Origin of the sequence: Pseudomonas sp. DWRC2-2 (assembly GCF_049897885.1) — a bacterium.
Lineage (GTDB): Bacteria > Pseudomonadota > Gammaproteobacteria > Pseudomonadales > Pseudomonadaceae > Aquipseudomonas > Aquipseudomonas azotoformans_A.
In genome coordinates, this window is sequence record NZ_JAFCXD010000006.1 from 57,672 (window position 1) to 173,014 (window position 115,343).

General features: G+C 62.0%; 87 protein-coding genes and 1 pseudogene (2 of these 88 cut by a window edge). 37 read left to right on the forward strand and 51 right to left on the reverse strand.

Annotation, left to right across the window (positions count from 1 at the left end; all coding sequences use genetic code 11):
• Both ACP7EW_RS24175 and ACP7EW_RS24180 read right to left on the reverse strand, forming a co-directional pair.
• Positions 1-6,882: the 5' portion of an amino acid adenylation domain-containing protein gene (locus ACP7EW_RS24175; protein WP_426220363.1), read on the reverse strand. Its footprint begins 900 nt before the window's first position; only the first 6,882 of its 7,782 coding nucleotides appear in the window; its start codon is at positions 6,880-6,882; the stop codon falls past the left edge of the window.
• 3 nt (positions 6,883-6,885) lie between these two features.
• Positions 6,886-20,922: a non-ribosomal peptide synthase/polyketide synthase gene (locus ACP7EW_RS24180; RefSeq protein ID WP_426220365.1), complete on the reverse strand. Its 14,037-nt coding sequence runs from the start codon at positions 20,920-20,922 to the stop codon at positions 6,886-6,888.
• A gap of 209 nt (positions 20,923-21,131) precedes the next feature.
• Here ACP7EW_RS24180 and ACP7EW_RS24185 point away from each other — a divergent pair, with 209 nt between their 5' ends.
• Positions 21,132-21,383 (forward strand): type II toxin-antitoxin system HicA family toxin, encoded by a 252-nt coding sequence (locus ACP7EW_RS24185; RefSeq protein ID WP_038846635.1) that lies wholly within the window; start codon positions 21,132-21,134, stop codon positions 21,381-21,383.
• A complete protein-coding gene (locus tag ACP7EW_RS24190) occupies positions 21,380-21,745 on the forward strand; it encodes a type II toxin-antitoxin system HicB family antitoxin (protein ID WP_426220367.1) in 366 nt (121 codons plus the stop codon). The genes ACP7EW_RS24185 and ACP7EW_RS24190 overlap by 4 nt, the downstream gene beginning before the upstream one ends.
• On the opposite strand, the gene ACP7EW_RS24195 is transcribed toward ACP7EW_RS24190, so the two are convergent.
• Positions 21,746-22,918, reverse strand: coding sequence for an MFS transporter (locus tag ACP7EW_RS24195; protein WP_426220369.1), 1,173 nt, complete (start codon positions 22,916-22,918; stop codon positions 21,746-21,748).
• Positions 22,919-23,059: 141 nt separating this feature from the next.
• On the opposite strand from ACP7EW_RS24195, the gene ACP7EW_RS24200 reads away from it, so the two are divergent.
• Complete coding sequence (locus tag ACP7EW_RS24200; protein WP_426220371.1) at positions 23,060-23,647, forward strand: TetR/AcrR family transcriptional regulator; 588 nt, start codon at positions 23,060-23,062, stop codon at positions 23,645-23,647.
• Here ACP7EW_RS24200 and ACP7EW_RS24205 read toward each other — a convergent pair.
• Positions 23,631-24,986 (reverse strand): MATE family efflux transporter, encoded by a 1,356-nt coding sequence (locus ACP7EW_RS24205; protein ID WP_426220373.1) that lies wholly within the window; start codon positions 24,984-24,986, stop codon positions 23,631-23,633. The two genes, ACP7EW_RS24200 and ACP7EW_RS24205, sit on opposite strands and share 17 nt — an antisense overlap.
• A 278-nt stretch (positions 24,987-25,264) precedes the next feature.
• Between ACP7EW_RS24205 and ACP7EW_RS24210 the strand changes: the two are divergent.
• Together ACP7EW_RS24210 and ACP7EW_RS24215 are read left to right on the forward strand one after the other, a co-directional pair.
• Positions 25,265-25,756 (forward strand): annotated as a pseudogene (locus ACP7EW_RS24210) (MCP four helix bundle domain-containing protein); the annotation flags it as partial.
• Between the two features lie 417 nt (positions 25,757-26,173).
• Positions 26,174-26,881 (forward strand): methyl-accepting chemotaxis protein, encoded by a 708-nt coding sequence (locus tag ACP7EW_RS24215; protein ID WP_426160903.1) that lies wholly within the window; start codon positions 26,174-26,176, stop codon positions 26,879-26,881.
• On the opposite strand, the gene ACP7EW_RS24220 is transcribed toward ACP7EW_RS24215, so the two are convergent.
• Entirely contained in the window at positions 26,878-27,609 is a 732-nt protein-coding gene (locus tag ACP7EW_RS24220) for a GntR family transcriptional regulator (RefSeq protein WP_177076877.1), read from the reverse strand. The genes ACP7EW_RS24215 and ACP7EW_RS24220 overlap by 4 nt on opposite strands.
• A gap of 113 nt (positions 27,610-27,722) precedes the next feature.
• On the opposite strand from ACP7EW_RS24220, the gene ACP7EW_RS24225 reads away from it, so the two are divergent.
• From ACP7EW_RS24225 to ACP7EW_RS24235, 3 genes are all read left to right on the forward strand, one after another.
• Positions 27,723-29,078 (forward strand): class-II fumarase/aspartase family protein, encoded by a 1,356-nt coding sequence (locus ACP7EW_RS24225; RefSeq protein WP_061436338.1) that lies wholly within the window; start codon positions 27,723-27,725, stop codon positions 29,076-29,078.
• Positions 29,079-29,206: 128 nt separating this feature from the next.
• A complete protein-coding gene (locus ACP7EW_RS24230; RefSeq protein WP_426220375.1) occupies positions 29,207-30,511 on the forward strand; it encodes a cation:dicarboxylate symporter family transporter in 1,305 nt (434 codons plus the stop codon).
• Positions 30,512-30,523: 12 nt separating this feature from the next.
• A complete protein-coding gene (locus ACP7EW_RS24235; protein WP_426220377.1) occupies positions 30,524-31,912 on the forward strand; it encodes a class II fumarate hydratase in 1,389 nt (462 codons plus the stop codon).
• Positions 31,913-31,944: 32 nt separating this feature from the next.
• Here the strand turns inward: ACP7EW_RS24235 and ACP7EW_RS24240 are convergent, their stop codons facing one another.
• Positions 31,945-33,030: a hypothetical protein gene (locus ACP7EW_RS24240; RefSeq protein WP_426220380.1), complete on the reverse strand. Its 1,086-nt coding sequence runs from the start codon at positions 33,028-33,030 to the stop codon at positions 31,945-31,947.
• Positions 33,031-33,177: 147 nt separating this feature from the next.
• A complete protein-coding gene (locus tag ACP7EW_RS24245; RefSeq protein WP_178953162.1) occupies positions 33,178-34,008 on the reverse strand; it encodes an IclR family transcriptional regulator in 831 nt (276 codons plus the stop codon).
• Positions 34,009-34,250: 242 nt separating this feature from the next.
• Between ACP7EW_RS24245 and ACP7EW_RS24250 the strand changes: the two genes are divergently transcribed.
• The 7 genes from ACP7EW_RS24250 to ACP7EW_RS24280 are packed head-to-tail and all read left to right on the forward strand — an operon-like array spanning position 34,251 to position 40,690.
• Complete coding sequence (locus ACP7EW_RS24250; RefSeq protein WP_426220382.1) at positions 34,251-35,279, forward strand: ABC transporter ATP-binding protein; 1,029 nt, start codon at positions 34,251-34,253, stop codon at positions 35,277-35,279.
• A complete protein-coding gene (locus ACP7EW_RS24255; protein WP_426220384.1) occupies positions 35,276-36,121 on the forward strand; it encodes an ABC transporter permease in 846 nt (281 codons plus the stop codon). Before ACP7EW_RS24250 ends, ACP7EW_RS24255 begins: the two co-directional genes overlap by 4 nt.
• Positions 36,122-36,125: 4 nt before the next feature.
• Positions 36,126-36,920, forward strand: a complete 795-nt coding sequence (locus ACP7EW_RS24260; protein WP_028619822.1) for an ABC transporter permease — start codon at positions 36,126-36,128, stop codon at positions 36,918-36,920.
• Complete coding sequence (locus ACP7EW_RS24265; protein WP_269133758.1) at positions 36,920-37,210, forward strand: (2Fe-2S)-binding protein; 291 nt, start codon at positions 36,920-36,922, stop codon at positions 37,208-37,210. The genes ACP7EW_RS24260 and ACP7EW_RS24265 overlap by 1 nt, the downstream gene beginning before the upstream one ends.
• Complete coding sequence (locus tag ACP7EW_RS24270) at positions 37,207-38,550, forward strand: FAD-dependent oxidoreductase (RefSeq protein WP_426220387.1); 1,344 nt, start codon at positions 37,207-37,209, stop codon at positions 38,548-38,550. The genes ACP7EW_RS24265 and ACP7EW_RS24270 overlap by 4 nt, the downstream gene beginning before the upstream one ends.
• On the forward strand, positions 38,547-39,644 hold the full coding sequence (locus ACP7EW_RS24275; RefSeq protein WP_426220389.1) for an NAD(P)/FAD-dependent oxidoreductase: 1,098 nt from the start codon (positions 38,547-38,549) through the stop codon (positions 39,642-39,644). The genes ACP7EW_RS24270 and ACP7EW_RS24275 overlap by 4 nt, the downstream gene beginning before the upstream one ends.
• A gap of 14 nt (positions 39,645-39,658) precedes the next feature.
• Entirely contained in the window at positions 39,659-40,690 is a 1,032-nt protein-coding gene (locus ACP7EW_RS24280) for an ABC transporter substrate-binding protein (RefSeq protein WP_426220391.1), read from the forward strand.
• A gap of 74 nt (positions 40,691-40,764) precedes the next feature.
• Here ACP7EW_RS24280 and ACP7EW_RS24285 read toward each other — a convergent pair whose 3' ends face one another.
• Complete coding sequence (locus ACP7EW_RS24285) at positions 40,765-41,214, reverse strand: hypothetical protein (protein ID WP_370590798.1); 450 nt, start codon at positions 41,212-41,214, stop codon at positions 40,765-40,767.
• Positions 41,211-42,134, reverse strand: a complete 924-nt coding sequence (locus tag ACP7EW_RS24290) for an NAD synthetase (RefSeq protein ID WP_426220393.1) — start codon at positions 42,132-42,134, stop codon at positions 41,211-41,213. The genes ACP7EW_RS24285 and ACP7EW_RS24290 overlap by 4 nt, the downstream gene beginning before the upstream one ends.
• A gap of 185 nt (positions 42,135-42,319) precedes the next feature.
• On the opposite strand from ACP7EW_RS24290, the gene ACP7EW_RS24295 reads away from it, so the two are divergent.
• A complete protein-coding gene (locus ACP7EW_RS24295; protein WP_038846677.1) occupies positions 42,320-42,808 on the forward strand; it encodes an Hcp family type VI secretion system effector in 489 nt (162 codons plus the stop codon).
• An 8-nt stretch (positions 42,809-42,816) separates the two neighbouring features.
• On the opposite strand, the gene nadE is transcribed toward ACP7EW_RS24295, so the two are convergent.
• Genes nadE through ACP7EW_RS24310 form a run of 3 tightly spaced genes read right to left on the reverse strand, consistent with a single transcriptional unit; the run spans position 42,817 to position 45,504 of the window.
• Entirely contained in the window at positions 42,817-43,626 is an 810-nt protein-coding gene (nadE, locus tag ACP7EW_RS24300) for an ammonia-dependent NAD(+) synthetase (RefSeq protein ID WP_426220396.1), read from the reverse strand.
• Position 43,627: 1 nt separating this feature from the next.
• Entirely contained in the window at positions 43,628-44,845 is a 1,218-nt protein-coding gene (gene pncB / locus ACP7EW_RS24305; protein WP_426220398.1) for a nicotinate phosphoribosyltransferase, read from the reverse strand.
• 11 nt (positions 44,846-44,856) lie between these two features.
• A complete protein-coding gene (locus tag ACP7EW_RS24310; protein WP_426220401.1) occupies positions 44,857-45,504 on the reverse strand; it encodes a nicotinamidase in 648 nt (215 codons plus the stop codon).
• A 147-nt stretch (positions 45,505-45,651) separates the two neighbouring features.
• Here ACP7EW_RS24310 and ACP7EW_RS24315 point away from each other — a divergent pair, with 147 nt between their 5' ends.
• On the forward strand, positions 45,652-46,344 hold the full coding sequence (locus ACP7EW_RS24315; RefSeq protein ID WP_426220403.1) for an NUDIX hydrolase: 693 nt from the start codon (positions 45,652-45,654) through the stop codon (positions 46,342-46,344).
• A gap of 76 nt (positions 46,345-46,420) precedes the next feature.
• Here ACP7EW_RS24315 and ACP7EW_RS24320 read toward each other — a convergent pair whose 3' ends face one another.
• Entirely contained in the window at positions 46,421-47,194 is a 774-nt protein-coding gene (locus ACP7EW_RS24320; RefSeq protein ID WP_426220405.1) for an L-iditol 2-dehydrogenase, read from the reverse strand.
• 18 nt (positions 47,195-47,212) lie between these two features.
• Positions 47,213-48,472 (reverse strand): ABC transporter substrate-binding protein, encoded by a 1,260-nt coding sequence (locus ACP7EW_RS24325; RefSeq protein ID WP_371318387.1) that lies wholly within the window; start codon positions 48,470-48,472, stop codon positions 47,213-47,215.
• Positions 48,473-48,733: 261 nt separating this feature from the next.
• Here ACP7EW_RS24325 and ACP7EW_RS24330 point away from each other — a divergent pair, with 261 nt between their 5' ends.
• The 3 genes from ACP7EW_RS24330 to ACP7EW_RS24340 all read left to right on the forward strand — a co-directional run bounded on the left by ACP7EW_RS24330 (position 48,734) and on the right by ACP7EW_RS24340 (position 51,815).
• Positions 48,734-49,672 (forward strand): helix-turn-helix domain-containing protein, encoded by a 939-nt coding sequence (locus ACP7EW_RS24330; protein WP_426220407.1) that lies wholly within the window; start codon positions 48,734-48,736, stop codon positions 49,670-49,672.
• A 155-nt stretch (positions 49,673-49,827) separates the two neighbouring features.
• Complete coding sequence (locus tag ACP7EW_RS24335) at positions 49,828-50,775, forward strand: nucleoside-specific channel-forming protein Tsx (protein WP_426220409.1); 948 nt, start codon at positions 49,828-49,830, stop codon at positions 50,773-50,775.
• Positions 50,776-50,789: 14 nt separating this feature from the next.
• On the forward strand, positions 50,790-51,815 hold the full coding sequence (locus ACP7EW_RS24340; RefSeq protein WP_426220411.1) for a purine-nucleoside phosphorylase: 1,026 nt from the start codon (positions 50,790-50,792) through the stop codon (positions 51,813-51,815).
• 9 nt (positions 51,816-51,824) lie between these two features.
• Here ACP7EW_RS24340 and ACP7EW_RS24345 read toward each other — a convergent pair whose 3' ends face one another.
• The 3 genes from ACP7EW_RS24345 to ACP7EW_RS24355 form a co-directional block, all read right to left on the reverse strand.
• A complete protein-coding gene (locus ACP7EW_RS24345; RefSeq protein WP_426220413.1) occupies positions 51,825-52,784 on the reverse strand; it encodes a quinone oxidoreductase family protein in 960 nt (319 codons plus the stop codon).
• Positions 52,785-52,812: 28 nt separating this feature from the next.
• Positions 52,813-52,986 (reverse strand): DUF1427 family protein, encoded by a 174-nt coding sequence (locus ACP7EW_RS24350; RefSeq protein ID WP_426220415.1) that lies wholly within the window; start codon positions 52,984-52,986, stop codon positions 52,813-52,815.
• A 90-nt stretch (positions 52,987-53,076) separates the two neighbouring features.
• Positions 53,077-53,841: an AraC family transcriptional regulator gene (locus tag ACP7EW_RS24355; RefSeq protein WP_426220417.1), complete on the reverse strand. Its 765-nt coding sequence runs from the start codon at positions 53,839-53,841 to the stop codon at positions 53,077-53,079.
• Between the two features lie 146 nt (positions 53,842-53,987).
• On the opposite strand from ACP7EW_RS24355, the gene ACP7EW_RS24360 reads away from it, so the two are divergent.
• On the forward strand, positions 53,988-54,260 hold the full coding sequence (locus ACP7EW_RS24360; protein ID WP_426220419.1) for a hypothetical protein: 273 nt from the start codon (positions 53,988-53,990) through the stop codon (positions 54,258-54,260).
• 29 nt (positions 54,261-54,289) lie between these two features.
• Here ACP7EW_RS24360 and ACP7EW_RS24365 read toward each other — a convergent pair whose 3' ends face one another.
• From ACP7EW_RS24365 to ACP7EW_RS24375, 3 genes are all read right to left on the reverse strand, one after another.
• On the reverse strand, positions 54,290-54,460 hold the full coding sequence (locus ACP7EW_RS24365) for a metallothionein (RefSeq protein WP_016977247.1): 171 nt from the start codon (positions 54,458-54,460) through the stop codon (positions 54,290-54,292).
• 89 nt (positions 54,461-54,549) lie between these two features.
• Entirely contained in the window at positions 54,550-55,002 is a 453-nt protein-coding gene (locus ACP7EW_RS24370) for a DMT family transporter (RefSeq protein ID WP_426220421.1), read from the reverse strand.
• 4 nt (positions 55,003-55,006) lie between these two features.
• Positions 55,007-55,495 carry a DMT family transporter gene (locus tag ACP7EW_RS24375; protein ID WP_426220423.1) on the reverse strand — a complete coding sequence of 163 codons (489 nt, stop codon included), beginning with the start codon at positions 55,493-55,495 and terminating at the stop codon, positions 55,007-55,009.
• 118 nt (positions 55,496-55,613) lie between these two features.
• On the opposite strand from ACP7EW_RS24375, the gene ACP7EW_RS24380 reads away from it, so the two are divergent.
• The 3 genes from ACP7EW_RS24380 to ACP7EW_RS24390 all read left to right on the forward strand — a co-directional run bounded on the left by ACP7EW_RS24380 (position 55,614) and on the right by ACP7EW_RS24390 (position 57,421).
• A complete protein-coding gene (locus ACP7EW_RS24380) occupies positions 55,614-56,546 on the forward strand; it encodes a LysR family transcriptional regulator (protein WP_426220425.1) in 933 nt (310 codons plus the stop codon).
• A 141-nt stretch (positions 56,547-56,687) separates the two neighbouring features.
• Positions 56,688-57,047, forward strand: a complete 360-nt coding sequence (locus ACP7EW_RS24385; protein ID WP_426220427.1) for a type II toxin-antitoxin system Phd/YefM family antitoxin — start codon at positions 56,688-56,690, stop codon at positions 57,045-57,047.
• Positions 57,044-57,421 (forward strand): type II toxin-antitoxin system VapC family toxin, encoded by a 378-nt coding sequence (locus ACP7EW_RS24390; RefSeq protein ID WP_426220429.1) that lies wholly within the window; start codon positions 57,044-57,046, stop codon positions 57,419-57,421. The genes ACP7EW_RS24385 and ACP7EW_RS24390 overlap by 4 nt, the downstream gene beginning before the upstream one ends.
• A gap of 24 nt (positions 57,422-57,445) precedes the next feature.
• Here the strand turns inward: ACP7EW_RS24390 and ACP7EW_RS24395 are convergent, their stop codons facing one another.
• From ACP7EW_RS24395 to ACP7EW_RS24405, 3 genes are all read right to left on the reverse strand, one after another.
• Entirely contained in the window at positions 57,446-58,768 is a 1,323-nt protein-coding gene (locus ACP7EW_RS24395; RefSeq protein ID WP_426220431.1) for an Nramp family divalent metal transporter, read from the reverse strand.
• A 41-nt stretch (positions 58,769-58,809) separates the two neighbouring features.
• Positions 58,810-60,363, reverse strand: coding sequence for a DUF726 domain-containing protein (locus ACP7EW_RS24400; protein ID WP_426220433.1), 1,554 nt, complete (start codon positions 60,361-60,363; stop codon positions 58,810-58,812).
• Positions 60,364-60,466: 103 nt separating this feature from the next.
• On the reverse strand, positions 60,467-61,264 hold the full coding sequence (locus ACP7EW_RS24405; protein ID WP_426220436.1) for an AraC family transcriptional regulator: 798 nt from the start codon (positions 61,262-61,264) through the stop codon (positions 60,467-60,469).
• Positions 61,265-61,371: 107 nt separating this feature from the next.
• Here ACP7EW_RS24405 and ACP7EW_RS24410 point away from each other — a divergent pair, with 107 nt between their 5' ends.
• From ACP7EW_RS24410 to ACP7EW_RS24430, 5 genes are all read left to right on the forward strand, one after another.
• Positions 61,372-62,157: a crotonase/enoyl-CoA hydratase family protein gene (locus ACP7EW_RS24410; protein ID WP_016977256.1), complete on the forward strand. Its 786-nt coding sequence runs from the start codon at positions 61,372-61,374 to the stop codon at positions 62,155-62,157.
• An 80-nt stretch (positions 62,158-62,237) separates the two neighbouring features.
• Positions 62,238-63,197, forward strand: a complete 960-nt coding sequence (locus ACP7EW_RS24415; protein WP_033901590.1) for a diiron oxygenase — start codon at positions 62,238-62,240, stop codon at positions 63,195-63,197.
• Positions 63,198-63,242: 45 nt separating this feature from the next.
• Complete coding sequence (asnB, locus tag ACP7EW_RS24420) at positions 63,243-65,147, forward strand: asparagine synthase (glutamine-hydrolyzing) (protein ID WP_033901591.1); 1,905 nt, start codon at positions 63,243-63,245, stop codon at positions 65,145-65,147.
• 53 nt (positions 65,148-65,200) lie between these two features.
• Complete coding sequence (locus ACP7EW_RS24425; protein ID WP_033901593.1) at positions 65,201-66,103, forward strand: EamA family transporter; 903 nt, start codon at positions 65,201-65,203, stop codon at positions 66,101-66,103.
• A gap of 82 nt (positions 66,104-66,185) precedes the next feature.
• Complete coding sequence (locus tag ACP7EW_RS24430; protein ID WP_426220439.1) at positions 66,186-66,587, forward strand: RidA family protein; 402 nt, start codon at positions 66,186-66,188, stop codon at positions 66,585-66,587.
• Here ACP7EW_RS24430 and ACP7EW_RS24435 read toward each other — a convergent pair.
• The 3 genes from ACP7EW_RS24435 to ACP7EW_RS24445 are packed head-to-tail and all read right to left on the reverse strand — an operon-like array spanning position 66,577 to position 68,169.
• The gene (locus tag ACP7EW_RS24435) at positions 66,577-67,473 is read right to left on the reverse strand and encodes a LysR family transcriptional regulator (RefSeq protein ID WP_426220441.1); all 897 of its coding nucleotides are present in this window, start codon (positions 67,471-67,473) and stop codon (positions 66,577-66,579) included. The two genes, ACP7EW_RS24430 and ACP7EW_RS24435, sit on opposite strands and share 11 nt — an antisense overlap.
• 32 nt (positions 67,474-67,505) lie before the next feature.
• Positions 67,506-67,811, reverse strand: coding sequence for an XRE family transcriptional regulator (locus tag ACP7EW_RS24440; RefSeq protein WP_177076812.1), 306 nt, complete (start codon positions 67,809-67,811; stop codon positions 67,506-67,508).
• Entirely contained in the window at positions 67,804-68,169 is a 366-nt protein-coding gene (locus tag ACP7EW_RS24445) for a type II toxin-antitoxin system RelE/ParE family toxin (protein WP_426220443.1), read from the reverse strand. The genes ACP7EW_RS24440 and ACP7EW_RS24445 overlap by 8 nt, the downstream gene beginning before the upstream one ends.
• Positions 68,170-68,412: 243 nt before the next feature.
• On the opposite strand from ACP7EW_RS24445, the gene ACP7EW_RS24450 reads away from it, so the two are divergent.
• Together ACP7EW_RS24450 and ACP7EW_RS24455 are read left to right on the forward strand one after the other, a co-directional pair.
• On the forward strand, positions 68,413-70,221 hold the full coding sequence (locus ACP7EW_RS24450) for a monovalent cation:proton antiporter-2 (CPA2) family protein (protein ID WP_426220445.1): 1,809 nt from the start codon (positions 68,413-68,415) through the stop codon (positions 70,219-70,221).
• Positions 70,222-70,293: 72 nt separating this feature from the next.
• Positions 70,294-70,848, forward strand: coding sequence for a hypothetical protein (locus ACP7EW_RS24455; RefSeq protein WP_426220447.1), 555 nt, complete (start codon positions 70,294-70,296; stop codon positions 70,846-70,848).
• 11 nt (positions 70,849-70,859) lie between these two features.
• Here the strand turns inward: ACP7EW_RS24455 and ACP7EW_RS24460 are convergent, their stop codons facing one another.
• The 14 genes from ACP7EW_RS24460 to ACP7EW_RS24525 all read right to left on the reverse strand — a co-directional run bounded on the left by ACP7EW_RS24460 (position 70,860) and on the right by ACP7EW_RS24525 (position 84,683).
• Positions 70,860-71,579, reverse strand: a complete 720-nt coding sequence (locus ACP7EW_RS24460; protein WP_033901601.1) for an alpha/beta hydrolase — start codon at positions 71,577-71,579, stop codon at positions 70,860-70,862.
• Between the two features lie 11 nt (positions 71,580-71,590).
• Complete coding sequence (gene cobF, locus ACP7EW_RS24465) at positions 71,591-72,346, reverse strand: precorrin-6A synthase (deacetylating) (RefSeq protein ID WP_177110808.1); 756 nt, start codon at positions 72,344-72,346, stop codon at positions 71,591-71,593.
• A 45-nt stretch (positions 72,347-72,391) separates the two neighbouring features.
• Entirely contained in the window at positions 72,392-72,946 is a 555-nt protein-coding gene (locus tag ACP7EW_RS24470) for a histidine phosphatase family protein (protein ID WP_426220450.1), read from the reverse strand.
• 287 nt (positions 72,947-73,233) lie between these two features.
• A complete protein-coding gene (locus ACP7EW_RS24475) occupies positions 73,234-74,211 on the reverse strand; it encodes a LysR family transcriptional regulator (RefSeq protein ID WP_426220452.1) in 978 nt (325 codons plus the stop codon).
• 51 nt (positions 74,212-74,262) lie between these two features.
• Entirely contained in the window at positions 74,263-75,204 is a 942-nt protein-coding gene (locus tag ACP7EW_RS24480) for a peptidylprolyl isomerase (RefSeq protein ID WP_426220454.1), read from the reverse strand.
• The gene (locus tag ACP7EW_RS24485; RefSeq protein ID WP_426220456.1) at positions 75,201-75,653 is read right to left on the reverse strand and encodes a YbjN domain-containing protein; all 453 of its coding nucleotides are present in this window, start codon (positions 75,651-75,653) and stop codon (positions 75,201-75,203) included. The genes ACP7EW_RS24480 and ACP7EW_RS24485 overlap by 4 nt, the downstream gene beginning before the upstream one ends.
• 20 nt (positions 75,654-75,673) lie before the next feature.
• Positions 75,674-76,300, reverse strand: coding sequence for a DNA repair protein (locus ACP7EW_RS24490; protein WP_426220458.1), 627 nt, complete (start codon positions 76,298-76,300; stop codon positions 75,674-75,676).
• Positions 76,301-76,318: 18 nt separating this feature from the next.
• Positions 76,319-78,019, reverse strand: coding sequence for a putative porin (locus tag ACP7EW_RS24495; RefSeq protein WP_033901607.1), 1,701 nt, complete (start codon positions 78,017-78,019; stop codon positions 76,319-76,321).
• A gap of 42 nt (positions 78,020-78,061) precedes the next feature.
• Positions 78,062-78,766: an energy transducer TonB family protein gene (locus ACP7EW_RS24500; protein WP_033901608.1), complete on the reverse strand. Its 705-nt coding sequence runs from the start codon at positions 78,764-78,766 to the stop codon at positions 78,062-78,064.
• Between the two features lie 3 nt (positions 78,767-78,769).
• Positions 78,770-79,195: an ExbD/TolR family protein gene (locus tag ACP7EW_RS24505; protein ID WP_016980095.1), complete on the reverse strand. Its 426-nt coding sequence runs from the start codon at positions 79,193-79,195 to the stop codon at positions 78,770-78,772.
• Between the two features lie 11 nt (positions 79,196-79,206).
• Positions 79,207-81,006 (reverse strand): DUF2341 domain-containing protein, encoded by a 1,800-nt coding sequence (locus ACP7EW_RS24510; protein ID WP_426220460.1) that lies wholly within the window; start codon positions 81,004-81,006, stop codon positions 79,207-79,209.
• Between the two features lie 24 nt (positions 81,007-81,030).
• Entirely contained in the window at positions 81,031-82,614 is a 1,584-nt protein-coding gene (locus ACP7EW_RS24515; protein WP_038850813.1) for a ShlB/FhaC/HecB family hemolysin secretion/activation protein, read from the reverse strand.
• Between the two features lie 59 nt (positions 82,615-82,673).
• Positions 82,674-83,267 (reverse strand): transposase, encoded by a 594-nt coding sequence (locus tag ACP7EW_RS24520; RefSeq protein WP_028619777.1) that lies wholly within the window; start codon positions 83,265-83,267, stop codon positions 82,674-82,676.
• 951 nt (positions 83,268-84,218) lie between these two features.
• Positions 84,219-84,683: an Lrp/AsnC family transcriptional regulator gene (locus ACP7EW_RS24525; protein ID WP_426220896.1), complete on the reverse strand. Its 465-nt coding sequence runs from the start codon at positions 84,681-84,683 to the stop codon at positions 84,219-84,221.
• Positions 84,684-84,841: 158 nt separating this feature from the next.
• Between ACP7EW_RS24525 and ACP7EW_RS24530 the strand changes: the two genes are divergently transcribed.
• The 3 genes from ACP7EW_RS24530 (at position 84,842) to ACP7EW_RS24540 (ending at position 90,019) form a co-directional block, all read left to right on the forward strand.
• A complete protein-coding gene (locus ACP7EW_RS24530) occupies positions 84,842-86,635 on the forward strand; it encodes a tyrosinase family protein (RefSeq protein ID WP_426220463.1) in 1,794 nt (597 codons plus the stop codon).
• Entirely contained in the window at positions 86,632-88,365 is a 1,734-nt protein-coding gene (locus ACP7EW_RS24535) for a hypothetical protein (RefSeq protein ID WP_426220465.1), read from the forward strand. The genes ACP7EW_RS24530 and ACP7EW_RS24535 overlap by 4 nt, the downstream gene beginning before the upstream one ends.
• Before the next feature lie 67 nt (positions 88,366-88,432).
• The gene (locus tag ACP7EW_RS24540) at positions 88,433-90,019 is read left to right on the forward strand and encodes a hypothetical protein (RefSeq protein WP_426220467.1); all 1,587 of its coding nucleotides are present in this window, start codon (positions 88,433-88,435) and stop codon (positions 90,017-90,019) included.
• Between the two features lie 68 nt (positions 90,020-90,087).
• Here ACP7EW_RS24540 and ACP7EW_RS24545 read toward each other — a convergent pair whose 3' ends face one another.
• The 9 genes from ACP7EW_RS24545 to gspG form a co-directional block, all read right to left on the reverse strand.
• Positions 90,088-102,330: a filamentous haemagglutinin family protein gene (locus tag ACP7EW_RS24545; RefSeq protein ID WP_426220469.1), complete on the reverse strand. Its 12,243-nt coding sequence runs from the start codon at positions 102,328-102,330 to the stop codon at positions 90,088-90,090.
• Between the two features lie 204 nt (positions 102,331-102,534).
• The gene (locus ACP7EW_RS24550; RefSeq protein WP_426220471.1) at positions 102,535-103,722 is read right to left on the reverse strand and encodes a substrate-binding domain-containing protein; all 1,188 of its coding nucleotides are present in this window, start codon (positions 103,720-103,722) and stop codon (positions 102,535-102,537) included.
• 336 nt (positions 103,723-104,058) lie between these two features.
• Positions 104,059-105,270, reverse strand: a complete 1,212-nt coding sequence (gene gspF, locus ACP7EW_RS24555) for a type II secretion system inner membrane protein GspF (RefSeq protein ID WP_426220473.1) — start codon at positions 105,268-105,270, stop codon at positions 104,059-104,061.
• Positions 105,270-106,688 carry a type II secretion system ATPase GspE gene (gspE, locus tag ACP7EW_RS24560; RefSeq protein ID WP_426220475.1) on the reverse strand — a complete coding sequence of 473 codons (1,419 nt, stop codon included), beginning with the start codon at positions 106,686-106,688 and terminating at the stop codon, positions 105,270-105,272. The genes gspF and gspE overlap by 1 nt, the downstream gene beginning before the upstream one ends.
• 817 nt (positions 106,689-107,505) lie before the next feature.
• Positions 107,506-109,800 (reverse strand): type II secretion system secretin GspD, encoded by a 2,295-nt coding sequence (gene gspD, locus ACP7EW_RS24565; protein WP_426220478.1) that lies wholly within the window; start codon positions 109,798-109,800, stop codon positions 107,506-107,508.
• On the reverse strand, positions 109,797-110,309 hold the full coding sequence (gspM, locus tag ACP7EW_RS24570; RefSeq protein ID WP_426220480.1) for a type II secretion system protein GspM: 513 nt from the start codon (positions 110,307-110,309) through the stop codon (positions 109,797-109,799). The genes gspD and gspM overlap by 4 nt, the downstream gene beginning before the upstream one ends.
• Entirely contained in the window at positions 110,302-111,360 is a 1,059-nt protein-coding gene (gene gspL / locus ACP7EW_RS24575) for a type II secretion system protein GspL (RefSeq protein ID WP_426220482.1), read from the reverse strand. Before gspL ends, gspM begins: the two co-directional genes overlap by 8 nt.
• The gene (gene gspK, locus ACP7EW_RS24580) at positions 111,357-112,226 is read right to left on the reverse strand and encodes a type II secretion system minor pseudopilin GspK (protein ID WP_426220484.1); all 870 of its coding nucleotides are present in this window, start codon (positions 112,224-112,226) and stop codon (positions 111,357-111,359) included. Before gspK ends, gspL begins: the two co-directional genes overlap by 4 nt.
• A gap of 8 nt (positions 112,227-112,234) precedes the next feature.
• Entirely contained in the window at positions 112,235-112,684 is a 450-nt protein-coding gene (gspG, locus tag ACP7EW_RS24585) for a type II secretion system major pseudopilin GspG (RefSeq protein ID WP_016980111.1), read from the reverse strand.
• Between the two features lie 148 nt (positions 112,685-112,832).
• On the opposite strand from gspG, the gene gspI reads away from it, so the two are divergent.
• Complete coding sequence (gene gspI, locus ACP7EW_RS24590; protein WP_426220487.1) at positions 112,833-113,198, forward strand: type II secretion system minor pseudopilin GspI; 366 nt, start codon at positions 112,833-112,835, stop codon at positions 113,196-113,198.
• On the opposite strand, the gene ACP7EW_RS24595 is transcribed toward gspI, so the two are convergent.
• Complete coding sequence (locus ACP7EW_RS24595) at positions 113,185-113,616, reverse strand: type II secretion system protein N (RefSeq protein ID WP_033901549.1); 432 nt, start codon at positions 113,614-113,616, stop codon at positions 113,185-113,187. The genes gspI and ACP7EW_RS24595 overlap by 14 nt on opposite strands.
• Positions 113,617-113,709: 93 nt before the next feature.
• Here ACP7EW_RS24595 and gspH point away from each other — a divergent pair, with 93 nt between their 5' ends.
• Entirely contained in the window at positions 113,710-114,162 is a 453-nt protein-coding gene (gene gspH / locus ACP7EW_RS24600) for a type II secretion system minor pseudopilin GspH (RefSeq protein ID WP_426220489.1), read from the forward strand.
• Positions 114,159-114,779, forward strand: coding sequence for a type II secretion system protein GspJ (locus ACP7EW_RS24605; RefSeq protein ID WP_426220491.1), 621 nt, complete (start codon positions 114,159-114,161; stop codon positions 114,777-114,779). The genes gspH and ACP7EW_RS24605 overlap by 4 nt, the downstream gene beginning before the upstream one ends.
• Here ACP7EW_RS24605 and ACP7EW_RS24610 read toward each other — a convergent pair.
• On the reverse strand, positions 114,776-115,343 hold the 3' portion of the coding sequence (locus tag ACP7EW_RS24610; protein WP_426220493.1) for a FecR family protein. Its footprint extends 359 nt past the window's final position; only the last 568 of its 927 coding nucleotides appear in the window; its start codon lies beyond the right edge, outside the window; it ends in the stop codon at positions 114,776-114,778. The genes ACP7EW_RS24605 and ACP7EW_RS24610 overlap by 4 nt on opposite strands.

The window sequence follows — 115,343 nt, forward strand, 5'->3', positions numbered from 1 at the left end:
TTCATCGACACAGGTCCAGTGGGTCACGTCGATGGCGGCTTCGGTCGGGCCGTACAGGTTGTAGAGCCCGGCCTGCGGCAACTTGGCGAACACCTGCTGCTGGGCATCCACCGGCAAGGCCTCGCCGCTGCACACGATGCGGTGCAGGGTGTGACAGGTCGCCACCGTCGGGTCTTGCAGGAAGGCCTGCAACATCGACGGCACAAAGTGCAGCGTGGTGACCTGCTCTTGGTTGATCAGCTTGATCAGCTTCGCCGGATCGCGGTGATCGCCCGGCGCCGCCACCACCAGGCGCGAGCCGGTCATCAATGGCCAGAAGAACTCCCACACCGACACATCGAAGCTGAACGGGGTCTTTTGCAGCACCGTGTCGCTGACGTCCAGGCCATAAGCCTCCTGCATCCAGTGCAGGCGGTTGGCCAGGGCTGAATGGCGGTTGCCGGCGCCTTTGGGTTGGCCGGTGGAGCCTGAGGTGTAGATCACATAGGCGAGGTTTTCACCGTGCACCACGATTTCAGGATTGGCGTCGCTGTAGCCTTCGAACGTGGCTTCACCCAGCACCAGGCTATCCAAGCCTTGCGGAATCGGCAGTTGCTCAAGCAAATGTGCCTGGGTCAACAGCAGTTTCACACCGCTGTCGTCGAGCATGTAGGCCAGGCGATCACGCGGGTATTCCGGGTCCAGCGGCACATAGGCGCCGCCGGCCTTGAGTACGGCGAGTAGACCGACCACCATTTCGATGGAACGCTCCACGGCCAGGCCCACCAGCACGTCCGCGCCCACACCGGCTTCGATCAAACGATGAGCCAGGCGGTTGGCACGACCGTTCAGCTCGGCATAGCTCAAGCGCTGCTCGGCAAACACCAATGCCGGGGCGTGCGGTGTGCGCGCCGCCTGCTGCTCGATCAGTTGATGCACACAGTGCTGCAACGGGTAATCCCGCGCCGTGGCGTTCCAGTCAACGACCACTTGTTGGCGTTCCGCCACCTCCAACATCGCCAAGTCGCCCAGACGTTGTTGGTCGCCGTCGAGCATGGCTTGCAGCAGGTTGACCAGATGGCGGCCGTAGGTTTGCACCGTGCTTGCCTCGAAATGCGCACGCGCAAAGCCGAACTGCACCGACAGCGTGTCACCGACGTCCACCAACACCGTCAGCGGGAAGCTGGTTTGCTCGCGTGAATCCGGCAGGCCAAAACGGATCCCGCTGCCGCCGCTCTGCTCCAGGGCCTTGGATACGGGGTAGTTTTCGAACACCAGGATGTTATCGAACAAGGCTTCACCCCCCTGCCCGGCCCAGCGCTGGATATCGTACAGCCCAGTATGTTCATGCTCACGCAACGCCAGGTTCTGCGCCTGCACCGCTTGCAGCCAGTCGGCCACGGTCTGCTGGGCATCCACCGCACAGATCACCGGCAAGGTGTTGATGAACAGCCCAATCTGCTGCTCCACCCCCAACAGGTCGGCCGGACGCCCGGCCACGGTGGCACCGAAAGACACCACCGACTGCCCGCTATGGCGCTGCAACAGGACCAGCCAAGCTGCCTGGATCAGGGTGTTGAGCGTGACTTTGTTGTTGCGCGCAAAGGTTTCGAGGCGCGCAGTCAGCGGGCGATCCAGGCTGAGCTGATGCTCGCCATGCCCGTCCGCCGCCGTCGGTTGGCTGCTGCCCAAGCGCGTTGGTGCTTGCAGAACGCTCAGTTGTTCGCGCCAGAAGGTTTCAGTCACTGCGGCATCACGCTGCTGCAGCCAGCCGATGTAGTCGCGATAACGCCCGGCCGCTTCAGGCATTGCGACACCGGCATAACGTTGCAGCACTTCACCGAACAGCCGCGAATTGCTCCAACCGTCCATGAGGATATGGTGGTTGGTGTAGATCAGTTCATGGCGTTGCTCCTCCGTACGCACCAGTACCAGGCGCACAAGGGGCGCCTTGGCCAGGTCAAAACCCTGGCGACGTTGAACTTCCTGAAGGTTCTGCAACTCCAGTTCGCGCTCCGGCATGGCGCGCCAATCGAGGTGTTCGATGACCAAACGGGCCTCGCGGTAGACCACCTGGCATGGCCATTCCAGCTGGCCTTCCCAGAAGAACCCGCTGCGCAGCACGTCGTGGGCTTGCACTGTGGCATCCCAGGCCTGCTGGAACCGCGTCACATCCAAACCATCGGCGGTCACGCGGATCTGGTTGATGTAGTCGCCGGCGGCCTGTTCGTAGAGGGTGTGGAATAACATGCCCTGCTGCATCGGCGACAGGGTGTAGATGTCTTCAACGGCGTCGGCGGCCAGCGGCAAGGATTCCAGCTGCTGCTGGCTCAAGCGCGACAACGGGAAGTCGGAGGCCGTCACGCCGTTGTTGCCGGGGGTGCAGCAGTGTTCGACCAAGGCCGTCAGTTCGCGGGTGAAGGCCATGCTCAAGGCTTCGATCTGCGATGCATCGAACATCAGCGGACTGAACGTCCACCCCATGTGCAGTTCACCGCCGTACACCTGGCCATTCAACGTCAACCAATTGCCCAGCGGTGCATCCGGGCTTTGTTCGGTGCCGGAGCTTTCTGCCGAGGGTACGAACAGCCCTTGCGGCTGGTCAAAGCTGCCGTCGATCTGGCCGAGGTAGTTGAAGGTAATGCGCGGCACCGGCAACGCGCTGAACACCTGGCGCGTGGCGTCGTCGCCCAGGTAGCGCAGCGCGCCGAAGCCCAGGCCCTTGTCCGGCACCGCACGCAGTTGCTCCTTGACCTGCTTGATCGAGGCAGCCAGAGATTCGGCCGGGGTCAGGCGCACCGGGAACAGGCTGGTGAACCAGCCCAGGGTGCGGGTCAGGTCGATGTCGTCGAACAGCTCTTCACGGCCATGGCCTTCCAGCTGGATCAGGCTGGAGGCTTGCCCGGTCCACTGGCAAATAACGCGTGCCAAGGCAGTCAGCAGCAGGTCGTTGATCTGGGTGCGATACGCCGTGGGCGCCTGTTGCAGCAATTGCCGGGTGCGCTCTGCATCCAGTTGGCTGACAACCGTCTGGGCCAGGCGGCCCGGACGTGCACCTTGCGGATCACGGCAAGGCAAATCCGTCGGCACGCCTTGCAGCTGTTGCAGCCAGAAGGCTTTTTCCGGCTCGATTGATTCGCTGCGGGCATGCGCCTGCAAGCGTTCGGCCCAGGTTTTGAACGAAGAGGTCTTGGCCGGCAATTTCTGCTGGCGATACAGGCTTTGTAGGTCTTCGAGGAACACGCGCCAGGACACGCCGTCCACCACCAGGTGGTGCATGACCAACAGCAGGCGCTGTGAGCCGTCAGCCATGTCTGCAAGTACCGCACGCAACAATGCGCCTTGTTGCAGGTCGAGGCTGCGCTGGGCGCGCTCGCACAGGGTTTGCAGTTCGGCGGCGTCCTGCACGCTGGCCTGCCATAGCAGGGTTGCAGGTTGCGCGTCATGCCGCGCGGTCCAGCCTTCGGCCTGCTGGCTGAAGCTCAGGCGCAACACGTCGTGGTGCTGGGTCAGCGCTTGAAGCGCAGCTTCCAATGGCTCAGCAAGAAGATATTGGCGTGGCGTCAGCAGCAAGGACTGGTTCCAGTGATGACGGTCCGGCAGGTGCATGTCGAAGAACAGTTGCTGGAACGGCAGCAACGGCGTCGCGCCCTGCACCGGGCCCTGGTCGATCACCTGTGCCGTCTGCAATTGCGCCACGCGGGCCAAGCCGCGCACCGTCTGGTGCTGGAACAGCGCCTTGGCGGTGAAATGAATACCGGCCGCCCGCGCGCGGCTGACCACCTGGATGGAGATGATCGAATCGCCGCCACGTTCGAAGAAGTTGTCGTTCAAACCCACCTGCTCAACGCCCAGCACGTCGGCCCAAATCGCGGCGATCTGTTGCTCCAGTGCACTGTGCGGCGCTTCGTAGTGGTGAGTGGCTTCGGGTTTGGGCAGCGCCTTGCGGTCCAGCTTGCCGTTGGGGCTCAAGGGCATCTGCTCCAGCACCACCCATTGTGCGGGCACCATGTAGTCCGGCAGATGTTGACCCAGGTGCGCGCCCAACGCGTCGCGCCAGTCATCACCGGCGTTTTGCAGCACCAGGTAACCCACCAGGTATTTGCCGTCGACCGCCAGCACGGCGGCCTCACGCACCCAATCGTGCTCCAGCAGGCGCGCTTCGATTTCGCCCAATTCGATGCGCAGGCCACGCAGCTTGACCTGATGGTCGATACGCCCGGCGTACTCAATCACGCCGTTGTCGCGGTAGCGCGCCAGGTCGCCGGTGCGGTACAGGCGTTCGCCCTTGATGAACGGGTGAGCGACAAAACGTTCGGCGGTGAGCGCCGGTCGACGGTGGTAACCCCGCGCCAGGCCGATACCGCCCAGGTACAACTCGCCCAGTACACCGACCGGCACCGGCTCAAAGTTGTTGTCGAGGATGTAGCAGCCGAGGTTGGCAATCGGACGGCCGATTGGCACCGCATCGCGGCCTTCATCGACGCAAGTCCAGTGGGTCACGTCAATGGCCGCTTCGGTCGGGCCGTACAGGTTGAAAAGCCCGGCGTGCGGCAGCTTGGCGAAGACCTGCTGCTGGGCGTCCGCCGGCAAGGCCTCGCCGCTGCACACGATGCGCTGCAGGCTTTGGCAAGTCGACACCGCCGGATCCTGCAAGAATGCCTGCAACATCGACGGCACAAAGTGCAGCGTGGTGACCTGTTGTTGATTGATCAGGTTGATCAGCTTGGCCGGATCACGGTGATCACCCGGCGCGGCCACCACTAGGCGCGCGCCGGTCATCAGCGGCCAGAAGAACTCCCACACCGACACGTCGAAGCTGAACGGGGTCTTTTGCAGCACCGTGTCGCTGGCGCCCAGGCCATAGGCTTCCTGCATCCAGTGTAAGCGGTTGAGCAACGCCGAATGACGGTTGCCTGCGCCTTTAGGCTGGCCGGTGGAGCCCGAGGTATAGATCACATAGGCAAGGTTTTCGCCATCCAGGGCAATGCCCGGGTTGGCGTCGCTGTAGTTTTCAAAGCCAGACTCACCCAACACCAGGGTTTCCAGGCCTTGGGGAATCGGCATCTGTTCACGCAGATGCGCCTGGGTCAGCAGCAGTTTTACACCACTGTCTTCCAGCATGTAGGCCAGGCGCTCACGCGGGTATTCCGGGTCCAGCGGCACGTAGGCGCCACCGGCCTTGAGCACGGCCAGCAGGCCGACCACCATGTCGATGGAGCGCTCCACTGCCAGCCCCACCAGTACGTCCGGCCCAACGCCGGTCTCAATCAGGCGATGGGCCAGGCGGTTAGCGCGGCTATTCAATTGGGCGTAGTTCAGGGACAAGTCGTTGAAACACAGCGCCAGTGCTTCCGGCTGCGCCAGCGCCTGGGCTTCGATCAACTGATGCACCCACTGCCCTTGCGGATAGTCGCGCTCGGTGGCGTTCCACTGACAGAGGACTTGCTCGCGCTCATGGGCGTTGAGTGTCGCCAGGTCCTGCAAAGGCGATGCGCTGTTCGCCACCGCGTCACGCAGCAGGCTCAGCCAGTGTTCGCCCATTCGCGTGACAGTCGCCGCGCTGAACAGGTCGGTGGCGTAGGTCAACGAGGCCCAGATGCCTTCGCCGCTTTCCTGGGTATCCAGGCTCAGGTCGAACTGAGCGCTGTGGCTATCCCACTCCAGGTTGGCCACGCGCAGGCCGGGTAGCTGCTGCGCGGCGGCCGTTGAATTGGCCTGGTGGCTGAACATCACCTGGAACAGCGGGTTATGGCTCAGGCTGCGCTCGGGTTGCAGCGCTTCCACCAGTTGTTCGAAAGGCAGGTCCTGGTGGGCCTGGGCTTCCAGCGCGCGGCGCTTGGTGTGCTGCAGCAACTGCGCAAAACTCATCTGGCCATCGAGGTCGGCCTTGAGCACTTGCGTGTTAACAAAGAAGCCGATCAGCGATTCGGTCTCGACACGGTTGCGGTTGGCAATCGGCACGCCGACGCGAATATCCGGCTGGCCGCTGTAGCGGTACAGAAACGCCTGGAACGAGGCCAGCAACAGCATGAACATCGTCACACCTTCACGCTGTGCCAAGGCTTTCAACCCTGCAGCCAATGCCGGTTCCAAGGCAATGTCCTGGCGCGCGCCACGAAAGCTCTGTTGCGCCGGGCGCGGTTGGTCGAAGGGCAATTCCAGTACCGGCTGCGTGCCGCTGAGCTGCTCGCGCCAGTACGCCAGTTGACGCGCCTTCTCCCCCGCTTCCATCCAGCTGCGCTGCCACAGCGCGTAGTCGACGTACTGGATCGGCAGCGGCGCCAAGGCACAGTCCTGGCCCTGGCTGTAGGCGGCGTAGAGTTGCATCAGCTCTTGCACCATCACGCCCATCGACCAACCGTCGGAGACGATATGGTGTTGCACCAGGACCAGCACGTGCTCCTCTTCACTCAGTGCGAACAAGCTGACGCGCAGCAACGGGCCTTGCTGCAAGTCGAAGGGACGGGCGATTTCAGCTTCTACCGATGCCTTGAGGTTGGCCTCGTCAACCGCGCTTTCGGTGATCTCGAGGGCAACATGGGCGAGCACTTCCTGGGCGCGCTGCTCACCGTCCAGATGCAGACGGGTGCGCAGGCTCTCATGACGTGCCACCAGGGTGTCGAAACTGCGTTGCAAGGCCGCCTTGTCCAAGCGCCCGCTCAGGCGCAGCGCACCGGGGACATGATAGGCGGCACTGTCCGGGTCCAATTGCCAGAGAAACCATTGGCGCTCCTGGGCGTAGGACAGCGGCAGGTGCTGGCCGTCCTCGCGGATCGAGGCAATCGGCAGTTGAGCGAAGCTCATGCCCCGGCTTTGCAGACGCTGATAAAACTGCTGGCGCTGTTCCAGAGGCAGGCGAAGAAAGCGCGAAACCAGATCGATGTTTGGGTTGGAAAGCATGGTTCAAATCGCCTCTAGTTCGCTCAAAAAGTCACGAAGATCATCAAAGTCTTCCGCGCTGCCGGCACGGAAGGTAGCGGCGGCCTGTACATAGGCGCGCAGCGTTTCGGTCTGGAACACTTCCAGCAGCGGCACTTCCAGGCCCAGCTCGGCCTGGACCCGTGAGGTAATCTGGATCGCCAGCAGGGAATGGCCGCCCACTTCAAAGAAGTTATCGTTCAGGCCCACTTGCGGCAGGCGCAGCACCTCGGCCCAGATCGCGGCGATCTGCTGCTCAAGCTCAGTTTCCGGGGCCACATAGGCTTGTTGCAGCAGGCTTGCGTCCGGTTGCGGCAAGCCTTTGCGGTCGAGTTTGCCGTTGGGCGTCAGCGGCATCTGCGCCAGGAACATGAAGTGCGTCGGCACCATGTAGTCCGGCAGGCGGGTTTTCAGGGCACGGCGCAGGCTGTCGCGGAACTCCGCCTGGTCGGCCAGGTTGGCATCCGCCGGCACCACGTAGGCCACCAGTTGCTTGCCAGTCGGACCGTCCTGGGCGACCACCACGGTTTCACCGACGTTGTCCTGTTCACGCAGGCGCGCTTCGATCTCGCCCAGTTCGATACGGAAACCACGGATCTTCACCTGATGGTCGACACGCCCGAGGTAATCCACTACCCCGTCCGGACGGCCACGGGTCAAGTCGCCGCTGCGATACACGCGGCTACCCGGCTTGCCGAACGGGTCCGGTACAAAGCGTTCCGCCGTCAGTGCCGGACGCTCCAGGTAACCCCGTGCCACGCCCTCGCCGCCCAGGTACAACTCGCCAGCCACGCCGACAGGTTGCAGGTTGAGTTGCGAATCCAGCACGTAGCCGCTGCGATTGCCGAGTAATGTGCCGATCGGTGCATAGACGGCACCGCACGGATCCCCTTTGCGTGCCTTCCACAGCAACGGCGTGACCACGGTTTCAGTCGGGCCGTAGCCGTTGAACAGGTAGGTCGGCTTGAGCGCGCGCCACGCCAGGTCGTAGCTGGCCTGGGCGACCGCGTCACCACCAAAGCAATACACCCGCACAGCCGGCGGGTTGCCGTCACGCTCGGCGTGTTCGGCCAGCTGTTGCAGGTACACCGGCGGGAATACGGCCATGGTCACGTTATGGCGATGCATTTGCTGGTAGGTGTATTCCGGCAGCCACAGGCTGTCGTCACGGATCAACACGCTGGCGCCGTTGATCAACGGGTGCATCCAGCCTTCGTGGGAGCCGTCGAAGGCGAACGACATGAAGTGCAGTTCGCAATCGGCCGGGGATGTTTCATAACGCTCGCCGGTCGCGATGATGTGCGCCACCAACGGGCCGTGGGACACCGCCACACCCTTGGGCAGGCCGGTGGAGCCGGAGGTGTAGATCACGTAGGCGAGGTTGTCGCCGTCCAGTTTCACGTCCGGTGCGGTGTCGCAGTAATCAGCCCAGTCTTCGCTGCGATCAATCGCCAGGGTGTCCAAGCCCTCGGGAATCGGCAATTGCTGCAACGCGCGGCTATGGGTCAGCAACAATTGCGCACGGCTGTCTTGCATCATGTAGAGCAAGCGGTCACGCGGGTATTCGATGTCCAGCGGCACATACACGCCACCGGCTTTCATCACCGCCAGGAACGCCACCATGATTTCAGCACTGCGCGGCATGGCAATCGCCACGCGCACTTCCGGGCCGACACCACGGGCGATCAACGCGTGGGCCAGGCGATTGGCCTGGCGGTTCAGCTCGCCGTAGGTGAGTGTCTGCGCATCGAACTTCACCGCCACGGCCTGCGGGTTTTCCCGGGCACGGTCGGCCACCAACTCATGGACCAGACGCTCGGCCGAGAAGCCGGCGTCGGTCTGGTTCCACAGTTGCAGGATGTGCTGTTGCTCATCCGGGCCCAGCAGATTCAATTGGCTGATCGGTTGCTGTTGATCGGCAACCATCGCCTGCAACAGGTTCTGCCAGTGGCCCGCCATGCGCTCGATGGTCGCCGGGGCGAACAGGTCGGTGGCGTAACTCAGCGAGGCACGCAGCGTCGCCTGGCTTTCTTCCACGTCCAGTGCCAGGTCGAACTGCGCCACGCCTTCATCCCAGCTCAGCACCTCGACGTCCAGCTCGACAAGGCGCTGCAAATGATGGTCGGCCGAGGTCACGCGATGGTTGAACAACACTTGGAACAGCGGGCTGAGGCTCATGCTGCGTTCGGGTTGCAAGGCTTCGACCAGTTGCTCGAACGGCAGGTCTTGATGGGCCTGGGCTTCGAGGGAACGCTGGCGGGCCTGTTGCAGCAGTTGCACCACGCTCATCTGGCCGTGGATATCGGCCTTGAGCACCTGGGTGTTAACGAAAAAGCCGATCAGCCCTTCGGTTTCCAGGCGATTGCGGTTGGCAATCGGCACGCCGACACGCACGTCTTCCTGGCCGCTGTAGCGGTGCAGCAACGCCTGGTAGGACGCCAACAGCACCATCGGCAACGTCACGCCGACGCTCTGCGCCAAGCGACGCAGACCGGCCAGGAGCTGCGGCTGCAATTCAATACCCAGACGCGCACCACGGTGACTTTGAACCGCTGGGCGCAGGTAATCGAAAGGCAACTCCAGTACCGGCTGCACGCCGCCCAACTGGGCCTGCCAGTAGGCCAATTGGCGGGCCTTTTCACCGGCCTCCATCCAGTTGCGCTGCCACAGGGCGTAGTCGGCGTATTGAATCGGCAAGGCCGGCAAATCGGGCATCTGCCCCTGGCTGAAGGCGGCGTAAAGCTGCACCAGCTCCTCGACCATCAATTGCATCGACCAGCCATCGGACACGATGTGGTGCTGCACCAGTACCAGCACATGTTCGTCTTCACTCAGGCGCAGCAGCTTGGCACGCAGGAGCGGCCCGCGCAGCAGGTCGAACGGTTGCGCAACGACGTCAGCGACGCGTGCCCTGAGGTTGGCTTCATCAGCTTCAGCCAGGTCGATTTCAATCAGGCCCGAGTCTTCAATCACCTGCACCGTGCCAGCGGCGTCCTGGCGCAAATGGGTACGCAGGCTTTCATGGCGTGCCAGCAAGGTGTCGAAACTGCGTTGCAGTGCGGACAAGTCCAACGGGCCTTTCAAACGCAATGCGCTGGGGATGTGATACGCCGTGCTGTGCGGGTCCAGTTGCCAGAGGAACCATTGGCGCTCCTGGGCATAGGACAGCGGCAATGGTTGGTTGCGATCGGCCTTGAGCAACGCTGGCGCCGTCACGCCCGCCTCACCCAGGGCCCGCACGAAATCACCCAGCAACGGGTGTTCAAACAGGGTCTTGAGCGCCACTTCCAACGCGAGAGCCTGGCGAACCCGCGACACGATGCGCGTGGCCAGCAGTGAATGCCCGCCGAGTTCGAAGAAGTGGTCGTCGAGACCGACCTGCGGCAGGTCCAGCACTTCGGCCCAAATGGCCGCGACCTGTTGCTCACGTGGCGTCACTGGCGCGACATGGCCCTTGCTCAGCAGCGCTGCGTCCACGGCCGGCAATGCCTTGCGGTCCAGCTTCCCGTTTGGGGTCAGGGGCAGGCTGTCGAGGAACACCAGGTGCGCCGGTACCATGTAGTCTGGCAGGCGCTCACGCAGCGCGGCCTTGTAGACCTCCGGCGCATCAGGCGCAGTGCTGACCAGATAAGCGATCAGGCGGTCGTTGTCGGCCAGGACCACGGCTTCGCGCACGCCGGCATGCTCGCGCAGGCAGGCTTCGATTTCGCCGAGTTCGATGCGGAACCCACGCACCTTGACCTGATGGTCTACACGGCCGATGTACTCCAGCACACCGTCGACACGGTAGCGGGCCAGGTCGCCGGTGCGATACAGACGCTCACCGGGTGCACCATACGGGTTGGGCACAAAGCGCTCAGCCGTCAGTGCAGGACGCTCGTGGTAACCCCGCGCCAGGCCAACCCCGCCGATCAGCAGCTCACCAGCCGCGCCTATCGGGCTGGGTGTCAATCCGGCGTTGAGGATGAACAATGCGGTGTTGGCGATAGGCCGCCCGACCAAAGGCTGCGCCTCATGCAGGCGATGGGCGGCCGACCAGATGGTGGTTTCCGTCGGGCCATACAGGTTCCACAAAGTCCCTTGCAGGTCGAGCAGACGCTGGGCCAAGTCCGTCGGCAACGCTTCGCCGCCGCACAGGCTCTTGATCCCGTGCAGCAATGGGGCACGCGGGCTCTCCAGCAGCATGCGCCAGGTCGATGGCGTGGCTTGCAGTACGTTGGCGCACTGGCTGTGCACCAGGTCGATGATCGCTTCCGGGTCGAGGGCCAGTGCCTGGTCACTCAACAACACGGTGGCGCCCACCGTCAGCGGTACAAAGAGCTCCAGGGCGAAGATATCGAACGAGAATGTCGTCAGCGACAACATCCGCGCGTCCGTACCGATGTCCAGCGTGCCTGACATCCCACAGGTAAAGCTGCACAACGCCTGGTGGCGCACCATCACCCCCTTGGGCTTGCCCGTGGAGCCGGAGGTGTAGATCACGTAGGCCAGGTGTTCCGGTGTGACATTGACGTGCGGGTTGTGCTCGGCAGCGTCGGCATCCTCGACCATCAGCACCTGCAGCCCCTGCGGCTGTACCAGACGGCCCTCAAGATGTGGCTGGGTCAGCAACACGCGGGCGCGGCTGTCTTCAAGCATGTAAGCCAAACGGTCCGCCGGGAACTGCGGGTCGAGCGGTACATACGCGCCACCTGCCTTGAGGGTCGCCAGCAAGCCGACCACCATGTCCAGGGAGCGCTCGACATGCACCGCCACCAGCACGTCCGGCCCCACACCGGCTGCGATCAGGCGATGGGCCAGGCGATTGGCGCGGCGGTTGAGTTCGCCGTAGCTGAAGGCTCGGCCATTGAATTGCAGTGCCAGTGTGTCCGGTTGTGCCAGGGCTTGCGCCTCGAACAAGTGATGGACGCAGAGCTCGCGGGGATAGTCGACAACCGTGTCGTTCCAGGTCTCGACCATCTGCTGCCAGTGCGACGCGCTGAGCATCGCCAGTTCGTCCACCGCTTGTGAGGCATCGCGCACCACGGCGCGCAGCAGGTTTTGCCAGTGCTCGGCCAAGCGCTCGACGGTCGCGGCGTCGAACAGGTCGGTGGCATAGGTCAAGGACGCCCACAGACCGTCAGTGGATTCTTCAGTCTCCAGGTTCAGGTCGAACTGCGTGCTGTGCCCGGTCCAGTCGACCGGCTGCAAGTCCAGGCCAGGCAAGCGAACCGACGCGGCGCGCAGGTTGTCCTGGTGGTTGAACATCACCTGGAACAGCGGGTTGTGGCTGAGACTGCGCTCCGGTTGCAGGGCTTCCACCAGCTGTTCAAACGGCAGGTCCTGGTGAGACTGAGCTTGCAGGGCGTGCTGCTTGACCTGGGCGAGCAATTGCTCAAATGCCATCTGCCCGTGCACGTCCGCCTGTAACACTTGGGTGTTGACGAAAAAGCCGACCAGACGCTCGGTTTCCAGGCGATTGCGGTTGGCGATCGGCACGCCCACGCGAATCTGCGACTGGCCACTGTAGCGATGCAGCAAGGTCTGGAACGACGCCAGCAGCACCACGAACAGGGTCACGTCCTGACGCTGGGCCAGGGCCTTGAGTTCAGCCACCAACCCGCTGTCCAGATGGACTTGCCGGCGCGCGCCGCGATGGCTTTGCACCGCAGGGCGCGGATGGTCCAGGGGCAACTTCAGCACCGGATGCTCGGTGCCCAGGCGTGTGCACCAGTAATCGAGCTGGCGCTGTTTTTCACCGGCCGCCATCCACTCGCGTTGCCACAGGGCATAGTCGGCATATTGAATCGGCAGCGCAGCCAACGGGGTGTGGCCCTGATAGAGCGCCACCAGCTCGTCGACCATCACGTGCATCGACCAACCGTCGGAGATGATGTGGTGCTGGGTGATCACCAGCACATGGTGCTCGGGCTCGACCTCCAGCAATTTGACGCGCATCAGCGGGCCATTGACCAGGTCGAACGGGCGCTGGATTTCCTGCGCCACGGCGTGTTCGATGGCCGAGGCCTCCACGCGCTGCTGTTCGATCGGCATAGCCAGGCTTGGATGAATGACTTGCCAGGTGTGCTCGCCCTCTTCCACAAAGGTAGTGCGCAACGGTTCATGACGTTTCACCAGAGCCTGGAACGCGTGCTCCAACGCCGCGACATCCAGCTTGCCGCGCAGGTGCAGCGCACTCGGCACATGGTAGGCAGCGCTGGTCGGGTCGAGTTGCCAGAGGAACCATTGGCGCTCCTGGGCAAACGACAGCGCCAGCGGCTGGTCACGTGTCACTGCCACAAGCGGCAGTGCCGTGGTGGCCTGCAACCCTGCGCAAGCGGCTGCGAACGCTTCCAGCGTCGGCTGTTCGAACAGCGTGCGCAAAGGCACTTCCAGCTTGAGGTCATGGCGTACCCGCGAGACCACTTGGGTGGCGAGCAAGGAATGGCCGCCACGCTCGAAGAAGTGGTCATTGAGCCCCACCTGCTCCACCTGCAACACGGCTTGCCAGATGGCGGCCAGTTGCATTTGCAGGGCATTTTGCGGGGCTGCATAGGCCTGGCGCGCTTGATTCAGGTCGGGGGCCGGCAGCGCGCGACGGTCGAGCTTGCCGTTGTTGTTCAATGGCAGCGCATCGAGGGTGACCCAATGCCCCGGCACCATGTAGTCCGGCAGGGACTGGCGCAAGGTGGCTGCCAATGCGGGCAAGTCCAGGGACTGCCCATTGACGGGCACCACGTACGCCACCAATTGCGTGCCCGTCGCACTCGACTGCGCGATGACGGCGGCTTCGCGCAACTGCGGCACGGCTTGCAGGCTGGCTTCGATCTCGCCCATTTCCACGCGGAAACCACGGATCTTCACTTGATGATCGATGCGTCCGACGTACTCAAGCGCACCCGCCGCGTTGTAACGGGCCAGGTCGCCGCTGCGGTAGAGACGCGAACCCGGCACGGCGGAAAATGGGTCCGGCAGGAAGCGTTCAGCAGTCAGCGCCGGACGGTCGAAATAGCGCTGGGCCAGGCCGTGTTCGGCGCCGATGCACAATTCGCCAACGCCCTCTGTTGCCAACAGGTCGAAACCGCTGTCCAGCACATACAAGGAGCGCCCCTGGATCGCCCGGCCTATCGGCACGCCAAACGCATCGCTGGCGTCCGCTAACTGGCAGTCGTGCACGCTGGACACCACGGTCGCCTCGGTAGGCCCGTAGGTATTGACCAGGCGCACGTCGCCCAGGCCAGCGGCGTGCCAGGCGCGCAGCCCTTCCACCGACATTGCCTCGCCGCCCACATGCACCTGGCGCAGGTTGCCCAGACTGCGTGGGTCGACAGCACATTCCTTGGCGAGCAAGTACCAGTAAGCAGCCGGCAAATCCGCCAAGGTCACGCCTTGCTCGATGATTTCCCGGGCCAATTGCCCGGCGTCCCACAGTTCATCGCCGCGCATGATCAACGCAGCGCCGACACACAGGGGTGGGTAGCATTGCTCGACGAAGCCGTCGAAGCTGAAGGTCGCGAATTGCAGCACGCGGTCCGCAGCGCTCAAGCGGCTATAGGCCTCGGCGCTGTCGCAGAACTGGCCGAGGGCGGCATGATCGATCGCAACCCCCTTGGGTAGCCCGGTGGAGCCTGAGGTGTAGATCACGTAGGCCAGGTCGGCAACGGCTGCGCGGTTGACTGGATTGGTCGACGGGTAATCTGCCAACTCTGTGCCAGAGGCCGTGAAGTCCAAACGCTCCAGCCCTTGAGGCTGTGGCAGGTCCGCGAGCAAACCGACCTCGCTGAGCAGCAGATCGAGGCGGCTGTCCGACAGCATGTAAGTCAGGCGATCCACCGGGTAGCTCGGGTCGAGCGGCACATAGGCGGCGCCGCTTTTGAGCACGGCGAGCAAGCTGACAATCAATTGCGGACCGCGTCGAGCCGCCAGGCCGACGCGTTGGCCAGGCCCAACGCCCAGCGCCAACAGGCGATGGGCCAGACGGTTGGCGTGAGCATTGAGCTGCGCATAGCTCAGGCGTGCATCGCCTGCTTGTACCGCCAGCGCCTCCGGCGTAGCGGCGGCCTGGGCGGCGATACGTTCGTGCACGCGCAGGTCGTTTTGTGCGGCACCCGGCGACTGGCTGAGGGCGAGCATGTCGCGCTGGGCAACGTCGTCGAGCAGACGCAGATTGCCAAGCGATACCTGGGCATCCGTGAGCATCTGAACCAGCAAGTGTTGCAGGTTGCCACTCAGCCGAGCGACCTGCTGTGCGCTGAAACGCGCTTGGTCATAGCCAAACTCCAGGCGCAGGCTGGCACCCAGCTCGATCCCCAGGGTCAGCGGATAGTGGGTCTGTTCATGGTTGTGCAGGCGGCCGAACACCAGGCCGGCTGGCGCGCCTTGTTTCAAGGCTTCGGCCACCGGGAAGTTTTCGAATACCAGCAAGGTGTCGAACAGCGCACTGCCCTGCTGCCCCGCCCAACCCTGGATGTCATACAGCGGCACATGTTCGTGGTCGCGCAGGCTCAGGTTGAGGGCTTGCAGTTCGTTCAGCCAGCCGGCAACCGACTGCGCGGGCGAGGCTGCGCTGACAATGGGCAGCGTGTTGATGAACAGGCCCAGTTGTTGTTCGATCCCCGGCAATGGCGCCGAGCGTCCTGCGACAGTGGCACCAAAGGCCACGCAATCTTGCCCGGTATAGCGTTGCAACAACAGGCTCCAAGCGCCTTGCAGCACGGTGTTGAGGGTGACTTTCTGGCGGCGGGCAAACTCACCGAGGGCCTGTGTGAAGTCGCCCTCCAGCAGCACTTGATGGCCGGCCATTCCCTTGCCGTCGGTCGGTACACGCAGCGCCTGGGCCAGCAAGGTTGGCGTTTGCAACGATGCCAGGCTGGTTTTCCAGAACGCTTCACCTGAGGCTTGCTGCTGCAACCACCCCAGGTAATCACGGAACTGCCCCTGCGGCGCCGGCACCTGTTGCCCGGCGTAGTGAGCGATGACTTCGCCGAGCAACTGGGCGTTACTCCAGCCGTCCATGAGGATGTGGTGGCTGGTGAAGATCAGATGCCAGGCAGTGCCGGCACCCCGTACCAGCATCAGGCGAAACAGCGGCGCCGCATTCAGCACAAAGCCTTTCCCGCGTTCGGCAGCGGCGAGCGCATCGAAATCGGCGTCGATGTCTTCGATGACTTGCAACTGCACATCCACCTGGCGTTGGATCACCTGGTGGGCGCTTTCCAGACCGAGCAAGTGGAAGCTGCTGCGCAGGATGTCATGGCGGTCCAGCGCGGCTTGCCAGGCACGGCCGAATGCCAGCAAGTCCAGACCATCGATGTCCAGGCGCAACTGGTTGATGTAAGCCTCGGCCTCGGGCTCGTACAGCGTATGGAACAACATACCCTGCTGCATCGGCGACAGCGGGTAGACATCGGCAATCGCCGGCCCGGCGATGGGCAAGGCGTCCAACTGCGACTGGGTCAGGCGTGCCAACGGAAAATCGGAAGGGGTGACTTGCCCTGCTGGCGTGTCGCAACAATGCTTGATCAAGGCCTTGAGTTCGGCCACATAGTCATCCGCCAGGCGCTGGACCGTCGCGACATCGAACATCTCACGGCTGAACCCCCATTGCAGCGCCAGTTCACCGCCATACACCTGCCCTTCCACCGTCAGCCAGTTAGCCAGCGGCGCCTCGGGATCCTGGGCCTGCCCACTGCCTTGGGTAGCCGGAACGAACAGCGCCGACTCGTTGAACTGGCGGTCGAACTGGCCCAGGTAGTTGAAGGTGATGCGTGGCACAGCCAGGCTCGACAGGGCCTCACGGGCATCCGGCGTCCCGAGATAGCGCAGCAGGCCGTAGCCGATGCCCTTGTGCGGTACGGCGCGCAGTTGCTCTTTTACCGATTTGATTGCAGTCGACAGCTCGCCATCGGCTTGCAGGCGTACTGGGAACAGGCTGGTGAACCAGCCGACAGTGCGGCTCAGGTCAACCGTGTCGAACAGGTCTTCGCGGCCATGGCCTTCCAGCTGGATCAGCGCGGCGGGCTGTTCGCTCCAGCGGCTGATGACGCGCGCGAGTGCGGTCAGCAGCAGGTCGTTGACCTGGGTGCGGTAGGCCGCTGGCGCGTCTTGCAGCAGTTGACGGGTATGTTCGGCACTCAGGCGAATGTCGACTTTGCTGCCCAAGCGGTTTTGCAGGCTGCCCTGGGGGTTGTCGCACGGCAGATCGGCGCTCGTGGTCTGGGCCTGCCAGTACGGCAGTTGCTCGTCCAGCGTCAACGCATGGGCCTGCAACTGCTGCGCCCATAGCTGATAGGCGCTGGTCTTGGCCGGCAATGCGGCATTGTGGTAGACCTGTTGCAGGTCTTCGAGCAGGATGCGCCACGATACGCCGTCTACCGCCAGGTGATGCACCACCAGCAGCAAGCGCTGGGAGCCGTCGGCCATCGCCACCAGGGCAGCACGCAGCAACGGGCCCAGCTCAAGATCAAGACTGCGCTGGGCTTCGTCGCAGAGTGCGGCCAACTCAGCGTCATCAGCAACTTGGGTTTGCCACACTTCAGCCGTTGTCACGGGCTCGGCATGGGTTTGCCGCCACCCGTCAGCCTGTTGCACAAACCGCAGGCGCAGGGCGTCGTGGTGGTTGATCAGTTGGGTCAACGCCGCTTCAAGCCGTGCAGGTTCCAGGGTTTCCCGTGGCGTCAGCAGCAGCGACTGGTTCCAATGCTGACGCACTGGAATCGCCTGCTCGAAAAAGCTCTGTTGCACGGGCGTGAAAATGACTTCGCCGGTGACTGGCCCTTGGTCGATGATAGCCGCTTGCTCGCGGGTCGCGACCAGCGCCAGGGCGCGCACACTCTGGTACTGGAACAGGTCCCTTGGACTGACGCGAATCCCCGCCTGGCGCGCACGGCTGACCACCTGGATGGAGATGATCGAATCGCCGCCCAGCTCGAAAAAGTTGTCTTCCAGGCCGATCTGCTCGACGCCCAGTACGTCACTCCAGATAGTCGCCAGTGTTTTTTGCAGGTCGTTTTCCGGTGCGACATAAGCCTGTTGTGGCGCAGCATCCGGCACCGGCAAGGCCTTGCGGTCGAGCTTGCCGTTGGCGGTCACCGGCAGCTTGGCCAAGTACATTATATGAGTGGGTACCATGTACTCCGGCAGGCTGCTCAGCAGCCAGGCCTTGAGATCGACCGGCGCCCGGTCTTCCAGCACCAGGTAGGCCACCAACTGCTTGCCGCCCTGCACCAGCACCACCGCCTCGCGCACCGAGGGGTGTTGCATCAGGCGCGTCTCGATTTCACCCAGCTCGATACGCAGGCCACGCAGCTTGACCTGATGGTCGAGGCGGCCGAGGTATTCGATGACGCCGTCGCCCCGTTGGCGCACGCGATCGCCGGTGCGGTACAGGCGCGCACCGTCGCCGAAGGGGCTGGGCACAAAACGTTCGGCAGTAAGTGCCGGACGTCGATGATAACTACGAGCCAAGCCAGTGCCGCCCAGGTACAGCTCGCCGCTGACGCCAGCGGGAACCGGGTTGAGCTGGGCATCGAGCACGTAGGTGCCGAGGTTAGCGATGGGGCGGCCGATGGGCACGCTGTCGGCGCCTTCGTCGACGCAGGTCCAATGGGTGACGTCGATGGCGGCTTCGGTTGGGCCGTACAGGTTGAACAGACCGGCTTGGGGCAACTTGGCAAACACTTGCAATTGCGCATCCAGCGGCAAGGCTTCGCCACTGCAGACGATGCGGCGCAGGCTCGTGCAAGCTTGCACGCCCGACTCATGGATAAACGCCTGGAGCATCGACGGCACAAAGTGCAACGTGGTGATGCCGTGCTGCCCAATCGTCTCGATCAGGCGTGCCGGTTCGCGATGCTCGCCGGGCGCTGCAACCACCAGGCGTGCGCCGGTCATCAGCGGCCAGAAGAACTCCCACACCGACACGTCGAAGCTGAACGGGGTTTTCTGCAGGACCGCATCGCTGGCGTCCAGGCCATAGGCTTGCTGCATCCAGCACAGGCGGTTGACCAGCGCGCGATGGCTGTTGCCAGCGCCCTTGGGCTTGCCGGTGGAGCCGGAGGTGTAGATCACGTAGGCCAGGTTCAGCGCATGCAGGGTGACTTGAGGCGATTCGATACTGTAGGCATCGAGCCAGTCGGCGGGCTGGTCCAGGGCAATCACCTGAATGCCTTCCACAGGCAACAACGGCAACAGACTGTGTTGACTGAGCAACAACTGAATACCGCTGTCTTCGATCATGTAGGCCAGGCGTTCCTGGGGATACTCAGGATCCAACGGGACGTAGGCGCCACCTGCCTTGAGGATAGCCAGCAGGCCGACCACCATTTCAATCGAGCGCTCAACGCAGATTCCGACCAGAACGTCCGGACCTACGCCCTTCTCGCGCAAGGCATGAGCCAGTTGGTTGGCGCGAGCATCAAGCTGGGCATAGGTCAGCGTTGTGGCGCCGAACACCAGCGCTGGCGCGTCGGGCGTGGCCTGTACCTGGTCTTCAATCAGGTGATGGATGCCGCACTCGATCGGGTACGCCTCGGCGGTCTGGTTCCAGCTGTGGACCAGCACTTGCTGCTCATCCGCATCCAGCATCGGCAACTCACCGATGCGCTGCGCACCGTCGGCCACCATGGCCTGCAACAGACGGATCCAATGCCCAGCCATGCGCTCGATGGACGCCGCGTCGAACAGGTCATTGGCGTAGGTCAACGCGGCGTGCAGGGTGCCGGATTTTTCATAGGTGTCGAGGGTCAGGTCGAACTGAGTGGTGCGGCCTTGCCACTCCACAAGCGCCAGTTCCAGGCCGGAGGCCGTGCTGACGCCCGCAATGTCGGCCACCACCGGCTGGTGGTTGTACATGACCTGGAACAACGGCGTATGGCTGAGGCTACGCTCTACCTTGAGGGCTTCCACCAGGCGCTCGAACGGCAATTCCTGATGGGCCTGGGCGCCCAGTGCGTGCTCCTTGATGCCTTGCAGTAATTCGGTGACAAGGGTTTGCCCGGTCAGCTCGGTGCGTAGCACTTGGGTATTGACGAAAAAGCCGATCAGCCCTTCAACTTCAGTACGGTTGCGGTTGGCGATTGGCACGCCGACACGGATATCGACCTGCCCGGTATAGCGATGCAGCAGCACGTTGAACGCACCGAGCAAGAGCATGAACAAGGTAACGTTGTGCTTTTGTGCGCAGCTACGCAGTTGTGCGGCCAGCGTGGGTTCGATCGCGAAATTATGGCGCGTGCCCTGGTAACTCGGCATGGCCGGACGTGGGCGATCCGTGGGCAGTTCCAGCACCGGGTGCTCATCGCCCAGGCGCGCTTGCCAGTACTCCAATTGTCGAGCCTGCTCACCCGCTTCCAACCAGCGGCGTTGCCACAGGGCGTAGTCGCTGTACTGGATCGGCAAGGCCGGCAGTTGCGGCGTTTCATTGCGCTCATGGGCGTCGTAGCAGCGGATGAACTCCTCGATCAGCACGTTCATCGACCAACCGTCGGAGACGATGTGATGCAGGGTCAGCAGCAACACGTGTTCCTGCGTGTCGAGCGTGAGCAATTGCACGCGCAATAGAGGGCCGTTCTCCAGATCGAACGGCAGCAGCGATTGACGGATCGCGGCGTCGTTGACGGATTGTTCGCGCTCAGCGGGAGGCAGGTGGCTCAGGTCGAGTTGATCGACGACCAATGATTTTGCTGTCGCGACCAGCAATAGGCGCTCATCGCCCTGTTGCTGGAATACCGTGCGCAGGGTTTCGTGGCGCGCAACCAAGCTGGAAAACGCCTGTTCCAACGCAACCAGATTCAACGTGCCTTTGAGGCGTACAGCGCCCGGCAAGTTGTAGGCGCCACTGGCCGGGTCCAATTGCCAGAGAAACCACATGCGCTGCTGCGCGTAGGACAGCGCCTGGCGATCCTCCGCCTCCACCCCTGCCGGAATCGGAAACCGGGAAAAATCCACCCCTTCTTTCTGCAAGGCCTGCAGGAACAATTGGCGTTTTTCCAGGGGCAACCCGATAAACCGGCGAGCAAGTTTCAAGGAGTCTTCAGCATTCATTTCTTGGAGTCCGGAGCAATAGGCGGGAAGCACAAAGGCACGTCGTCCCTATAAAACGAACCGGACAGGGAAAAATTAGCGGGGAGTGGAAGGCGTGGAGCGAGGTGTCATCAAGGGTTACATCAATCTCGGCAGAGACACCCGAACCCGAGCTAGCATTGACGAACACCACTTTTTGCAACTACATTTAGTTACACGCAGGGAACGCCGTGTCCAAAAATGAAAAGCTGCTCGCCAAACTGCTCAATGAGCACATGGCATTTACCTGGCCTGAGCTCGTAACGCTGCTGCGACGACTGGGCTACACACAGATTGAAGGGGCTGGAAGCCGGGTCAAATTCGACATCGGCGACCCCAGTGCAATGATTACCTTGCACAAGCCTCACCCTGGCAACGAACTGAAACACTACATTCGGCGCCAGATCATCGAACAGTTGAAATCAGGAGAACTGATTCAGTGAACAACCAACTGAAACACAAGGGCTACATCGGCTCCATCGAAGCCAGCGTCGAAGACAACTGCCTGTTCGGCAAGATTCTGTTCATCAAGGCGTTGGTGAGCTATGAAGGGAAAACCGTCGCTGAACTGGACGCTGCATTTCGTGAGGCGGTGGATGACTACTTCGCCACTTGCCAGACCCTCGGGCAGACCCCGGAGAAGCCCTGCAAGGGTTCCTTCAATGTCCGGGTCGGCCATGACTTGCACTTGGCGGCAGCCCTGGCGGCAACCCGCAAAAAAGTGACCCTCAATGACCTGACACGCCAGGCCTTGAATGAGTTTTTACAGCATCATGGCAATGATGCATGCCCTGCGGTTAGCTGATTAACCCAACCGCCGATAACCCAACACTGCCGCCCCCAGCACCACCGCCCCCGCCGCCAACGCCACGTAGAACCCGCTGGTGGCGCCTAAGTGGTCAATCATCCAGCCGGAACTGGCAGCGCCAATGGCCACGCCGATGCTGAGGCCGGTGATCAGCCAGGTCATGCCTTCGGTCAAGCGGCTGGCGGGTACGATCTGCTCCACCAAGGCCATGGATACAATGAGCGTTGGAGCGAAGAACAGCCCGGAGATAAAGATGGCCACCGCAAGTCCCGGAATGTTGGTTACCAACAGCAACGGCAAGGTGGTCAGCGCCGTAGCCATGCCACAGAACAGGAACTGCCGGGGCAATGATGCCTTGAGCTTCAGGGTGCCGAACGCCAGCCCTGCCAGGCATGAGCCAATAGCGTACACCGACAACACTATGCTCGCCGCCGCCGGCTGGCCCTGATGCTGGGCAAAGGCGACGCTGACCACATCCACCACGCCGACAATCACGCCCATGGCCAGCAACAGGATCATCAGGATCAGCACCGAGGGTGAAGCAATCAGCCAGCGGCCGTGGTGGCCCTGATGCGCATGCACGGGTGGTTCGGTCTCACGCTGCAACACAAAGGTGGTAACACCCAACGCCAGCAACAACGCGGCGACCAAAGGCCCCGCCTCCGGAAACAGCACCACGCTCAACCCCACTGAAATCGGCGGGCCGATGATGAAACACACTTCGTCCAGTACCGATTCCAGGGCAAACGCGGTTTGCAGCTTGGGTTGGCCCCGATATAGCTCGGTCCAGCGTGCCCGCACCATGGCCGACATGTTGGGCATGCAACCCGCCAGCGCGGCGAACAGAAACAGCAGCCAGTTCGGCGCTTGCAGACGGGTACACAGCAGCAACATCAACAACGCCCCGCCGCCCATCAATGCGGCAATCGGCAGCACTCGGCCCTGACTGTATTGGTCCACCAGCCGCGACACCTGCGGCGCACAAAACGCCGTGGCCAAGGCAAAGACCGCTGCGACCGAGCCCGCCAGGCCATAGCCGCCATGCACCTGCGAGAGCATGGTGATCAAACCGATCCCCGTCATCGATACCGGCATGCGCGCCAGCATGCCCGCCAGCACAAAAGCCCGGGCGCCAGGGACCTGGAACAACTCGGCGTAAGGGTTTGCCATCCTGCTCGACCTCTTCATGAATGCCCCGAAACTTGCTATCCGCAAGAATCGAGGCAAAATACATACGGTGCGTATGTGATAAATCATGCTTAACATACGCAGCGTATGTCAATCTTTCCCTTGTCGATTGTGAGCCCTACCATGAGCCGAGCCCGTGCCGAAATGATCGAAGACACCCGCGCCCGGCTGATTGCCAGCGCGCGCCAGGCCTTTGCGACACAAGGTTACGCGAATACATCGATGGACGACTTCACCGCCCGTGCCGGCCTGACCCGAGGGGCGCTGTACCATCACTTTGGGGACAAGAAAGGTCTGCTGGCCGCCGTGGTTGCCCAACTCGACAGCGAGATGGACGCGCGTTTACAGCGTATCTCAGATGAAGCTTCAGACCTCTGGAGCGGCTTTTGCGAACGTTGCCGTGCCTACTTGCGCATGGCACAGGATGACGAAATCCAACGCATCGTATTGCAGGATGCGCCGGCCGTGCTGGGTGACACGGGCTCCCAGCAACACTGCGTGGAGTCATTGCGCCAACTGATTGAGGCGTTGATGCAGGCTGGAGCCGTCCCCCACGTCCCGAGCCTTGCGCTGGCGCAACTGATCAACGGCAGCCTGGTCAGCACTGCCCTGTGGATCGCCCGGGATGAACACTCGGACGAGCGACTCGAACAGGGCCTGTTAGGTCTTGAACTGCTGCTGCGCGGCCTGAGCCTCACACCAACCGCTTGATCTGCTTGTGTCGCCACACCAACCGGTAATACGCGGTCTGCAAAGCCAGCATGGCCAGATAGGTCACCGGGAACGCCATCCACACGCCCTCCAGGCCGAAATGCGCGTTGAACAGATAAGCCATCGGCAGTTCGACGCAGAGCACACAGAAAATCGAGATCACCACCGGCATCAGTACCACACCGCTGGCCCGCATGATCCCGCCCACCACCGCCTGGAAGCCAAACACCAAGATGCTCCACAGCATGATGTGCAGCAGATGCTCCGCGTTGACCCGTGCCGCATCGTCAGTAATGAACAGCCCGAGCAACCAGTGGGACAACACATAGCCCAACACAATCAATCCGCCGGTGAGGCACAGGTTGATCGACAAGCCGGTGCGCAAAATCGGCCCGATACGCTCCAACCGCCCGGCACCGATCGCCTGGGCACCCAGGATCGAGGCGGTGATGGCGATCGACAACGCCGGGAACTGCACGTAGTTAACGATTTGTGTCACCGCGCCATACGCCGCCGTGGCCTGGGAGCCATGGCCGTTGACCAGGGCAAGGATGACCAATTCCGACAGCGACAGCACCACCATCTGTAGGCCGGTCGGCAAGCCGATGCGCAAGACTTTGCCGAGAATCACGCGGTCCAGGCGCAAGGCCGCAAGCAACTCACGATCCGGCGCCATCACATGGTGCTTGTGGCGCAGGCGCAAGATCAAAAACAGCATGGCCAAGGCATTACCTACCAGCCCGGCATACACCGCGCTCTGGATGCCCATGGGCGGCAGGCCGATCCAGCCGCCAATCAGTGCAGGGGTCAGCAACAGGCCGACCAGGGTCGACACCATCAACGCCAGCAACGGCGAGATAGTGTCGCTGACGCCGCGCAGCAACTGGGTGTAAAGGATGAACACCAGCAACAACGGCATGATCAGCATCATCTTCTGCGCATAGCCGACGGCATCGTCCAGCACATCAACCGGCGTGCCTAATGCCTGCAACGCCGGACGTGCAAACAGACTGCCCAGCACCGCTGCGATCACACCCACCAGCGCGCCCAGCGTCAAGGTTGCTCCGGTAATCACCTTGACCATCCCCGTTTCCTGCGCCCCCCAGGCTTGGCCGATCAACACTGAGGCGCCCGCCCCCAGGCCGATCACCAAGGCAATGAAGAAAAACACAATGGGGAACATGCCTGACACCGCCGCCAACGCTTGGGTGCCGAGCATTTGCCCGACATAGATGCCGTTGAGGGTGCCGGAAAAACTTTGCAGGAAGTTGGACAGCACCATGGGTGCCAGAAAGATCAGGTAGATCTGCCACAGAGGGCGTTGCAAAGGGCTTTGCATGAAAAACGGGGCCTCGGATCACTAAAGCGTCCGAGGGTTATACCGTAAGTGGATCCCATCTTCCTGTGCTTTCGGGTTCCACCACCCGGCAAGCGTCGTGCAGGCATTCGGGATATCCAGGTTTTATTCCATCAATTCGCTCGATGGCAGGGTCAGCAATTTCTGATTGGACGCGTGACAGGCGGGTCGATAGATTCCCCAGCGAAGATAGCTATTAGCCATCACCTCTCAACTCCCTGAATATCGAGCGTTCCATGAAAAAACCTGTCTCGTTGGCGATGCGTATCGGACTGGGCTTTGCGTCCACCCTGTCGTTGCTGGTGCTGATCACCGCCGTCGGAATCCAGCGCGTGGGTTTTATCGACAGCACCCTCAAGGAAGTGTCCGAAAAAGCTGCTGTGGTGCAGCGTTATGCGATCAATTTCCGTGGCAGCGTGCACAACCGCGCCATCGCCATCCGCGATGCCGTATTGGTCAAGGATGAACCGTCGCTCAACCGCCACCTGGCCGAGATCGACCAGCTCAAGCGCGATTACCAGGACTCTGCGGTGATGATGGATCGCCTGTTCGCCAACGCCGCCGCCAGCGCCGAGGAATCCCGTCTTTTGGCTGATATCAAGGCCATCGAGACCCAGGCCCTGGCCTCCACCGAACGGGTGATCAGCCTGCGTCGCGGCAATGACATCGCCGGCGCCCAGGACTTGCTGCTGGCCCAGTCGTCGGCTCACTACACCGAATGGCTCAAACGTGTGAATGCCCTGATCGACTTCGAAGAAGCCCAGATCAAGCAACGCCTGGACACGGTGCAAGCCGCCGCCAGTAACTTTGCCGTGCTGATGCTGCTGGCCAGCGCCGTCGCGATCCTCTTGAGCGTGCTGGTGTCCCTGTTGATCATCCGCAAGGTCAAGGCCACTCTTGGCGCCGAGCCGGAGGAAGTCGCCGAGGCGATCCGTCGCCTGGCCAATGGCGACTTGAACCAACCTATCGAAACCCGCTACCCCGACAGCGTGATGGGTATTCTGAAAAACGCCCTGGCGCGCCTGGGCGACACCATCACCGAAGTACGTTCGGCAGCCCAAGCCCTGCGCCACGCCTCGGTCACCCTGTTGTCCGTAGCCAGCGACAACCGTCAGCAGATCACCCTGCAAACCAGCGAAGCCCAGCATGTGGCGGCTGCGATCACGCAAATGGCGGCCTCGGTCAGTGAGGTCTCGGGCTACGCATCCGCTGCGTCCAAGGCGACCATTTTGGCGGACGCAGAAGTCGACAGTGGCCACCGCCTGGTCGGCGAAGTGACCGTGGCTATCGAGGAGCTCGCAACCATCCTCGACCAGGCCACCAGCCGGGTCAACCAAGTGTCCAGCGACAGTGAAAGCATCGAAACCGTGATCGAAGTGATCAACGCCATCGCCGCCCAAACCAACCTGCTGGCACTCAACGCGGCCATCGAAGCGGCGCGGGCCGGTGAGCATGGTCGTGGTTTTGCGGTGGTGGCCGATGAAGTGCGCTCGCTGGCGACGCGCACCCAGGAATCGACCCAGGAGATCCGCGACATGATCGGCAAGCTGCAAAGCGGCACCCAGGACGCCGCCGATATCATGCAACGCAGCCGCAGCCTGGCCCAGGTCACCGTGGCGCAGACCCGCGATTCACAGGTGGCCCTGGGCAAGATCAGCCAGGAAGTGGGTGCGATCAATGCGATGAACGCGCAGATCGCCAGTGCTTCAGTGCAGCAAAGCGCGGCGGCGGAAGAAGTCGCGCAGAATGTCACACGCATCCACAGCTCCACCGTGCAGTCGGCGGCGGGCTCCGAGCAGGTGGAGCATTCCAATCACGAACTGGCGGAGCTGGCGGATCGCTTGAGTACCAAGGTGGCGTTTTTCAACGTGGCCTAGCGTTTGTCGCGCTTCATCTGCATGGTCAGGGTAAAACGGTCTGCGGGGTAGACCGTTTCCGACACCGCAATCACCCCGCCAGCCTCATCGCGATACTGGCGGATGATATTGAGCCCCAACGCGCCACCCTGCGCCTTGAGGCTGGCGGCCAACTCAGCTGACAGCTGCACCGGCCGCACCTGTTGGTCCACCACATCGATATGCCGCGAGAACGCCTTGCCGATCAACGCGGCGATCAGTTCATCCGGATGCTTGCGCGCTTCGGGAATTACCTCGGCATAGGTTTGCTCGGCGTACACGTCGGTCCAGCACAGCGGCGCGTTACCGGCGCTGGCATCGACCTTGATGCTCGACACACAGAAGTAATGTCCGCCCGGTTCCAGCCCCAGGCGTCGCGCCAGCGCGATATCAGCGACGAACTCGCGAACGTCCTGGATATCGCGGATATGGGTTTCGGCCACCTGCACCAGGTCGGCCACCGACGCCATCGCCTGGGAATAACCGCCCTGGGGTGAGGCGGCTTCGACCCGCGTCCCCACGCGCTTGCGCCGCGAGACCATGCCCTGCCCCTGCAACTGATCGATGGCCGCGCGCACGGTGTGCCGGCTCACCGCGTACAGCGAGCAGAGTTCGAATTCGGTCGGCAACAACGACCCCACCGGGTAATGGCCGCTGCCAATCTGATCGATCAAGTCCTTGGCAACCGCCGCATAACGCCTCTGGCTCACGCTTTCCATTTTTACCCTCGTTGTCGAGTTGACAGTGTATCAGCACAGGCGTAATCATATTGTACGGACATATTAAATATGTATGGTTTAAAAATAACAATTAGGATTTTCCCATGTCGAGCACCGTTTTTGATTCCGCCCTGTTCCGCGACATGTTCGGCACCGCCGAAATGCGCGGTGTGTTTTCCGATAAAGCCCTGATCGAACGCTACATCGAAGTGGAAGTCGCCCTGGCCCGCGCCGAAGCCCGTTGCGGCGTGATCCCAAGCGAGGCCGCCGAGCAGATCGCCGCGCTGTCGAAATACGAGGCCCTGGACCTGGCGCTGATGCAACACGAGACCGAGATCGTCGGTTACCCGATCCTGCCGTTGGTGGAGCAACTGTCGAAGATCTGCGGTGAAGCCGGCCGCTATGTGCACTGGGGCGCGACCACCCAAGACATCATGGACACCGCCGTGGTCCTGCAGGTCCGCGCTGCGCTGGCCATCGTCGAGCGTGATATCCAGGCTGTACGCGGCTTGCTCGCCGGCCTGGCCGAGCGCTATCGCGACACACCGATGGCGGGCCGCACCCACTTGCAACACGCGCTGCCGATCACCTTCGGCTACAAGTGCGCGGTGTGGTTGAGCATGTTCGATCGCCACGCCGAGCGCCTGGTGGAGCTGCGTCCACGCGTTGAAATCGGCCAGTTCGCCGGGGCCGCCGGCACCCTCGCCTCCCTCGGCGACAAGGGCCTGGAAGTACAGGAAGCCTTGATGGCCGAACTGGGCCTGGGCGTGCCGCAAGCCACCTGGCACGTGGCCCGCGATGGCCTGGCCGAAACCCTGAACTTCCTCGGCCTGGTCACCGGTTCCCTGGGCAAGATCGCCCTCGACATCATGATGATGATGACCAGCGAACTGGGTGAAGTGTACGAACCTTTCGTAAAAGGCCGTGGCGCCAGCAGCACCATGCCGCAGAAGCGCAACCCGATTTCCTGCGAGCTGATGTACGCCGCCGCCAAGGGCGTGCGCCAACACGCCGGGCTGATGCTCGATGCGATGATCCAGGACTTCGAACGCTCCACCGGCCCGTGGCAGGCGGAGTGGATCGCCATCCCCGAAGCCTTCGCCCTCAGCGCCGCGTCCCTCGGCCAGGCGACCTTCATGCTCGCCGGCCTGGAAGTACGCCCCGAACGCATGCGCAAGAACCTCGACATGACCCAGGGCCTGATCGTCGCCGAAGCCGTGATGATGGGCCTCGCCCCGGCCCTCGGCCGCCAGGTCGCCCACGACGTGGTCTACGCCGCGTGCCGCATGGCCAATGACCAGGGCACCAGCCTGCTCGACGCCCTGCTCGCCCAGGGCGAAGCCACCGCGCAACTGGACCTGGCCGAACTGCAACGCCTGACCGACCCGGCCAACTACCTGGGGCTGGCGCCACAGATGGTCGATATCGCGCTGGCGCGCCCAGGCTCAGTCAAACGCTGATCTTTCGGGCACATCGGGTTTTTGTAGTGAGCGGGCTTGCCCCGCGCGAGGCAAGCTCGCTCACCACAAAAGCCAGGCTCCTGACACATCGCTCAAACACAGCCAATAACAACAATGAGATCACAGACATGTCATCCACCCCCGTAAAAAAACCGCTCTACAAGGACCTGACTTTCCAGGTCGTCGCCGCCATGTTTCTCGGCATCGCCTTCGGCTTTCTCGCTCCGGAGCTGGCCGCCAGTTTCAAGATCCTCGGCGATATCTTCCTCAAGCTGATCAAGACCGCCGTCGCGCCGCTGGTGTTTTTCACCGTGGTCCACGGCATCGCTTCGGCAGGTGATATCAAGCGCGTCGGCAAGGTCGGCCTGCGTGCGTTGATCTACTTTGAGGTAGTGTCCACCATCGCCCTGGCCATCGGCCTGCTGTGGGGCAACCTGTTGCAGATCGGCTCCGGCATGCACGACGCGCACCCGAGCAGTGCCGCCGCTGCCGCCGCCAGTGCTGCGGTTGCCAAGGGCCATGCGCCCGCGTCGACCATGGACTTCATCTACGGCATCTTCCCGGACAATTTCGTCGGTGCCTTCGCCGGTGGCCAACTGTTACAAGTGCTGGTGATCTCGGTGTTGTTCGGTTTCGCCCTGCTGGCCTTGAAGCCTGAGCGTCGTGAGGTGATCGAAGACGGCCTGAACCGCATCTCCGAATGCTTCTTCGAGTTCATCAACCTGATCATGAAGTTCGCGCCCCTGGGTGCCTTCGGCTCGGTGGCTTATGCAGTAGGCAGCAATGGCACCGCAGTGCTGATGTCCCTGGCCAACCTGGTGTTGATGTTCTACGTCGGCATTGCGTTCTTTATCTTTGTGGTGCTGGGCGCGGTGTGCCGGTTGAGCGGCTTCAGCCTGTGGCGCTTCCTCACCTACATCAAGGATGAAATCTTCATCGTGCTCGGCACCGCATCGTCGGAAAGCGCCCTGCCGCGCCTGCTGCAAAAGCTCGAAAAATTCGGCTGCTCCAAGCAGAGCGTCGGCCTGGTGTTGCCCACCGGCTACGCGTTCAACCTCGACGGTACATCGATCTATATGTCGCTGTGCGTGCTGTTTATCGCCAACGCCTACGGCGTGCCGCTGAGCTGGGAGCAACAGCTGGGCATCATCGCGATCATGTTGGTGACCTCCAAGGGCGCGGCGGCGGTGTCGGGCGGCAGTTTCGTGGTGTTTGCCGCAACCGTCACTGCTATCGGCGTGCTGCCGGCAGAAGGGCTGGCGCTGCTGTTTGGCGTGTACCGTTTCATGTCCATGGCGATTGCCACCTGCAACACCATCGGCAACAGCGTGGCGACGGTGGTGGTGTCGAAGTGGTCTGGCGAGTTCTCCCAGCAGACCGCCCAGGATGAATATCAACGCGTGCTCGGCCGTGCTGCCGGCGCGGCGCTTTAACGGAGCCTAGTGATGACTGCTCTGCGAATCGAACATGACGCGTTCGGCCCGGTGTCGATCCCGGCCGACCGTTACTGGGGCGCACAGACCCAACGGGCACTGGAGGTGTTCGGCAGCAAACAGCCGTTCCCCGCCAGCCTGATCCGCGCCTTTGGCCAACAAAAACGCGCGTGTGCCCGCGCCAATGTACGGCTCGGCGCGCTGGCCCCGAGCCTGGCACACGCGATCGAACTGGCGGCGCAGGCCTTGGCCAACGGCGAGCTTGACCTGCATTTTCCGCTGTCGGTCTGGCAGACCGGCTCCGGCACTCAGACCAACATGAACGCCAACGAAGTCATCGCCAACCACGCCAACCTCGCGCTTGGCGGTGAACTGGGCAGCAAGTCGCCGGTGCATCCCAATGACCATGTGAACCGCTCACAGTCGTCCAACGACAGTTTCCCCACGGTGATGCACCTGACCACCGTGCTGGAACTGCGCGGTCGCCTGCTGCCTGCTTTGGGCCATCTGCGTGATGGACTCAACGCCAAGGCAGACGCCTGGCAGGACGTGCTGAAAATCGGCCGCACCCACCTGATGGATGCGGTGCCGATGAGCCAGGGCCAGGCCTTTGGTGCGTTTGCCCAGCAGATCCAGCATGGCATCGCGCGAATCGAAGCCTGCCTGCCGCGCCTGCGCCTGCTGCCCCAGGGCGGCACGGCGGTGGGCACCGGGTTGAACACACCGGTCGGTTTTGACCTGGCGTTTTGCGAAGAAATCAGCCGACTCACCGGCGAACCCTTCGAAACCAACCCCTGCAAATTCGAAGGCATGGGCACCCACGATGCCATGGTCGAAGCCTCCGGGGCGCTGAATGTACTGGCTGTTTCCTTGACCAAGATCGCCAATGACATCCGCCTGCTCGGTTCGGGTCCGCGTTGCGGCCTGGGTGAATTGATCGTGCCGGACGATGGCCTGACCTCCTCAATCATGCCCGGCAAACGCAACCCGACCATCGCCGAAGTGCTGGTGCAGGCGGCGATGCAGGTGATGGGCAATCACACCACCATTACCTTGGCGGGCGCTTCCAGTACCTTCGAATTGAACGTGGCCAAGCCGGTGCTGATCCACAACCTGCTGCACTCGATCGAGGTCCTCACCGACTGCGTCAGCCTGTTCACCCACAAGCTGCTGAGCGGCCTGGAGGTGAACCGCCCACAGTTGGCGCGCAACGTGGAGCATTCGTTGCTGATGGCGACGGTCCTGAACCCGCTGCTGGGTTATGACCGCGTGGCGCAGATCACCCGCAAGGCGGCGGATGAAGGCTTATCACCCAAGGAGGCGGCGGTGCAGCTGGGGCTGATCACCGCCGCAGAGTATGAGCAACGGGTGCGACCTGAAAGCATGATCAGCCCCGGCTGATCACAGGCTCAGCCAGCACGTTGACGCCCTGATCAGGCCGATACGCGCCCGTTGTCGAGGATAAAGTTGATGTTATCCATGTCGAAGCGCTTGTCCTCGTAGCCTGGCCCGCCTTGGTTGTTGGTACCGATATCCAGTTCCCGCAGAAGGCCAGGACGGTTGAGAAGCTCAGCGGCAAAGTGTCGCGCTTCAGGGCTGAACGTACGATTTGATGGCGTCTGACCAGCCGCTTCCTTCAACTCATTGACGTTGATGTATTGATCGTCCGCGCCAGCGGTAAATTGCCTGAAGTTATCTTTCACGCCTTGAATCAAGTCGTGGTTACTCATGTTTTTGTACTTGTCCGAGGAATAGGCCAGGTTTTCCCTGGAGAACGCTCCGTCGAACACGCCCATGCTGCTCTGGTCGAGTTCCTTGAACACATCACCCCGCTCAAGCAGCTCATTGGCCAGGTCTTTTTCGGCTTGGGTGGCCGGCTGGCCATCCAGTTTGCATCCACTGGCCACCGCATTCAGGGATTTGTCGGTGATCAACCCAGGGGAACTCGGGTCTTCAAATGAACTGAAACGGGCCTGTATCTTGTTGAGAAGCTGCTCCTTGCTGTCGTTCGCGTAAGGACGCTGGCCCGACGCAGACAGGGATGGCTGTTGCCAATCGGCCTGAGGTGAGCAATGGCTTTCCAGGCGCTGGCGCTGCATGCCGCCACTGTACCGGCCTGGAAACTCGCGCATGGGAGGTGCTTCTTGCTGCTCACTTTGATCAATGGTGCGCTCCACATCGCCCATGCTGATCAACCCATCTGTAGAACCTGCGTGGCCGATTGAATCCAGCATCGTGTTCAATTCGGGACGTTGGAGAATCTCCCGTGCCAAAAACGTCATCCGATCATTGAACGGATTACCGGTCAGCGGGCGATTGGCGACCTGCTGGAGGGTTTGCTGTGTCACAAACCCACTGTCAGCACTCTGGAAGTAATCGAAATTTTTCGCGAAATCCCGCGCAACCTCTGAGTTGGGTACGCGCCAGCCAGGGCTCCCGGAGGACGCTTGGGGCTGCTCGAAACGAGGACTGAAATCACTTCTAAAAGGAGTTTCCTGACGAAGGTTTACATAGGACATGGCAAAGGCCTCAGAGACTGGAATCGATAACTGCCCACCCGAATCGGCTGTGCGGCGGATCAACGTTCCATCTGTGGCGATGAGCAGAAAAACGGTTCCTGCGCGTATTAACGACGGCCATTCACCCGCACTTGGCCGCCCTCTGAACTACCCACCAAAGGTCTGCGAGGGCCGGCGCAACGTCGGATCAAACGGATTGATCCTTGGACCAATCGCCGCCGCTTCGCGCTTGAGCAACTCCACCACCATCGGCAACCGGCTCGGCCCCAGCCGATCACTGATGGTCGCCACGCTCAATGCCGCCACCGCATGCCCGTCACGATTGAGGATCGGTACCGCCAACCCCGCCATACCTTCCAGCACCCCAGTATTGCGTGCCGCATAGCCCAGGTTGCGCACGTTCTCCACTTCCGAGCGCAGCAGCACTTCGTCATACAGGTGGAAGTCCTTGAGCCGTGGCAGGTTGTAGCGGATCACCGTCTCGCGCTCTTCCTCCGGCAAGAACGCCAGGATGGCCAGGCTGCCCTGCCCTACGCCCAACGCCACGCGTCCGCCGATGTCCCCGGTGAAGGTGCGGATAGGGTACGGGCCTTCGCTGCGGTCCAGGCAGATTGCGTCGAAGCCTGAGCGCGCGAGCAGGAACAGTGAATCACCCAATGACGCACTCAGGCGCAGCATGCTCGGTCGCACCAGGTCACGCAGATTGCCAGTCTTGCCCGCATTCGCCGCCAGGGCAAAGAACTCCAGGCTCAGGCGATAGCGCTTGCTGCGCGCATCCTGCTCAACCATGCCTTCGTCCATCAGGCTGCGCAGCAAGCGGTGGGTGGTGGGTTGGGACAGGCCCACCTGTTGCGCAAGCTGAGTGACGCGTTCGCCACCCTCCGGCACGTCGCCGAGGGTACGCAGCAGCGCGAACAGTCGGGACACCCCACCGGAGCCGACTTCTTTGGCGCTGTCATTTCGATCAGTGGAATCCATAACAATCAATATCTCAGTAAATTCCGGTGAGTGAATAAATACGAAAATAATAGTCCGTTCAGTGAAATTCCATCTTCCGCCCATCCTAGTCTTCGTCCTAATCTGCGTCCACAGGGGCGACATGAACAACTAACGGCAGCCGACTCAAGATCGAGCGCCAACGCACCGGCAACACTTCATTCGCATCTGCCCAAAACAAAAAAGCGCGTTTCGACGCGACTCAAAAAAGGTGGAACGCAGACATGGCATTTCTCCAACTCAACGCCTTGAGCAAACGCTACGGCGCCGTCGATGCAGTGGTCGCCACCGACCTTGCGGTGGAAAAAGGCGAGTTCGTATCACTGCTCGGCCCTTCGGGCTGCGGCAAGACCACCACCCTGCAAATGATCGCCGGCTTCGTTGATGTGAGCGGCGGGCAGATCCTGCTCGACGGCCGCGACATCACCCATGCCAAGCCCGCCAGCCGTGGCCTGGGCGTGGTGTTCCAGAGCTACGCGTTGTTCCCGCACATGACCGTGCGCGACAACGTTGCCTTCGGCCTGAAGATGCGCAAAGTGCCGGCGGCGCAGATCGCCAGCAAGGTCAAGACCGTATTGGAACTGGTGCGGCTGGCGCCCCACGCTGACCGTTACCCACGCGAGCTGTCCGGTGGCCAGCGCCAACGTGTGGCCCTGGCCCGTGCCCTGGTGATCGAGCCGCCGGTGTTGCTGCTGGATGAACCGCTGTCCAACCTCGACGCCAACCTGCGCGAAGAAATGCAGTTCGAAATCCGGCGCATCCAGTGCGCCGTGGGCATCACCACCTTGATGGTCACCCACGACCAGGCTGAGGCGCTGTCCATCAGCGACCGCGTGGTGGTGATGCAGGCCGGGCGCGTGACCCAGATCGACGCGCCGTACAAGCTCTACGAATACCCGCGCACGCGGTTCATCTCGGACTTCGTCGGCAAGGCCAACCTGTTGCCGGGCGACTACGATCAGTTGGGCACTCCACAAGTCCGCCACGAAAGCGGTGACGGCGAACTGACCCTGAGCCTGCGCCCGGAAAAGATCCAACTGGTGGACGCCGGCACCGGCCGACTGCAAGGCAAGGTCCTCGACAGCTACTTTTTCGGCAGCCAATGGCTGTATCGCATCCACACCCAGCTTGGCGAAATCACCGTGGTGCGCAGCAACGACGGCAGCGCGCCCCTCGGTTGCGGAGCAGCGGTGGGCCTGGACTGGCAATCCAGCCTGCTGCGCGTATTGGCGGCGGATGAGGTGCGCGCATGAGCCGGGGCTATCTGTTGTCATTGCCCGCCCTGGTGCTGTTTGTCGGGCTGCTGATCCTGCCGTTGGGCCTGACGCTGGTGTTGTCGTTCAACGTGTTCGATTACCAGGTGGGCGTGAAGGGCGATGAGTGGACCCTGGCGCATTACCTGTCGCTGTTCAGCGATTCATACTTTTACGAAATCTTCTGGCGCACTTTCTGGATCAGCGCCTTGGTCACCCTGCTCTGCGTGGTGATCGGCGTGCCTGAGGCTTACATCCTCAGCCGCATGGGCACCCCGTGGCGCTCGATCTTCCTGATCCTGATCCTCACGCCGCTGCTGATCTCGGTGGTGGTACGCGCCTTTGGCTGGAGCCTGCTGCTCGGCGCGGACGGGCTGGTGAACCAAATCATTCAATTCCTCGGTGGGCGCCCGGTGAAACTGTTGTACACACCGTTCGCAGTGATCATCGCCCTGGTGCACGTGATGCTGCCGTTCATGATCATCCCGGTGTGGACCTCCCTGCAGAAGCTCGACCCATCGGCAGAACAAGCGGCGTTGTCCCTCGGCGCCAGCCAGACCACGGTAATGCGCAAGATCGTATTGCCCCAGGTGATGCCCGGCGTACTGTCCGGCACGCTGATCGTGTTCGGCCTGGCCGCCAGCTCCTTTGCGATCCCCGGCCTGCTCGGCGGGCGCCGCCTGAAAATGGTCGCCACTGTGGTGTACGACCAGTACCTCTCGGAACTCAACTGGCCCATGGGCGCGACCATCGCGGTGGTGCTGCTGTTGGTCAATCTGCTGATCATGCTGAGCTGGAACCGCATGGTCGAAGGCCGCTACAAAAAGTCCCTGGGGGTTTAAGCGCATGTCCAGAAACGGTCCTTTGGCCCTGGGTTTCCACACCCTGGTGGTGCTGTTCATGATGGCGCCGCTGGTGGTGGTGTGCCTGGTGGCCTTCACCCCGGAAAACACCTTGAGCCTGCCCACCTCGGGCTTCTCGCTGCGCTGGTTCCGTGCGGTGTTCGAGCGGGCGGATTTTATCCAGGCGTTCTACAACAGCCTGATTTTGGCATTTACCGCCGCGAGCCTGGCGACCTTGATTGCGGTGCCGGCCGCCTTGGCGATCAGTCGCTATCAGTTCCCGGGGCGTAATTTTTTCAGTGCGTTGTTCTTGTCGCCGATCATCATTCCGCACCTGGTGCTTGGCGTGGCGATGTTGCGCCTGTTCGCACTAATGGGCGTGAACGGCAGCTTCACCTGGTTGATGCTCGCGCACGTGGTGATCATCACGCCGTATGTGCTGCGCCTGGTGTTGGCCGCCGCGATTGGGATTGATCGTAGTGCCGAGCAGGCCGCGGAGTCCTTGGGCGCCAGTCGCTTTACGTTGTTTCGCCAGATCACCCTGCCGATGATCCTGCCCGGTGTAGCGGGTGGCTGGTTGCTGGCGTTCATCAACAGTTTCGATGAGGTGACGTTGTCGATCTTTGTCAGCTCGCCAGCGACCCAGACCCTGCCGGTGCGCATGTATGTGTATGCCACCGAGTCCATCGACCCGATGATGGCGGCGGTGTCGGCGCTGGTGATTGCACTCACGGCCGCCACCATGATCTTGCTGGACCGGGTCTATGGCCTGGACCGCGTGCTGGTGGGGAAACATTGATGGCTCTGTTCAAACGCCTGGCCGAAACCCAACGCCCTGCCCTCGCCTTCACGCTTGACGGGCAACCCGCCAGCGGTTTGCTCGGTGACACCTTGCTGACCGCCGTGCTGACCTGCGCCGAACACCTGCGCGGCAGTGATTTCAGCGCCGAACCTCGGGCCGGTTTCTGCCTGATGGGCGCGTGCCAGGATTGCTGGGTGCGACTTGAAGACGGGCGTCGCGTACGCGCCTGTTCGACGCTATTGGAAGAAGGCCAGGCCATCCGCCGCGATCCGGGGCGCCAGTCATGAAGCCTGTGGTGATTGTGGGCGCAGGCCCGGCCGGGATCAGCGCGGCGCGCACGTTGCTCGACCATGGCATCAACCCTTGTCTGGTGGATGAAAGCCTGCGCGGTGGCGGGCAGATTTATCGGCGCCAGCCACTGGGCTTCCAGCGCACCGCCAAGCAGCTTTACGGATTTGAAGCACGCAAGGCCGAGGCCGTGCACCGCACAATCGATGAGCTGGCACCGCTGATCGACTACCGCCCGGAAACCCTGGTGTGGAATGCCGAGGACGGCCGCCTGGATATGCTCAACAACGGCCGCGCCGAAAGCCTCGAGTACGCGCAACTCATCGTCGCCACAGGCGCCACCGACCGCATCCTGCCCGTGCCGGGTTGGACCCTGCCGGGCGTGTACAGCCTGGGCGCGGCGCAAATCGCGCTGAAGTACCAAGGCTGCGCCATCGGCGAGCGTGTGGCGTTTTGTGGCAGCGGGCCGTTGCTGTATCTGGTGGCTTACCAGTACGCCAAGGCCGGCGCCAAGGTGGTGGCGGTGCTCGACAGCGCGCCGTTCAGTGCCCAATGCCGTGCATTGCCGGCGCTGCTAGGGCAACCGGTCACCTTGGCCAAAGGCTTGTACTACCGCGCCTGGTTGACGGCCCATGGGATCCCCGTGCATCAGGGCGCCACGCTTGAACAGATCGACGGAGCACAACGGGTCAGCGGCATTCAATGGGCTGATCAGAGCTTGGAATGCGACGCCGTGGCCTTCGCCTATGCCCTGCGCAGCGAGACGCAACTGGCGGATTTGCTCGGCTGTGAGTTCACCTGGAATGCCTTGAACCGCGCGTGGCTGCCACAACGGGACAGCGCCGGACGCAGCAGCGTCAACGGCGTGTACCTGGCGGGCGATGGGGCTGGGATCATGGGCGCGGACGCCGCACAAATGGCCGGTGAACGTGCAGCGCTGGCGGTGCTGGAGGACTCGGGTGTTGCAATCGATCAGCGCCGCCCTGCTGTTCTGGAGCAACAATTGGCGACCATCCAACGCTTTCGTCATGGTTTGGAAACTGCGTTCCCTTTTCCGGCGAACTGGGCGGCCGAAGCCCCCGATGAATTGATCCTCTGTCGCTGCGAAGAAGTCCGCGTCGGCGACGTGCGCGCGGTGGTGGATGAAGGCCATTGGGAGATCAATCGCGTCAAGGCCCACTGTCGCGTCGGCATGGGCCGCTGCCAGGGCCGGATGTGCGGGTTGGCGGCAGCGGAAATTGTCGCGGAGCGCAGTGGCCGGGCCATCGAACACGTCGGCCGCTTGCGGGGCCAGGCACCGATCAAGCCGCTGCCGTTTGGCGTGGAGGTGCAGCCGTGATCGACGTCATCGTACTGGGCGGCGGGATTGTCGGCGCCTCAGCGGCGCTGATGCTGGCGCAGAAAGGCCAGCGCGTGGCGCTGGTGGAGCGGGACTTTTGCGGCTCCCATTCCAGTGGCGTCAACTACGGCGGCGTGCGGCGCCAAGGTCGGCCATTGCACCAGTTACCGCTGTCGCAACGCGCCCACCAGCTGTGGGCAGACTTGCCGGGATTGATCGGTATCGACGGCGAGTACTTGCGTTCCGGTCATTTGAAGCTGGCGCGCAGTCATGCCGATTTCGCCGCGTTGCAGGCGTATGCCGAGCAGACACGGGGATTTGGGCTGGATTTGCAGTTGCTGGATTACGCGGAGCTGCGAGCACGCTTCCCCTGGGTTGGCGATATCGCCGTCGGTGCCTCGTTGTGTCCGGAAGACGGCCACGCCAACCCTCGCCTGGTGTCGCCCGCCTTTGCCCGCGCGGCGAAACGACACGGCGCGCAGGTTTATGAACAGTCGCCCGTCACACGTATCGAGCATGACGGCCAGCACTTCCAGGTGCACTGCGCCAACGGTCTGCATCTTCAAGCGCCGTGGCTGCTCAATTGCGCCGGGGCGTGGGCCGGGGCGGTGGCCGAACAGTTTGGCGAAGCGGTGCCGATGACCTCGGCACACCCGGCGATGCTGGTCACTGAGCCCTTGCCGATGGTGATGGACGTGAGTACCGGCGTTGAAGGCGGCGGGATCTATGCGCGACAGGTCGCCCGGGGCAATTGCATCCTCGGCGGTGGTCGCGGCTTTGCCCTCGGTCCGCAACAAGCACGACCAGGGCAAGCCGCGGTGCTGGAGATCCTGCGCAATGCCGGTGAGCTGTACCCGTTTCTCAAGGGTGCCCAGGCCATCCGTACCTGGAGTGGCACCGAAGGTTACCTCCCCGATCACGAACCGGTGATCGGCCCCAGCAGCACGCAACCCGGCTTGCTCCACGGTTTCGGCTTTGCCGGCGCCGGGTTCCAGCTCGGTCCCGCGGTCGGTGAAGCCCTGGCAGAGATTGTCTGCACCGGGGCCAGCCGCCAACCCATCGAAGCGTTTTCCATCCGTCGTTTCCAAGCCTGAGAGGAAAAACATCCATGAACCCACGTATCGCGCTGTCCTGCTTGTCCCTCGCCCTGCTCGCCTCAACGGCGCACGCCACGCCCACGCTGTACCTGGGCATGAACGGCGGCACCATGGAACGGGTGTACGCCGACAAGGTGCTGCCCGCGTTCGAAAAGGCCAATAACGTCAAGGTGGTGATCGTGCCCGGCACCTCGTCGGACATCCTCGCCAAGGTCCAGGCCAACAAAGACAACCCGCAGATGCACGTGATGTTCCTCGACGACGGCATCATGTACCGCGCGATTTCCATGGGATTGTGCGACAAGCTGGCGCCCAGCCCGACCCTGGAGCAGATCCCCGCCAAGGCGAAGATCAAGGAACAAGCCGTGGCCGTGACCCTCGGCGTCACCGGCCTGGGCTACAACGCCAAGATGTTCAAGGAAAAAGGCTGGGCCGCCCCCACCTCCTGGATGGACCTGGCCGACCCGCGCTTCAAAGACAAAGTGGTGTTCCAGTCCCTGGCCTCCTCCACCTTCGGCCTGCATGGCTTCCTGATGTTCAACCGTCTTCAAGGCGGCGACGAAACCAACGTCGACCCCGGTTTCAAGGCCTGGCCGAAAACCGTCGGCCCCAACGTGCTGGAATACATCGCCAGCTCCGCGAAGATCTCCGAGATGGTGCAGACCGACGAAGCCGCAATCTTCCCACTGACGCCCACCCAGGTCGCCACCCAGAAACTGCTCGGCGTGCCCATGGAGTATGCGCAACCCAAGGAAGGTGCGGTGGTGCTGAACGTGGCCGAATGCGTGATCGCGCGCAACGACCAGCCGGAGCTGGCGCAGAAACTCGCCGCGTTTTTGCTGACCGCCGAAGCCCAGGCCCCGGCGTTGGAAGAAGGTGACCAGATCCCCTCGAACCCGACCACACCGACCACCGACAAGACCCGCGCACGGGTGGAAGCGATGCAGGGTTACTTGCAGACGGCAATTTCGATTGATTGGGACCAGGTCAACCAGGCGCGGCCGGAGTGGAATGCGCGGTGGAGTCGGTCGATCGAGCGGTAGGCGATTATAGTGGGGCTCCCACGTGATTGAAGTGGGAGCTACTTTTGCTTTTCCCAGCGGTCTCCAATCTTGAGTCAACTGGTATATTTTTTATTAATCCTTCTCGCCGTTTTTCGTTGAATGCGGATTTCAAACAACTTTCTCCGCAATTCTCTGTAACGTTCGCAATTGAGCAAAAGTAATCCCAGCATTGGAAATACAACACCCAGAAAAAACGCCACCGTATGCGGACGGTATTGAATCGTTGGAATAACCAGCAGGAGGCAGAACGCGAAATAGCCAACCAACAAGCCCGTTGCCCATCTGTGTCCACGCACAATCATTAAATTGGAAAGTCCGAAAAACACTGTCAGCGACAAAAGGCCCCAACCAGACAATTCCGTTCTCAACGACGGTTCAAGCCTGCGTAAATAGTGATCACCAACCAAAATGGTCACCATCGCGGTGGAGAAAATAGCCATGAATATCGTGCCCATGAACACGGGAAAGTAACGGACAAGGAAGCTGGTGAGTGAATCATTCACTCTGCAATCTCCTCGTACAAGCCGACAACTACCGTCGTAGCGCTTCCAATATGACCGGTCTGATAACTTCCAACCAGCCCCAAGCTCCCGCCCAAGACGTCTTTCAACTGAGTCAATGTGGCGTGTCGAATCTGGCTGGGACTGTAACTTTTTGGAAGCACGCCCTTTCGTTGCTTTAGCTTCAGTATCTTTGTGGTCAAGCTTGGATCTCTAAGATTCAACAGTTCGCTGGTCAGTTTTTTTCGCTCTTGGCGAGACAACCCGCGCAGAACTTCGAACCAGCCTTTACCTAGTGTCTTTTTCGAGGTTTTGATCAGCCGTACGGTCGTCAGCGTACCGGTTCCTATCCCTATCAGCGAAATGCCGTCCAATATCGGCGTGACAGTGCTGTACCACTCCGAATCATCCATAAGATCGTTTTCGCCCGGGCGGTATTGTTCGTTGAAGGTTCGAATCGAACCAATCACACATTGGGCGGAGCTGGCAATTGCCGCGGAGACGCCTGCGGCGACCACAAAGCTGCTCACCCCCGCAGTAAACGGAATCGCCACAGAACCACTGAGCGCGACAATCCAACCTATCACCGCAGCCCCGCAAGACAACGATGTGTTGATCGCTTCAAATACAAGCTGCGACTCGCGCGGCTCACTCTCCAACCTACGCACAAAATCCAACCTCGCCAACGAGCCAGGCATCTCCCGCAAAATCACCCGCTTGGGCAACACGCTGCAAATCGGCTGAAACTCACGCAACGTCACGGGCCACAGATGTGAATCGAGATACACCACCCCTGCTCCCGCAATCGCCGGATCGGCGTCGATAGCCGCAAACAACCGGCGCAAATCAATACTGTTTTCCACCCGCTCACGCGTTGTGAGGTGGGCACTGGGGAAACCGTCCTTCAAGACACTGCTAGCCATTCCTTTACCCCTGAATGCACAAGAGCGCAGAGCGTAAAGAATCAATATTCGGCAAGAATGTCGGAAATTTTCCTTTTTGCAGCCGGACGCCTCCCGCTCTCACCTTGGCGTCTTGAGGTCAATCGTCGAAATGGGAAAAGTACGCCCCGCGCCACTCTCGGCGGATGAGAAGACAAGGAGCGAACATGGCAACCGATATGTTTTTGAAACTGGGAGACATCAAGGGTGAGTCAAGGGACCAGGCCCATCGCGATGAAATCGATATTTCCCGCTGGGGCTGGAGGATGACTCAATCTGGCTCGATGCACAGTGGCACGGGCGGCGGAGCCGGGAAGGTCGATATGGCCAATCTCTTGATTGAGAAGTCCCTGGATAAATCTTCGCCCAACCTGATGATGGCCTGCGCAACCGGCAAGCACTACCCCGAGGCGCGGATCGTGGTGCGCAAGGCCGGAGGCGACAGCAGCGTGGAGTACCTGGTGATCGCCTTGAAGGAAGTCATGGTCGCCTCCTACGACACGCGTGCCGCCTCAACCCAAGACGTGCTGACCGAGGAAATCAGCCTTAACTTCGCCAGGGTGGAAATCAGCTACCAGCCACAGAAAGCCGATGGCGGCAAAGATGGCGGGCCGATTCGGTTCGGCTGGAACATCCGCGAAAACATCAAAATCTGATCGTCGGCTCAAACCGGAATGATAGGCAGCGCACGCTTGTGCGCTGTCTTGCTGTATGCGCCCTCGACCCGGGTTCTCACCCGCTCACTCACCGGCTCGCCCATCAGGTACGCGTCGATCTCTGCGTAAGTGCAGCCGTAGGCCTGTTCATCCAGCTTGCCCGGCACAAGCTCTTCCAGGTCGGCAGTCGGGTGTTTGTGCACCAGGTTGTCCGGGCCGCCAAGGGCCGTGGCGAGCAGGCGCACCTGGGTTTTGGTCAGGCCCGACAATGGAGCCAAGTCACAGGCGCCGTCGCCGAACTTGGTGAAAAACCCCATCAGCGCTTCAGCGCCGTGGTCGGTGCCGACCACCAGGCCGTTGTGCAGGTTGGCCACCGCGTACTGGGCGATCATCCGTGTGCGTGCCTTGACGTTGCCCTTGATGAAATCGACATGGGCGGCGCTGGCTTGGGTGGCGGTCAGGCTGGCCATGAGGCCGTCGACGCTGGCGGCGATGTTGAGGGTGTCGATCTGGTCCGGGGTGATGAAGTCCAGGGAAGCCTGGGCGTCGCGTTCGTCGGCCTGGGTTTTATAAGGCAGGCGCATGGCGATGAAGCGTGCAGCGTAGCCTTCGTCGCGCAGCTGCTCCACGGCCAACTGGCACAAACGGCCAGCCGTGAGGGAGTCAACACCCCCGCTGATGCCCAGTACCAACGCCTTGCCGCCGGAGCCGCGCAAGGTGGTCTTGATGAAGTCGATGCGCCGCTGGATCTCTTTGGCTTCACCGCCTTTGACCAGTTGCCGATTGATGTTCAGTTCCTGTGCGATACGTGCTTGCATGTCACACCTCCACGCTGCCGACATTGAATACGTGTGCTGCGTACTGCAAAAACGAGGCGTCTTCGCAGACGTTCTTGATCGGGTCATCCGAGAATTTCACCACCGGCTCGCCGTGCACCCGCACCAGTTTCATCACGATGCTCAGCGGCTCGACGCCCTCCACATCGCAGGCCAGGCTGGTGCCCATGCCGAAGCCGAACTTGGCCTTGCCGCGCACGTGCCGCAGGATCGGCAGGCATTTTTCGAAATTCAGGCCGTCGGAGAACATCAGGTCCTTGGTCATCGGGTCGATGCCCAGTTGCTGGTAGCGGGCCAGGACTTTGTCGGCCCAAGCGATGGGGTCGCCGGAGTCCTGGCGCAGGCCGTCATACAGCTTGGCGAAGTAAAGGTCGAAGTCCTTGAGGAAGAAGTCGGTGCTGATGCAGTCAGTCAAGGCGATGCCGAGACGGCCCCGGTATTCGCGCACCCAGTTTTCCAAAGCGGCGTTCTGGCTTTCGCGCAGGCGGCCCAGTTGCTGGTGCACCATCAGCCATTGGTGGGCCATGGTGCCGATCAGCGGCAGGTCGAATTCGTAGGCCAGGTGCGCATTGCTGGTGCCGACGAACTGGCCGGGAAAGTCGCGACGCATGATGTCGACCACTTCGCGCTGGGCCTTGAACGACAGGCGACGACGGGTGGAAAAATCGGACACACGTAGGTCGGCGAGTTCTTCGCGGCTGAGGTTTTTCTGCAGCCAGTCGAATTTCTGGTAAAGCTTGCGGGTGACATCTTCCAGTGTCACGTCGGGGTATTTGTTGCGGTTGCGCAGCTCACTGACCAGGGCCAGGACCGGCTGTTCGAACATGATGCAGTGCAGCATCGGGCCGACCACGCGGATGTTCAGTTGGCCGTCGATTTCGCTGACGTGGATGTAGCGCAGGTTGAAGCGGAACAGACCGAGGAAACGCTCGTAGTCCGGGGTGAGGTATTCGCGAAAGCGTGGATTGAACAGAAAGCGCAGCTCACCTTCGCGCATACGCAGGCTGGCGAGTTGATCCAACTCGGCACGGATTTCAGGAATCAGATGACCGAGCTTTTCCTTGGACCGCACAATGAAGTTGTACTCCACATCGACATTGGGGTACTGGTGCAACACGGCCTGCATCATGGTGAAGGTGTAGTAGTCGGTGTCGAGCAAACCCTGGATAACGGGCGTTTCGTAGTCGTAGGCACTTTCCATGGTGTGTCTCCTTAACGCGCGGCCATCGCGGCCAGTTCTTCGCGGGTGCTGCTGATGACAGCACCGGCCTTGAGCAACTCATTGACCGCCTGCACGCCGCCCTCCTGCGTAATGGCCCGGCACGCCGGCAAGTGCAAAACCACTTCCAGGCCAGCCTTGAGCAATTGCAACGCGGTGGTCTTGACGCAGTAGTCCAGCGCCAGGCCGCCGACGATCACGCGGCTCACGCCTTGGGCCTTCAAGTACTCGATCACGCCGGTAGACAGTTTGTCGTGCAGGTCGTGGTAGCAGGCTCCGTAAGGGTGCAGGTCGGGTTCGACGCCTTTCCAGATGAAGTAGTCGTAGTCATAGGGCGTGGGCAACTCGTCCAGCAAGGTGAAGCCCTCGGTGCCCGGCACGCAATGGCTCACCCAGGTCACATCGGCGTGGGCCAGGCCGGTGGGTTGCAGCATCTCGCTGTGCTGCGACACCACCCAGGGCGCGTGCGGGGTGTGGGCGTCCTTGCTGCCGACGCGATGGCCGGCCAGGCTCGCCATGTAGTTGAGTTCGGCACCGATCTGGTCGCCGCCGGCCACGGGCAATTCGTTGGGGCACAGCGGCGTGAAGCTCTTCTGGGCGTCGACATCGAATGAAGCAATGGCGGATATCGAGAGGGTCATGATGGTTCTCCTGTGGCCTGAAAACAAAAGTACACGTCATGTACTTTCATTGCAAGAAACATTTGGTTATCTATCCTGGAGCAAGTACATGACATATCTGCTCGATTCGTTAGACTGTGCGTCATCGCTGTCTAGAAGGACGTCCACATGCCCCTGAGCCCCTACCTCCACACCGTCGACCTGTGCGTAGTGTTTTATTGCCGCGCCTCAGGGGAGCTGAAATTGCTGCTGAACAAACGCGACGCCGAGCCCTTCACCGGGCATTGGGCGCTGCCGGGCGTGGTGGTGAATGGCGGCGTGCAAGATCTGAGCCTCAAGGACGCGGTGGAGCGCTTGCGGGCGAGTGACAAAGTGGGCCTGGAGTTGGCGTGGAGCGAGCAAGTGGGCACGGTGGGGGATGCGTTTCGTGATCCGCGCTGCTGGTCGTCGTCCACTTACTACCTGGCGATCATGGCGGATGAGGCAGAGCTGGGTGAGCATCAGGCCTGGTTTTCACTGGCGGGGGTCGCGGATGGCCGCATCAAGCTGCCGTTCGATCACAACAGCATCGTGGCCGCCGTGCAGGAACGCTTGTTCTCCAAGTCGCTGTACAGCAGCTTGCCGCTGATGTTCCTGGGCGATGAGTTCAGCGCGCCGGAGGCGACCATGATCTTTTCCCTGGTGCTGGGGCGGCCGGTGTTGAAGACCAGTATTCGCCAGCGCTTGCTGAAGCTGACTGAGGCGGGGTTTCTGCGCGAGACCGGGCGCAAGAAGAATGGTGAAGGCGGCAGGCCCCAGGCGACGGTGACGGTTCTGAAACCTGGAGAAATCTACTTCTTCGACCGCAGTTTTGCCGAGTAACGCGTTTTAAAGAACACCGAAAATCACCTGTGGGAGCGAGCAAGCCCGCTCCCACATTCTGGATTGATGTACGGCTCTAGTTCATCCAATTGCCGCCGTCGACGTTGTAGGTTTGGGCCACCACGTAGTCTGCGTCCTTCGAGGCCAGGAAAACCGCCATGCCGGTCAAATCCTCCGCCGTGCCCATCCGCCCAAACGGCACCTCGTCCCCTACCCGCTTTTTCTTCTCGCCCGGTGCCAATCCTTCATGCTTGGCAAACAACGCATCCACACCATCCCAATGCTCGCCATCCACCACGCCCGGAGCGATGGCGTTGACGTTGATCCCCTGTTTGATCAAATTCAACCCCGCCGATTGCGTCAAACTGATCACCGCCGCCTTGGTCGCGCAGTAGATCGCCACCAACGGCTCGCCACGGCGTCCGGCCTGGCTGGCCATGTTGATGATCTTGCCGCCATGGCCCTGGCTGATCATCTGCCGCGCGGCGGCCTGCAAGGTGAACAGCGTGCCGGCGACGTTGATCGAGAACAGCCGTTCGTAGCTGTCGCGCGTGATGTCGACAATGGGCGCCAAGTCGAACAATGCAGCATTGTTGATGAGAATATCCAGTTTGCCGGCGTGGCCGACCACAGCGGCAATCGCGTTGTCGATGGACGCCTGGTCGGTAACATCCATGGCGACGGCATAGGCCTGTGGGCCCAGCTCAGCAGCGGTGGCCTGGGCCCGTTGCAGGTTGATGTCGGCGATGGCCACGGTGGCGCCCTCGGCGATGTAGGCCTGGGCAAAGGCGCGGCCGATGCCACGCGCCGAACCGGTGATCAGTGCGCTCTTGCCTTCAAGTCGTTTCATGAAAAAGTCCTGTTGAAGTTATTTCGGGTAGCCGGCGCGTTTCATTTCGCGCTCGGTGGTGGACTGGGCTTCCAGCAAGGCCTGGTCAACCGACATGCCACCGGTCAGCGCCGCAGAGAACAGCTTGCCGACCGAGGTGCCGATGGCCTGGAACTCGGGAATGGTCACGTATTGGATGCCTACGTACGGCACCGGCTTGGCCGACGGGTGCGCGGGATCGGCGTGCTTCATCATCTCCAGGGTTACCTGGGCAAACGGGGCGGCCTTCAAGTACGCCTCGCTATAGGTGGATTGGCGGGTACCCGGCGGTACGTTGGTGATGCCTTCTTTATCAGCAACCAACTGGATGTAGTCCTTGGAGGTCGCCCAACTGATGAAGGCCTTGGCAGCGTCCTTGTGCTTGGACGTGGCCGGAATTGCCAGGGACCAGGCATACAGCCACGAAGACCCTTTATCGGTGACTTCGGTAGGCGCGGCAGCGAAACCGACACTGTCCGCGACCTTGCTCTGGCTCTTGTCGGTGGTGAAAGAGCCGGCGACGCTGGCATCCACCCAGATCGCGCACTTGCCGCTGTTGAACAGCGCCAGGGTTTCGTTGAAACCATTGCTGGACACACCCGGCGGGCCGTATTGCTTGAGGGTGTTGACGTAGAAGTTGGCGGCCGCCGTCCACTCGGGACTGGTCAGCTCGGGTTTCCACTGCTCGTCGAACCAGCGCGCGCCAAAGGCATTGGCCATGGTGCTCAGCAAGGCGATGTTCTCGCCCCAGCCGGCCTTGCCGCGCAGGCACAGGCCGTATTGGTCCTTGTTCTTGACGGTGAGCTTGGCGGCGAACTCGCCGAGTTGGGTCCAGGTAGGATGCGCGGGCATGCTCAACCCGGCCTGTTTGAACAGGTCGGTGCGGTAGTAGGTGACGGTGCTTTCGCCGTAAAATGGCAAGGCGTACAGGGTGTTGTTGACCGACAGGCCCTGGCGTACCGAAGGGAAGATATCGTCGGCGTCATAATCGGCCGGCAGTTGGGTCAAGGGTTCCAGCCAGTGCTTGGCGCCCCAGAGTGGGGTTTCGTACGTGCCGATGGTCAGCACGTCGAACTGCCCGCCCTGAGTAGCGATGTCGGTGGTGAGGCGCTGGCGCAGCACGTTTTCTTCCAGCACCACCCAGTTGAGCTTGATGTCCGGATGCTGTGCTTCGAACACCTTGGACAGGCGCTGCATGCGGATCATGTCGCTGTTGTTGACCGTGGCGATGGTCACGGTGTCGGCGGCGTGGCTGGGCATGGCCAGCGCCAGGCCGGAAAGCAGGAACAACGCTTGCGGGAGCTTGGACATAGCGGTTTCTACCTGTTGTTTTTGTTGTTGAGGGCCGATTACAGCAGCTTGGCCAAGCCCCCACAAACGCCTGGGGGATGGGCGACTGGTACTTTTTTAACCGGAGCGTGAACGTTAAAAAAGTATCAGTACCTGGCGAAACCAGGAGTAGCGCGCCCATGACTGAGGCGCGTATTTTGGAGCAATTCCAAGCATCATAAGAATCCCACCATGCCCATCAGCCGCGCCAAGCTGTTCGAGCACCGCCCCGCCGAACTCGAAGTGATCCTGCCCGAGCCGGACCATTGCTTCCGCTGGTTCGAACATGACTACCCCTACGACCTGGCGCGCTGGAACCACCATCCCGAATTTGAAATCCACCTGATCCGCCAAGGCAGCGGCAAACTGGTGGCGGGCGACTACATCGGTGCGTTCAGTGCCGGGCATGTGGCCCTGATCGGCCCCGACCTGCCCCACGACTGGATCGGTGAACTCGCCCCCGGCGAACACCTGAGCGGTCGCGACGTGGTGTTGCAATTCGACGGCGCCGCCCTCCTCACCCTGCGCAAGACCCTGCCGGAACTCGGTGACCTGCAACCGCTGTTCGAGCATGCCCGGCGCGGGCTGGAGTTCACCGGCGACACCGCGTTGCAGGCTGCGCGCTTGATGGAAGCCATCGGCAGCGCCCACGGCCTGCAACGCCTGATCCTGTTCCTGCAATTGCTCGACACCCTGAAGAACGCCCCGACGCAACAGGTCAAGGCCCTCGCCAGCCCGTGTTATGCGCCGACGTTGGATGCACGCAGCGCCGAACGCATCAACAAGGCGTTCGACTATCTGATGCGCGAGCTGACCGGCGATGTGCGCTTGTCGGTAATCGCGCAACAGCTGGAGATGAGCGAACCGGGCTTCTCACGCTTCTTCAAGCGCAACACCGGCCACGGCTTTATCGACCTGATGCGCAAATTTCGCGTACAGCGCGCCTGCCGACTGCTGTTGCAAAGCGACATGTCGGTGGCGGACATCTGCTTTGAAGTGGGCTACGCCAATCTGTCGAATTTCAATCGACACTTCCGTATCGAAATGCACCAGACGCCGAGCGACTATCGACGGGAAACCGCGATGCACCTGTTCCAGCACATTGAAAAAATGACACCCAGTCAATTCTGACCAAAAGGTCGACTAAATCCCGTTTTTTTCAATTTGATCAACCGATTGAGCAAACTTGGTACAGCCTGTGCAAACGTTTGCGGTACGAACTTGCCAGCCAAGTTCACCCTTACCCGAAGAATCGGGTTCAAACCGCGTACGAATAGGGATTTTCAATGCACCCCACCTCAAGGCGTCCTGCCTCCTTTGGTGTTTCCTTGCTACTGGCGGCCGTTACGGGAGTACTCAGCGCCCCCATTTTGGCGCAGGAAAAACCCGTGGATGACTCAGCACAGGGCGAAACCCTCAGCCCTGAAGCCAGCCAGGCGAAAAAAGGCGTGTACCTGTCGGACTGGTTCAACCAGGACCTGACATTGATCGGCAGCAAAGACATCAGCTTCGGCCCCAAGCCACAGGATGATGTCTACCTGGAATATGAGTACTTCGGCCGTAAGGGGCCTTTTGAGCTGTACGGCTACATCGACGTGCCGAAGATCCTCACCATCGGTAACAGTAATGACAAAGGCGTGTGGGACCATGGCTCCCCGGTGTTCATGGAGCACGAGCCGCGTATCTCCATCGACTACCTGGCGGGCCGTAGCCTGGCCATCGGGCCGTTCAAGGAGTGGTACGTGGCGTTCGACTGGATCTACGACCATGGCAGCCGCAAGGAAAACCGCGCCAACACCCTGTACAGCGGCCTCGGCACCGACATCGACACCCACTCGCGGGTGAACCTGTCGGCCAACTTCTACGGGCGTTACCAGTGGGAAAACTACGGCGCCAGCAATGAATATTCGTGGGATGGCTACCGCGCGCAGATGAAGTACATCGTGCCCATCGGCAAGTTCGATAACGGCGCCTCACTGACCTACATCGGCTTCACCAACTACGATTTCGGCTCCGACCTGCACAAGGACAACCCGGCGCGCACCGCCAACTCGCTGGTCGCGACCAATGTGCTGCTGTACTCGTTCACCCATCTGCGCTTTACCTTGGTTGGCCGTTACTTCCATAACGGCGGCAACTGGGAAGACGGCAGTGAGTTGAATTTCGGCGAAGGCAACTTCCGCGCCCGTTCCGACGGCTGGGGTTACTACGCCGGCGTGGGCTACCAATTCTGATCAAGGAGCTTTAGATGAACGCGTTTACACGTCTATCAATGGCGGTCGGCCTGGCGCTGCTGCCCCACGTGGTGCTGGCCAATACCACACCGATCAAACCCAAGGTCATGCTGATCACCATGTTCGCCCCTGAGGCGCAAACCTGGATCGATCGCCTGGAACTCAAGCAGGAAGTCCGCGTGCCAGGGCTGTCCGCTGAATACCCGGTGATCCGCTGCAACACCCAGGACGTGTGCCTGTTGGTCACCGGCATGGGCCAGACCAACGCCGCCGCGTCCACGCTGGCCTTGGCCTTGTCGCCCAAATTCGACCTGCGCCAGAGCTATTTCCTGATCGCCGGGATCGCCGGCATCAGCCCCAAGCACGGCACTATCGGCACCGCCGCCTGGGCGCATTACCTGGTGGAATTCGGTACCCAGTGGGAGTTGGATTCGCGGGACGCGCCCAAGGATTGGCCGACGGGTTATATCGGCATCAACACCAAAGGCCCCAACGAGAAACCACCGTTGGACTACAAGACCGAAGTGTTTGAGCTGAACCCCAAGTTGCAGGCCAAGGCGTTTGCCTTGTCGCAGAAGGTGGAGCTGACGGAAAGCAAGGAGTCCGCCGCCTGGCGCAAACACTACCCCGCCGCCCCGGCCAACCAGCCGCCGCAAGTCACCCGCTGCGACACCCTGGCGGGCAACACCTGGTTTTCCGGTACACGCCTGAGCGAACGCGCCGAAGCCTGGACCAAGCTGTTGACCGAAAACAAAGGCGAATACTGCACCACCCAACAGGAAGATAACTCCACCTACGAAGCCCTGCTGCGAGCCAGCCGCGAAGGCCTGGTGGATATCCAGCGCCTGGCGGTGGTACGTGCCGGCTCGGACTTCGACCGCCCGTACCCTGGCTACAGCGAAGTGGACAACCTGCTGAAATACGCGGATCAGGGCGGTTTCGTGCCGGCGCTGGAGAACCTGTACCGCACGGGCAACCCGCTGGTACAGGCGATCCTCAAGAACTGGTCGGCCTGGGAGAAAGGTGTTCCGGAGGCCTGACCGCCGGAATCAAGGCAGGAAGATGATTTTGTCTGTGCTGCCTTGATTCACCTCCTCATAGCACTGCACCCCATCGGCCAGCGCCACTTCACGCAGGCCGGTGGGCAACGGTAACAGGCCTTCATCAAAGAATCGTCCGAACTGCTCCAGCATCACCGCGCACTGCTCGCAGTTGTAGAGCAACGAATTGATCCCCACCACCGAGCCACCTTTACGATACAGCGCCAGGGCCGGCAGTTGTACATGGCCGTCCACCGGCGCGGCGATGATCGCGATGCGGCCGAACGGTGCCAAACCTGCAACGGCTGCCGGCAGCCAGAAACCGGTGGTGTCGAAGACCACATCGGCACCGCCCTTGAACACCGCATTGACCTGCGCACCGAGCTCTTCCGGTTTGCCCAAGGCAATCGCCTCAAAACCTTGCGCCTGCAATACCTCGACCTGCTCTGGTCGACGTACAGCGGCCAGCACCTGGGCGCCACGGATTTTTGCCAGGGCCAGGGTCGCGCTGCCCACCGCGCCATTGGCACCAATCACTAACAGGCGCGTGCCTTGGGTCACGCCACTGCGTTCCAGGGCATCCCAAGCGGTGGTATAGGGCACACCGAGGCTGGCGGCCTGGGCAAAACTCAAATGGCTGGGCTTATGCGCCACGCCCTTGGCCGACACAGTGAGGTACTGGGCGTGGGAGCCATCGGCGAAAAAGCCCAGGTCGCGGCCGGTACCCCAGACTTCCTGGCCCAGCAGTGCCTGCGGCCCTTCCACCACCACTCCGGCAAAATCGCGACCGGGAATGCGCGGCAAGGTGGTGTAGGGAAAGCGGCCGAGCACGTTTTTGACGTCGCTGGGATTGAGGCCGGCGGCCTTGACCTGAACCAGCACTTCACCGGCGGCCGGCACCGGGGTGGCGACGTCAACGAAGCGCAGGGCGGCGAGGTCGCCGGTGGCGGAAAATTGCAGTGCTTTCATGGCCAATATCCATCGAAGTGAAAAAAAATCAGGAGAACCAGGCGCCCACCAGCTGTCGGCCCATGGGCCAGAGCTTTTCACCCAGCAGCATGCCCATCAGGCCCACCAGGGCGATGGCCGGCGGTGCGGGCGAACGGAAATCCAAGGCGCCGTAGATCACGCCGACAAACAGGCCAATGGCGACGGAAATCAGGTAGTTCATGGGGGCAGCGCCTTGTGGGTGGATGCGCTCAGTCTAGAGCGCTGAATCCTGAAGCATCGGCCAAGTGCTTCAGGATTTCGGCCAAACCCGTCAGCCGACGTACTGCGAAGGCGCCACGCCAAGTTCGCGGCGAAACATGTCGCTGAAACTGCTGGGGGCATAGCCGAGGGAACGTGCGATGGCACTGACCGGCTGGCCTTGGATCAGCTCCGCCACCGCCGTGGCCAATTGCACCTGGCGCCGCCATTCGGCAAAGCCCATGCCCAGGTTATTCTGGAACAGCCGCGACAAGGTACGCACACTGGCGCCGGCAGCTTCGGCATGCTGTTCGAACGGGATCTCCAGGGACGGCGCAGCCATGACCGCGTGGCACGCACTGATCAATCGACGGTCGGCGTCCACCGGCATGGCGATGCGCATCGGTGAACGGCGCGCGCGCTGCAGCTCCAGCAAAGCCAGGCTGACCAACGCTTCGTAATACGCCACATCGCCGTTATCGCCCTCGTCCACCAGTGTGACGATCAGCTCACGCAATAACCCACCGACTTCGATCACCTGCACCTGGCTGTCCAATGTGGCTGCCAGGGCCGGGCGCAGGTAGATGTTGCGCATCTGCAAATCCGACACCACGCGAATCCCATGTTCCACCCCCGGCGGCAGCCAGACGGCACGCTGTGGCGGCACCACCAGGGCTTCGTGCGGCGTCTCGACCCACATCACGCCGCTCATGGCATAGAGCAATTGGCCCCAGTCATGGCTATGCGGTTCAACGTACAGCCCACGCGGATAAGTACGCGCCAAGGGCTGCACGGGGACGGCGTGATCACTGAGGTCGGGAGGCGCAGCCAGAGCCATGATGTACACATCAATCAAGGGTGAGCCGCCATGGTAATGACCACCGTTCGACAATCCGAGTGAATTTTTACGGACCACGGAGATCATTGGCTTATACCGGCGCAGCTCGGAAGCGTGCGCTACAGGCTTGATCAAGGAGAGAGACCATGGATGCAATACTGTCGGTCAACGGCAAGGCACGGATCGATTACACCCAGGACACCCTGTTCGGGCCGATTACCCGGCATGTCGAATGCCAAGTGAGCTTGCAACACCAAGCTACCGGGACGGTACTGAAGGTATTCCAACCGTTGCCGGACGATCTACGTGATGCGCAAATGGTGGTGTTTGCGCTGGAGGGACGGCGCACCCGTGGTGTGGTCAAGCATCGTCGACACCTGGCCGACCATAGCCTGCGGCTCGAACTCGAACGGCAATAGGAGCCGGCTGGCCGGCTCCCGCAAGCACGTCAGCCTTTGGCGGATTTGGCGCATTCGCACCCGGTCGCCGCCGCACACGGCTCACCATGGGCATGGTGCTCCGCACAGCCCTGACAGCAATAACCCTTGCCGTCCTTCATTACCGCGTCAGCTCCCAGCACACACTTGCAGTGTGGGCAGGCACAGGTTTTATCTGGCATGGTCAGACTCCTTTTTCGTGGTCGTCCCGGTGCGGCGGGCGCCGGCACCTTAATGAGGGACTGCGGCCCGGCGGCGATGGTTCAAACCGTCAGTCGGCGCGGGTATTGCTGCGGTACATGAACAGCAGCGCCAGGGCCAGGCAGACCATCGCCACGATCCGCGCACCCGACAACTCAATCGCCGGATTGCCCAGCCAACCGAAGTTGTCGATCAGCATGCCCATGCCCAATTGCCCGACGATCACCGCCACCGTCGCCACCGCCGTGCCGACGACAGGCACCGCGCCGACCATCACCATCATGTACACCACACCGAACAAGGCCCCAGTGAGCTGCCATTTAGGCACTTCCAGCAAGCTCACCGCCTGAGCAGGCTCAAAGAACAAGATCAACAACGCGGTGACAATCGCGCCCACTCCAAAAGTCACCAGGCTGCCGCGCAGCACACCCACGGTCTGGCCCAAGCGGCCATTGATGGCGGCCTGCACACTCAACACCGCACCTGCGGCGACTACCACTACCAGTAACAGAATCAGGTTCATCGCCTTAACCTCGCGCAATCAAAACAAGTGCCACCACAATCAGCGCCAGGGCGATCCAGCGTTCGCCATTGACCCGCTTGCGCGCCGCGCCGAACCAGCCGAAATGGTCGATCAGCACGCTCTTGCCGACTTGCCCCGAAAGAATCGCGATCATGGTCATTGCGATGCCGATATGCGGCGTGGCCAGGGTCAGTACCACCACGTAGATCGGCCCCAGGAAACCGCCGATCAACTGCCAGCACGGCAGCTCGGACAACGCCGGGCCTTTTCGCGGGCCGCTGAACAGCAGCAGTAGAAACAGGATCGCCGAGCCCACGCCAAAGATGCTCAAGGTAGCCCACAAATGCCCGACCTGCGCACCCAGTGGCCCGAGCAGGCCCGCTTCAACCGACAAGCCCATGCCAGCCAGGATCACCAACGGCAAAAGCAGCAGCCGCAGGCCGTTTTTTTTCGGCTTGGCTTGCGCCACGCCCTCAATGGAACTTGCTTGCATACACCACCTGCACATCAACAAAGGATTGGATGGCGCACATTATCCGGTGGCCGTGCTGTGCGATAAATGGGAGCATGCCAACAACACCTTTGCGCAAAACGCACAGCCTGGAGGCACGATGCAAGGCTTGAATGAACTGAGCTTCAAGGCGCTGCGCCTGTTCGTCGCCGTGCTGGACCTCGGTAGTTTTTCCGAAGTGGCACGCCGTGAGGGCCTGGCGCCCTCTTCCATCTCCCGGCAAATCCAACTGATGGAACAGGCCCTTGGCCAGCAACTGCTTTACCGTCACACCCGCGCCGTCAGCCCCACCGAAGCCGGACGCTTGCTCGGGCGACATGCGCGCTTGATGCTGGAACAACTGGAAGCCGCCGGCCAGGCGCTGCAGGAACAGGAAAGCGAGCCCAGCGGCCTGGTGCGTATCAATGCGCCAATGGTGTTCGGCCAGCGCCATCTCTCCCCGTGGCTGGGCGAGTTGTGCCGGCGATACCCAAAGCTGCAACTGGATATCCAGCAAACCGACACGTATGTCGACCCGCTGCAAGACGGCACCGATCTACTTTTTCGGATCGGCGTGCTCAACGACTCCAGCATGCAGGCACGCATCTTCGCCCCCCAACGCTTTCGCATCGCCGCCAGCCCGGCCTACCTGGCCCGACACGGCACACCGCAACATCCTGACGAACTGATCAATCACCAGTGCCTGGCCTACAAAGGCATTACCGGCCAGCAACGCTGGTTCTTCCGCAAGGACCAGGGCGATTGGACACCTTATAGCGTCAAGGGCCCGATCACCGGCAACCACGCCGACACCCTCACCTACGCCGCCGAGCAAGGGCTGGGGTTGGTGGTATTTCCCTCTTGGTTGATCGGCGAAAGTCTGCGTGCGGGCACTCTGCAGGCGGTACTGACAGAGTACGACGTGGCGACGACATTGGAGCCTCAGCAAATTGCGGCGCTGTGGCCGGGAAGCCGGCGCTTGTCGCTGAAGGTGCGCACGGTGATTGATTATTTCGTGGAGTGTTTTGGAGCGGTGCCGTATTGGGATCGGTGACCTTTCCAATTCGAGAAGAACGTCGCTATGAAGGAAATTTCCTTACAGAAATAGGTAGGTCCGTTCTGATTTTCCGGGCCAGTATTTCCGGTCCCGGCATGCTGGCGCAGACTCTGACTGTATTTTTCTGAGAGAGCTGCCATGGAATTCACTTACCCCAAAATATCGCGCGCTGCGCGAGCCGCCTCAGCCAGTGGTCTGGCCGTCTTTGATAGCGCACGTAGTTTTGGCTATATTTGGCCAAAATACGGAGATGACCTTATGACTATCGTTCCTTTGGGTGAAGCGAAAAATAATCTGTCGAAGCTGGTTGATGAGGCTGCCGCGGGCAAGGTCATTACTATTGCCAAGCACGGGCGTGCGATGGCTCAACTTGTGCCCGTCGGCACATCCAAAGGTCGGAGAATCGGTGCAATGAAAGGCAAGCTCGTCATTCCTGAAGACTTCGACGCACCTTTGCCTGACGACCTGCTGGATGCCTTCGAAGGCAACCGCTTATGAGAGTGCTGCTGGATACCCATATTCTGCTTTGGACGCTGAGTGAAGATCCTAAGCTATCCAGCAAAGCCAAGAAGCTGATTGAGAACGCAGCAGAGATTTACATCAGCGCTGCAACATTCTGGGAGCTGTCAATTAAGGTTGGCCTGGGCAAACTCACCGTCGACCTGGATGAAATTCGTGAATACTGCCTGGAAAGCGGATTCGTCGAACTTCCCATCACCCCAGAGCATGCGATCGCGGTCAAGGACCTTGAGCACCATCACAAGGATCCGTTTGATCGGCTCATCGTTGCGACCGCCATCAGCGAGCCCATGAAGCTATTGACCGCCGATCCGCAGGTCGCCCAATACACGTCCCTGGCAATCCTGGTATGAGTCGTCCCATTTGCTTCGGTGCGTCTACCCAAATACCCACTGCCCAATCAACCAGGCATTCGCCCCACTGATCACCGCAAACAGAAACCACACCAGCAAGCGTGTCGGTAGGCGATTCACGAACGGCCCCATCAGTTGCTTGTCACCGGTCATGCGGATCAGCGGATACAGCGCAAACGGCAACTGCAGACTGAGCACCACCTGGCTGAGGATCAGCAACTTGCCGATGGCATCGTCCCCCATCAGCCATACCCCCAAAAACGCCGGGATCAGCGCCAGGCCACGGGTGATCAGGCGCCGTTGCCAGCAGGGAATGCGCAGGTTGAGGTAGCCCTCCATGATCACCTGCCCGGCGATGGTGCCGGTAAAGGTGGAGCTTTGCCCGGAGGCCAGCAAGGCAACGCCGAACAGGATGCTGGCGAAGGCACCGCCGACCAGCGGATCAAGCAGGTGGTAGGCATCCTGGATCTCGACCACGTCAGTGTGGCCCGTCTTGTGGAACGCTGCGGCGGCGAGCACCAGGATCGCGGCGTTGACCAACAGCGCCAGGGCCAGCGAGCCGATAGTGTCGATACGCGCCAACTTGACCGCATCCTGTTTGCTGGCCAGGTCCTTGCCGATCAGGCGGGTTTGCACGATGGAGCTGTGCAGGTAGAGGTTATGGGGCATCACCGTGGCCCCGAGAATGCCGATGGCTAGGTACAGCGGTGCAGCATCGCTGATGGCCGACAGTGACGGGGTGAAACCGCTGAACACGTCCGGCCAGTAAGGTTTGATCAGGACCAGTTCGATGAAGAAACACACGCCAATGGTCGCGACCAGCGCCAGCATGATCGCTTCCAAGCGCCGAAAACCCCGGTTCTGCAGGGCCAGGATCAGCAATGTGTCGAAGGCGGTGATGACAATGCCGGTGGTCAGCGACACCCCCAGCAGCAGGTGGAATGCCAGGGCGCAGCCCAGCACTTCGGCAAGGTCGGTGGCGATGATGGAGATTTCTGCTAGCACCCATTGGGTACGTGCAGAACGCTGGCTATAGCGCTCACGGCAGAGTTGCGCCAGGTCCTTGCCGGTGGCGATGCCCAACCTTGAACACAAGCACTGCACCGCCATCCCTGCCAGGCTGGCCAGCAGCACCACAAACAACAGGTTGTAACCGTAGCGCGAGCCGGCCTCGATGGCCGTGGCCCAGTTGCCGGGGTCCATGTAGCCGATGGAGATCAGCAGCCCAGGCCCGGCAAACATGAGGATGCGCTTGAAGAACGAAGCCTTGGGATCAACGGCGACAGAACCCGCCACTTCCGGCGGGCAGAACGGGGCGGTGGCGATTTTTGGCAGGCTGAATTTCACGCGGTATCCCAGGCAAACACACAAGACAGAGGCGCAGCTTATCAGTCGGACGCAACCGTGCGCATCACCGTGTCCCGTGGCAGGTCGAACGCTTCGACCACTTGCACCACCAGGTCCATCTCCTGGTTCAACGCTTCACGCTCCATGCGCTGGCGAATCACGCCGATCACCAGTACCGCCAGGGTGGTGATCGAATACGCAGGGCCGGAAAACGCGCGCACGCCGCTCACCACCAGCATCGCCGCAGCTACCGCCTGCCCCACCACCGGAATCGCCGTGGCCGCACCGCGTCGCAGGATAAAACCGGTCAACCCGGCCAGCGCTGTACCGCTCAACGCGGTGGTGGCCGACCGGCCCACGTCAAAACGCCTGAACAGCCCCTGCTCCTTTTGCGCGGCAGCTTTGAGTTCCGCGTCGAACACCAGCCGGTCCGCATGGCTGAGTTTGTCTTTGTACTGTTCGATGAGTTTTTCGGCGACCTGGGTTTCAAGGTCAGCCAATTCGACGGTATCGAGCGGTTCATCGAACTTGATGCTCAGCCGCTGCGCCACATCCTCAGCAATCTGGCGGTAACTCACGCCATGGCCTCGGGCGAGGTTCATAAAGGTATCGCCGCCCATGCGCTGCAACTCGATGGCCAGCTTGAGCGGCTCGCGCACGCTGGCGTCTATGGATGCACTGCGTTTTTGCGCCATCAACTCGGCGAGGAACTTCAACTCCTCAGGCCGCGCCTGGACCAACGCCGGGAACAGGTCCGCGTCCTCTTCGGCAAAACGCACTTCAGTACTGCGCTGGTCGGAGCAGATCATGCCGCGCCGCTCGTGCAGCAGGTCGGTGTACTGCACCACCGTCTGCAACTGCGGCCAGTAGGCGGCGTGATCGAAAGTCGCCAGGTGCACATTGGTGACCTTGGCCTTGAGCGCCGGCGTTACCGGGATCGCATAGCGGCCGATGCAACGCTCAGTATCCGGCTTCAGGGCCAAGGCCCAGTCTTTGCTGGAGTGGCAGTTGATCACGCGCCCTTTTAGCGGCGCGGACACGTCATCCCACGGGCTGGACGTGCAGATCGCACCGCCCATCAACAACAGGTTGTCCAACGGCAGCTCGCGGGCGGTATCAGGGCTGGCCAGCAGGCTCTTGACCAGAATGCGCGCGCCGAGGGAATGACCAATCAGGTTGATGCGCTGCACTTCAAGGAATTCACCGTGCAGGAAGCTGGCGAGCTCCGGCAGCAGGCTCCTGGCGACTTCGTCTACCCGTGCCTCCACGCTTTTATAGTGATCGAGAAAGTAGGCAATCGCCTTGCCCACGCCCACCGTGGCTGCGCCCAGGCTACCGCCGCCGAGCATCGCGCCGATCACGTCCTTGAATGGCGCGAACAGGTTTTCCAGGAAATGCCCTGCCGGCCAGAACAGCATCAGGTTGGTCGAACCTTCGATGCCCGCCAACTGCGCCTTGAAGCTACCCAGTTGTTGCCGGTTGAAGAACGCCGAATAACCGTGGACATAGAGATTAAGCACATCGCCTTGGGGCTCGCCGCACATCAGGAATGTGGGTTTGCGGGTGCGGTGCATTTCATCCCACTGGTGCTGCATGGGGCGGTGACTCCTGGTGACAAGGGACGGCGATAGTAACAAAGGCTGGGGTTCAACGTCGTACCGCTGGGGGAAAAGGCACTGCATTGGCCTCTTCGTCCTTTCAAAACAGGGAGGCGGCCTTGGACTTGGCCAGGTAGCGCGCCGGTGAATCACCCAGGTTGCGGCGAAACACTGAGGTGAACGCGCTGGAACTGCTGAACCCCAACTCGAACGCCACATCGGTGATGGACGAGCCATGACTGAGCCGCGCCGTCGCCTCCAACAGGCACACCTGCTGGCGCCAGGACACAAAGGTCATGCCGGTGCATTCACGAAAGTTACGGGTAAAGGTGCGCCGGCTCATGCTCGACCAGTCGGCCATCTCGCCGATGGAGATCTTCTGCGTCGGCGCCTCTAGAAAGCGCTGACAAGAACGGGCCAGACGCGCTTCGGAAGGCAACGGCGCACTGAGGGGCAACTCGGGCATGGCGCCGATTTCATCGATCAACAGGGTCAGCACGCAGCAGTCGCGCACGCTTGGCGACGCCGATGGCCCAACCGCCAGTGCCGCTTCCAGAAGATGGCGCAACAGTGGCGAGACGCCAAACACCTGGCAATAGTCCTGCAACCCTGCGCGCTGAGCGGCGTCGTCGTCCAGATAGGTATTGAGCATCACCACATCGCCGCGCATGTGCATCTCGTGGGACACCCCGCCTGGCACCCAGATCGCCCGCTGAGGCGGCACGACCCAATTGCCGAGGTCGGTGAACATTTTCAGCGCACCGGTGGACGCATAAGCGAACTGCCCGCGCCGGTGGGTATGCCGTGGAAACACCGTGCCGGACGGGTACTCGCGCAGCGTCACCACCGCTTCGGGGCTGTCGGGTTCGTAAGGGGAATAGAGGAAGGTCGGAGGCATGGCCCGATTTTGTCAAAGTATGACCTGACATAGCAAGCGGGCCACTACTCTGCCACCTAGAATCGTCGCTCCCCAAGTTGGGTTCATATCGAAGGGATATTCGGAAAATGAGTGTCAAAAACTACTTGGACGTACGAGTAGACGGCGCCGTTCTGATGGTGGGTCTCAACCGCCCGCAGAAACGAAACGCCATGTCTCTGGAAGTCATGCACGAACTGCGCGATACCTTTACCAACATGCCTGAAGGCATTGGTGCCGCCGTGCTCTACAGCACCAGCCAACATTTCTGCACGGGGCTGGATCTGTCGGAAATCCGCGACCAGTCGGTGATCGATAACGTCCAGGCCTTCCGCGAATGGCACAAGACCTTCGAACTGATCCAGTTCGGCAAGGTGCCCGTCGTCGCCGCCATTACCGGTGCCGCCATCGGTGGTGGCCTGGAGATCGCCACCGCTTGCAGCCTGCGCGTGGTGGATGACAGCGCCTTCTTCTCGCTGCCCGAAGCCATGCGCGGCCTGTATGTGGGTGTCGGTGCCTCGGTCCGCTTCCCACGCATCGCCGGCATCGCACTGATGACCGACATGATGCTCACCGGCCGCACGCTCTACGCCAAGGAAAGCTATGAGCGCGGCGTGGCCCAGTACCTGGTGCCGGTCGGCCAGGCGGTGCTCAAGGCCACCGAGTTGGCGCACAAGATCGCCGGCAACCTGCCCATGACCAACTACGCAGTGACCCACGTGCTGCCGCGTATTGTCGATCAAAGCCAGCAGGACGGCCTGATGACGGAAGCCTTGATTGCCGCCGTGGTGTCTTCCGACATCCGCACACAGGATCGCCTGGCGGACTTTCTGGATCGCAAGAAAGACAAGATCCAAACCGCGCCAGCGGTGTAACTCCCGGTCGTGAACGTTGCCGAGCACACCTCGGCAAACCATGGATGGCCTTCACAACTCACTATCAACCCGGTGAAACCATGTTTCAGCACAGCACTCAAGACGATCTTTATCGCAGCAATGACGCGACCGATGAACGATTGATCAAAATCGAACGCAGCTGGCACAAACGCGCACAGATCAAGCTCGATTCCCAGCGCCCGGATATCCAGCTTGACCTGCAGGCGCCGGACTTTCTCGAGGCCCTGTTACCTTTCGCCCATGATCCGCATTACCAGCAATACCCCCACGCCCTGAAGCTGCTGATCCTGTCGGCCGGCTGGGTGATCTACAACCAGAAAACCATCGCCATCGAAACCGAAATCATCTGCCCGTCCTGCATCGACCTGCTGCAGCTCGGCTCACGCCTGAGCTCCGCCAGCGCCGCGACGATTTCCGAAACCCTGGCGGATGAGGCTTATCACACGCTGTTTTCGATCAACATGTGTGAACTAGCCATCACTCAGCGCGGCATGCGCATCAAATGGCCGGAACTGGAACTGACCCGCCACCTGAGCCAGGCCCAGGCCACCCTGTCCGAGGCGGATTTCAAGATCTACCGCCTGGCCTTCTCGCTGGTCTCGGAGACGTTTATCAGCGACTACCTGGCCGACCTCAGCGACGCGCCAGACATCCAGCCGGTGTTCCGCCACGTGGTGGCCCTGCACAAAAAAGACGAACTGGTGCACAAGCACATCTTCCCGCTGTTCGTACAACAGGTGGTCGGTGACTTCACCGCGCAGCAAACCGCCCTGTTCACTCGCGGCATCGCCAACTCGATCCGGATCTTCCCGATGCGCGAGATTTCGGCGTGGCGAATCATCCTGCCGCAACTGCTCGAAGTGTTCGGCGATCAATCGCTGCTGCTACCGACTCAATTTACCGAGACCGGCGAAGCGGACTACTCGGCCATGCCCGAGATCCTCAGCTCCATTGGCATACACCCCGAAGCGGTGCTGCCCGAGCTGCCAGTGATGAGCGAACCGGCCACCACCGTTTAAAACCAGCGTGCCGCTGACCAATACAAATTCAATAGAGTAATTGTCATGTGTGGATACATTGGCGTCTTTGCCAAACAACCTCGTGCGTTCAACCCGAACATGTTCGATGCCGCGCTGCGTGCAATCCATCATCGCGGCCCGGACAGCTCGAGCCAGTGGTTCGACCCCAACGGCCAGGCCGCCTTTGGTTATGTGCGCCTGGGCCTGGTCGGCCTGGGTAACGGCACCCAGCCTATCGTGGCCGACGAAGGCGATCTGGTGATGATGGTCAACGGCGAGTTCTATGACTATCAACGCATCCGCGCCGAACTGGAAAGCTACGGATGCCGCTTCAAGACCTCGTCCGACAGCGAAATCGCCATGCACCTGTACCGTCGCCATGGCGTACGTGGCCTCAAGCAACTGCGCGGCGAGTTCACCATCCTGATCTTCGATCGCCTGCGCAAAAAGCTGTTTGCCGTGCGTGACCGGGTTGGCGTCAAGCCGCTGTACTACACCGAGCATGAAGGTGCCTGGTACTTCGCCTCCGAAATCAAAGCCTTGCTCGCCGCTGGCGTGCCCGCGCAGTGGGACCACGAAGCCTACGCCAATCGCGGCTTTATCCTGCGTGACCGTACCGTCTTCAACAACATTCGCAGCGTGAAACCGGGTTGCTGGATCATCGCCGATGAAAGCGGCCTGCAAACCGAACAGTACTGGGACTGGGACTTCCCGGATGCCCAAGACACCGAACAGCGCAGCGAAGCCGAGATGATCGAGTCCCTGCGCAGCACCATCGAAGAGTCCGTGCGCCTGCGCCTGCATGCCGATGTACCGGTCGGCGTGTGCCTCAGTGGCGGCCTCGACTCCTCGGCCATGCTGGGGATTGCCACCGAGCTGACGGGTCAGCCATTGCAGGCATTCCACTTGTCCTTCGAAGGCGAGCAGGCCTACGACGAGCGCCAATTCGCTGAAGTTGCCGCCCGACACAACCGTGCTCACCTCAACGTGCTGTCGGTGAACTCTTCCGACATGGCGGATAACTTCGAAAATGCCCTGTGGCACGCCGAAATGCCCTTCGCCAACGCTCACAGCGTGGCCAAGTATCTGCTGTGCAAATACGTGCAGAACCAGGGCATGCGCGCCGTACTCACGGGTGAAGGTGCCGACGAAGTCTTCGGCGGCTACCCGCACTACCGTCGTGACATGGTGTTGTACAACCACGAAAACCAGGACCCGACGGCGATTGCCGAACTGACCCGGCGCCTGCATGCCGGCGAAGATCGCTACCTGCCCGGCGGCAAGAATGATGTGAAATGGGTGCAGGACGAACTGGGCCACGGCGTGTCCTGGCTGCAAACCCAGTCGGCGTTGTTCGGCCCCCTGGCGCAGTTGTACAGCGATGACTTCCGTGAGCGTTTCAGCAACACCGATGCCTATCGTGAGTTCTACGACCGCCTGAGCCCACGGGCGCTAAACGGCTGGGAACCGGTCAACCGATCGCTGTACATGGTGGCTAAATCCAGCCTGCCCAACGTGGTGCTCACCTCCCTGGGCGACCGCATGGAAATGGCCGGCAGCCTGGAAGGTCGTCCACCGCTGCTCGATCACCAAGTGATCGAGGCGGCGTGCCGCTTGCCGGTGAACATGAAAGTGCGCGGCGCCACCGAGAAATACGCCTTGCGCGAAGCCATGCGCCCTTACGTGCCGCAGGCCGTGTTGGACCGCAAAAAGCAATATTTCCGCGCTCCACCGGCATCCGAAAGCCCGCAATCGAAGCTGTATGAAATGATCAACGATGTGTTGAGCGGCCCGGCATTGCACAACGTGCCGTTCTTCGACCCGCGTAAAGTACGCGCCTTGCTGGCAACCTTGCCAAGCCTGTCCACCGCACAGCGCGCCTCGGCAGATAACCTGCTGATGGAAATCGCCGGGCTGTGCCTGATGCAAAAACGCTTCGCCTTGAATTGACTTCCCGGCGGCACCTCGCGATTGCGGTGTGCCGCCTGACCCAAGGAGGGTCCATGCTGAAAAAACATCTGTCTCTTGCCGTGCTCGTCACCCTGGTATGGGGGGTCAATTTCCCCATCACCAAGCTCGGCCTGCGTGCCATCGACCCGTTTGTACTCACGGGTATCCGCTTTGCCCTCGCCGCCCTGCCGCTGGTGTTCTTTATCAAACGTCCCGCCGTCAAGTTCAGCTACGTGGCCGCCTATGGCTTCATCTTCGGGCTGGGCATGTGGGGCGTGATCAACTATGGCATCCAAGTGGGCGTGAGCCCCGGTATCGCCTCGTTGATTATCCAGCTCAGCGTGTTCTTCACCATGGGCTGGGGCTTTTTGCTGTTCAAGGAAAAGATCCGTGGCGCGCAGATGCTCGGCGCCGTGCTGGCCTTGATCGGCCTGGCGGGGATCATCTCGACCCAGGAAGGCAACCATGCGGTGCTGGGCGTCATGCTGATCGTGCTCAGCGCGGTGGCCTGGAGCGTCGGCAACGTGATCATCAAGAAATCCGGGGTCAAGGAGATCTTCTCGTTCATGGTGTGGGCCAGCCTGATCCCGCCGATCCCGCTGTTCCTCACGGCCTGGTTGATGCACGGCAGCGCCGCGTTCGAAGGTTTGCAGGCCAGCCTCGACCTGACGGCGGTTTTGTCGATCCTGTTCCAGGTGTACCTGGCCACGCACTTCGCCTACTGGGGCTGGAACTCGTTGCTCAAGCTGTACCCGGTGTCCACCGTGGCGCCGCTGTCGTTGCTGATTCCGGTATTCGGCATCACCAGTTCGATGCTGATTCTGGATGAGCGCATTTCCACGCCGAACCTGATCTCGATCGGGATCATCATCGTCGGGTTGGCGGTGGGGCTGTACCGCAGGCCAGCCAACCTCGCGCCCGTGGAATCGCAGCCGATTGTCCACATGGATAGATAGTCATGGCATAAATTCGGGATTTTGTTCGTGTATTGAGTGCTTTAGCCTGGATCCAGTCCTGTACTGAACCGAAGGAAATACCATGAGCACGCCTGAATTTTTTGTCACTCCCGGCTACGGCGATTACATGCGCGAGCACCTGCATTACTCGCAAGCGGTAAAAGTCGGTAATCGCGTGGAAACCTCAGGCCAAGGGGGCTGGGACGATGAGTTCCAGATCCCCGCCGACCTGGCCGACGAGATCGCTCAGGCGTTCCACAACCTGGAACGCACCCTCGCAACTGCCGGCGCCAGTTGGGAGCACGTGATTCACGTCAACTCCTACCACGTCGGTGGTTTCCCGCCCGAGGTCAACGAGGCGATGGTCAAGAACTACCGCCAGTACATGCCCCAGCATGCGCCGATCTGGACGCAAGTCGGCGTAGAGGCCCTGGGCCTGCCGACCATGCGGGTGGAAATCCGCGTGACCGCGATCATTCCCTGACCCCGAACCTGCGAATCACCCACTCGACAAATACCTTGAGCCGCGCGCTCTGGTGGCGATTGGGTGGATAGAGGATGTGCAGCGGCGTAGCCGGACGCGACCACTGCGGCAACACACTGACCAATTGACCGTTGTCCACGTAGTACTGAACGATGGCTTTGAAATGCTGCCCGACGCCCAGGCCGGCGAGCAGCATTTCCTTGAGGCCGTTGCCTTCATTGGTGGAATAGGCGCAATCGCCCACTTCGATGCGCCTGTCGCCCTGTTCGAAAATCAGTGGCTCCGCTTTACCAGATCCGGCAAAAAAATAGCCGGCCTTGAGGTGGTTGAGCGCCAGATCCTCCGGGGAACCCGGCACACCTCGGCGCTCCAGGTAATCAGGGGCCGCGCAGGTCAAATATTCCAGGTCGGTCACCTTGCGCCCGATCATCGCCATGTCATCCAGCTTGCCGGCACGGATCACGCAATCCACACCCTCCCCCACAATGTTCACCGCGCGATCACTGATACCCAAGGCGATGGTGATATCGGGATACTCGCGATGAAAATCCACCAGCGCCGGAATCAGCAGGCAATTGGCAAACGACGCCGGTGCATCGACCCGCAGATGCCCGCGGGGCTTGAGGACTTGCCCGCGAATGGCACTGTCCACTTCGTCCAACTCTGCGACCAGGCGCCGGGCGTGTTGGTAATATTCCAACCCCTCGGACGTGGGCGCCATAGCTCGCGTGGTGCGGTGCATCAGCTTGATGCCCAGATGTTTCTCAAGGTCGGTGATCAGCTTGCTCACGGTGGAGCGCGGCAGTGCCAACTGGTCGGATGCACGACTGAATGAGCTGGTTTCGACGACGCGAACAAAGGCGCGCATGGCGAGAAGTTGGTTCACAAGGATGACCTTCTGGATAGCTACAAGCGCTTTCAGTAAGCAAAGTTGTCGATCTTGACCTGGCCATCGGGAAACGTCGCAATAATCTCCAACTCGCCGCCCATCGCGCGGATATAGTCGCGCAACGTGCTGATGTACATGTCGGTTCGCCGCTCCATCTTGGAGACGGCCGCCTGGTTGATGTTCAGTGCTTTCGCCAGACTCGCCTGGCTCAGCTGCTGAGCTTTGCGCAACTCATGCAGTGGCATTTCCTGCAGGTGCTGCTGGAACAACAGCTTGGCTTCGGCACGGGACTCCGGTGTCATGCGCGCTTGCAGTTCAGCGAATTTCTTAGCCATGTTTACGGCCCTCTTTACGCAAAGTGTCCAAATGCACGTCATACAGCTTTTCAGCCAACGGGACGTGTTCCTCATACCATCGATGCCGTCCTGTCTTGTCACCACCGATCAGCAACACCGCGCATCGTCGTGGATCAAAGGCATACGACACTCGAAATGGCCGCCCTGCATGCTGTATGCGCAGTTCCCGCAGGTTGCCATGCCGGGATCCCTTGATATCGCTGCTGTGGGGAAAGCCCAGTCCGGGCCCGAAAAGCCCCAGTAAATCAACGCTGGCGGAAACGGAAATTTGTTCCTTTGTTCCCAGGTCATCCCACCAGTCTCCGAATTCATCCGTGTATTCAACGTCCCAGCTCATGAAAATATGCCATCCAAGGAATATAAACTCAAGAGCCTAAAACTAGAGGATGAAGTGCTAGGGCTTCCACCCGTGGGCGCTGGGAAATTGTTTGTACATCCTTCGGATAGAAGACCAGAGCACTCAGCACCTTATAAATCGCCGCGTTATCGCACCCATGCGCAGCAAAAACACAATTATCGAAATGTAAAAAGCGCTCTAATACCCCCCTGTTGATTAGTTTTAAAGATCTTGGAGTTCGCAATGCCCCATGAAAGCAACCTGTTACAAGCAGCCGTGGTGTTCCTGCTCGCCGCCGTGCTGACCGTGCCCCTGGCCAAGCGCCTGCAACTGGGCGCGGTGCTGGGCTATCTGTTCGCTGGCGTGATCATCGGGCCGTCGGTGCTCGGTTTGGTGGGCAACCCGCAAAGCGTCGCGCAATTTTCCGAATTGGGCGTGGTGTTGCTGCTGTTCATCATTGGCCTGGAACTGTCACCCAAGCGTTTATGGGTGATGCGTAAGGCGGTATTTGGCGTCGGCCTCGCGCAGGTGCTGCTCACGGGCCTGGTGATGGGCGTGGTGGCGTTGTGGCTGTTTGGCCAGTCGTGGAACAGTGCGATCGTGCTCGGTCTGGGCCTGGCGCTGTCGTCCACCGCGTTTGGCCTGCAAAGCCTGGCCGAGCGCAAGGAGCTGAACCAGCCCCACGGCCGCCTGGCCTTTGCGATATTGCTGTTTCAGGACATCGCCGCGATCCCGCTGATCGCCATGGTGCCGTTGCTGGCCGGCAGCGATCACCCGACCACCGAAGCGCAGGGCCTGCAACATGTGTTGCAGATTCTCGGCAGCATTGCCGTGGTGATCATCGGCGGCCGTTACCTGTTGCGACCGGTGTTCCGCATCGTCGCCAAGACCGGCCTGCGCGAAGTATCCACCGCCACCGCACTGTTGGTGGTGATTGGCACGGCCTGGTTGATGGAGCTGGTGGGCGTGTCCATGGCCCTGGGCGCCTTCCTCGCCGGCCTGTTGCTGGCGGACTCGGAATACCGCCACGAACTGGAATCCCAGATTGAACCGTTCAAGGGCCTCCTGCTGGGCCTGTTCTTCATCAGCGTGGGCATGGGCGCCAACCTCAGCCTGTTGCTCAGCTCACCGCTGGTGGTGATCGGCCTGACGTTGCTGCTGATCGGCTTGAAGCTGCCCTTGCTCTACGCCGTAGGCCGGCTGGTGGGCGACCTCAATCGCGAAAGCGCCCTGCGCCTGGGCGTGGTGCTGGCGGCGGGTGGTGAATTCGCCTTCGTGGTGTTCAAGATCGGCCGCGACCAAGGCCTGTTCGAACCACATCTGTACGACATCCTGGTCCTGACCATCACCCTCTCCATGGCCGTAACACCGCTGCTGTTGCTGGTGTGCCCGAAGCTGTTCAAGCCCAAGGTCAAGCCGGTGGAAATCCCCGAGGAATACCGCACCATCGAAAGCGACGCGCCCCGCGTGGTTATCGCTGGCATGGGCCGTATGGGCCAGATCGTCGCGCGGATCCTGCGTGCGCAGAACATCTCGTTCATTGCCCTGGACACCTCGGTGGAAACCATCGAACTGACCCGCAGCTTCGGCGGCATGCCGGTGTTCTACGGCGACCCGCAACGCCCCGAGATCCTGCACGCGGCCAAAGTCGACCAGGCGGAGTTCTTCGTGATCGCCATGGACGACCCGGAGATCAACATCAAGACCGCCGAACTGGTGCGCAACCTCTACCCGCACATGAAGATCATCGCCCGCGCACGTAACCGCCAACACGTGCATCGCCTGGTGGACCTCGACGCGTCACCGATTCGCGAGACCTTCTACTCCAGCCTGGAAATGAGCCGCCGCACGTTGGTAGGCCTCGGTTTGAGCCAGGCCCAGGCCGACGCGCGCATCACCCGCTTCAAGAACCACGACCTGCAAGTGCTGGCCGCACAACACGCGGTGTACGACGACGCCGCCAAAGTGATGCAAACCGCCCAGGAAGCCCGGGCAGAACTGGCGCGGCTATTTGAGATGGACCGACTTGAGGAAGAGTCCGACAAGGTATGAGGCTACGGGTGAACGATTTTGCGAAAATTCTGACAGAATACGGCGCAATTTCGTTCACCCCTGGAGCGCTTCATGGCCACTTTCACCAAGACCGCCGTCCTGCTGGCCCTCGCGTTGGCCGCTGGCAGCGCATTCGCCGCTTCCAAGCCGACCACGCAAACCATCTCCACCTTGGGTGGCAAGTTCACCTTCAACCTGCCCAAGGCCTACGCCGCCGACACCCTGCCGGCTGGCAAGGCCGAGGATGGCACCGCTGACACCCAGGGTACGATGTATGCCAACCAGACCACGAAAAGTGTGGTGATCGTCGCCGAAACCGTGCGTAACGACGGGGTAACCATCGGCGATAACGACGCGCAATTCCTTGATGGCGCCGTAGCCGGGTTCGTCAAGGACCAGAGCGCAGCGCTGCCTGACTTCAAGAAACAGAGCGAGAAAAAACTGACGTTCAAGGGCCTGGGCCTGCGCCAGATGGACAGCACCGCCACCCAAGGCGGCGGCAAAACGCTGAACTCCACGTTCCTCGGTGGTTCGGGTAATCACCTGCTGGTGATCCAGGCGATTTCGCGGGCGGATGATGCCAAGGGGCATGCGGCGTTGGTGAAGCAGATTACCGGCGGCAAATAACCCTACGGCGGTCAGTTCAGGCTCTTTTCCAACCAGGCTTTCAGGTCCTGCACTTCCGCCTCGCTGATGGTATGCGGCATGCCGGGGTACCCATGGAACTCCGGCTGCAACCCCAACCCCGTCAGCACCTCATTGGCCCGCGTCCCCGACGCATACGGCAGCGCCTGGTCCAAGGTGCCATGGCCGATAAAGATCGCCAGCTTGCCCAATGACGCATCCTGCTTCAGCTCAGCCTTGAGCACCGGTAACACGCTGCCGCTCAATGCCGCAATGCCACGCAGCAGCTCCGGCCGGCGCAGGCCCACCTCGTAGGACATGATCGCGCCCTGGCTAAAACCCACCAGGAACACTCGATCCGGCTGGGTGTGATATTTGGCGGTGGCTTTGCCGACAAACTCTTCGATCAGCTTCGCACTGCGTTGCAGGTCGGCGGTTTCGCCGTCGTAATCGCCGTCACCGGGCGTCTTGGTAAACCAGCGATAGCCGTGCGGGTCCACCGGCATAGGTGCACGGGCCGACAGGTACGTCCAGGTAGAGGGCAGCGCGTCCTTGATGCCGAACAAGTCCTCCTCGTTACTGCCAAACCCGTGCAGGAAAATCACCAGCGGCTGGTTGCGCGCGTCGCCCTGGGTTTGTTCCAGATACGACAACGGCAAATCGGTGTGCAGCGTGTCGTCGGCATGGGCGGTGCCGGCCACGAGGGTGAGTGCCAAGGCAAACAGTTTGAGCATGGGACGTTACCTCAAGGTTTGCGTAACAGATAAGTGTCCATGATCCAGCCATTTTCCAGGCGCGCGGCCTTGCGCACCCGTTCGATTTCTTCTGCGACTTCACTGACTTTGCCGCTGATCAGGATCTCGTCCGGTGTGCCCAGGTAGGCGCCCCAGTAGATGTCCAGGTCTTGGTCCGCCACGCTGCGGTAGGAGTCTTCGGCGTCGAGCATCACCACCAACGTGTCGGCATCACTCGCCTGCCCCGCCGCCAAACGGCGCCCGGTAGTGATCTCGATGGACTTGCCGATACGGTTAAGCGGCACTTTGTGCTGGGCCGCCAGGGCCTGCACGCTGGTGATGCCAGGGATCACTTCGAACTCGAACTCACTGCGACCGCTGGCAAGAATCGCCTGCAAGATGCGAATGGTGCTGTCGTACAGCGCTGGATCACCCCAGGCGAGGAAAGCGCCCACTTCACCGTCAGCCATTTCTTCGTTGATCATGCGTTCGAAGGTCTGCTGCTTGTCGCGGTTGAGGTCCTGCACGGCGGTGGTGTAGTCGATCTCGCCGCGCACACGCTCGGGGCAATCGGCCTCGACGAAACGGTAGCCGGGCTCGGTGATGTAGGTCTCGCAGATCTCGCGACGCAGGTCGATCAACTTGTCTTTGCTCTGGCCCTTGTCCATCAGGAAAAACACGTCGGTGCGGTTGAGCGCCTTCACGGCCTGCATCGTGATGTAGTCAGGGTTGCCGGCGCCAATGCCGATGATCAGGATGCGTTTCATGGGTTGCTCTCATTGCGGGGCGTGGATTTTGCCATGTTCACGTGCCTAGGCGTGAGCTTCCAGGCGCAGGCGCCAGACATTGTTGAAGCGCAGCTCGGTGGCGGACAGCGGTTCGACGTCGATCCGGTAGAACATCGACAGCGGAAACTGCATGGCGTGCCACATCGCGGCACGGATCACAAAGGGATGGGTGATGGCCACGACATGGCCGGGCTGGAATTCGAGGGTTTTCATCCACTCACCTACCCGCTGGCAGATCTGCTCCACCGACTCGCCACCGTGGGGCGCGCACGTGGCGTCGGTGAGCCAGGTGTTCAACTGGTCACTCTCCAGTTGACCAATGTCCTGGCCCCTCCACCGCCCGAAATCGCCGTCGCGCAGCGCGGCGTCGATTACCCCGTCAGCGCCGAACAAGCCTGCCGTCTGCCGAGCCCTGGCCTCCGGACCACATAACAGTCGCCGGGTTTTCTTGTAGCGATCAGCCAGCGACAACGCCTTGCCCTGCCAATCCATCGCCAACGCCTCGTCATCGGGAAAACGCCCCTGTTTTTGCAGAGGCGTGACGGCATGGCAAATGAGCGTCAAACGAGTGGTGTGCATCGCAGAGTGCTTGAGACCAAGAAGATAAGGCTCCAAGACTGGCGCAGTTAGCGCTGGGGCGCAACGCCTTGTGCCAGATAGAGCACCTGTGACAGTTGTTTTTTGTGGCGAGCGGGCTTGCCCCGCATTGGGCTGCGCAGCAGCCCCAGTGAAGGCACCGAGGTATTCCTGAAAGAACTCTGCGTCGGGTTTTGGGGCTGCTGCGCAGCCCAATGCGGGACAAGCCCGCTCGTCACAGTAGAATTGGGTGGGTTAATAGAAGTCTGTATAGATTGACATCGAAACCGTCAGTCAAACCACTCGCGCCGTCCCTCAAACGTGCCGATGATCAACTCCACAATCATCCGCACCGCCTCCACATCCTCCACCTGCGCATTCACCGCCAGCCACACCTGCCGCTGCATGCTCTCGCCCAACAACCCCGGCAACGCCACCAGGCCCCGGTCAAAACTGCTCATGTAATGCGGCAGCAACCCAATGCACGCCCCACAACGGATCATCTCCAACATCAACGAATACGCGTGCACCTGCACCACCGCCGCCAGACGCTGCTGCACCACCTGATTCCACGGCTGCAACGCGCCCACCTGCGCATCAGGTTGCCACTGCACCAGCATGTAGTCGTCAAGGTCTTCCACGCTGTCCGGCCGTGTGGTCAACCGCGAATAACGCTTGGCGATATGCGGCAAGTACTGCAAGCGTGCCAGGGCCTGTGGCGGCTCGGTAGCGAAGCTCGGGCCAGGCACCGGGCCGTCGGCGTCCGACAGCCACAGCACCACATCCACATCCACCGCTTGCAGCGACAACTGGCTGTCGATGGAGATGATCTCCAGGCGCACGCTGGCATTGCGCCGCAGCAAGGCGATCAGGTCACGGCCAAGGATGTCGTGCAGGATCGGCTCGGCCACTGCCAGCCGAATCAACGGCTGCTCCGTAACCGGCAACCGCCGTTCATGGGCCAGGGCAATCAATTGGGCTTGCAACTGCTGACCATCGCGACTGAGCACCAAACCACTGCCCTGGTAACTGAACAGCGAATGCCGCAGATGCTCTTCAAGCTGCGCCAGGCGCTTGCGTAACAGCGTTGCCTTGATATTCAGGCTGCGCGCCGCCTGCATGAAGCAGCCGCAGCGCGCACTCACCAGAAAGTAGCGCGCCACCTCCGGGTCGATCTCCTGGGCCAGGGCCAGCCAGCTACTGCGCCCCTCGGTCGGGGCGCGATAAGAGGACGGCCCCTGGGGGGCGGACGGTTCTAGAAATGCCATGGGAGACTCCCTGTCTTGTCTGTCTGTGCATCCAATGCGGGTTGACGCGGGTTACTCCAGCACCTTGTTCAACTCGGCGCCGTCGATACTCAGGGTTGCGGTGTTAAGCATGCCTTCGAGGTAGGCCTTGGCGATCTGTTCCTGGCGCTGGGCACGCAGGGCCTGGGTCAGGCGCTCGCGCAGTTCGTCGAGGGTCGCGCTGCGCGCCGGTTGCTGGCCGGTGAGCTTGAGTACATGAAACCCCGCCGCGCTCTGCACCACGTCCGACACGGCGCCGACCTTGAGGCGTGACACGACACTGCGGACTTCCGGCACCAGCTGTTGCAAAGGCTGCATGCCGGAGTCGCCACCGCGTGCAGCGGAGTCGGTGTCCTGGGAAAACTGTGTGGCCAGGGCGGCGAAATCACCCGGCGCAGCCTGGACACGACGGCTCAGTTCCTGGGCCTGGCGGCGCACGTTGTCGACGGTTTGCGGGTCATTGGTCGCCAGGAAAATCTGGCTCACGCGGTACAACGGCGGTGTCACCCATTGCGCCTTGCCACTGTCGTAGGCCTGCTGCAACTCCGCCGCGCTGGGGTAATCGGCCGGCACCTGGCTGACCGAGAGCATGTAGTCGCGAAACACGATCTGCTCGGCGGCGGCGCGGGTCTGCTGCTCCACGTCCGGGCGCTGGCGCCAACCCTGGGCATCGGCTTGTTCGAGCACCGCCTTTTGCGCCAAGCGTGAACGAATCCAGGTTTCCAACGCGCCACGGTTGCCACGCAATTGCTCGCGGGATTCTGCAGGCAGGCTGGCCAGCACGGTTTTCAGTTCCGTCAGGTCGATCTGCTGATTGCCCAGGCGGGCCACCGCCGGGCCGGCCGATACCGGGTTGATCACCGGCGCCGGCTGCTGCGCCGCCACCGGGTCGCTGCCCGGCCGCAGGCTCAAGCCCACCGCCACCACCAACAAGGCCAGCGCACCCGCGCCGACCATCAGGGTTGGTTTCTTCACAATACCGGCACCTCGGCTTCAGCCTGCAACTGCGCGGCCTGCTGGCTGTATTCACGCAAGTAAACGATGAATTCCTGCAACAGACGGTCCCACAGCTCCAACTGGCTGCGCAGGTGCGTGGCGCCAACGCCGGCCACCACCACGTCCATTTCCATCAACAAGAATTCGCCCTGCACCGACAACCGCGCAAAACGTCGCGATGCGTTCCACACTTGGGCCAGACCTTCAGGCAATTCGCCCTGAATGCGCAGCGCGCAGCTGTAGGTGAAATCCACATACGTACCCTGCTCCGCCGCCGGGTTGCCAAAGCGCACGGCAAAACCGATGCCCTGGCTGGCGCTGAGCAATTGCACGATGCCATTTTGTTCAGTCTGGTTGACCCGGTAACCGGCTTCCTGCAACAGCTCGGTGAGGCTCTGGGTGGTGACGCTGGTGATCAATTCACTCATGGTGATTTCTTCCCTGTCGATCAATGATTGGCGGTTGCCTGGGGCGCATCGAAACGGCTCTTGTACAAATCGTCGCCAAAGCCCTGGGCCAGTTCCTCGAACTTGACCCGCGCGCTGCTGGCGAAGGGCTGGCGAATACTCATCACCTCGGCCACATCGATTTTTTCGTAGGCCGCGAGCAACTGCTGGGCCACGCCGTACATCTGTTGATTCTTGACTGAACATTGCTGCACTTGTGTGTCACGTTCACCCAGTTGTGCCTGCAAGCGCGCACGCTCGGCCTCTTTGCCCTTGGCCAGCACCAGCAGTTCGTCATAGGCCTTCTTGAATTTGCCGATCTGCTCGTTGCTGGCCGCCACCTGGGCCTGTGCCTGGCTGTGCAGGCTCTGTTGCTGACCGGCCATTTGCTCGGCTACGCCACGGGCCTGGGCAAGTTCGGCGGTCAATTGCTTGATTTGCGCCTGGGCCTGCTTGGCCTGGTTTTCCGCCGCAATCCGCGCAGCGCTGGCCTGGGCCTGTTCGCTTTGCAGAGCCTGCAATTGCTGGGTGGTGCTGCGCAGTTGCGTGCGCAGGCGTTCCTCCATGCCTTCAGCCGACGCGCCGGTGGTGACCAGCAGCAACAACAGCCCGCAGATTCGCGTGTTCATGTGGCATCTCCGTGCGCATTAAAAGCGCGTGTTGAGTTCCAGTTGCATCACATCGACTTCGAACGGCGCGCCGTACACTTCGGACGCGCTCAACCAACGCGCACTGGCGTAGATGTTCTTTTCGATGCCGTAGTTGGCGCCAATGAAATAACCCTTGGCATTGGTGCCGCCCAGGTGGAACGACGAGTCGTTGAAGCCGTCAGGCAGTGCGTCAGGTTGGATGTATTTGTAGCCGGCTAACACGTTCCAATCGCCGCGCTTGCGCATTTCCAGCGCGCTGCCGAGGGTGAACGAGACCATCAGCGCATTGCCGCCACTTTCAAACTGGCCTTTGCTGTTGATGTTGTTGACGATCTCGCCTTCGCTGCGCTTGAGCATCTCGCCCTTGTCGTAGGCCAGGTTGTGGATGAAGTTGCCTTGGGTGCGCAGCTTGAAATCGCTGGGCAGCTCGGCATCCCAGGCCAGGTTCAGGTCGAGCACGTCGAACTTGGATGCCAGGCCGACAAACTGCGGTTGTGGGGTCAGGCCCGGAGTGGCCGGATTCGGCGTGATGTCGCGCAGCAGGAACACGCTGTTGCCCTTCTGCATGAAGGCCAGGCGCGAGCCGTCGCTGTCACACGCCGGCTGCCCGGACCACGGCTGGCAGGCGCCGGAGCGTTTACCTTCGATGTCGTCAAAGTGGTAGTAGGCCACCGCGCCCTTCAGGCTGTTCTCGCGGTTGATCTTCCAGTTAGCGCCGATCTGCCCGCCAAACAGCCACTTGGTCTCGCTGTCTTCCTTGTCGAAGCCGTTGCTGCTGGCCGAGTCGGAGGTGTACTCCACCGGGAATGCACCCAAGGTGCCGAACAGGCCCCACTGGCTGTTCAGGGCGTGGTTGAAATTGGCGGCGATACCGTCGAAGTTCAGGTCGCCCGAATACATCATGTCCGTGGAATAGAACGGGTTGGCGAAACGCCCGGCGGTGAGGGTCACGTCCGGGGTGGCCTTCCAGCTCAGGTAACCCTGGTCGAGCCAGATGTCTTTCTTGCCAAAGCCGCCGCCCAGGGTCTGGGTGGTGGACACCGGGTTGTTGTCGGAACCGGTGCCCACACGGATACCGGCCGTCCAGTCGGGTGACAGCACGGCTTTCATGCCCAGGCGCGCACGCAGGCGGAACAGGTTTTCGCGGTCCTTGGTGGTGTTGAGCAGCGGCGGCAGCTTGGTGTTGGTGTCCTTGTTGGTGTCGTACGGGCCGCTTTCATTGAGTTTGGCGTAGTCGACGATCTCGTTACTGTTGTTGCCCGAGAAGTAACGCGACTCGTCCCGCAGGCGGATATCACCGTCAAAGCTGATGCGCGAGACCCAGTCCGGGAAGGTGTTGGGCTGGGCCCAGTTTTCCTGCTTGGCGGTGGCCATGACTTCAGCCTTGACCTGGTCGCGGATCTGATCCTTCACCGCCTGCGGCACGTATTGCACACGCACGTCACCCGGCGCTGCAGCCGGACCTGCGGCCACCACCGGCGCGGCATTGGCCTGGCGTGCCTGCTGGGCCTCTTTTTCGGCCTGGGCGATCAGCCCGTTGGCGGTATCCTGGGTCAGCACGCCTTGCTGCACCAACAGGCGGATCAGGTTGATGGTGACGTTTTCCGAGGGCGCGACCGGGGCTGCAGCCGCCTGGCCGACCAGGGTCGCGATGACCATGCCGACCGCCAGGGTCAGTCGATTCACGGGGGAAATCATGTGTACGCAACTCCTGTAAAAAACCGTTGAAATAGGGTGTGTTCAATCCGGACGCCGGCCCTTGAGCGACAGGCGCATGGGCAGCGTCAACGACGCCGGCGGCTTCTGTGTGGCGCGCGGTGCCTGGATCAAGGCGAGCATCTGCGCGTCGGTCTCGGCATCCCCGCTGGACTTGGCCACCAAAGCTTTGGTGACCTGGCCCTCGGCGCCCAACCACAGGTCTATCTGTATCGAGAAGGCCTTCTTGCGCAGCTCAGGGTCTTCGCGCATCAGCCGCTGATAAGTGCCGGCCAGGTACTGCTTGTAGGTGCCCGTCCCCAACCCGCCGCCGCCACTGCCGGCCATGCCGCCGCCCTTGCCGGCGCCGATGTTGAAACCGTCGTTGCCGGACTGGGCGTCGCCATCGATCTGCATCGGGTTGGCCAAGTCTTCGTTAGGCGATGGCGGCGCTTCCTCAGCCGGCTTGACCTCCTCGGGTTCGGGGCTTGGCACCGGTTCCGGGATTTTTTCTTCGACCTGGGGCTCAGGTTCCTTGGGCTTTTCCGGCGGTGGTGGCGGTGGTGGCGGCAACGGGATGATCGTCGGCACCTTCGGCGCTTCGCGGCGCACGCCGCTCATATCATTGGCCCACTGCCACAAGCACCAGGCCGCCACGGCGCCCAGCAACAGGCCGGCACCCCACTTCAATGGGCGCAACGGCGGCTTCTTTTTCACGGGCAAGGGCGCAATCGGGATCTGTGCAGTCATGACTCAGCCCTGGCTCGGTTTGCCGGTAACCAACCCGACCTGGGACAGTTCCAGTCGACGCAGCAGGTCGAGCACTTCGATCACCTTCTGGTACTGCACCATCGCATCGCCACGCACGATCACCGGGAAGTCCGGGTTCAGCGCTTTCTCGATGCGCAGGCGTTCTTCCAGCTCACCGAGGGTCACCGGGTAGGCGTCGAGGAACACCTGGCCACCGTCGTTCACAGAGATGGCCTTGGTCTTGGCCTCCGACAACGACACCGAGGCGCTGGCCTTGGGCAAGTGAATCTGGATACCCGAGACCTGGGCGGTGGCGGTGAGGATAAACATCACCAGCACCACCATCAGCACGTCCACCAGGGGCGTGATATTGATGCTGTCGACGGCGGCATCATCGTCATCGTCGTGGGAGGTATTTACGGAAGCCATGGCGGTTCTCCTCAGGCCGGAACAGCGGCGTGATGGTCACGACGATGCGCCGCTTCACTGTGCTGGCTCTCGCCGTGCATCTCCGCCAGGCGGGTGATGAACTCGTCGACAAACACACGCATGTCCGCGCTGACTTCCTTGTTGCGCGTGATCAGGCGGTTGTAGCCAAACAACGCCGGGATCGCGACAAACAGGCCCATGGCCGTGGCCAGCAACGCCGCCGCCATACCGGGGGCAATCGCGTTGATGTTCACATCGCCGGCCATGGCCGTGCCGAGGAACACCACCATGATCCCCAGCACCGTGCCGAGCAGGCCGATGTAGGGGCCGCCGGCAATGGCGTTGGACAGGGTCGAGAGTTTGGAGCTGAGCGCCTGGTTTTCGCGGGTGCGCACGCCGTCCATGGAGCAGCGGATGGCTTCGATGGTCGCGGCCGAGACCGATGAGGTGTCCGCGCCCTGGGCACGCCGGGTGCGGATCTCCTTGACCGCCACCAGGTACAGGCGCCACAGCGAAGAATGAGCCAAGCGTTCACCCAACTGGGCGTCGTCGGCGTACATCTCCAAGCGCGTGCCAATCTGCGCAAAATGCTCGCGGAACACCTCGTTGGCGCTGCTCACGCGGCTGACCTGGCGGTTCTTGCGCAGCATGATGACCCACGACTGGAACATCATCGCCACCAGCACCAGGATGATCACCCAGGCATCCACCGGCACCGCGTTGAGCAAGAAGCCCAGGCTGCCGAAACCGAAGCCGGACTGTTCTTCATCGACGCCATAGGCCACCAGTTTCGACTCGGCGCCCTGGGCGCTGGCATCGGCCAGCAACAGTGCCGCCGGACGCACTACCTTGGACAGACGCAGCTCATCGATGGCTCCGGCGAATGGCAAATGCGTGCTGCCCGCTTCCGGCAAATCGGCACCGATGGCCAACTGAGAATTGAACGCCGGCAAGGCAACGGCCAGGATGGCGGTTTCACGGCCATTCACATACAGCGAGACCTTGTCACCCTCGGCGGTGAACGCCAGGTGCTGCCATTGGCCGGGGTTCAGCGGTTGGCTCGACACGGCGCGCTGGCCGTCGATTTCCACGAACGGCATGCCTTGGTTCAAGCCCAGCAACAGGCTATGGGGGCCATCGCGGCGGGCAAGCACGACTTGCTCCCCACTGGCCTGGTCCAGGCGCAACCAGGCGCTGAAGGTGAACGCGCCACCCGCAGCGTGTTGCAGCGAAGGGCTGGCCGGCAACATCAGGGGTTGACCACTGAGCTGCAAGGCACGGCCGATCACACCGTCGATGCTCGCACCGGTGGCGTTCAACGCGGTGTTGGCGTAGGCCGTGGTGTCGCGGGCAGGTGTGCCATTGGCGCCATCAAAATGGTAGAGCGCGGTGTAGTTCGGGTCGAAGGTCAGTTGGCCGTTGGCGGTGGCCGGGGCCTTCTGGTTGCCGTAGTACATCCACAGGTCCTGGCGCTGACCGCCTTCGACTTTGGGCACATCGACCCAGATCAGTGCCATGCCCATCAACGGGTCGAAGCTCTCGATCTGGTGATTGAACACGGTTTTGTCATCGGCACTCACAAAACGCAGGTCGGCGCCGTCATCCTTGACCCCATCAAAGGTGAAGTTGCCGGTGTGCAGGCGCACCAGCAGCGCGGTACGGCCCAGGGCCTGGTTGATCGCGGCGCCTTGGGCGGTGGTGTCCACCGAAATCTGTTTGCGGTAGTGCCAGTCGTCCTGCCACCAGGCATGGGCGGTGGCCGGGAGCGTGAAGCCCAGGCAGATCAACAGGCTCAGGAATAGGCGTTGCATGGGTGAAGTCTCCGGAAGAAAAAGTCAGAAAGTCGCCTGCACACTGAAGTGCAGTCGCGAGTCCTGTTTCTGGGTGTTCGGTCCATTGAGCAGCGGGTAGCCCCAATCCAGGCTGCCGGACAACCATTTGCTCAAACTGGCGCGGGTGCCCAGGCCGACACTGGCCAGGCTGTATTCGTCTTCTTGCTCGGGCAGCGGGTCGTGCAAGCGCATGCGCGCGCCTTCGGCGAACGCGTAGAAGCGCCACTCCTGCACATAACTGCCGAGGAACTTGGCCAGGGACGGCGTGCGCAGTTCCTGGGAGAGCAAGTACCCCTCATCCCCGGTGCGCTCCGCCGCGAGGTAACCGCGCACCGATGTGGCGCCGCCGGCGGAATACTGCTCGTTGGACACCAGCGGCCCCGACGCCAGCTGGAAGCCGCCCTTGGTTGCCGACTGCCAGTCGTTGGCGAAGGTATAGGTGTAATTCAGGTCGCCCTTGAGCACGGCAAAACTGGCGCTGGCCTTGTAGCGTTTGTACTCGAACTCTTCGGCATCACTGCCGTAGCCGAAGAACGCGCGAGTACCCACCACCAGGTTCAAACCCAGGCCCAACTGCGCTTGTTCGGTGTAGCGAAAACCGTTGTAGCCGAAGGTGAATGGCGCGTATTTGAGGGGCACCTGGTCGCTGCTGGAACCGAACTTCATCTGTTCGTCGAAGTCCTTGAAGTCCACGCCAAACGAGAACGAGTTGGCCCAGTTGCCCGCCGCCGGCAGGTTGTAAATGGCCGATACACCGTAGGAATGACCCTTGCCCAACACGTTGCTGCCGCCGATGGTGGCGATGTTGCTGTCGGACTGGTAACCGGAGAACTGCAAGGTCCAGCGTTCATCCAGTGGCGCGCTGTAGGAACCCGACCAAACCTTGGCATTCTCGGTGTCCTGGGGCGCGGTGAAGTAGGTCAGGGAAATGCTGTGACCCAGTTGCCAGAGGTTGTCGTACCCCAGGGTCGCCACCGAGCGCAGCTTTTCGGTGTCGGCGCTGTAGTCGTTGTTCAGGCCGATACTGGCGTGCCAGGGGTTCTGGTCTTCCACCTGCAAATCCACATCCATGGTGCCGGGGCGTTGGCCCTCGCGTACCAGCGGCGTGACCTGGCGCCCAGCGCCTCGATTGAGGCCCGCCAACTGGGTTTGCACCGTGGCAAAGTCCGGCACCGCGCCCTCCTCCAGGGCCGGCACCTGCTCGCGGATTTCCACCGGCGAATAGTGCTTGGCACCGACCACGCGCACACGGCCGACCTTGGTCTCGCTGACCTGCAGGTAGACGATACCGTCATCGACCTTCTGCTCCGGCAACTCGACAAACACCGACTGATAGCCACGCGACTGGTAGATCTTCTGCAACGCATCGCGCGCGCCTTCGATATCGCCCAAGGTCTTTTGCGGCCCCAGGAACGGATACACCGCCTCCTCGATCGTCGCCGCATCCAGCACCGTATTGCCGCGCACGAAGTACTCGTTGACGTCGACCTTACGCGCGCCCTCTTCCTCCTCGGCCAACACCGGTTGCGCCAGGCTCCCCAGCGTCACGCAACACAGCGCCAACGTTAATTTGAACAGATGCTCCACACCGCCCCCTGACTGTCTGATTTTTTGCGCCGTCGCCGGATGCCCGGCGTGCGGCCTGCTCAATTGCTGGTGATCGAAGTGCTGCCGTGGCGTGCCAGCCAGGTGTGCAACAGGGCGAAGTTCAACGAGAACTCCGGCATGTGCAGCAAGGCGCCACAAAACACGTCACCGATGATTTTCTGGATGAGTTGCACCGCACGCGGGTTGTTCAGCAGCGTGGCGATGTCGCGGGTCAGTACGTGAATGCTCCAGACCTTTTGGTTGAGGTCCAAGCCGACGAACCAGCGGAACAGCAGGTTGTAGTTCAGCTGTTCATGCAGCTGTTGTTCGCTGGGCACCGAGTACAGCAGTTGCAGCAGCAGGATCTGCAGCACGGTGTGCGGGGCGATCGACATCGCGGGTTCGGCGGTGAGCCAGTCACGGTGCTGGTCGAGCACTTCGTCGATCTGTGGGCGCAGCAGCACCAGGGAATGGCCTGCCGGGATGTAGCTGGAGACTTCCTTGCGAGCGCCTTGCCAGTCTTCCTGGGAGACGATCCAGACCCAGGGTGCGCCGTAGCGATAGACCGAGACCGGCTTCTTGCGCGCCGCTTCGACGATCTTCGACAGGCGCTGGTCGAGCTCCTGCATGCCGACTTTCGAGTAACGTTCCATAGTTCCCATCGCCCCACTCCTGGCATCCTGCTTGCGGCTGAAAAGCCCAACGTTCTGGTGGGCTCAAGCGCGTTACACAGAGGAGACGGGAGTGGCTGGGGACTACCGAACTTTTGTCATGAAAGCTTCATTTTGGATTGGGTGGGGGGCATTTTTTATGGTGTACATATCCGTTATTTAGGTAACGGCTACTTAGGGTTCCGCTCTTACAGCGGCTCACTTTTGGAAAGGCCCAAAAGTAAGCAAAAGGCCTTCGCCCCAACACTCGGCACCTCGCTTAGGCTCGGTGTGCCCGTAATCCGACAGTGATTTGGGGGGCCGCCGCCACGCGCCATCCATGGCGCGGGGCGGCTAAACCGGCATCCCTGCCGGTTTACCCCCCAAATCCCTGCCGAATTCCGGCCAGCGTGTTTAACGGGGCGCCTAAGATCAAAATCAAAAGCGAAAGCACAGCGGCCTGACAGCCGGCTTGAGTGGTGTAGAGCAAAGGCAACAGCCAACGCGGCCCACTGTAGGAGCCGGCTTGCCGGCGATGGTCGTTAACGATGAAGTGGGGTGTCTGGATGAGCGCGGCGGTCTCACGTTTTTCGCCGGCAAGCCGGCTCCTACAAAGGACCGCGTATCTACGATGCGAAGCGAGTCGCTCTTGATCTTGATCTTGATCTTGATCTTGATCTCAGGCGCCCCGTCAAACACGCTGGCCGAACGCAGGCTTGAATCCGTGGCTAACCCGGCAGGACGCCGGGTTAGCCGCGATGGGCCAAGGATGGCCCATCGCGGCGGCCCACGGATTCAAGCCGGAGTGAGGGCACACCGAGCCTAGGCGAGGTGCCGAGTGTTGGGGCGAGGACCTTTTGGTTACTTTTGGGTCCTTCCAAAAGTGACCCGCTGTAAGAGCGGAACCATAAGTAGCCGTTACCGAAGAAACGGATATGTACTCACCCCACCAGATCAAAACCCAACCCCCTGCAACGGCAACTCATAAGACTTCTTAACCGTCCGAACCACCAACGTAGAAGAATAAGTCCGAATCGGAATATCCCGATAAGTCTCCAAAAACCGATAGATATACTCAGTATATTCAGCAGCATCCCGAAACTTCGCCACCATCACAAAATCAAACTCCCCCGTCATCAAGTAGCAGTCCTGAATCTCCGGATGACCAGAAAGTATGTGCTGCATCCTGCGATCAATATCATTACTGTCCCTGTCCAGCTTGATCAGAAAAAACGCCGTCACCTGGATCCCCAGCTTGCGCTCATCCAAGACCGCCACTTTTGCCTTGATAATCCCCACGTTCTCCATCCGACGAATCCGCCGGTAACAACTGGTGGAAGACAGCCCCACACTGTCGCTCAACAACTCCAGGCTCTGGTCGCAATCCTTTTGCAACTTGCCCAGGATCTTCAAATCCATGGCGTCTGTCATCGGTTCTAAATCGTCCTTGAAAATTGCAATGAATCCGTCGCATTGACGGGCCAATTTGCACAAATCCTGCGCAGTGGCTAGTTAACATCGATTCAGCTTAACAGCCTGGCCAACACCTGGCCTCAAGGCGGCATGAGAGGGATCTTATGATAGTCGCGAAACCGACATGGACCGCTGATATCCAAGGACTTTTCAGCGCACCCTACTGGATACCCGCCAGCCAGCGCGCCGCCGTTGCCGCCACTTGGATCGGCTGCATGAATGCCTACGATGTGTTCCTGGAAGACCCGGCGTCGGTCAAGACCTGGTCGCAAACCATCTACCAGCACCTCGCCTCGCGCAACATGCCGCTGACCACCGACCAACAGCAGTTCTGGCCCATCGATGCCCTGGAAACCTTCCGCCTGTGGGTCAACCAGGGTTGGCGGCTGGACAGCATCTCGCCGTTTGACCTGGCCGAGCGCATCCCGCCACCAGCGCTGCCGCACCCGGTCAAGCGCGTACGCCAGGACATCCGCTCGCTGAGCGCCGACGAACTGAACCTGTACCGCGCCAAACTGGATGACGTGATGCGCATCAGCGATCCCGACAGCGGTTCGCCCTGGCAGCGTTACGCCTACATCCATACCAACTGGTGCCTGCATTACCAGGAAGCCTTCGCCCTGTGGCATCGCGCCTATCTGCTGTACCTCGAAGCGTTGATCGACTGCGCGATCCCTTACTGGGACTGGATGGCCGCCGACGCCAGCATCGACGGCAGCCCCCAGGCCGGCCTGCCCCAGGCGTTCCTTGATGAAACCTATGTGCACCCGCAGACCGGCGAAGTGCGGCGCAACCCGTTGCGGTATGCGGCGGCCAAAGACGGCTGTTCCAAGGTGTGCGCCACCGCGCCGGTCGGGGACGTGGATTGCCTGTATGTGCAGCGCAACCCGATGTTCTATACCCAGGGCGAGGCCTTTCGTTTCGAGCGCACCCAACTGTATGGCATGAGCCGGATCTTCCAGCAGCAGGTGGTCGATGCACTCACGTTCACCACGTTCAGCCAGCCCCAAGGGGTGCCGGGTTACCCCTGGGCCAACATCACCAGCTTCGACCCGCCGCAACCGAATGACCTGTACCCAAACCGCGCGCTGAATTTCGACGGGCTCTACGAGCAGCCCCACGACAACTATCACGGCTGGATCGGTGGTGACATGGCCGACAACGCCTACACCGCGTTCGACCCGGTGTTCTGCTCCTACCACGCCAATATCGACCGCATGCTGGAAGTCTGGATCCGCGCCAACCCGGCGGCGCAGTACACCACCCAATGCCTGTTGCAGCCCTTCGCTGGCCATCAGGCGGCCGAGGTGAGCTTCACCAGCGCCGACGCCTGGCGCTACACCACTCTGGGTGACATGGCCCAGGACAGCCGGCACATCGGCTACGACTACGGCACCCCGGTGGCCCCGCAGTTCGGCGCAGCCAAGCCTGCGTGCTGCCCTCAGCAAAAGGCTGCCATCACCGGCCCCTGGGTGGTGTTCGATCACGTGCGCTGCACCCACGACACTTACCTGATCGACGTTTTCCTCAACCAACCGGACGCTACGGCGCAACACGCGAATACCGACAACCCGCATTACGTCGGACGCTTCAGCCGCATCGGCATGGGCCTGGTGGACGACAAGGGCCGCTGTATCACCCAGGGCGTCTCCCGCGCACTGAATGCCGCGCGCAACGCCCAGGCGCTGAACCTTAAACCGAGCGATACAGCGCAGTTATCGCTGATCGTGACCCATCCCGATACTGGCCAGGTATTGACGCCCGATGCATACGCGCCCCTGCCTGGCTTTATCGCGCAACTGGTGTGGGACGACCCACGCCAAACCTCTGCCGGGCCCGCTCCGGGTACCGGTTGCTGCTCCACTTCCACCACCGCCAATGCTGGAGAACCGACATGAGCACGCCCTTCACCCAATTCACCTCCCCGGCCGAACAAGCCCCCAAGGACTACAACAAGCTAGGCCTGGAAAACCAGTTGCCGACCTTCGAAACCGACTGGAACAACAACGTCACCGGCTGGACCCAGATGTCGGTGATCGGCAACCCCTGGTCCAACCTCAACGACGCACCGCGCTCGGGCTACTACAACCCGATTGAAAGCGGCTACGGCACACAGACGCCAGTGACCATCACCTGGCAACCCTTCCCCAACCGGCTGTGGACGTTTTTCTACAACCAGGGCGCCGCCGTGGTCCCGCAACTGGGTGGCAAGGCCATGACCCTGGACCAGGTGATGCAGTTGACCGATCACGGCCAGATCACCCTCAACAACACCCTGTATTCGCTCTACCCGGACCCGAAGGCAACCCAACTGCAGATCCCCAGCGTGCTGTGCAAGTCCATCAACTGGAACGGCCCCTACGCCGACTTTTCACCCTCGGGCCCACGGGGCTGGCTGGATGAATACTGCGAGTGGTCGATCACCCGCGATCCCGACGGCAACATGCGCAGCATCATGTTCACCAGCGAGAACCCGGCGTATTTCCTGACCATGTGGAACATCGACCCGCAGGCCGTGCTGGGTCTGTACAAAGCCTATGTCGACCCACAAGTGAAGATCGAAGACCTGTACCTGCGCTACACCGCCAACGGCCCGACCGGCAACGCCGGCGACCCGGTGCTTGACCCCACCACCGGCCAGCCCGCCTACGACACCGTGAACAAATGGAATTCCGGCACTGTGCGCATTCCCGGCGTGTCGGGCGGCGCAATGCACCTGACCTCCGGCCCCAATACCTTGAGTGCCGAGATCTACCTGGCAGCGGCGGCGACTATCTTGCGCCCGCTCAACAGCAGCCGTAACCAGCAAAGCCTGATCTGCTGCGCCCAGTACGGGCAGAACTACCGCAACTCCGATCCGCATATCGGTTATTCCGCCAACCAGGAAGCCGTGAAAGCCCTGATTTCCTTGACCAACCCCATCGGCCTGTACCTGCAACAACCCAAGTCCTTCAGCACCTGGAAAGGCCCGCAAGGCCAGGACGTGAGCAACTACTGGCGCATCACCCGTGGCACCGCCGGCACCGGGCCGAACAACTCCGACCAGATCCTGCAGGCCGTATTCGAGGTGCCGGCCAGCGCGGGGTTCTCGATCAATGACATCACCATCAACGGCACGCCGATTGACTACGTGTGGGTGATCGCCAACGAGCTGAATGTGGCCTTGAGCGTCACCCCGGCACCGCTCAGCGGCACGCCCAAGGAGTGCGATTGCGTGGCGGCCAACAACACCGATGCGCAACCCTGGCCCGTGCAGTTGCTACCGATTGACCTGTTCTACGGCCAATCCCCCAGCGACTTGCCGGCCAGCTTTGCGCCCGGCAGCTCAGGCCAGTTCGTGCTGGTGGTGCAAGGCGCCGACCCGAACACCACGGCGGCGGATGCACGGGTGCAGTTCTCCAACCCAGGCATCACGGCCCAGGTCACGCAGTTCCTGCCGGATGCTTCGGCGATTCCTGGGCAGACCGACAGCGGCGGCACCCAGGGCTACATCATGACCGTCAGCGTCAGCAGCAACGCGGCGCCGGGGCTGGTCAGCGTGCGCGCGCTGAACCCCAGCGAAGCCGCCAACCCCAGCGCCACCCAGCACCCATGGGAAAGCGGCCTGGCGCTGGTGCCCGTCGCCTGAGTGCCTCCCGGCCGTCCATGCCTGGCGTGGGCGGCCGCCTCTTGAGTCTTGAGCAAGGAATGCGACCATGAACGGATGGCTTCGCCCGCTGCGCCGGGCACGCTTGAATGTGTTGTGCTGGATAACCTGCGTCCTTCTCCCCTTCGCACCCGCACCGGTCAGCGCGGCGTCAGATGCCCAGAGCTGCGTCAGCCAACTGGTGTTCGACCCCACCAGCGGCGGTTTCCTGCCGGTGAACAACTTCGGCACCGAGCAGGACTTTCTCAACTGTTTCGGCTGGCAACTGTTCATCGCCATGAACTGGCCGGTCAACCCCGGCTGGCCGGCCAACCCGAGCCTGGCCGGTGAGCCGGACACGCAAAGCACCGCGGCCCAGTTCGGCGTGCCGCCCACGCCCGGCCAGCCCATGAGCAATGCGCCGGTGTGGGCCAGCTACAAGGATGCCAGCGAGATCTTCCTGCCCGGTGCGCCCAAGCCTTCCGGATGGGGCGTGGAAACCCGGGTGCCGTCCAATTGCACCGCCACCGGCAACCTCAAGGCGTTTTCCACGGGCGCGCGTAAATTCATTACGGCCACCTCCGAAAGCGCGATCAACCGCAAGCACCGCTTCCACTTGTCCAGCGGCACCCAGGTGACCTTGCCGGATTCGATCATGGAGGCTTCCGGCGGCTGGCTCACGGACCAGTCGGGCAACCTGGTGTTTTTCGAGCGCAAGGTCGGCAAGGCCGAGTTCGACTACATCGTCGACAACGGGCTGTACGACGCCGCCAACCAACTGATCGTGGCGCAGAACAGCGACAACCGGCACCCGGCCGGCCTGTCACTGCCGGCCGGCAAACTGGTGCGCGAGCTGCCGGCCCAGGCACTGCCCCAGGAAGAACTCGGCGCCCTGGAACTCAAGGCGGCCTGGCGCGTACTCACCAACAAACCCGAGCTGTACGGGCGTTACCTGACCACCGTCGCCTGGCTGCAACGCCCGGATACGCTGCAGTGCACCCAGGAAGTGGTGGGCCTGGTGGGCCTGCACATCATCAACAAGACCCAGACCCAGCCGAACTTCATCTGGACCACCTTCGAGCAGGTCGACAACGTGCCCGACGGCGGCGCCACCCCGCCCGGCGGCTACAGCTTCAACAACCCGGCCTGCACCGGTGACGCCTGCACGCCCAACGTCGCACGGGTGCAGTGCGATACCACCCACACGCCGCCCAACTGCACGCCCCTTGATCAGCCGGTGCAGGCCACGCGGGTCAATGCCACGCCCCAGGACATGCAAGCGCTGAACACGGCGGTGCAGCAAACTTTTGCGCAGAAGACCCAGGGCCAGTCGGTGTTCCAGTACTACAAACTGGTGAATGTGCTGTGGTCCAAGACGCCCAACGCGCCCAACGATCCCGGCCCTGGACCCAACGTGAAGGTGCCGCTGTCCTATGGGCCGTTTGTCAGCGACCAGAGCGTCGTCGTCGCCAACACCACGATGGAAACCTATGTGCAGAGCGACAACTGCAACGACTGCCATCAGTACGCGGCGATTGCCGGCGGGTCCAAGCTGGCGTCGGATTTCTCGTTCCTGTTCGGCAATGCCGACTCCGCGAAGAATACGCGCCTGATCAAACGCATCGAGGCGTTCAAGACCCTCAAGGACAACCCGTAGCCGACGCAAAAAAAAGGGGCGATCAGCGATCGCCCCGAACAGTACAACGAGAGGTCCTTTCCAAAGTCTTACAGGCTGATCTGCTTGCGCTCCTCATCCGTCAGCCGCGCCCGCGCCTGTTCACTCAGCGGCCCTGCGCCCAGTACCTGCACTGGGCTGTTGGGGTTGTAGCCAGAGGTTTTCTGCGCCGGTGCAGGTTCCTGTGGCAACGGCTCGCTGCCCAGGCTCAACACCTCAACCGTCATGATCGACGGTCGGCCCTGCTTGGCCGCTGCCTGCTGGCTGCGCGCCGCGTCTTCCGCCGCCTGGGACGCCGCTGCCCCGGCCGCGCTGGCCGATGTCATGGCGTTGGTGTTGACCGCCGCAGACACCGGCACCCCGGACGACTTGCCCTGAGTCTGGATGTTCGCCGCGTTCACCACACGCAAGGCGGCGATGTTGACGTTGCCCGACACACGAATGCCCGCCTCGCCCGCATCGATGGTGCCCAGCGGCGCGATCAGGTCGATGTCCCCGGCTGGCACTTCCGGAATCGGGTTGAGCGTGGCAATCCCCGCACCGGTGCTCGGCACCGATGGCGACAGGCCCACATTGCCCCAGTTGTCATAGACACGCTTGGGCGGCGTGTAGACCACGGTGGTCTTGGAACCACGACCGGCGTTAATGTCGCCCTCGCTGGTCCAGCCCATGATCGAACCGCCAAAGGTGGTCATGATGCGGCTCTGGCCAAGCAGGATGCTGCCCAGGGAATACAGCTGGATGTCCCCCGCGCCCTGGGTGATCACACCTGCTGTCGACGGCGGCGCCGTGCCTTCGATGCCGAAGGTCTGGCTGCCGCCGGGGGTGAGCATCTGGATCGAGCCACCGAAGTTGGTGTGCACGCCCGCGCCGCCGAACATTGTGATGTCGCCTTTGTAGGTGATCGGGTTGCCGGCCACGTCCTTGTCCGGAAACAGCGCTGCAATCGCCTCGCGGCCACGCAAGTAACTGCCCTGGCGCACGCTGCCATCGGTGTTGTACTCACGGCCGGCGGCCTTGAGCTCGGCGAAGTACACGTCACGGGCGAACACCCGTTGTTGCTCGGCGGGAAGTGCCGCGTAGTAAATACGGGCCTGTTCGGTGTCTCCGGTAAAACCGAAGCGCTCGACCAGCCAGGCGAGCAACTCTCTCTCGTAGGTCTTGGCGACCTTGCTACCCTGGATCGACTCACCCGGCTGCGCCAGGTTGGCGGGGTTCAGGTAAGCCTCGACAAATCGGCGGTAGTCCGGCCCATTGGGGCCGACGCCGGCTTGCAGGACAATGCTTGCACCCGCTCGATTGTCGCCGGCCGCCACGGCGCCCAGACTGTTCACACCCACTTGGTCATCCATCTGGATATTGCGCCCGGCCGTCAGCTCAAGGGTGCCGGGGCCCGCAACGTTGAAACTGCTATAAAGGATGTCGCGCCCGGCACTGGCAATGGAGATATCGGTTGCGCCGGTGTGCACGAACAGGTTGCCGGTGAACGTGTATTGACCGGTGCTCACGTCCCCCCCAAGGGCACCGTTCAAGCGGGTACCGCTGCTGACGATATCGCGTCCGGCGAGCATCCATACCGGGCCTGCACCTTCGTAGTAGGTCTGTCCGAATCGTGGATCATTTGCCCCGTAAATCGTGAGCGCTCGCCCACTGTTGACCCCCAGCAGGTCACCGCGCAGTGCGTAGAAACGGGCCGGCTCCAAGGCGTCGCCCCACGCAATGCTGGCGGTGTCAGGGCCAAACGCGAACAGCGGATGAAGCCCCAGGCGTGCGATGTTGCCATCACTGGAAAGATTGCCACTGCCTGCGACCGGCAAACTGTTGATGAAGCCCAGGAAAGCAGGATGGTGGATCGTCGCCAGGCTTTGAGGGGCGGCGCTGGAACGGCTGATGGTCAAGTCGCCGCCGTAGATCGAATCGCCCGCCAGCAGTTCCAGTTGCCCGTTGGCCGACGGTGCCAGCACCAGCGCCTGCAGCGGCTGCGGTACATTCGGGTTACTCGTTGACGCACGCCCGTAGTACAGGCTGCCGCTGGCGGCGACCGCACGCAATGTGGCGGGGTAGACCGCCGCCATATCGGTTTCCAGCGTCTGGGTCAGTGGTGTGAGGTTGCCGCCGGAGGAGAACAGATCGACTGCCGTACGCTCGGTCCACAGGCTGAACCAGCTCTGCCCTACCCCGTTGACGCCTTCCTTTGCGTAGGCCAAGGCATTCATCTGCGGTGCACGGCCTGGATCGGCGACATCCTGGAGTACCAGGTCGCCCCGGGTCGCCAGGCTGAAGGTCGAATCCCCTGGCAGCAGGCTCAAGCCGCCGGCTGCCATGGCCGACGTGGAGCGCAGCGGGTCGTAGGCGCGCACTTCGCTGGGGCTCTGGTCCCTGAGCTGGTTGCCGTAACGCAAGGTCAGGCTGCCCAGGCTGCCGCCCGTCACCTGTACGTGGCCGCGCAGGTTCACCAACGAGCCATTGAGGTGATCGACAGTGACCTGACTGGCCGGGTTCAGCGCACCGCCCACCCGCAGGTTCAAGTCGCCACCACCGGTCAGTTGCACGCTGCCATCGGCCGCGACCCGCCCGGTACCGCCGACCGCCAGAACCAGGCCTTGACTGCGGGGGCTGACGTTCTGGGCGGTTGACGACAGCGGGCTGATGATCCCCGCATTGCCCCCCACATCAACCGTAAGGTTGCCGCCGCCCAGAGTACCGAACCCGGTAAAACCGACCATTTGGTCCGAACGGACGTTGGCGACGTAAGAACCGAAATTGATCCACCAGGCGGTCGCTTGTGCCTGGCTGCCCCCGAGGTCATTGCCCTGTCGCCACAACCAATTGCCGACATTGGCTGAATCCTGGCCCAGGTCGACAGGCACAGGACGCGCCACGCCACTCTGCGCAGGGCTGGTGATATTGCCTGTCAGGTTGCCCCCCACTTTCACCAACACATTACCGCCCGTGTCCGGGTACCAGGCGCGGTACAGGCTGCCGGTTTCACCGTTGACCCACTTTTCGTTACCGCCTGCGTTACCCAGGACCTTGCCATTGCTGCCCTTGGCGCGCTTGAGGTTGTACGGGTCGCTAGCCGAGGTTGCAGTGGAGGAGCTGCCGGCGGTGTAGACACCGTACAACGACTCCATGCTCAGGTTGCCTGCTGCCAGCAAATCCAGGTCCGCAGCGCCGGTGCGGATGACACTGAATCGCGTACTGCCGCCCGCCAGCAAGGTGTAGGCATCGCCTTCGGACGAGCAGTATTCCGGCATGTCGTCACAAATGCCGGGGTAGGCGAAACCATCATTCACATCGATGGGCTTGCCCACCATGCTGTTATCGCCATAGACATCCAAAGAGCCCTGCTCTGTCCAGACCAACGCACCCTGCCCGTACATCCCATAGTGACTGTCGGCCAACCGAAGGTTGCCCGTGACCGGATGTGGTTGCAGCAGGCGACTGTCCGCCGCGCCGGTGTCCGCGCCGGCCACCAGCCGAATCGACCACGCCTGCGAGCCCTCCTCCAGCATCGGCGCAATCGCCCAGTTCTTGCCCTGGCGCCCGGCGTCGGCGACACGCAGCTGTACCGAGTCTGCACCGCCCGGCAGCTTGACATCGGTACCCGACGGCAACAGCGCGCCACGGGGCAAGACTTGGCTGCCCGCCAGCTTGATGCTGGTGGCCAAAGGCACCCCCTTGGGCCAGATCAGCCCTTTGACGTTGGCCGAGCTGCTCAGCAAGGTGCCAGCGTCCAGTGTGCTGCCGGCGACGAGGGTCTGGCTCTGAGTCAGCAACGTGCCTGCGGCGAACAGCACATTGCCCGATGCGTCCCGAACGGCGGCCGCCAATACCGTACCGGCAGGCAGCACCAAGGATTGGCTGAGCGATGCCGCGACGGGCAACCGCGTGCCGGCAGGCAGGAACAGCGGCTGCGTCGACACATCGAAATTGAGCGTCACGCCGCCTGGAAACAGCGTGCCATCCGCCAGGGTCACGCCACTGCCCGGCACCACCACCGTGCCGCCGGTGTAGTCGATACCTGCACGCAGGACCCAGCCATTGTCATCGTCGGTTTCGGGCGGCGGCGCGAAGCCGTCGTTGATACTGCCGTAGATATTCAGGTCGCCACCGGCGCGCAAGGTCAGGCTGCCGGCCTCGGTGAGCTGGGTCGACTTGAGGCTGGCGTAGCGATAGCCGGACAGGTCCAGGTCGCCCTGTACCACCAGGTCGCCGTCGGGCGTCTTGCTGATGATCTCCACACCGGGCCGCAGGTGGAAAACATCGCCGTAGGTGGCGTTATTCAGGCCTGCCAGTTTGTTCTGCAGCAGGTTGGTATTGGCGAGCGCGGCATTGATGAACGTCGTGCTCAGTGCGTGCTTGCCGTCGAGGTAGTCTTGGTCGATCGCCTGGTACGGACGTCCGTTCGGGGTGGCATCGGTCTTGGTCGGGGCATCGTCGTAGGTGACCATGCCATTGAGCGCGATGGAGCGCGCACCGGTGATGGTCAGGCGCCCACTGGCATCGATGGCAATGTCATTGCTGCCCAGACGCGGCGCATTGAGTTCCAGGGTGCCGCGGCTGCGCCCGTCATTACCGGCCACTGCCCCCGTGCCATGGCGCAAGTCGATGCGCACGCCATCGGCCAGGGTCAACTGGCCCTGGCCTGAGCCGAGCACAACGGTGGCGCGGTTCGGCGCGTCGATGACCTTGCCATAACTGTCCACGCGCACTTGCGTGCCATGGGCATCGAGCACCGCCGTACCGTCCAGGACCAGGCCGTTCCTGGCGGCCAGGTTGATGCTGCCGACGCGTTCGCCGCTGGCGTCTACCAGGCCGGTAACGCGCAGGCTGCCATTGTCGACCGAAACGTTGACGCTGTTGGCCTTCACATCGCTGCCGATGATCAGATCGCCTTGCTTGAGCTGAAAGCTGCGCGAGCCATACACCTGGCCTTGATTGAGGCGTTGGTTGAGGGCGGCGAACTGCTCGTTCAATGTTCCGCTTGCACCCAGCCGCTGGGCCTGAATCTCCACCGCGCCCGCCAGGTAAGGCACCCGCGTACCGCCGGCATCGTAGTCGCCGCTGCTGCCGGCGACGATCCTGCCCGCCAGGTCGACGGTGCCCGCCGCGCCCTCTACGGCCACCGCCCGCAGCCGACCCGCCTGGTTGTGCTGCGCCGACAGGTCGATGGTCGAACCGGCCGCCTGCAGCACGTTGCCCGCACGGCTTTCCAGCAGGACCTCGCCGCCAGCGCTGTATTTAGTCAGGTCGTTGAACGCAATGGCCCGGCCGGCCACATCGATCAATGCCGCGTCAGTCAACACCACATCGCCACGGGCGCCCAGGGTGAGCTTGCCGCTGGGCAATACCACCGCGCTGGCCAGGCGGATGCTGTCGCCCTGCATAGACAACTCGCCGCCAATGCCTTTCGCCTCGCCCACCGGACCCGCCGAGGCGCTCACATCAATGGCGCCACCGGCAGTGACCCGGTTGACTGAGCCGGCTTCACCGGTCATCAACGGTGTGAGGATATTCAGGTTACCGCCACTGTAGGCAAAGCCCTTGACCGCGTCATACGCGCCCTGACGCTGGTACACCGAGAGGCTGCCTTTATGGTTGGCGGTGATGCGCTGGCTGGCGTTCAGGTTGACGTTGGCAAAGCCCAGGGCCAGGCGGTCCAAGGACTGGGTGGTGCTTGGCTGGGCAAAATCCCCATAGCCGAACTCGATGCGCTCGGCATGGATATCCAGGCGCCCGCTGCCGCTGCCGGCACCGTCGGTCACTGCCGCCACAGGCGGTGTCGCGGCCCCCTGCCAGATCAGGTTGGCGGTGTGGATGGTGGCCACATCGTTGGCGCCGCCCGAACCATAAATAGCCGGCGTGGACAGCATCAGGTTGCTCAGCATCGACTTGCCGGTCGCCGAATCATAAGTGTCCAGGGTTGTGGTGCCATAGAAGTTGAAGCTGTCGCGTGCCGACAGCTGCAGGGTTTCCAGGGCCGGCGCGCCAAATTGAGTGTCACCCCGCAGCAGGCGCTCCAGGACTTGCTGGGTGAGGGTCATGCCCACCGGCAGGCGGTTGCCGGCAGCGGCAGCAGCCAGGGCTTCGGGGCTACCGACGTTGATGCTGGATACGCCCAGGTTCAGGTGGCGGGTGCCATAACGCACCTGCGCACCCATCTGCAGGGTGCTGTCGGTCAAGGCCACGAGCGTGCCTTCGGAGTACAGAGCGGTCTGGCCGCTGCACGGCGCGCTGGTGCAAGCCCCCAGCTCGATCCCGCCGCTGGTCACACCCGCCATCGGCGTTGCTGCGACCACGTTGAGCAGGCCGTTGGACACCGCCAGCATATTGGACATGTTGTAGACAAAGCCGTCACGTGCGTCATAACTGGCCTTGCCGCGACCAATGGTGTTGATCGAGGCCCCCTGTTCGACGGTTATCTTGCCGGTAGAAGACACCAGCAACACTTCCGGTGCCGCCAGGTTCGCGCCATCGCGCAGGTTGATGTTGCTCACCGCACCGTTGGCCAGGTTGATGTAGTTGCCGCCCTGACCGTAGGTCACTACCGTCAGGCCACCGATCAACAGACGCGCCGCGCCGAGCGCGTTGAGGCTGTCGGCCTCGACGCTGATGCCGCTGAAACCCGTGGTCGCGCCCTTGCCTGCCGCGACAATCTCAATGTCCTTGCCCGTGCTCTTGTTGCCATTGGTCAACGCCACGGTGCCACCGTAGCCGCCGTCGGCGGCCTCGAAGCGACCGATACCCTTGAACGAAAAGGCATTGGCACCCGCACCCGGGCTCAGGTTGAGTTGCAGGGTCTTGGCATCCAGCGGCAACAACGCACGCGGCACCCCAAGTCGGGCTGCGTCGGCCACGGCGAATTGCGCATAACTGGTCTCGTTGTATTGGGAATAACGGCGCAGGGTGTCGGCGGAGGTGAGGATCACCTGGCTCGACGTACTGTTGCCGATGCCGGTATTGGCGATGGACAAGCGCCCCGCAGTCGACCATGAGCCGTTGCGCAGCAGCTGTGGCGTGCCCTCGCTGCCGAGCCCCGCCAAGCCGTTGATTTCCAGGCGGAAGGCCCCCGGCATCAGGGCATATGTGGACGGCATCAAAGTGTAAGTGCCCGCTGTCAGCCCCGGCACACCGGCACCAATCGTGATTTGCTGGCCAATCAACGGGTCGCTTGCCCCGCCCTCCGGCCCCACCGGGGCATACCCTGGTTGCGCGCCCGGCACGATCGCATAGACCGGGTTGGTGCCCAGCCCCGGCAACACAAAACCGCCGGTGGCCCCGAATTGCACCAAGGGGTTGTAGCGCGCATCGGTAGAACCGCCGCGCCCGGAAATAAACCCGGCCCCGAGCAGCTCGCCGCCGCCGGACAGGTCCACGATAGCGCCAGGCTGCACCGCCACCGATTCGCCACCCAGGACCATCCCGACATTCAGGCTGCCGTTCGCGTTGGGCAACGCCCCCTGCCCAAGGAATGTCACGGTCTTGCCGTTGTACTTGTAGACCTGGCCGTCCACGGTGCCGCCGTAGGGCAGCACCAGGCCCTTGCCACTCACCGATGTCAGGCTGCCGGGCAGCAGCTCGACGCGGCTGGCCCCCAGGTTGCCGATTTCGATCAGGCCCAGGGGCGCACGTACCACCCCGCCCTGCTTGATCGTGGGGCCGCCCAGTTGCAGACGGCCGAACGCCGAGTACGGCATGGCGGCATCAGCAGTCCCCGTGCGCGCGATCGTCAAGGTGCGGGTCGGGTCGTACTTGAAGCCAGAGAAGGCATCGATAAAACCGGCCAGCACCCGTGCGCCGACTTCCGTCGCCGGGTACAACTGCGCGGCGCGCAGCGTCATATCGCCTTTGGTCATCAACTGAGTACTGATGCCCTGCGCGATCACATCCGCCCCGGCACCGGCCAGGAAGCGCAGGTCACCCTGGCTGCTTAACTGCACATCATCGAACCCACGGCGATCAATGCCCTGCTTGCTGACATCGCTCAACGTCAGGTCACTCTTGTTGCCAAACAGCACGTTGCCGCGCACATCGATCAGGTTGCCACTGGCCTGGAACAGCGCCTGGCTGGCACGTTGCGACATATTGGACGCGAGCACCGGATGCAGGTACTGGTCCTTGCTGGGGTCAAGCGGCGCAAGGATGCCAGCCAGCAGCAGATAAGGCGCAGACAGGTTGATGCGAGCGTTGGCGGCGGCGTTTTCGGCAAGGCCCATGGCCCCGCTGTACAGGCGCAGACTTTGCCCCATGTTCAGCGACACATCACCGTCGAAGCTCAACACGCCATTGCTGAGCAAGGCCAGGTTATCAAAGCCGCCGGTGGTGACCTGGTCCACACCGAGGCGGCCATGACCGTACTCGAGGGTATTCGGGAGGGGGCTGGCTTGATGGGACTGGCTGAGCACCAGTTCACGCACCTTGAGCACCGAGTCGGTGACCGCCGCCTTGAGGTAGTAAGGCGTTTCCAGTGCCAGCGACAAACTGCCGCCCGCCGCACCGGCACCGCCGGCGCGGGCGACAAAGCTGCCATCCAGATACAGGCCGTTGTTGGAAGCAAAGCTGATGCTGCCGCCATTGCTGGCCACCTGCACCCGGCCCTGGCCCGGAATGTCGAGCATCGCCTGGCCACCGGAAGCGTCCAGGCGCGCGCCGTCGCGCACCACCACAAACAGGTCGCTGGTCTTGGCAATCCCGGTGGCCAGGTCAATTTCGCCGCCGAGGCTGATCCTGCCACCCTTGCTGACCTGGCCGTAGAGGCGACCGCGATTGTCCGCGGCACTGACCGCACGGGCTGCCACATCGATTACCGCGTGGTCGCCGACCCAGATCGAGCGGTTATGCCCGGCGGCATTGGCCACCTCGGAACCGACAGCGGTCAGGCCACCCAGACTGACGCTGCCGCCCCAGGCATTGAGCGTGCCGTTCAGGGTCAACTGACCCACGCTGCGCAGGTTGATGCTCTGGCCCGGGTCGACGTTGATCACCGCGCCCCGGCCCACTGTCAGGGCTGTGGTAGCCAGTTCGGCCGCCGTGGATTCCTGCCGGCCGGCGGTCAGGGTCAGGCTGGCGCCACGGCGCTGGGTCAGCACGCCTTTGGCAGCGTCTTCCTGATACAGCGCAGGGGTCCAGCGCTCCAATGCCGTGGCAGGATCGCCACCGGTTGGCGCAGCGGACGTCTGCTCGCCAAGGCGATACACCGGCGTGGTGACATCCACCTGGGTGCCGTCAGTGACCAGCAGGCCCTCGTTGCCGGTGATGTCATAGGCCGAGAAGCCCTTGTTGAAGAAGTCTTGCGCCAGTCGCACGGTGCCGGCGTCAGGCGCCCCGGCGCTGTTACCGATCTGTACCTTGCGGGCCTGCAACGCCAGGGTGCCGCCGCCATTGACACCATAACCACGAATCTCGCCCTCCAGCCCCAGGCTGCCCAGTGCCCCCAAGGTCACGTCACCGCCCTTGCCGCCGATGAGCTTGCCATCCACACCGAGCGTGGCGCCGGAAGACGCATCCACCACGCTGCCTGACGCCAGGTTCAGGTTGCCGGTGCTGCGCAGCGATACCTTGCCGCCGTTCACATAGGCCACGCCTTCACGAAGGCTCGGGTCCAGTGCCAGATTGTTCCAGCGCCCGGCGGCGTCCAGCTTGACGCCTGTCGCCACATCGACACGTCCGCTGCCCGCTAGGATCACATCGCCGACAGTGTTGCCCGAGTTGAGGTTGACCTGATTGAGGATGTTGCCCGCGTTGATACTGCCCCCCCGGGCGGTGAGATTGGCGTTGATACCGACCCCCGGCCCGAACAAGGTGATGTCGCCGCCGTCTGCCACCTTGAGCGCGCCATTCACCGTGATCTGCTGCTTGGCGCCCACCTTGATCGCACCCAACTGGTAACCGTTGAGCGCGTCACTGTCGAGTACCATCTTGCCTTGGCGATCCGCCGGCAAGGCGGTGGTGAGGTCCAGGCCGTCGGCGATTTTCTGTGTCTTACTATCGATCAGCACCTGGTCGGCGGTGCCGCTGAGGGCATAGCGCAGGGTGCCGGTGGTCTTGTTGTAGATCGGAATGTACTGGCCGATGATCAACTGCGCCCGCCGGGCCATGGCCTTCTGGGATTGCTGGTAACCGTCGAGGTTGATGTTCGGCGCCTGGGTCTGGCGGTCGCCCTGGAACACATCGCTGAGCACTTGCCCTTCCAGCACCGCGCTGGTGGTGCCGATGACCAGCTTGCCGGCGTCGCGGCCCACGGTGTAACCGGCCTCATAACGACGTTGCGGCGCAATCAGCGGGTTGTAGTAATACTCGGTCTGGCCCCAGCGTACGCTGTTGTCTTCATAGCCTTTGTACAACCCCGAATAAAGGATGTCGCCCGGCGCCTTGGACAGTTCATACAGCTGGCCATTGGGCCCCTTGAGCCAGGTCTGCTGGATATAACCGGCCTGCACATCCACAGTGCCGCCCGACAGGTTGATCTGCGCACCCTGCTGGGTCACCACATCCTTGCCGGTGAACGTCACGGTGCCGCCCTGGGCCATCCATTCGCCGACCGAGTGGCCCTGGGTGCCGAGGTAACCGCCCACTTCCAGCAGGCCGCCGGCGGTGTACCAGCGGTCCGTCGCATAGCCATTTGTGCCTGCCGGTACAAATACCAGCTCGCGCAGGTCCACCCACACATCGTTGTTGATCAGTTGCCCACCGTCACGGTTGACCGGCGCATCGCGCTGCTCGTTGCCCTGCACGTTGATCTTGATGTTGTTGGATTCCATCGACACCTTGACGCCGACCGCGCCCGACACATCGATCATCGCGCCATCGCGCACCAGGCTGCGCCCGGTTGCACTGACCGCCACCTGGCCGCCGGTAGCCAGGGTGATCGAGCCTTTCTGGAAGTCAACCGTGCCGCCGCTGACGATCTCGATGCGTGACTGGTCAGTGCGGTCAGCCACGGCGCTGATGTTATTGAACTGGCCTGTGATCAGGTTCGCGGGCGTGCCATCAAGCTTGATCAGGCCGTTATCCTTCTGGCCGTTGAGCGCGGTGCTGCCACTGCTGTCCAGCAGGATTGCGGTGGTGCTGCCCTCGCCCAGGGTCACGCTGCCGCTGGAGTCGGTGGCGGAGTTGAGCAGGTGAATCGTGCCGCGTGTGTCCACCGAGGTGCTGGCCAGGGCCACGCCGTTTTGTTGTACCTGATGCCCGGTCAGGGTGATGTCTCCGGTGGAGGCCATGATCAGACCACTGTTGGTGACTTTGCCGGCGCTGCTGCCGGCGTTGAGACTGGTCGCCACCTCGTTGCCGCGCGTGGTGGAGCGGTCGTTGCCGGTGGTGCCGACGCCCTTGCGAATGTAAAAGCTGTCACCGGCGGCCAGGGTGGTCTGGCCCTTGGCGGTGATGACAGTACCGGCGTTTTCCACTTCGGTACCGAGCAGCAAGGCATAACCGCCGGCGTCGGTGGAGGTGGCCGGATTGTGGGTCTGGATCAAGGCTCCGCGCTGCACCTCGACCTTGCCTGCCGCATCGGTGAAGGTCGGCTGGGTGCCGTTGGCATCGACGTAGAGGCCGTGCTGGGTGAACTGCGCGTCGGTGATGTTAGCCGCTGCGGCGACCAGGTTACGCACATTCACCTGGCTGGTGCCGCTGAACACCACGCCGTTGCGGTTCATGATCATTACCGTACCGGCGCCGTTGATCTGGCCCTGGATCTCACTGGGGCGCGCATTGGGATCGTTGACGCGGTTGAGCACCGCCCAACTGGCCTGCTGCTGGAAATCCACGGTGGTGTTGCGCCCGACGTTGAACGTCTCCCAGTTGAGGATCGCCTTGTCGGCGGTCTGCTCAATGGTCACCGTGGTCTTGCCGCCGGATTGACTCTGGGTCGGGTTCTTGGCGTTGGTCCAGCCCTGGGTCAGGCCGTTGTCCACCTGCAAGCCGCCCTTGCCCAGGCCATCGGGAACATTCGAGACCAGGCCGAACGCCGCCTGACGCCCCGCCGCTTGTGCGGCCTGCTGGGCCGCGATCGCCGCGACGCTGGTGTTCAAGGTGCTGATGGAGCGCGACAACTGCTGCTTGACCCGCGCCTGCTGGTTCAATGAGGGAATCCCCGGCACCTGGCCCGCGCCAGTGCGTGCCGCCGTGGCCGCCTGGGACGCGCCCTTGTCGGCAAACCAGCCGGAACTGAACGCTGTGGCCGCCTGGGCATTACCCGCCACCATCAACAGCGCAATGGCATGGGCCAACGGCTTGAGGCGCAGGACAGTCGCTTGGGCTTTCAGGTTTACCGGTGATTTGCAGCGGACCATCTGGAATCTTCCTTCTTTGTTTTAGCCCAGGGGCAAGACAAGCTCACGTATGAGGGTTAGGCGGTTGGCGAGGGGCGCGACTGAACTTCTGTCATGGAAAGTTCACATGGGGCTGTTAGTGCGGGGCAAAACGACACAAACGCAAAAATCAGCAACGGCACAGGCCGTTGCTGATCAGGTGTTGCCGGTCGGTGAACGCTTGGGTTACTGCGGACGACCGATGCCGTTGCAGACGTTGGTGTTGCCGATGCTCAGGGCGTTGGAAGCGGTCAGGAAGCTACCGCGAATGGCGATTTTCCAGTTGTTTGGCAGTGGCACGAAAGCGTTGGCTTCGATGGCTGCGTCGTTGTTGGCAGACGAACCGTAGTGCTTGGTGAAGAAGTCACGCACTTGGGTGGTCTGGGTGGCATCGGCGTAGCACTGGCTGAAGATTACGTTGGTGAAGCCCAGGATCGGGTAGCCCGACGTTGGGTAAGGCACCACACCTGCGGTATTGGCTTTGCCGAACACGGGAACCCAAGCGTCAGGGTTGCCACGGTCAGCGACAGCTGGCAATGGAACAGCGTTGATGGCAGCGGATACGTTGCTCGAAGCCGGTGATACACCCTGGACCGCCACACCGTTGACTACGTCCTTGCCCACGCGAGCGACTTTAGTTGCGTCATCCAGACCGGCCAGGGTCGGGGCGGCAAAGTCAGGGCTCATGTAGGTGATACCGCCGTCGGTACCGGCCAGGGTGGTCATCACGCCTTGGCTGCCAGTTGCGGAAACAGCACCGGCAGGCAAGCCACCGGTGTAGCTGGTGCCGAAGGTGGTGGTGACATTGAAGGTGCCGGTTTCAGCGCACTTGGCATTCAGGAAGCGCGTAAACAGCTCGGTGGTGCCACTGCTTTCGCTGCGGTAAACCACTTTGATGGCGCCACTGCGACCCGAACCTGTGATACCGCTCCAGTCGGCAATACGACCGGAGAACACACCGCACAGCTCGTTGACGCTCAGGTCAACGGCAGCAGTACCGCTTTGGTTGAAAGGGATGGCAACCGAAGTACCCACCGATGGCACCTGGATCAGCTTGCCCCAGGTTGGTTGCTTGGCCGATGCGTAGGTCGACAGTTCAGTGGCGCTCAGTTTGGAATCGCTGCCCGCCCAGTGCACGTTCACGTTGGAAACGCCAGCCTTCAACTTAGTGTAGTCGTTGGTCAAGAAAGCTGCCTTGCCATTGCCGCTGCCCACACCGATGTACGGGGCAAAACCTGCGGTCAACACGCCGGATGTCTGGTACAGCGCTTGTGGCAGAGTTGCGCCGCCGCCGTTGATGTCGGCCATTGCAGCCTGGGCCGAGCACAGTGCAGCGAGGGTCATGGATACCGCGAGAACGTTGCGCTTAAACATGAAGAATCTCCTTTCGTCGTGTTTGTACGTTTGGGGTAGATGGCTCTTGCATGACGCCATGGCTTCGGTCCCAAGCCGTATTGCGGGGGTGGCTGGGGGTGAAAACCATGGAGAGAAAGTCGCAGTTTCCGATGACAGCTGTGGGAAAAAACCTCGGGAGGAACACCTTGATTTTTAAAAAGATTCTCGGGTGTTTTGGTCATGGTTCTGAGCGGTTTGGGCGCAGGTGACAGCAAGGTTTCAGCAACGGTCGAGGGCCCTGGGCTGGAGACAGCGCGGGCCGTGTGACGCGCAAGAAAGGTGACGGAATGAGGAACCCGAGGTCGGTCGGGTGAGCTAGGTGACCAGTTGATTGATTTCAATGATCGGCAACAGCACCGCCATGACAATCACCAGCACCACAGCGCCCATCACCACGATCATCAGCGGCTCCAGCAACGCGGTCATACCCATGGCCCTTCGCTCAATATCCCGCGACAACGTCTGCGCCGCACGCTCCAGCATCGGTGGCAGCGAGCCGGTTTTCTCGCCGCTGGCGATCAGGTGGATCAACACCGGCGGGAACACTTTCTCCACCGCCAATGCCGGGGCCAGGTTGACGCCCTCGCGTACCTTGGCAGTGGCGTCGTTGATACACTGACTCAGGCGATCATTGGACAGGGTCTGCCGCGCCGCTTCCAGGGCGCGCAACAGCGGCACCCCGGCCCCGCCGAGAATCGCCAGGGTCGAGGCAAACCGCGCGGTGTTCAGGCCCAGCACAAAACGACCGATCAGCGGCAACCCCAAGACGCGGCTATGCCAATTCAAGCGCGCCACCGGGTTACGCAAATACAAGCGCCAGCTCCAGAAGCCGCCAACGATCCCGGCAAAACACAGCCAGCCCCAAGCGCGGATAAAGTCACTGGCGTTGAGCATCGCCAGGGTCAAACCCGGCAAATCCTGGCGCGCCTGGGAAAACGCACTGACCACCTGCGGCACCACGTAGCTCAGCAGGAAAATCACAATGCCGATGGACACCAGCCCCACGACGCCGGGGTAGATGAACGCGGTGAGGATCTTGCCGCGCAGGTTATTGCGTTCCTCGATATAGTCAGCCAGGCGCTCCATCACCTGGGCCAGGTCGCCGGACTCCTCCCCCGCCGCAATCAACGCGCGGTAGATCGACGGAAAATCCCGCGGCCGCGCCGCCAACGCGTCCGCCAGACGCATGCCGCCGCGTACGTCGGCGCGCACAGCGGCAAGGGTCTGGGCGATGTGTTTTTTCTCGGCCTGCTCCACCGTGGCACTCAAGGCGGCTTCCAACGGCAGGCTCGCGCCCAACAGGCTCGCGAGTTGCCGCGTAGCCCACGCCAGGTCGTTGTCCGACAGTTTGGCGGTGAACAGGCTGCTGCCAGCCGCCGTCTGCTGGCCGCCTTCGATCTGCACCAGCAATGCCGTCAAACCCCGGCTACGCAGGTTGGCAAACGCCGCGCTCTGGCTGTCGGCCTCCACGTGCCCAGCCTCGACTTTGCCGCTGGCATCGGCGGCCTCATAACGATAGCGATTCATCAGGCGTCCCGTGTCACACGCAGGATTTCTTCGGGCGCGGTGGCGCCGCTGCGCACCCAGCGCTCGCCGTCTTCACGCATGCTGAACATCCCGGCGCGGCGCGCGGCCAGGCGCAGGTCCTGCTCGTTGGCCCCTTGGTGGATCAGGCTGCTTACATCGTCATCGACGCAAAACAATTCATGGATACCGGTTCGGCCGCTGTAGCCGATCTGGTTGCACTGCGCACACCCGACCGGACGCCACGTGCCCGGCGCGGCCGGGTCTTCCTGCTTGCAGTGCGGGCACAGGCGACGCACCAGGCGCTGGGCCAATACACCGAGCAACGACGAGGCCAACAGGAACGGTTCGACGCCCATATCGATCAGCCGGTTGACCGCCGACACCGCATCGTTGGTGTGCAAGGTCGCCAGCACCAGGTGGCCGGTGAGCGAGGCTTGCACGGCGATTTGTGCGGTTTCCAAGTCACGGATTTCACCGATCATGATGATGTCCGGGTCCTGGCGCAGGATCGCCCGCAGGGCCAGGCCGAAGGTCATGTCGATCTTGGCGTTGACCTGGATCTGGCTGATACCCGGCAGGTCGTATTCCACCGGGTCTTCCACGGTGAGGATGTTGCTGGTGCTCGCATCCAACCGCGCCAGTGCGGCATACAAGCTGGTGGTCTTGCCGCTGCCGGTGGGGCCGGTGACCAGCACGATGCCGTGGGGTTGGCGGATCAGCGTATCCAAGCGTGCCAGCAATTGCGGCTCCATGCCCAGGGTTTCCAGCTGCAGGCGCCCGGCTTGTTTGTCCAGCAGGCGCATGACGACGCGTTCGCCATGGCCGGTGGGCACCGTGGACACGCGAATGTCGATGGGCCGCCCGGCTACGCGCAGGGCGATACGGCCGTCCTGGGGCAGGCGTTTTTCGGCGATATCGAGTTGGGCCATGATCTTGATCCGTGAGACCAGCGCGCCATGCAGGGCCTTGCGCGGCGAGACCACGTCACGCAGGGTGCCGTCGACGCGGTAGCGCACCACGGAGTGGGTTTCGTAGGGCTCGATGTGGATGTCGCTGGCTTCGTCGCGGGCGGCTTGGGTGAGCAAGGCGTTGATCATGCGGATCACCGGGGCACCGTCCTGGGTGTCGAGCAGGTCGGTGATTTCGGGCATGTCTTGCATGAGGCGGTCGAGGTCGACTTCGTTTTCGGCGGCGCCCACTACGGCGGCGGCGCTGCCGGTGTCGGCGTAGGCGCTGGTGAGCAGGCCGTCGAGTTCGTCGTCGCGCACGTGTTCGATGTGGGATTGGCCGAATTGGCGGTGGACTTCGCTGATGGACCAGCCGGGGGTTGAGGGGCACACGGTTAGCAGGTGGCCGGCTTCGGTGGGGCGCAGGAGGATGCGTTGGGATTTGGCCCAGGCGTACGGGAGCAGGCTCATAGTGGTGTGCCTTTTTGCGGGTGTACATATCCGTTTTTTGAGTAACGGCGGCTATTGGTTCCGCTCTTACAGCGGGTCACTTTGGAAAAGCCCCAAAGTAACCAAAGGGCTCTTGCCCCAACACTCGGTACCTCGCCTAGGCTCGGTATGCCCGTAATCCGACAGTGATTTGGGGGGCCGCCGCCACGCGCCGTCCATGGCGCGGGGCGGCTAAACCGGCATCCCTGCCGGTTTACCCCCCAAATCCCTGTCGAATTCCGGCCAGCGTGTTTGACGGGGCGCCTAAGATCAAAATCAAAAGCAAAAGCACAGCGGCCTGACAGCCGGCTTGAGTGGTGTGGAGCAAAGGCAGTTTTTTGTGCATCGCTGATTGCTTTTCTGTGGGAGCTGGCTTGCCGGCGATACAGGCACCTTGGTGAATTAGATAGACCCAGGCGATACATTCGCAGGCAAGCCAGCTCCCACATTTGACCGGGGTCGACAATCAGAAACCGGTCGGCTCCAAGGCCGCCGCGCTCTGCTTTTGCTTTGGCTTTGGCTTTTGATCTTCGGCGCCCCGTAAAACCACGCTGGCCGAACGCAGGCTTGAATCCGTGGGTAACCCGGCAGGACGCCGGGTTAGCCGCACTGGGCCATGGATGGCCCATTGCGGCGGCCCACGGATTCAAGCCTTCGTTCGGGCACACCGAGCCTAGGCGAGGTGCCGAGTGGTGGGGCGAAGGCCTCTTGGTTACTTTTGGGCCTTTCCAAAAGTGACCCGCTGTAAGAGCGGAACCATAAGCGGCCGTTACCGAAGAAACGGATATGTACACGGCGATCACTTCGGCACCGCCCGAATCACCGCCCTCGGCCCATCCCCGGGAATCGCCTTCTCCACCGAAGGCAACTGCGGCGCCTGCACATCCGGCATCGCCCAACTATGCTCCGGCTGCAACCCCCCTTGCGCCCGCCGCATAAACTCATACCGATTCAACGTAATACTGCGCCCCGCCCCACTGTCCCGGATAATGTAAGGCCGCAAAAACACCATCAGATTGGTCTTGTTCACACTGCGCTTTTCATTCCTGAACAACGCCCCCAACCCCGGAATATCCGACAACCACGGCACCGCATCATTACTCTGGCTATACCCATCCTGCAGCAACCCACCGAGCACCATGATCTGCCCGTCATCCAGCAAAATACTGGTATCGATCGCCCGCTTGTTGGTCACCGTCCCGGCCTCCACCGAAGCCCGCGCATCCACCGTACTCACCTCCTGGTAGATATCCAGCTTCACCGTACCGCCTTCGGAAATCTGCGGCCGCACATTCAACTTCAGCCCCACCTCCTCACGCTGCACCGTCTGGAACGGGTTGTTGCTGGTGCCCCCTCCGCCAGTCACATAACTGCCGGTGACAAACGGAATCGTCTGCCCCACAAAAATGCTCGCCGCTTCGTTGTCCAGGGTCAGCAGGTTAGGCGTGGACAGAATGTTGGTGCCACCCTTGCTCTTCAACGCACGCGCCAACACCTTGAGGTCGAGCACCTTGCCGATACCGGGAATATCCACGGTGCCATTGACCAGCCCCACATTCAGGCCCTTGGGCAATACGTCGATACTGGTCTTGCTGGTCGGCGTGCTGTTCACGCCGCTGCCGCCGAGGTTCACGCCACCAAACCCGCCCTTGCCACCGAGGTTCCCGGCTTGCCACTGCACGCCAAACTCGGTGGCATCGTCTTCACCGACTTCTACGATCAGGCTTTCGATCACCACCTGGGCGCGGCGCTGGTCGAGCATGTCGATCACTTCACGCAGGTTGCGGTACAGCGGATCCGGCGCAGAAATCAGCAAGGTGTTGGTGGTGGCGTCGGCCTGGATGGTCACGCCGCCGGCGCTGAACGCGGTGTCTTGATCATTAGCGGTACCGTTGGTGTTAGCCGTTGAACCCGTGGACTGCCCATAACCAGATTGCACACCACTGCCGGTAGGGGTACCGCTGCTGTTTTGCGCGTTGCTCGCGCCTTGGGTGTTCTTGCCATTGCCGCCCATGGCGCTGAGCTTGCCACGGGCATCGTCGCTGACGCCGGAATCGCTTTCGCCGGTCAGCAACCCACGCAGCGACTGGGCCAACTTGCCCGCCTGGGCGTTGCGCAGGTACACCACGTGCATGTTGCTGGGGTTGCTCTGGGCGTTGTCGAGTTTGTAGATCAGGTTACGCGCCAGCTCGGTGCGCTCCGGGCTGCCGGAGCGGATGATGATCGAGTTGGAACGCGGGTCGCCGATCACGTTGATCTTCTGGGTCTGGTCGGCGCCTTGGGTTTCCAGCAGTTCGGAAACCATGGCGGCGATGTCCACGGCGATGCCGTTCTGCACCATCACCACGTCGGTGTCGATGGCGCTGGGGGTGTCGATGCCGTTGATGATCTGCGCCACACGCGCGAGGTTTTCCGCGTAGTCGGTAATAACGATGCTGTTGTTGCCGGGGTAGGCGTTGATCGGGTTGTTCGGCGATACGATGGGGCGCAGCACCGGGATCAGGTTCACCGCGTTTTCATATTGCAGGCGGAAGGTGCGCGTCTGCATGCCACTGCTGCCGGCGCTGTAGATCGGGCCGCCGAGTAATTTGGCATCGGCTTCGGGCACCACCTGGGCCACGCCGCCAACGTCAACCACGCTGAAGCCCTGCATGCGCAGCGCCGCCAGCAGCATGTCGTAGGCCTGGTGCGCCGGCACCTGGCCTTCGCTGACCAGGGTGAGGTTGCCCTTCACACGCGGGTCCACCAGAAATTGCTGGCCGGTGGCGCGGGACAGCGCGCGCACCACCGCCTGGATATCGGCGTCGACGAAGTTGAGCTGAACCGGCTGGTCACCCAATGGGTTGCGTGCCTTGACCACCGCCGGGGCGTGGCCGCGTGCGCTGTGGGTGACCCGGTGTTGCACGGGGGCTTTGGGGGCCGGTTCGCGCAGGCGATCCTGCAAGGTCTCGCCGTTGCTAAGCGTATCGGCAAGCGGTTGGCCGAGTTCGCTGTCTACCAGCAACGGCTTGGTGGCCTGCTGGCTGCTGCATGCGCTCAGGGCCAGCACCAGCAACGGCGCGACCAGGCGAAACGGGGGAACTGACCACTTCATGAAGCTTCCTTAGCGCCAAGCGCCTGATCCATGCGAACGGTCCCGGACACAGTGCCGGCCGAGTTGTCGACGGTGTCGAGGCTGCGTTGCAATCGCGCCTCGGACACCTCCAGGAAAAACGAACGGGCATTGCCCAGCAGCCACCCCACCACGGCATCGGCCGGGGCGTTATCGAAGGTCAGCCGCCACCCCGTGGGCTCCAGCGCCTGCAACTGGTAATGGCCTTGCAGACCTGCGCTATCCAAGGTCTGGCGCAACGTGCTTTCGTCGCCTTGCCTGGGCGCGGCGACGTCCTGCAACAGCACCTGCAAGGCTGCGGCCTGGGCGCGCAACTTGGGGGTTTCGGCCTGCCAGTAATCGATCTTCTTCAGCGCGGGCTGCACCAGCACCAGCCAGGTCAGCAGGCTTGCCAGCACCAGCCCGGCACCGCCTAACAGGCGTTTTTCACGCAAGGCCAGGCCACTCCAGAACACCTGGGCCTGGCTGCGCAGTCGCTGCACTTTATTCATCGCCGGCTCCTGGCTTTTCTGCGGGCTGGGTCGGGGCAATCGTCCAGGCCTGCTCATTGCGACTGGCGGTAAACCCGGCCTGCGCCAGCGCCGCCTGCCATTCACCCTCGGCGGCCGGGTTACGGCTGTCGGCGAGCAGTTCAATGTGCAAGCTGCCCTGTTCAAAGCTCAGGTTGTCGACGCTGCCGACCATAAATGGCAGGTTGCTGCCGGCCAGTTGCAGAAGGCTGGTAAAGCGTTGGCCGGGATCGGCGGCCGCACCGGTCTGGCGAGCGGCCAATTGCTGGCGGGCTTGCTGCAAGGGGTTGAGCACCACCGGCAACTCGGGAAACGCCTGGCGCACCTGTTGGCTCATCAACGCTTTAAGGCGTTGGCCCTCCTCCACCTGACGTGCGGCATACAGGTTGAGGCCAAGGGTCCAGATGGCGGTGGCAAGCGCGACACCGGCGAGCGCCCGACCCCATCCAGCCGTTGAGGGTTGACTGAGACGGCCGTGCAAGCTCCACGTGGGTACCGTGCCACTCCAACGCTGCGCCGCTTCAACCAGTGGCCGCTCCAGCGCCTGCAAGCCGAGCGGGTGCACCGTGCCTTGTTGCAGGCTGTCACGTGTCAACAGATAGCCGTCATCCAACGCCGCAGCCCCCACCGGCAAGGCAAAGGGCGCCGGGTAAAGCCCGCGCAGCTTGAGTGGCAGTTGCGCAAGCCGCTCCAACCCGGCCCTGGGCACCCACGCGACTTGCACGCGCCCATCGCTTTCGCACGGGCCGTGGGCCACCTGCATCTGTTCCACCGGGCCGAGGATCAGCGCCTGCGCCGCGCAGGCCACGGCCGCCGCCGTTTTCGCAGCGGGTAGCGGGGGCAGCTCCAGGCTGGTGAGCAGGCTGTCGCGGGGGTGCAGGAAACAGTCCATCGCCTGGCGGGATTTAGCCAACTGCACCAGGCTTCCATACCCTTCTTCAATGATTGCGCCACGCTCCAGCCAGGCAAATCTGACCTGGCTGTCGGCGGTCAATTGATCCAGCGGCGGCAAGCCGATGCGCAGGCGTTTCATACGCCCACCCGCGACCAGATCACGCGCGGCTGACGGTCTTCAGGACGATGCAACAAGGCATCGATCGTCACCCGCCGCTGTTCACGCCGCGCCTGGCCCTGCACACGGAACCACTCACTGGTAATGCCCACCTGCACCGACTCCACGTCCACCTGAGGCAAACGCAGGCGGTTGACGAAATCCCCGCGGTTGATGAACCACTGCCCGCTATCACGCTCGGTCACCAGCCCATGGGCCTGGGACAGGCTGAGCTGTGGCACCACCGCGCTGAGCACTTCGGCGCTGGCAGTGTTGCCATTGACCCACGTAGGGCCGGGCAACACGCTGATATAGGCATGCATGCGCTGCAATACGATGGGGTCGAGGCCTTCGATGCCGCTCAGGTCATCCAGGTTGCGCAGCATCGGGTATTTGGCGGGCGGTTCATAAGAAGCAATCACCCGTTGGCTGATACGCCGGCTCACCGTAGGGTCGACGCCGATCAACCGGCACAGCCGCTCGAAGCTCTGCAACTGCTCGGCGTCCACCTGCTGGCGATTGACCAGGTTGCGCAAGTTGAACTTGCCCTGTTCATCCTCGATCCGGCCCTCGAAGTCGCCACGTTGGGCGCGGGCCCAAGCCTGGTCAAGGCGGGTCAATACGTCCTTCTGACGTGCGTCCCAGAGCATCTGCCGGCTGCGTTCAAGGCCACCCTGCAACAACCATTGCCCCTGAATGCGCAGTTGCTCGGCTTCCAGACCACGGGTGAACACGGTCTGGCGCGTGAGCATGGCGCCGGCCAACACGGCGACCACCGCTGCGATCAGCAAGGCGCTGATAATCGCCATGCCGCGCTGCTTCGCCGCTGGGGGCGAGTACCGTTTCATGCTGGGCCTTACAGCTGCCAGGAGCCGATATCGGCATTCACACCCTCGCCATCCGGCTGGCCGTCGGCACCGAGGGAGAAGACGTCAACCTCACCATTGGCGCCTGGGTTGAGGTAGTGATAAGGGTTGCCCCATGGGTCGTTGGGCAACCGTTCCAGGTAGGCGCGCCAGTTGCTGTTCTTCGCGTCCGCCGGGCGCTCCACCAGCACTTTCAATCCCTGGTTCATGCTGGGGTAGGAACCGTGGTCGAGGCGATAGAGTTTCAGCGCCTGCATCAACCCACCAATGTCCTGCTTGGCCGCCGTGGCACGTGCCTGGTCCGGCCGGTCCAGCACCTTGGGCACCACCATGGCGGCCAGGATCCCGAGGATGACCACCACCACCATGATCTCGATCAAGGTGAAACCACGCTGCCCGCGAGGGCCTGGCAATGGGGACGTTAGGCGCGCGATATCCATCTCGACATTCCTTGGCTTGAGTGCAATTCGAGCCGCAGTGTTGCAAGAACACATGTCAGTCGTATTGAAAATCCTCGGGAGTTTCAGTCGCCAATCGGTCAACTGCCGGCGCTAGTCTGCGGGCCTGTTTCCCGGCTTTGAGAGCGCCATGTACGGCCGTCGCAAGGAGCAAGGTTTTACCCTGATCGAGGTGCTGGTGGCGCTGGCGATCATTGCCGTGGCCATGGCCGCCGCCGTGCGCGTGGCGGGCCTGATGACTCAGAGCAACGGCTTGCTGCGGGGTAAATCCATCGCGTTGCTGGCGGCACAGAGCCGCCTGGCGGAATTGCGTCTGGAGGGGCATTTGCGGGCTGGCAAGAAGACCTTCGAGTGTGATCAAGGCCGCCTGAAATTACGTTGCGAGCAGACCATCAACGCCGATGGCCGCCTGTTTCAGGTCAACCTGCAGGTGCTCGACGCCAGCCGCGAAGCGCCGCCCCTGGCGCGCCTGGACACCCAGGTCATGGCCGAGTGAGCAGCGGCAACGCTGGGCCGTCCGGCAACTTGTCGAGGTTGACGCGCAGCTTTTCGCCACCGCGTTCGATTTCCACACCGTCACCCTGGATGGCGGTCAGCCGCACGCCGGGGCTAAGGCGTTCACCCACTAGAAAGCTGCGCGGCGGGCCGTCGTTGAGACTCAGGATCGCCACCGCACCACGGGCGCCTGCCAACACGCCAGTGACTTTGACTTGCAGCGCCGTCGGCGCATTGGAAAACCATTGCAGCGCCGGGTTATCGCTGCGCGCCGCCAGTGCCTGGGGCGTGGCTTGGGGCGTGTGGGATTCTGCCGTGGTCAGCAGCAGCGGCGTCCATACCGCCACGCCCGCCAGGGCGGCCAGCACCCCCAGCGCCTGCACGCCGTGGGCCAGGGTGAAACGAGGGGCAAATGCCATGGGGAGGACCTCCTGTTTGTCCGTCGCACCAGCCTACAGATCAATTCGCACGCTTTTATTTCACAGACTCCCCAGTTCTCCAGGAAGCCCGCGATGAAACAGCAAGGTTTCACCCTGATCGAGCTGATGGTGGTGCTGGTGATCATCGGCATCGCCAGTGCCGCCATCAGCCTCACGATCAAACCCGACCCGCTGCACCTGCTGCGCAAAGACGCCGAGCGCCTGAGCCAGTTGCTGCAGGTGGCCCAGGCCGAAGCCCACGCCGACGGTCGCCCCATCACTTGGCGTGCGGATGCCAAGGGCTTTCGCTTCATCCGCCGCAGCGATGACGGGACGAGTGTGGAGTCCTTCCAGGGCGACACCCAACTGCGCCCGCGCCTCTGGGAAAGCACGCCCATGCAGATCACCCTCGAACCCCGGCAAACCCTGGTACTCAATGCCGAGTGGATCAACCCGCCGCTGAGGGTGGTGCTGTCCGATGGGCAGCACAGCCTCAGCCTGCAACGCGACGCTGCGGGTTTGATGCGCGTGGTGAGTCAACCATGAACAGATCCCAGCAAGGCTTCACCCTGATCGAAGTGATGGTGGCGATCATGCTCATGGCGGTGGTCAGCCTGATCGCCTGGCGCGGGCTGGACAGTGTGACGCGCGCCGATCAGCATTTGCAGGCGAGCAGCGAGCAGACCGAGGTGTTGCTGCGGGCGCTGAACCAGATGCAGCGCGACATCAGCTTGCGCGCCAGTGTGGAGCTGGTTGCAACCGATAGGGCGCAAGACCAGACGCCCAAAACCGAAGGGTTGGCCGCCGTGACCGTACGCAGCTCCGACAGCAAGGGCTTCAGGCTGGACGTGATCCGCAGCGCCCCGATGGCCGGGGATGGGCTGCAACGCGTGCGCTGGTGGCTCAAGGGCGACTCGCTGTACCGCGCCGCCGCGCCGGCACGGGACCGATATCCACTGCCCGCAGCCAAGGATGGGGTGGTGGTGTTGACGGGGGTGAGTGACCTGCAGGTGCGAGTGTGGGACGCAGACAAGGGATGGCGACAATTGAGCGGTAATCGTCGGGAGGATCCGCTGGGACTGGAAATCAGCCTGGTGCGGCAGACGCCTCAGGGCGTGGAAAAGTACCGGCAGGTGTTAGGGCCGTTGAGGTCTTTGAATTAACTCAACAACACCACCCCACCCGGCAACTCCGTGCACTTGGCCCCATACGCATCGCGAATCAACAACGCCACGCCCGCCAACTGCTGCAAACTGAACCGCGCCTGCACCCGGCGCTGGCCCAACTCTTTGTTGAGCAGTAACAGCATGCCCGGCCGGTAGCGGTTGATTTCGTCCACCACCGTCGCCAGCGTGGCGTTGTTGAACACCAGTATCTGTTCACGCCAGGCCACGACCGCCTGGGTGTCTACCGTAGTCACTTCACTGACGCCAGCAATGCCGTAGGTCAGTTGCCGACCGCCGTCCAGGCGCACACTGCGTCCGGCGATATCCACTGAGAGCGAGCCCTCGATACAGGTCACGCACACGTTGTGGTCGGTGTTGCGCACGTTGAAGCGTGCCTGCGCCGCGCTCACCCAACCATCACCGGCCTGGACCTTGAGCGGTTGGGCAACATGGGCGATCACTTCGACCTCACCTTCGACCAGTTCAATGCCCTGCCCGACCCGACTGATGCGCGTCTGGGTGTTGAGTTCCAGGCTGATCCCTTCGCTCAACAGCACTTGG

Coding starts and splice junctions, on each gene's coding strand:
- ACP7EW_RS24225 (WP_061436338.1), top strand. CDS start 27,723: ATGTCGAGCACCGTTTTTGATTCCGCCCTGTTCCGCGACATGTTCGGC.
- ACP7EW_RS24455 (WP_426220447.1), top strand. CDS start 70,294: ATGGCCACTTTCACCAAGACCGCCGTCCTGCTGGCCCTCGCGTTGGCC.
- ACP7EW_RS24345 (WP_426220413.1), bottom strand. CDS start 52,784: ATGAAAGCACTGCAATTTTCCGCCACCGGCGACCTCGCCGCCCTGCGC.
- ACP7EW_RS24530 (WP_426220463.1), top strand. CDS start 84,842: ATGATAGTCGCGAAACCGACATGGACCGCTGATATCCAAGGACTTTTC.
- ACP7EW_RS24280 (WP_426220391.1), top strand. CDS start 39,659: ATGAACCCACGTATCGCGCTGTCCTGCTTGTCCCTCGCCCTGCTCGCC.
- ACP7EW_RS24360 (WP_426220419.1), top strand. CDS start 53,988: ATGGATGCAATACTGTCGGTCAACGGCAAGGCACGGATCGATTACACC.
- ACP7EW_RS24250 (WP_426220382.1), top strand. CDS start 34,251: ATGGCATTTCTCCAACTCAACGCCTTGAGCAAACGCTACGGCGCCGTC.
- cobF (WP_177110808.1), bottom strand. CDS start 72,346: ATGAAACGCATCCTGATCATCGGCATTGGCGCCGGCAACCCTGACTAC.
- ACP7EW_RS24490 (WP_426220458.1), bottom strand. CDS start 76,300: ATGAACACGCGAATCTGCGGGCTGTTGTTGCTGCTGGTCACCACCGGC.
- ACP7EW_RS24485 (WP_426220456.1), bottom strand. CDS start 75,653: ATGAGTGAATTGATCACCAGCGTCACCACCCAGAGCCTCACCGAGCTG.
- ACP7EW_RS24355 (WP_426220417.1), bottom strand. CDS start 53,841: ATGGCTCTGGCTGCGCCTCCCGACCTCAGTGATCACGCCGTCCCCGTG.
- gspM (WP_426220480.1), bottom strand. CDS start 110,309: ATGAATAAAGTGCAGCGACTGCGCAGCCAGGCCCAGGTGTTCTGGAGT.
- ACP7EW_RS24525 (WP_426220896.1), bottom strand. CDS start 84,683: ATGGATTTGAAGATCCTGGGCAAGTTGCAAAAGGATTGCGACCAGAGC.
- ACP7EW_RS24365 (WP_016977247.1), bottom strand. CDS start 54,460: ATGCCAGATAAAACCTGTGCCTGCCCACACTGCAAGTGTGTGCTGGGA.
- ACP7EW_RS24550 (WP_426220471.1), bottom strand. CDS start 103,722: ATGTTTAAGCGCAACGTTCTCGCGGTATCCATGACCCTCGCTGCACTG.
- ACP7EW_RS24230 (WP_426220375.1), top strand. CDS start 29,207: ATGTCATCCACCCCCGTAAAAAAACCGCTCTACAAGGACCTGACTTTC.
- ACP7EW_RS24500 (WP_033901608.1), bottom strand. CDS start 78,766: ATGACTGCACAGATCCCGATTGCGCCCTTGCCCGTGAAAAAGAAGCCG.
- ACP7EW_RS24380 (WP_426220425.1), top strand. CDS start 55,614: ATGCAAGGCTTGAATGAACTGAGCTTCAAGGCGCTGCGCCTGTTCGTC.
- ACP7EW_RS24440 (WP_177076812.1), bottom strand. CDS start 67,811: ATGGCTAAGAAATTCGCTGAACTGCAAGCGCGCATGACACCGGAGTCC.
- ACP7EW_RS24460 (WP_033901601.1), bottom strand. CDS start 71,579: ATGCTCAAACTGTTTGCCTTGGCACTCACCCTCGTGGCCGGCACCGCC.
- ACP7EW_RS24425 (WP_033901593.1), top strand. CDS start 65,201: ATGCTGAAAAAACATCTGTCTCTTGCCGTGCTCGTCACCCTGGTATGG.
- ACP7EW_RS24445 (WP_426220443.1), bottom strand. CDS start 68,169: ATGAGCTGGGACGTTGAATACACGGATGAATTCGGAGACTGGTGGGAT.
- gspG (WP_016980111.1), bottom strand. CDS start 112,684: ATGGATATCGCGCGCCTAACGTCCCCATTGCCAGGCCCTCGCGGGCAG.
- ACP7EW_RS24495 (WP_033901607.1), bottom strand. CDS start 78,019: ATGATTTCCCCCGTGAATCGACTGACCCTGGCGGTCGGCATGGTCATC.
- ACP7EW_RS24340 (WP_426220411.1), top strand. CDS start 50,790: ATGAACGCGTTTACACGTCTATCAATGGCGGTCGGCCTGGCGCTGCTG.
- ACP7EW_RS24350 (WP_426220415.1), bottom strand. CDS start 52,986: ATGAACTACCTGATTTCCGTCGCCATTGGCCTGTTTGTCGGCGTGATC.
- ACP7EW_RS24325 (WP_371318387.1), bottom strand. CDS start 48,472: ATGCCCAGCCACGCCGCCGACACCGTGACCATCGCCACGGTCAACAAC.
- asnB (WP_033901591.1), top strand. CDS start 63,243: ATGTGTGGATACATTGGCGTCTTTGCCAAACAACCTCGTGCGTTCAAC.
- ACP7EW_RS24335 (WP_426220409.1), top strand. CDS start 49,828: ATGCACCCCACCTCAAGGCGTCCTGCCTCCTTTGGTGTTTCCTTGCTA.
- ACP7EW_RS24255 (WP_426220384.1), top strand. CDS start 35,276: ATGAGCCGGGGCTATCTGTTGTCATTGCCCGCCCTGGTGCTGTTTGTC.
- ACP7EW_RS24215 (WP_426160903.1), top strand. CDS start 26,174: ATGGCGGCCTCGGTCAGTGAGGTCTCGGGCTACGCATCCGCTGCGTCC.
- ACP7EW_RS24265 (WP_269133758.1), top strand. CDS start 36,920: ATGGCTCTGTTCAAACGCCTGGCCGAAACCCAACGCCCTGCCCTCGCC.
- ACP7EW_RS24370 (WP_426220421.1), bottom strand. CDS start 55,002: ATGAACCTGATTCTGTTACTGGTAGTGGTAGTCGCCGCAGGTGCGGTG.
- ACP7EW_RS24320 (WP_426220405.1), bottom strand. CDS start 47,194: ATGAAACGACTTGAAGGCAAGAGCGCACTGATCACCGGTTCGGCGCGT.
- gspL (WP_426220482.1), bottom strand. CDS start 111,360: ATGAAACGCCTGCGCATCGGCTTGCCGCCGCTGGATCAATTGACCGCC.
- ACP7EW_RS24450 (WP_426220445.1), top strand. CDS start 68,413: ATGCCCCATGAAAGCAACCTGTTACAAGCAGCCGTGGTGTTCCTGCTC.
- ACP7EW_RS24470 (WP_426220450.1), bottom strand. CDS start 72,946: ATGCACACCACTCGTTTGACGCTCATTTGCCATGCCGTCACGCCTCTG.
- ACP7EW_RS24240 (WP_426220380.1), bottom strand. CDS start 33,030: ATGTCCTATGTAAACCTTCGTCAGGAAACTCCTTTTAGAAGTGATTTC.
- ACP7EW_RS24540 (WP_426220467.1), top strand. CDS start 88,433: ATGAACGGATGGCTTCGCCCGCTGCGCCGGGCACGCTTGAATGTGTTG.
- ACP7EW_RS24410 (WP_016977256.1), top strand. CDS start 61,372: ATGAGTGTCAAAAACTACTTGGACGTACGAGTAGACGGCGCCGTTCTG.
- gspI (WP_426220487.1), top strand. CDS start 112,833: ATGTACGGCCGTCGCAAGGAGCAAGGTTTTACCCTGATCGAGGTGCTG.
- ACP7EW_RS24180 (WP_426220365.1), bottom strand. CDS start 20,922: ATGAATGCTGAAGACTCCTTGAAACTTGCTCGCCGGTTTATCGGGTTG.
- ACP7EW_RS24415 (WP_033901590.1), top strand. CDS start 62,238: ATGTTTCAGCACAGCACTCAAGACGATCTTTATCGCAGCAATGACGCG.
- gspD (WP_426220478.1), bottom strand. CDS start 109,800: ATGAAGTGGTCAGTTCCCCCGTTTCGCCTGGTCGCGCCGTTGCTGGTG.
- ACP7EW_RS24270 (WP_426220387.1), top strand. CDS start 37,207: ATGAAGCCTGTGGTGATTGTGGGCGCAGGCCCGGCCGGGATCAGCGCG.
- ACP7EW_RS24430 (WP_426220439.1), top strand. CDS start 66,186: ATGAGCACGCCTGAATTTTTTGTCACTCCCGGCTACGGCGATTACATG.
- ACP7EW_RS24545 (WP_426220469.1), bottom strand. CDS start 102,330: ATGGTCCGCTGCAAATCACCGGTAAACCTGAAAGCCCAAGCGACTGTC.
- ACP7EW_RS24510 (WP_426220460.1), bottom strand. CDS start 81,006: ATGCAACGCCTATTCCTGAGCCTGTTGATCTGCCTGGGCTTCACGCTC.
- ACP7EW_RS24200 (WP_426220371.1), top strand. CDS start 23,060: ATGAGCCGAGCCCGTGCCGAAATGATCGAAGACACCCGCGCCCGGCTG.
- ACP7EW_RS24390 (WP_426220429.1), top strand. CDS start 57,044: ATGAGAGTGCTGCTGGATACCCATATTCTGCTTTGGACGCTGAGTGAA.
- ACP7EW_RS24520 (WP_028619777.1), bottom strand. CDS start 83,267: ATGGAACGTTACTCGAAAGTCGGCATGCAGGAGCTCGACCAGCGCCTG.
- ACP7EW_RS24375 (WP_426220423.1), bottom strand. CDS start 55,495: ATGCAAGCAAGTTCCATTGAGGGCGTGGCGCAAGCCAAGCCGAAAAAA.
- ACP7EW_RS24290 (WP_426220393.1), bottom strand. CDS start 42,134: ATGGCTAGCAGTGTCTTGAAGGACGGTTTCCCCAGTGCCCACCTCACA.
- gspH (WP_426220489.1), top strand. CDS start 113,710: ATGAAACAGCAAGGTTTCACCCTGATCGAGCTGATGGTGGTGCTGGTG.
- ACP7EW_RS24205 (WP_426220373.1), bottom strand. CDS start 24,986: ATGCAAAGCCCTTTGCAACGCCCTCTGTGGCAGATCTACCTGATCTTT.
- ACP7EW_RS24310 (WP_426220401.1), bottom strand. CDS start 45,504: ATGACCCTCTCGATATCCGCCATTGCTTCATTCGATGTCGACGCCCAG.
- ACP7EW_RS24405 (WP_426220436.1), bottom strand. CDS start 61,264: ATGCCTCCGACCTTCCTCTATTCCCCTTACGAACCCGACAGCCCCGAA.
- gspE (WP_426220475.1), bottom strand. CDS start 106,688: ATGAGCCTGCTCCCGTACGCCTGGGCCAAATCCCAACGCATCCTCCTG.
- ACP7EW_RS24535 (WP_426220465.1), top strand. CDS start 86,632: ATGAGCACGCCCTTCACCCAATTCACCTCCCCGGCCGAACAAGCCCCC.
- ACP7EW_RS24400 (WP_426220433.1), bottom strand. CDS start 60,363: ATGCAGCACCAGTGGGATGAAATGCACCGCACCCGCAAACCCACATTC.
- ACP7EW_RS24595 (WP_033901549.1), bottom strand. CDS start 113,616: ATGGCATTTGCCCCTCGTTTCACCCTGGCCCACGGCGTGCAGGCGCTG.
- ACP7EW_RS24260 (WP_028619822.1), top strand. CDS start 36,126: ATGTCCAGAAACGGTCCTTTGGCCCTGGGTTTCCACACCCTGGTGGTG.
- ACP7EW_RS24195 (WP_426220369.1), bottom strand. CDS start 22,918: ATGGCAAACCCTTACGCCGAGTTGTTCCAGGTCCCTGGCGCCCGGGCT.
- ACP7EW_RS24385 (WP_426220427.1), top strand. CDS start 56,688: ATGGAATTCACTTACCCCAAAATATCGCGCGCTGCGCGAGCCGCCTCA.
- ACP7EW_RS24245 (WP_178953162.1), bottom strand. CDS start 34,008: ATGGATTCCACTGATCGAAATGACAGCGCCAAAGAAGTCGGCTCCGGT.
- gspK (WP_426220484.1), bottom strand. CDS start 112,226: ATGAAACGGTACTCGCCCCCAGCGGCGAAGCAGCGCGGCATGGCGATT.
- ACP7EW_RS24505 (WP_016980095.1), bottom strand. CDS start 79,195: ATGGCTTCCGTAAATACCTCCCACGACGATGACGATGATGCCGCCGTC.
- ACP7EW_RS24330 (WP_426220407.1), top strand. CDS start 48,734: ATGCCCATCAGCCGCGCCAAGCTGTTCGAGCACCGCCCCGCCGAACTC.
- gspF (WP_426220473.1), bottom strand. CDS start 105,270: ATGAATCGCTATCGTTATGAGGCCGCCGATGCCAGCGGCAAAGTCGAG.
- ACP7EW_RS24315 (WP_426220403.1), top strand. CDS start 45,652: ATGCCCCTGAGCCCCTACCTCCACACCGTCGACCTGTGCGTAGTGTTT.
- nadE (WP_426220396.1), bottom strand. CDS start 43,626: ATGCAAGCACGTATCGCACAGGAACTGAACATCAATCGGCAACTGGTC.
- pncB (WP_426220398.1), bottom strand. CDS start 44,845: ATGGAAAGTGCCTACGACTACGAAACGCCCGTTATCCAGGGTTTGCTC.
- ACP7EW_RS24475 (WP_426220452.1), bottom strand. CDS start 74,211: ATGGCATTTCTAGAACCGTCCGCCCCCCAGGGGCCGTCCTCTTATCGC.
- ACP7EW_RS24605 (WP_426220491.1), top strand. CDS start 114,159: ATGAACAGATCCCAGCAAGGCTTCACCCTGATCGAAGTGATGGTGGCG.
- ACP7EW_RS24235 (WP_426220377.1), top strand. CDS start 30,524: ATGACTGCTCTGCGAATCGAACATGACGCGTTCGGCCCGGTGTCGATC.
- ACP7EW_RS24295 (WP_038846677.1), top strand. CDS start 42,320: ATGGCAACCGATATGTTTTTGAAACTGGGAGACATCAAGGGTGAGTCA.